This window comes from Paenibacillus sp. FSL H7-0714 (assembly GCF_038003765.1).
Lineage (GTDB): Bacteria > Bacillota > Bacilli > Paenibacillales > Paenibacillaceae > Paenibacillus_AQ.
In genome coordinates this window covers 1-115343 of sequence record NZ_JBBOPT010000001.1, presented here as the reverse complement: position 1 = coordinate 115343, position 115343 = coordinate 1, and the positions used below count along the sequence as shown (strand labels likewise).

Genomic DNA, 115343 nt, shown 5'->3' with positions numbered 1-115343 from the left:
TTGGTAACAAGTTTGTAATCATTTGAAACGATTTCTACATAACTTCATGTATTTGTCGTAGTCATGTCGATAAGTCACTATCTGGTGCATAAAACGCCGAATTCCTTGCACCGGGAAGTGGGGGAACCATATTTTGGGTGAATTGATCTCGCTTTGCAGTGATCATAGGGGAACCTTCTACCGAATCCTTAAGCTAACCTCACAGGCATTGGAAGGGGTACAATTTTTTTGAAGAATTTAAGAAAAGCATGCGTCGCTGCGGCGCTAGGACTTGTGATGGCGTTCTCTATTGGTGGAGGAAGTGCCTTTGCAGATTCTAAGATGGACAGTGTTATTTCAAAGACAATTGGAGTTGCCTATAAAACCGGAGGCACTAGCACTGCCGGGTTTGACTGTTCTGGATTTACTACGTATGTATTCAAGAAGGTGGGTCTTTCTTTGCCCCGTACTTCAAAAGCTCAATATAATGTCGGAACTCCTGTAGCCAAAAGCAAATTGCGTTCAGGTGACCTAGTTTTCTTTAACACATTGGGCAACGGCGTATCCCATGTCGGCATTTATGTTGGAAACGGAAAATTCGCACAATCATCATCTTCATATGGCGTGACCATCACTTCACTTAGCCAGTCCTACTGGGCCAATCGCTACGTTGGTGCTAAAAGAGTAATGAGTACTTCCTCATATCAAGCTATAGCCTACGATTAATACTTCCCCACAACTATAACCTCACAATTACATTATATAGACCTGGGTTTGATTATTGACTTAATCGAATCCAGGTTTTCTTTTGCCTTATTATATTCTTTACACCTCTAGAACGGACTTTAAACACTTTTATTTGATAAAAATTTCAATAAATATAAAAATTAGTTTAATATTATCGCTTACATATGCATTTTGTCTTTAAAAAAACGAATTTTTCTGCATGATTATGTTAAAAACGATTGCCAAGCGGCACTCTGTTTGTTACAATAACTGCAGTAAGATTTTAGTAACATTTTTGTAATCATTAAGTTGTTATTTACAAAGGTTTTGTCATGTATTGATTACAAGCTATTCCTAATCAACAGTATTAGCCGAGTTTCCTAACTATTAGGAAAACGGGGGAACCAACTTTGGGTGAATTGACCTCCATTTTTAGAGGGGTCATAGGGGACCTTCAACCGAACCCTTAAGCTAACCTCGTAGGCATCCGGAAGGGGTATAAACTTTTGAAGAAGAAGCTAGCAGCAGCAGTACTTAGCTTTTCCATTATTTTCACCATCGGAGCAGGAAGCGCTTTCGCGGATTCCAAAATGGATAAAGTGATCGACAAGACCATCGGAACTAAGTACGTATCCGGCGGCATCTCCACAAATGGATTTGATTGCTCCGGATTTACAATGTATGTATTTGATAAAATTGGTATAAACCTACCACACCAATCAGGTTCCCAGTATCAAATGGGTACTGCTATCTCCCAAGATGATTTAAGATCTGGAGATCTTGTATTCTTCAATACAAGTGGTAAGGGTGTCTCCCATGTCGGTATTTATGTCGGTGAAGGCAAGTTTGCACACGCATCTACCTCACGCGGTGTAACAATTAGCTCCCTGAGTGATAGCTACTACGTGAAACGCTACATCGGTGCTAAACGAATTATGAGCACGGATGCTTATCATTCTGTTGCTTCTGAGACAGAAGATAATGATGATGTTCAATAAGTAAATCGTACATAGGCTCTTTTCCAAGATGTTGATTCTTGGGGAAGAGCTTGTTTTTTGTCTTATTTAGTATTTACCCCTCTCAGAATTTGTAAAACAATAATCCTCATAAATTTCTGAGTCGACCATGCCTCTTTTTGTATATAATTAGTTACAAGCATAAACGCCTTCGATATCCTTATAAGGACCATAAGTATTTTAAGCTAGAAATATAAGACATTTTAAGTCCCCCCGTGAAAGGAGGTCCTTGACCTTATGATAAATCCCTCTGTTACTTTTCATGTAGCGCCTATGGAGACCAGTCACGCGGAAGAGATTTGCAACTGGGATTACACTGCCCCTTATAATATTTACGGCTGGATGCCGTGGGAGCAAATGCAGGCTCTTGGAATCGAGTTCGGTGACCCGCAGCTACGGAATGAGCAATATGTCTCCATATTAAATGGGCAAGGGATTTTGTGTGGATTCGCGCAGTTGTTTCCAATGGAAGGTGTTGTTCGCTTGGGGATTGGTATGCGCCCTGATCTATGCGGTCAAGGTCTAGGAAAAATATTCATGGATGCAATCGTGCAAGCAGCCTTGCTTCGTTATCCTGAGCGTGAGATTGATCTAGAGGTATTGACCTGGAACCAGCGGGCGATCCGAACTTACCAAAAGTGTGGATTTACGATTACCGATACGTATGAACGCCTAACCCCCACAGGAAACAAACCTTTTTATTGCATGGTCTATGATAAATAATATTAAATTCCATATTTTTCAATGATTTGATGGTATTATCGTTCATTTTTTTGTCACAAACCCTATGATAACGCTTCACCTTGAGCTATAATGTAGGGAGCAGCTTACATAGAAGGGACGAACTGGGATGCAGAAATGGATCATGAGCGGTTTGTTTTTTGCCGCCTGTGCCTTTGCGGTAGTACTTATGTTTACACTTCCAGGTAAAGAAGAGGTAGCTGAACAGAATAAGCCGACGATGCCGGAAGTCCAATTGGATGCGGCAAAGGCCGAAGCAACCGTGAAAGCCAGCTGTATCACCTGTCACGGCGATCAGCTTCAAGGTGGAGTTGGACCCAGTCTTCAAAATGAAGGCGGTCAGCATGATGCTGAAGAAATCTACAGTATCGTCACTAAAGGACGAGGTCAAATGCCTTCCTTTAAAGAAAAGCTAGCCCCTGAGGAGATTGCAAACGTCGCCCTCTGGCTCTCAGAGAAAAAGTAACAGTAACTACTACCTAAGCAACAAAAAACGCCTGTGCCAGAAGATAGTTCACTATCTGCGCACGGGCGTTTATTTATGAGTTTAGGTGACACTAACGATTTTTCTCAAAGGCTTCATTAAATTCATGTGCCTCTCGAATATCTAGAGCTGTAATACCGTCTTCCTCATTTGATTTCAGTCGTAAAGTCACTGTCTTATAATCAATCGTAATATGTGGATGGTGATCAAAGGCTTCTGAAATGGTGGCTACTTCATCAACGAAAGCAATACCCTTCATATATTGGCTGAACATATATTTTCGCACCATGGTATTCTCTTCCAGCTTCCAACCTTCCAGCTTGCTGATCTGCTCACGCAGTTCTTCTTCGGTAAATAACAATTCGTTTCCTCCCTTACTAAAAATTGCAGTAAAATCCGCAGGTCCCTTTACTCGTCTTATTCGTTAAACAAAACATCCCTTAGCTTCTGAGGTCCAAGGGATGTGCCAGGATAAAGGCAATATTTTCGATTAAATGTATTCAAGAATCCCAGCGATTATAACTCGGCTACACCAATTTTAACACGGGCTACTAACTACGGGCAAATTACGCCCCGCCGCCGCCTCTTCTTAAATCAAAACAACAGAGGCTAAATCCTCTTCTCCGACTAAAATATTAATGCGGTGAGTGTCCTTATCGTAGATGATAACGCCGCTCCCCACCTCAATCATAGGTTCATTACCCAGCGCGAAGAAAAGATCCTCAGCCAGTGCCTCCCATACCTCCATCTTGGATTCCTGCGGCAATTCTTGCCACTCTTCCGGATCCATTTCAAAAAATAAGTACCCATCGGAAATTCTTCCGACAGCCTCAGTCAAATCCGTTAGGATTTCACCGTAATCTCTACCATGCTTTACACCCACATGTATCACTCCGTTTTCTCCACAGATGAATAATTACTTACCTTATCCATTATAGCCGAAAAAATGACTTCACAAAAAACGGAATGATGTCGATAAATAAGAATATACGTTATTCGGTTTCGAACAGAGTGCCTTGCCGCTGTTTCAAGGATGATATACGCGGCTTTGTCGGAACACATCTTATAATCTCATGGACGAGGTGCATAATGGAAATTTCAACAATACTTGGTTTAATTTTTGGTCTAGTTGCAGTTATTTGGGGTATGATCCTCAAGCACGCTCCTCTTCACGCTTTAGCCACACCTGCTGCTTACGTTATTATCTTAGTGGGTACGGCAGCTTCCATCTTTATGGCCTTTCCGTTCTCGGAGGTCAAGAAGATTCCAAGTCTGTTTAAAATGATTTTTGTCAAAAAGAAATTAATCAGTAAATCCGAATTAATTACTATGTTCATGGAGTGGGCTTCTATTACACGGCGTGAAGGTCTGCTGGCTCTTGAGTCGAAAGTCGATGAAATAGAAGATAACTTCCTCAGAAATGGCATGCGGATGATTATTGATGGAAATGATCAGGATTTTGTCCGCGATGTTCTCATGGAGGACATCCACGCCACAGAGGATAGACATAAAGCAGGCGCACTCATTTTCTCACAAGCAGGTATGTATGCTCCTACACTTGGCGTACTCGGGGCCGTTATCGGACTTATAGCCGCTCTGGCTGATATGAGTGATATGAACAAATTGGCTGCAGCAATCGGGGCTGCCTTCATCGCAACACTACTCGGTATCTTTACAGGTTACGTATTATGGCATCCTATTGCCAATAAGCTAAAACGACTTTCCAAACGTGAAATTGAAGTTCGAATGATGATGGTCGAAGGTCTTTTGTCCATACAATCCGGTGTATCCACTATTGCCATCAATCAGAAGCTTGCTGTCTTCCTGACACCTTCGGAACGAGCTAAGTTAAATGATGAGAAGGAGAGTGGATCGGGTGAGCAAAAAGACTAGACGACACGAAGAGCATGAAGAACACGCCGATGAATCGTGGCTACTGCCTTATTCTGATCTTATGACCCTTCTGGTAGCCTTGTTCATCGTAATGTATTCTATGAGTGCAACGGATGCCAAAAAATTCGAAGAGATGAGTCAAGCCTTCAGTTCTGCTCTTAATGGCGGTACAGGTGTTCTTGAAGAGCGGGCGGCAATGCCATCTAAGAGTCAAGAGGATTTAGGAAAAAATGATCAAATGGATAAATCAGTAACCAAGAAAAATGAACAAACAGAAATGGCTAAGCTGCGGCAAAAGGAACAAGAGGATTTAGAGAAGCTTAAGAAGCAGTTTGATCAATATATCAGCAAGAACGGCCTTACCGATCTACTCAGTACTAAGCTCAATCAATCCCAGCTTATGATTACGATAAGTGATAACGCGTTGTTCGCATCCGGACAGGCAGTAGTTAAAGATGATTCTCGGCAATTAGCAAAGTCCATCTCAACCATGCTGCAGCAATTCCCGGATTATGACGTAGTCGTGCAAGGACATACCGATAATATCCCTATCTCTAATAGCGACTATTCTTCCAACTGGGACCTGAGCGCCGATCGCGCCCTTCAGTTCATGAAGATCTTGCTAACAAATACGAACCTGAATCCACGGAAATTTAGTGCGATTGGATACGGGGAATACCACCCCATTTCTGAAAATACAACAGCTGTTGGACGAAGTAAGAACCGCCGGGTTGAAGTATCCATTATTCGTAAATATCAAGAAACCAAAGAGTTCTCAGGTATTGCTCCTTCCGATGAATAATGGTTATCCTATTACAAACATAAAGAGCTGTCCCAAGGTCTTAGACCGATGGAACAGCTCTTTTTTGATACATTGTATTCAAATCTAGGCATTTCTAAGTTATAGAAGTTCGTAGTTCAGTGTAGCTCCAAGTTCTTGCTTCTCTTCAGCAGACAGCTCACGCCATTCTCCTGTTTGTAATGCCCCTAGACGAATATTCATAATCCGAATGCGTTGAAGCTTTCTAACCTCGTAGCCAAAAGCGCTGCACATACGGCGGATCTGACGATTCTTACCCTCCATCAAAATAATACGGAATACACGCTCTGTAATACGAGTGACCTCACAAGGTAGCGTCTTCTCACCTAATATCTTTACGCCGCTGGACATGCCGGTAATAAATGATGGCGTAATCGGTCTGTCTACAGTAACAACATACTCTTTTTCATGCCGACCTTCGGACCGTAAAATCTTGTTAACGATGTCCCCATCGTTGGTAAGCAAAATCAATCCTTCTGAATCCTTATCGAGTCGCCCAATCGGGAAGATTCGCTCATGATGACCTACAAAATCAACAATATTCCCCTTAATATGCTGCTCTGTAGTTGAAGTGATACCCACTGGCTTGTTTAACGCAATGTAAACCGTCTGGCTTGATGTTTCAAGCGCAACACCATCTATTCTCACATCATCGCCTGGAACGGCCTGACTGCCAAGCACAGCAGGTTCTCCGTTGATCGTAACTCTACCACCTTCCACCAGCTTATCTGCTTCACGGCGTGAACAGTACCCTGTCTCACTGATGAATTTATTAATTCTCACGTTGTCCTTCACTCCGTTCATCCTTAATATTAAGCCAAGGGGTATCCGTACCAGCTGCAGGCAGCTTGATCATAACAGTTGTCCCTTGACCCACTTCACTTTGTATTTCCAAATGACCCTTATGAGCCTGAATAATACGTTGGCTAATCATTAGCCCTAAGCCTGTTCCCGACTCCTTATTGGTGAAGAAGGGCTCACCCAGCTTAGGCAGCATATCCTTAGGAATTCCTTCGCCTTGATCTGAAATAAGAATGAAGACAGAATCCAAGGTATTTCTTAACTCCATTGAAATCACACCACCATCAGGCATAGCTTCAATAGCATTTTTGACGATGTTAATAAACACCTGCTTTAGCTGGTTCACTTCACAATGTACGGTGGATGGATATTCAGAGAATGTCGCACTAAACTGAATCCCAAACAAATGAGCTTGACTGTCTAATAGAGAAACCACATCACCAAGGATATCCCGCACATCTTTTTCCTGAAAATGAACAGCTTGAGGCTTGGCCAAAATCAAAAATTCACTTACGATCAGATTAATCCGCTCGAGCTCGGACAACATCAGTTCAATATGGAGGGGGACCAAAATCTGCTTTTCTTGTTGAAGCTGCAGAAATCCTTTTAGCGTCGTAAGAGGATTACGAATCTCATGAGCTACTCCCGCGGCTAATTGACCAACTGTAGTCAGCTTCTCAGAGCGTCTAAGCAGTTCCTCCATTCGGTTACGTTCCGTCATATCACGTGAGACGTGAATAAAGGAATGTGGATACCCGTCTTCATCACGAATCACTGAGGTACTAACACTAACTTCAACAATTGTTCCATCACGTTTAAGTCTTACCGTTTCAATTGGTGGTAGAACCGCACCACTCTTTAACGCATCAAGCCGCTCTTCCTCCTGCTTAAGCGCTGTCGCAGGCACAAGGTAAGGCTTATTCCCTAGCACCTCTTTGGCACTCCATCCATACAGTTCTTCGAAGGCTCTGTTCGTACTAGTAATTCGGCCGTCCATATCGATAGTATGTATCGCATCAGAGGTTCCATTAATGACTGATTCCAAATGCTCCTTAACTGCTCGGTTCTCTTCCAGTGTCTGTTTGAGTCGATTAGTGCGCTGCATGAGATGAGCCGTCATAGCGTTGATTCGTAGTGCCAGTTGCCCTAACTCATCCCGGCTAGTTACCTTAAGTGGAGGCTCGAATTTCCCTTTGGCTACATCGTTCACTTTGGCAAGTATCGCCTGAATAGGACGAGTAACAAATCCAGACAGTATGTAACTGCATAACAAGAATAATGTAAGTAATAACAGTGAAGTTGTCAGATTATTAATTAATTGTTCATGAACCACAGATGAAATCACGGAGTAATCCAAAACGACACCAATCACATAAGCTTTCAGTCCAGGAGATTGGATAGGGATGAAGCTTTTGAGCACTCTTTTTCCAAGCACTTTCGCCTCCAGTGTAACCGGCTTCTGCTTCTCCTGAGCCAATAGAATCGCTGTTCTATCCTGCTCCACATTACCATAAGTATAGGTGCCGTACTTAATGGGACGGTTACCAAGATTCTTATTCAATGTGTCAGTTCCGTCAGCCTTCATACTTGCTGAACCAAATGTTACTGGGTTAAATCCTGTGAGTTCTAAGATCCCTGGATTAGCTTCTTTAGTCTGCGCTGCGATTTGATCGGGATTGGTAATCTTGACATAGTCGCTGGCTGCAGTATTGAGAATAACAGGATTTATGATGTAGTTGCTCTCTTCATCATGGTAATATCCCCATTTTTCAATGAAATCAAGATTGTAGGTTGAATAATCAAAAGGGCCTGACCAAAAATGGTCCATGGCCTGCCCCTGACCCACGGATACCTCCTGATTATCGAACAACTCCAAAAAGGCCAGATACCAGTACCCCCAGTCCTTTGTGGACACCCCAATATCACTAGGTAGCGAAGACCTCGCTATTACAATATCGTTATCAGTCTTTACCAGAATTGAAATATTAGACACGCCCACCTTGGAAGTTAGGGCCTTAAGTTCTTCATTCGTCACATTCCTATAGTCGGGGTCCAGCTCCTCGGAGGCAAAGATAGCCGCCATCCTTAAATTATGCGCAATTTGATATTCTACATAGTTAGAGCTATAGTTACTTTGTTCTACAGAAACGGCCATTTGCATAGCGGTTAGTTGCATATTATTAATACTTTCATTCCGTAGATTATTTTGGGCGGCATAAAGGTTAAATGTCAGGTTCAGTGCTAAAATTAGCAACACCGCCCCAAAAATAATAGCAGATAGTTTTGTCTTTATGGACAAACTGTTTGTTCACCTCTTATCCACTGGTAAATCCTTGCGGGGCCTACAATAAACATCATACCTTTTGCCCTCACATTTGAAAAGACATTTCAATGTAGCGTTCCAATTCAAGAAATATTGAAATTCAAAAGGTCTTTCTCTACAATATACAAGTATAAATGCCTTCGGCGTCCTTATACGGACGGGGAGCATTTAAGCGCGAAATATAAGGACAAAGTATAGCGTGAAACTTATACTTTCTTATATTTTAAGAAACCATCCACAGCTTATGCACATATAAACATTTTATTATAAAACGATGTGTACAAAAATGTGTATAAGTAGGCGGTTATCCACAGAGTTATGCACATTTTGTTAAGAACGAATATTTGTTCGTTGTACAATGGATATAAAGGAAGGGAAGATGATCTTGAATATTAAAGCAGGTGAATCGCTAGATGATATGCGAGCGGTTCATGAACACTGGATGAGGCAGGCGATAGCAGAAGCCCGCAAGGCTGAAGCATTAGGGGAGGTTCCCATTGGGGCGGTCATCGTACGGCATGGTGAAATTATCGGACGTGGATACAATTTAAGAGAAACTACAATGGATTCTACAGCTCATGCAGAAATGGTTGCCATTCGTGAGGCCAGCAATGTCATGAACTCATGGCGACTGCTGGATTGCCAGCTGTATGTTACTTTAGAGCCTTGTCCTATGTGTGCGGGAGCGATTGTACAATCAAGAGTACCCCTCACTGTATATGGCACTCCTGATCCTAAGGCTGGATGTGCCGGGACCCTCATGAATTTGCTTGAAGAACCGCGTTTTAACCATCGCACCGAAGTGATTCAGGGGATTTTACAAGAAGAATGTGCAGACCTACTGACCTCATTCTTTCGTCGTTTACGTCAAAAACCATCGAAACAAGCATAAACGCCTTCGGCGTCCTTATAAGGACGGTAAGCGTTTAAGCGAGAAATATAAAACATAAAGTATAGGTGCTAAACTTATACTTTCTTATATTTAAAAAAAGGAGAGACCTGAAATGACCCTTACTTTATATCATACCTCACATGGTATCTATATTTCTCCTCTAGAGCTAAAGGATACAGAGAACTTACTGGAGCTGCGTTTGAATAATCGGTTAACACATGAACCATTTGAACCAAAACGCGATGAGCAATTCTACACTTTGGAGAGTCAACAACGGATCATCAATCAGCGTATTGAGGACGCCCTACTGGACAGAGCTTATATGTTCGGCATTTATCTGCTGGATGGACAGCTAATCGGTCAGATCACATTGTCCAACGTCTCACGAGGTATAGCACAATATGCTGATTTAGGATATTTAATGGATCATCGGATGCAAGGACAAGGTTATATGACAGCAGCAGTCGGATTAGTCCTTGGCTATGCGTTCCGGGCCTTAGGTCTACATAGAGTTCAAGCAGCTATTTTATTGCATAATGAAGCTTCCCGAAGAGTCCTGGAGAAGAGTGGGTTCAAACCTGAAGGGATTGCTCGTCAGTATCTTAAAATAAATGGACAGTGGCAGGATCACCAAACCTACGCAATCTTAACCGAAGATGTGCTGACTGAGGAACGGAAATAAGATTCTGCATTGTCGCAGGAAAGAGTGCTACTTTTTTTCCTAAAAAAAGACCCGCATGGGCGTATAATATACGCCTCATGCGGGTCTTAATCTTGCGAACTGGGATTAATAAGTTCCCATACCACCGAATTCTTCTCCAAGTTGATCCATTGTAATTACATCATCACCTTGAGGGATACCAATCTTGAATACCGGCTTCTCGTTGATCTTGCTGTATTGGCCCGTTCCATTTACTGAGAAGGCCACATTTGTGCCATCTTCCGGATCATTTACTTTAATATCCATCAATAAATCCTGATACACAGCGTATCCGTCCTTATTGATCGCAGTATTATAGTGGAACTGGTTGATGGTAAGGTACTTATCAAGATCAGCTAAGCCCTTATCTAATTCAGTTCTAGCTTCACCTGATGTCAGTTCTTCTTTAGCTTTAGCTAAATCTGCATCTTTAATCTGCAGCATATCCTTGTATTCTTCCTTGCTTACGATATCAATGATTTTAGGCAGGGCGTTATTCACCAAGATAGTGATTGCTTCTTTAACATTATCGTTAGTCACTTGGAACTGAACGACCTGTTTAGCTTCCACACCTTCTGGTAAATTAGCATCTTTGGGATCAATCTCGTTAAAATATTTTTCTTCGTCATATTCAGCTAGGACAGTGTCCACCACTTCAATAGACAGCTTCTGCATTTTCTGAGTATCCATCGTACTTGGGTTAAATTCTGCACCCTCCTGCTCTGCCAACGCCTTCAGATCAACCTCTACAAACTTATTGAGGATCGTCTCAGGAATCGGTACGAAAGGAATCGATGGAATCTTAACGTACAACTTCTCGGCAGTCATTACCATAGGAACATTAAAGCTCATGCTCATATCGCCCTTCAGATTCAGAATCATAGTTAGTTCTGTCTGCATTGGCTCTGCTTGATATACCCCATCAATGGTAATATCAGCATTCTTAAGCATACTAAGTACCTGTGTAGTCATTGCAGCAGATTCAGCGTCAGAAGTCTCGATCGTAAGATCGTTGATCGTGAATTTACTCTTCATCTCATAGGATGACATTGTAGTCGCTTTAGTAGCAGCTGATTTTAAGGCCTCTTTTGGCGCCTCCTGTTTACTTCCACATCCCGGCAGAATTACTGCTGCTGTAAGCAGCAATGCAGCGGCCGACAAACCCCACTTTTTGTTCATTATTGTTCTCCTCTCCCATTGTAAAGAAATCTCTCCCCCCCCTATGATAAACCATTTGTAAAAATCAAGAAACACTTCTTTAAAATTCTTAACGTTTTTATTTGTTAACCTTGTGGATTATGGTGGTCAACATGATTCGCTTGTTTCACCTTTTTAGAACCTGAAAGCGGTTCTGGTGCAGAAGAATTATGCTCCTTTCTACGCTCGCCATCGTTGGGCTGTGCCCCGGGAACTGGAATACTTTTTGGTTTTGACATTGTTCATTCCTCCTAAGGATTAGTTATACTCTGTAGAGCCTGAGCACATTCGTGAATTTGTCGTGAATACTGCTGTGCTAATAGCTGTACTGCATCACTATGCTCATCAATATGAATTCCACTCTGCTCCACATCAAGCAGATCAACAGCGACCTCCCTGCTATCTACATACCTGCAACGAAAATCAAGTGAGTACCCTTGACGTCCTGCTGCATTAAAATGAATAAGCAGACTATTCGGATCACCATCATCCGCTAGTACATTGAAACTATCCCCATCCTCCATTAACGCAGGCAGGCGTTCTTGCCAGGCCGAGACAAGATTATGCTGATCTACTCCCAATTGTCTGTCCATAATTATGATCATCCTCCTTCTCTAATACATTGCGGAGAAATCAATCTTTTTATTCTCAATGGAACTAGGTTCATCAAACAATAACTAAAACTGTACCAGTTCAAGCACAACAAAAAAACCGCCTCCAAAGGAGACGGTTTCTATCTGCTTATTTCTTAAAGTTCATAAAGGAATGGCGGAGAGGATGGGATTCGAACCCATGTGGGCTTGCACCCTAACGGTTTTCAAGACCGCCCCGTTATGACCGCTTCGGTACCTCTCCAAATGCATATAAATTTCACATGCATTAGTAATTGTATCATATGGTGCGGAGAAAAAGCAACTATTTTCTTAAATAGTTTTAGGTTGGATCGATTTTACATTGCGCATATACGGTTGTAGACATTCCGGAATCAGAACACTACCATCCTCTTGCTGATAATTCTCAAGAATTGCTGCAACAGTACGCCCAACAGCCAAAGCCGATCCGTTCAGTGTATGAACAAATTCAGGTTTGGATTTCGGATCTTTACGGAAACGAATATTTGCCCGACGCGCTTGGAAGTCCTCCGTATTTGAGCAAGAAGAGATCTCACGGTACATTCCACTCTCAGGCAGCCATACTTCCAAATCGTACGTCTTAGCCGATGTAAAGCCCATATCAGCTGTACATAGCCCAAGTACGCGATATGGCAATCCAAGAAGCTGCAGCACACGCTCAGCATCTGCTGTCATTTTTTCTAACTCCTCATAAGAGGATTCAGGTGTAGTAAGCTTCACCAGCTCTACCTTGTTGAATTGATGCTGACGGATCAGACCGCGAGTATCACGGCCAGCTGAACCCGCCTCAGAACGGAAACAAGAGCTGTATGCTACATGATACTTAGGTAGATCTGCTGCTGTCAAAATCTCTTCGCGATAGTAGTTGGTCACAGGTACTTCCGCTGTAGGAATCAAATAGTATTCAGTGTCACGTAACTTAAACAGATCTTCCTCAAACTTAGGAAGTTGCCCCGTTCCGTACAAGCTGTCTTTATTCACAATGTAAGGCGGCAGCATTTCTTCATAGTTATGCTCACCACTGTGCAGATCCATCATAAAGTTAATAAGCGCCCGCTCTAAGCGTGCTCCCAGTCCTTTATAAAAAACAAACCGAGATCCCGTAACCTTCGCTGCAGCTTCAAAATCAATAATATCGAGATGCTGCGCAAGCTCCCAATGTGATTTCGGAGTAAATCCGAATTCCTTTGGCTCCGACCAGCGACGCAATTCTACGTTATCATCCTCAGATTTACCAACTGGAACTGAATCATGAGGAATATTCGGAATACTCATAGTAAGTTCAGCAATCTGAACTTCCAATTCACGCACTTCGTCATCAAGCTCTTTAATTCGGTCAGATACCGTACGCATTTCTGCAATTAGGTCATCTGCTGGCTCACCATTCTTTTTCTTCTTCGCTACTTCACCAGATACCGTATTACGACGGTTCTTAAGACCTTCTGTTTCTTGCAGTAATTCACGTCTGCGTAGATCAAGTTGTGGAAAATCAGAAATTAAATCCAGTGATTTACCCCGTTTCTCTAAGGCTTGTTCAACTCGAGCGTAATCACTGCGTAATACTTTTACGTCTAACACAAAGTTTCCCTCCTGAAAACAGCCTAAACTCTTTCAAATTGCTGCTTACAGCTTTGAAAGAGTCAGAATGTTCTTATATGCGATTCTGTTGTTGCACTTGCCTAGTAGCCTCTACCATATCAGCAAAATATTGATGCAGTCTGAAATCATCGGTCAATTCTGGATGAAAAGAAGACACCAGCAGGTTACCCTCCCGTGCAGTTACAATCTCATCATTATAGACTGTAAGCACTTCTACACCGGGGCCTACCTCGTTGATAAGCGGTGCACGTATAAAAACAGCACGAACCGGCTCATCAATTCCTTTAACCTCCAGATCACATTCAAAGCTTTCCCGTTGACGACCGAATGCATTCCGAGCCACCGTAATATCCATTAGCTCCAAATGCCCTGGTTCGCCGCCGGCAATTTGTTTGGCCAGAACAATCATACCCGCGCATGTTCCAAAAATCGGCTTGCCCTGATTGGAGAAATCACGTATGGCTTCGATGAAGCCATATTTTCGCATCAGTTTACCGATCGTTGTACTCTCACCACCAGGAATAATTAGGCCATCAACCTCCTCAAGCTGCTCTACTCGCTTGATAGGTACGCCCACTGCTCCGGTCTTCTCTATACTAACAATATGCTCCGTAACTGCGCCTTGAAGCGCCAGCACTCCTATTTTCATCCGGGCAACCTTCTCTCTATTAACGGCCACGCTCCGACATACGTTCAGCCGGGGTTAGAGTTGCAATATCAATCCCCTTCATTGGTGCGCCAAGGTTCTTAGATACTTCTGCAATCAGTTTGTAATCAGTATAGTGTGTAGTGGCTTCAACGATCGCACGGGCAAATTTCTCAGGGTTGTCCGATTTAAAAATACCTGAGCCTACAAACACACCATCCGCACCTAGATGCATCATCAGGGCAGCATCGGCAGGAGTTGCTACACCGCCAGCAGCAAAGTTAACAACCGGCAGCTTACCAAGCTCATGCACTTCAAGCAGTAGCTCGTAAGGAACTCCCAGGTTCTTAGCTTCATTATATAGCTCATCCTTGGACAAATTAGTTACTTTGCGGATTTGACTATTGATAAAGCGCATATGACGCACTGCTTCAACAATGTTGCCTGTTCCTGGTTCACCTTTCGTACGGATCATGGATGCACCTTCGTTAATACGTCTCAAGGCTTCACCCAAGTCTTTAGCTCCACATACGAACGGAACAGTGAACTCACGTTTATTAATATGGAAGACTTCATCAGCAGGAGTAAGAACTTCACTCTCATCCAAATAGTCGACACCCAAGGATTCCAGAACCTTTGCTTCTACGTAATGGCCAATACGAGCCTTAGCCATAACAGGGATACTTACCACTTTGATAACTTCTTCTACAATTGTAGGATCGGCCATCCGTGCTACACCGCCAGCTGCGCGAATATCAGAAGGCACGCGTTCCAATGCCATAACAGCTACTGCACCCGCAGCCTCAGCAATTTTTGCTTGTTCTGCATTCATGACGTCCATAATGACGCCGCCTTTTTGCATTTCTGCCATGCCTCTTTTAACTCGCGATGTTCCAGTTTCCATGTCCTAGCCCCCCGAATGATCTATCTTAATCTAACTTGTAATTTTACCCCAATGAAGGGAAATATACAATCCACTTACTCGGATTTAACGCAATTTTCGATGCTAAATTCATTAGAACAAGTTCTTGATCCCTGTAAATAAATCGCCGAAGAAATCTCCAATGGCTCTAAGGAATAAACTGAACCAACCGGCTTTCTCCGCTTCTTCAGCAGTAATCAGATTAACTGTCTTCTGCTGAACATCAGACATGCCTTCAACTTGGTAGGAATAAGTAACCTTACCCACTTTAGCAGATTGTTCTATAGGAGCAACTAAGGTTGCTGGATCATTTATTTCAACGGTTGTTTTAATTTGAGGGGAGGTTGTTCCCTTAGGGACGATAAACGAAACAGCTTCATCCGTAACTACAGACACCTTTTTATTTTTCCCTTTAAGAACTGGCACGGTTTCGTTGCCGGCTATCACTGCTTTAGGGGCCACGACCTGTTTGATTTCAAAATTATTAAATCCGAAATCAAGTACTTTCTTCGTCTCTGTAAAACGGTGTGGCTCTGTATTAGCCCCCATTACTACACTTATCAGACGCATGCCATCACGTACAGCTGTACCTGCAAAACAATATTTTGCTCTAGCGGTATGGCCTGTTTTCAAACCATCCAATCCCTCATAAGCATAAGCCTTAAAATTCTGGATACTCTTGTTATCTTCCAACATCCAGTTAAAGTTAATCATTGGTGCGGTATCACGTTCACGGAACTTATACGACTGAACCGTTGTAAATCTATTAAAATCAGGATGATCAGTAACGATATATTTGGCAAGAATAGCAGCATCCATCGCTGACATTACGTTTTCTTTTTTATCAGTTGAGCGGAACTTCTTAGGCATGTCAGCTTTGTCTAATCCAGTAGAATTAACAAAATAGGCAGTTTTCATCCCCATCTTCTGGGCAGTCTGATTCATTAGCTCTACGAATTCCAATTCTGATCCGGAAACTAGTTCTGCCAAAGCTACTGTAGCATCATTTGCAGATCCGACAGCCATTGCTATATACAGCTCTTCAACCGTATGCTCGTCATTTTCCGCTAGAAAAATACGTGATCCAACCTGTTTAGACGCATTTTCCCCTACTATGACTTTTTGATCCCATGAAAGCTGTCCAGTCTTTACCGCTTCTGCTACAAGATACTCTGTCATCATCTTAGTCATACTAGCTGGAGGCAAAGCCTCATCTGCATTCATAGATAAAAGAATTTCACCTGTTGTTGGTTCTATTAGAACCGCTGATTTCAAATTTAGACCCAGTGATTCCACAGAAGGGATCTTTACTGCTTTCTGAGTCGTCTGAGTTGCAGTACCAGCTTGTATTGTCGTTGTCGTACCTTCCTCAGCGAATGCCGGAAGTGGAGTGGAAACTAACATATTTAAAAGTAGACCTACTGTGACTGTCTTAATCATAAATTGCTTACCGTTAAATTTCTGTTTGTGCTTCAATGATTACTACTCTCCTTTAAACCTCATATCAATAGCTTGTTCTATTCTAACACAGGGGTACACGCAAAAAAAGACAGACAGGACGAAATAGTCCTGTCTGTCCAAAAAATAGTCTTTCTAGTCCATTACACGGAATAGTTTGGCGCTTCTTTCGTAATTTGCACATCATGTGGATGGCTTTCGCGAAGTCCGGCACTTGTGATGCGAATGAAAGAAGTGTCATTCCGAAGTTCTTCGAGTGACTTGGTCCCACAGTAGCCCATACCCGAACGCAGTCCGCCAATCAATTGATGAACGGTATCCGAAAGAGGCCCTTTAAAAGCGATACGACCCTCAATTCCTTCAGGAACAAGCTTCTTATCGTCATCCTGGAAATAACGATCCTTACTACCTTGTTTCATGGCACTCATACTGCCCATACCACGATATACTTTAAATTTACGGCCTTGATAAAGCTCCGATTCTCCTGGGCTTTCTTCTGTACCCGCAAACATACTTCCCATCATTACTGCATGAGCACCAGCGGCAATAGCCTTAGTGATTTCACCGGAGTACTTGATTCCACCGTCAGCGATGATAGGAACTCCGTACTCACGAGCAACCGTTGCACAATCATAAATGGCTGTAACCTGCGGAACACCGATACCAGCGATAACTCGTGTTGTACAGATAGATCCAGGTCCAATACCTACTTTAACTACAGAAGCTCCAGCTTCAATAAGTTCACGGGTTGCTTCACCTGTAGCCACGTTACCAGCAACAATCGTAAGATCAGGATACAACTCACGAATTTGGCGAACCGCTTCAATAATATTAATGTGGTGACCATGTGCAGAATCGACGACGATCAAATCCACACCTGATTTCACTAACGCTGCAGTACGCTCGAATGTATCTTTAGAGATACCAACAGCTGCTCCAACCAGTAAGCGACCCTGTGCATCTTTCGCTCCGTTAGGGAACTGAATCGCCTTCTCAATATCTTTAATTGTGATTAGGCCCTTAAGAACGTTATTCTCGTCCACCAGCGGCAATTTCTCAATTTTATGACGTTGTAAGATGCCTTCTGCTTCTTGAAGTGTCGTACCTACAGCAGCAGTCACGAGATTCTCATGTGTCATAACTTCTTTGATTGGAATATTAAAGTCATGAATAAAACGTAAATCTCTATTAGTTAGAATACCGACCAGTTTGTTGTCACTGTCTACAATCGGTACTCCGGAAATACGATATTTACCCATCAGCAGTTCAGCATCGGATACCAGATGTTCTGCTGAAAGAGAGAATGGGTTAGTAATAACTCCGCTCTCAGAACGTTTTACACGATCCACTTCTTCCGCTTGCTGCTCTACAGGCATATTCTTGTGAATAATCCCGATACCACCCTCACGAGCAATAGCAATGGCCATAGCCGCTTCTGTGACTGTGTCCATACCTGCACTCATAAGCGGGATGTTCAACTTCACATTCTTACTTAGAACTGTAGTCAAATCTACTTCCTTCGGCAGTACCTCAGATTTACGCGGAACCAGCAGCACATCATCAAAAGTCAGACCTTCTTTACCAAACTTATCTTTCCACACCTGGGTCATTCCTCCTCGGTTGTTTTAAATTATACCCGCCTACAAACTTTATAAAAGAAGAACCTTCGACTTTAAGTCCATTCACGACAGACAACTCTGTACATCTGGAAGTTGAACAAGTTCATATCTTCAATTTAGGTTTGAGATGCTTATCCAAAAATATATTATTGCCATCTTAGCAAAGGGCATTTGGACTGTCAAGAACATTACATCATCAGAGTAGGTATTCAAAAAACGACTCACGCGTAAGCGAATTATTGGACTATTGTCCGCACAGAGTGGACATTTAGTGGTCAAATTATACAATCCACCATACCCATCACCAATGCTTACACCTATCTCTAATGTAGTATCTCAAAATAAACCCTAATGAATTCTTCAATAATACAACAAAAAAACCACTGTCGATTACTCAACAGTGGTCTTGCGTGCTTGGCAACGTCCTACTCTCCCAGGACCCTTCGGTCCAAGTACCATCGGCGCTGGAGGGCTTAACGGTCGTGTTCGGGATGGGTACGCGTGGAACCCCTCCGCTATCGCCACCAAACGGGCATTTACAGCGTAAATGCTCAGGCTTGATGCCTGAAAACTGAATCCGAATTGAATTTGCGTTTTAAGTATAGGATAAGCCCTCGACCGATTAGTATTGGTCAGCTCCATGCATTACTGCACTTCCACCTCCAACCTATCTACCTCGTCGTCTTCAAGGGGTCTTACTAATTGGGAAATCTCATCTTGAGGGGGGCTTCACGCTTAGATGCTTTCAGCGCTTATCCCGTCCGTACGTAGCTACCCAGCCATGCTCCTGGCGGAACAACTGGTGCACCAGCGGTACGTCCATCCCGGTCCTCTCGTACTAAGGACAGCTCCTCTCAAATTTCCTGCGCCCACGACAGATAGGGACCGAACTGTCTCACGACGTTCTGAACCCAGCTCGCGTACCGCTTTAATGGGCGAACAGCCCAACCCTTGGGACCTACTTCAGCCCCAGGATGCGATGAGCCGACATCGAGGTGCCAAACCTCCCCGTCGATGTGGACTCTTGGGGGAGATAAGCCTGTTATCCCCAGGGTAGCTTTTATCCGTTGAGCGATGGCCCTTCCATGCGGTACCACCGGATCACTAAGTCCGACTTTCGTCCCTGCTCGACTTGTAGGTCTCGCAGTCAAGCTCCCTTATGCCTTTGCACTCTTCGAATGATTTCCAACCATTCTGAGGGAACCTTGGAACGCCTCCGTTACTCTTTAGGAGGCGACCGCCCCAGTCAAACTGCCCGCCTGACACGGTCCCCGTACCCGGTAAGGGTACTAGGTTAGAACCTAGATACGATCAGGGTGGTATCCCAACGGCGCCTCCACCGAAGCTTGCGCTCCGATTTCTACGGCTCCCACCTATCCTGTACAGATCGTACCCAAATTCAATATCAAGCTGCAGTAAAGCTCCATGGGGTCTTTCCGTCTTGTCGCGGGTAACCTGCATCTTCACAGGTATTAAAATTTCACCGGATCTCTCGTTGAGACAGCGCCCAAGTCGTTACGCCATTCGTGCGGGTCAGAATTTACCTGACAAGGAATTTCGCTACCTTAGGACCGTTATAGTTACGGCCGCCGTTTACTGGGGCTTCGGTTCATAGCTTCGGGTTACCCCTAACCACTCCCCTTAACCTTCCAGCACCGGGCAGGCGTCAGCCCGTATACTTCGCCTTGCGGCTTCGCACAGACCTGTGTTTTTGCTAAACAGTCGCTTGGGCCTTTTCACTGCGGCCCCCTCGTGCTATTCACACTACCGGGGCACCCCTTCTCCCGAAGTTACGGGGTCATTTTGCCGAGTTCCTTAACGAGAGTTCTTCCGCGCGCCTTAGAATTCTCTTCTCGCCTACCTGTGTCGGTTTGCGGTACGGGCACCTTCTCCTGGCTAGAGGCTTTTCTTGGCAGTGTGAGATCATGACCTTCGCTACTGTAATTTTCGCTCCCCATCACAGCCCAGCCTTAATGATGTGCGGATTTGCCTACACATCAGCCTCACTGCTTAGACGGACATATCCATCAGTCCGCGTCACTACCCTCCTGCGTCACCCCATCGCTCATAGCGGATTACGGTGGTACAGTAATTTCAAACTGTTGTCCTTCGACTACGCCTTTCGGCCTCGCCTTAGGTCCCGACTTACCCTGAGCGGACGAGCCTTCCTCAGGAAACCTTGGGCTTTCGGCGGATCAGATTCTCACTGATCTTTTCGTTACTCATACCGGCATTCTCACTTGTATGCTGTCCAGCGCTCCTTACGGTACACCTTCAACCCACATACAACGCTCCCCTACCCCAGATACATACGTATCTAGCCATAGCTTCGGTGGTGTGTTTAGCCCCGTTACATTTTCGGCGCAGAGTCACTCGACCAGTGAGCTATTACGCACTCTTTCAATGGTGGCTGCTTCTAAGCCAACATCCTGGTTGTCTGTGCAACTCCACATCCTTTCCCACTTAACACACACTTGGGGACCTTAGCTGATGGTCTGGGCTGTTTCCCTTTTGACAATGGATCTTAGCACTCACTGTCTGACTCCCGGCAATAAGTATATGGCATTCGGAGTTTGACTGAGCTTGGTAATCCTTGCGGACCCCGCACCCAATCAGTGCTCTACCTCCACTACTCTTATACCGAGGCTAGCCCTAAAGCTATTTCGGGGAGAACCAGCTATCTCCGAGTTCGATTGGAATTTCTCCGCTACCCCCACCTCATCCCCGCATTTTTCAACATGCGTGGGTTCGGGCCTCCAGTGCGTGTTACCGCACCTTCACCCTGGACAGGGGTAGATCACACGGTTTCGGGTCTACGTCCACATACTAAATCGCCCTATTCAGACTCGCTTTCGCTGCGGCTCCGTCTTCTCGACTTAACCTTGCATGTTAAACGTAACTCGCCGGTTCATTCTACAAAAGGCACGCCATCACCCATAGATAGGGCTCTGACTTTTTGTAAGCACACGGTTTCAGGTTCTATTTCACTCCCCTTCCGGGGTGCTTTTCACCTTTCCCTCACGGTACTGTTTCACTATCGGTCGCCAGGTAGTATTTAGCCTTAGCAGATGGTCCTGCTGGATTCATACGGGGTTTCACGTGCCCCGCACTACTCGGGATCCGTCTCGGAGAGAACACAGTTTAGGTTACAGGGCTTTTACCTCTATCGCGGGCCTTTCCAGACCTCTTCACCTACCATATTCCTTTGTAACTCCATGTGAGACGTCCCACAACCCCTAAGAGCAAGCTCTTAGGTTTAGGCTGTTCCGCGTTCGCTCGCCGCTACTGACGGAATCACTATTGTTTTCTCTTCCTCAGGGTACTTAGATGTTTCAGTTCCCCTGGTCTGCCTCTACATCTCCTATGTGTTCAGAGATGAGTAACTGCGAATTACCACAGCTGGGTTTCCCCATTCGGACACCCCCGGATCAAAGCTTGCTTACAGCTCCCCGAGGCAGTTTCGTTGTTCGCCACGTCCTTCGTCGGCTCCTGGCGCCTAGGCATCCTCCGTGTGCTCTTATTAGCTTAACCTTGATTTTTCCTCAGGAAAATATCACATAATGACATTCTCTTTGGAATCATCTCACTAATAACATTTACTTGTTTACACAAGTTGCTAAAAGATGTTCTAAAACGCAAATTCGTTTCGGTATCCAGTTTTCAAGGATCAAGTCTTACTGAGAGCTTAAACTCTCAAAACTGAGCAACGAGTGAGTAACAGGCCTAAACCTGAGATTTTGGAAGTTTAACTTCCGATTTGAATGTCTTCATTGCAGAAGACGATTCTCCATAGAAAGGAGGTGATCCAGCCGCACCTTCCGATACGGCTACCTTGTTACGACTTCACCCCAATCATCTACCCCACCTTCGGCGGCTGGCTCCCTTGCGGGTTACCCCACCGACTTCGGGTGTTGTAAACTCTCGTGGTGTGACGGGCGGTGTGTACAAGACCCGGGAACGTATTCACCGCGGCATGCTGATCCGCGATTACTAGCAATTCCGACTTCATGCAGGCGAGTTGCAGCCTGCAATCCGAACTGAGACCGGCTTTGATGGGATTGGCTTCACCTCGCGGTTTCGCTTCCCGTTGTACCGGCCATTGTAGTACGTGTGTAGCCCAGGTCATAAGGGGCATGATGATTTGACGTCATCCCCACCTTCCTCCGGTTTGTCACCGGCAGTCACTCTAGAGTGCCCAACATTACTTGCTGGCAACTAAAGTTAAGGGTTGCGCTCGTTGCGGGACTTAACCCAACATCTCACGACACGAGCTGACGACAACCATGCACCACCTGTCTCCTCTGTCCCGAAGGCCGCCACTATCTCTAGTGGATTCAGAGGGATGTCAAGACCTGGTAAGGTTCTTCGCGTTGCTTCGAATTAAACCACATACTCCACTGCTTGTGCGGGTCCCCGTCAATTCCTTTGAGTTTCAGTCTTGCGACCGTACTCCCCAGGCGGAGTGCTTACTGTGTTAACTTCGGCACCAAGGGTATCGAAACCCCTAACACCTAGCACTCATCGTTTACGGCGTGGACTACCAGGGTATCTAATCCTGTTTGCTCCCCACGCTTTCGCGCCTCAGCGTCAGTTACAGCCCAGAAAGTCGCCTTCGCCACTGGTGTTCCTCCACATATCTACGCATTTCACCGCTACACGTGGAATTCCACTTTCCTCTTCTGTACTCAAGTCACCCAGTTTCCAGTGCGACCTCAGGTTGAGCCCAAGGTTTAAACACCAGACTTAAATGACCGCCTGCGCGCGCTTTACGCCCAATAATTCCGGACAACGCTTGCCCCCTACGTATTACCGCGGCTGCTGGCACGTAGTTAGCCGGGGCTTTCTTCTCAGGTACCGTCACTCCGGTAGCAGTTACTCTACCGGACGTTCTTCCCTGGCAACAGAGCTTTACGATCCGAAAACCTTCATCACTCACGCGGCGTTGCTCCGTCAGACTTTCGTCCATTGCGGAAGATTCCCTACTGCTGCCTCCCGTAGGAGTCTGGGCCGTGTCTCAGTCCCAGTGTGGCCGTTCACCCTCTCAGGTCGGCTACGCATCGTCGCCTTGGTGGGCCGTTACCCCACCAACTAGCTAATGCGCCGCAGGCCCATCCCTCAGTGACAGATTGCTCCGTCTTTCATTCTTTCTTCAGGAGAAAAAAGAAATTATCCGGTATTAGCTACCGTTTCCGGTAGTTATCCCAGTCTAAGGGGCAGGTTGCCTACGTGTTACTCACCCGTCCGCCGCTAAGTTATCTTGAAAGCAAGCTTTCAAGATAACTCCGCTCGACTTGCATGTATTAGGCACGCCGCCAGCGTTCGTCCTGAGCCAGGATCAAACTCTCCAATTAGTATTGAAAAGAGCGATATGCTCATTTTGAAACATCTGACGAGAAAATTAATTCTCACGATGAAATTTCAAAAGCGTAAAATACGCTGTGAAACTCATCAGTTTCGGATTTCACTTTCGTGATTTCCTACTCACTCGTTGTTCAGTTTTCAAAGATCAAGTTCTCGTTGGCGCCGTTTAATGTCTCAGCAGCAACTCTTATACTATATCATGTTCGGCCGTTTAATGTCAAGCTCTTTTTTTAACTTCTTTTTCGAGCTCGGCATGTGTGTTTCTTGGCCGGACTTAGAATATATCATGTATAGAGATTCATTGCAACACTTTTTTTCAAACAAATTAGGATTAAGCTATATATCCTCATAACGATACCAGAATCTTTACCTTTTGATCAACAGTAGCCAAGGAGAACCGCCGCTAGACAGCTCCCCTGTGCTCATTGTTGTATAAATACTATTCGTTTGTACGGTTACGCATATGCGGGAATAGCAGTACGTCACGAATAGATGCAGAATTGGTAAGCAACATGATCAAACGGTCTACACCGATTCCCAGTCCACCTGTAGGAGGCATACCATATTCCAAAGCACGGATAAAGTCATCGTCCATTTCATGAGCTTCGTCATTACCTTGCTCTTTCTCCTGGATTTGTGCTTCAAAGCGTTGACGCTGGTCGATCGGATCATTCAATTCACTAAATGCATTCGCATGTTCACGACCCACAATAAACAATTCAAAACGATCGGTGAAGCGTGGATCCTCATCATTTTTCTTCGCAAGTGGTGAGATTTCAACCGGATGTCCCATTACAAAGGTAGGCTGAATCAGAGTTTCCTCTACAAATTGCTCGAAGAAAGCATTAAGGATATGACCGAAAGACATGTGCTTCTCTACAGGTACACGGTGCTCTTTTGCCAGAGCCTGTGCTTCCTCATCTGTCATATGAACACTGAAATCAACACCGGTTACTTCTTTAACGGCATCAACCATAGTTACACGACGCCATCCTGGTGACAGATCTACCGGCTTGCCTTGATAGTCGACCTGTTGAGTTCCTAATACCTCTTGGGCAATATGAGCGATCATATTCTCCGTAAGGTTCATGATGTCCTTGTAATCAGCATAAGCTTCATACAGCTCAATCATAGTAAACTCAGGATTGTGACGAGTCGAAATTCCTTCATTACGGTATACACGACCGATTTCGTATACTTTTTCCAGTCCACCAACAATAAGACGTTTCAAATGAAGCTCAATAGCAATACGCATATAAAGCTGCATTTCAAGTGTGTTGTGGTAAGTAATGAACGGACGCGCTGCAGCTCCACCGGCAATCGCATGAAGTGTAGGTGTCTCAACTTCAAGATAGCCAAGTGAATCCAAATAACGACGCATAGATTGAATGATTCTTGAACGAGCAATAAAGGTCTGTTGAACTTCCGGATTAATAATCAAATCAACATAGCGCTGACGATAACGCAGCTCTACATCTTTAAGACCATGATATTTCTCAGGAAGCGGCAACAAGGACTTGGACAAGACTTCGAGATTATGCACTTTGATGGAGGTCTCGCCTGTTTTGGTTTTGAATACTGTTCCGCGAACGCCGATGATGTCTCCTAGATCAAGAACATTGAACGCTGCGTATTGCGTTTCAGGAATGCTGTCTTGACGAACATAAAGCTGAATTCTTCCACTGAGATCTTGGATATGCGCAAAACTGGCTTTACCCATAACACGTTTTGCCATAATGCGACCCGCTATGCTGACTTCAACAGATAGCTCGTCCAATTCTTCTTTAGAAAGTCCATCATACTTCGATACTAGGTCGCCAGCGTTAGCTGTACGCTCATACTTTTTACCGAAAGGATCGATACCAAGTCCTCTTAGCTCGTCCAATTTGGCACGGCGGATTTGCAAAAGCTCACTAAGTTCGTTCTCTGCATTCTCCACATTATTCATTTCCTCGGTCATGCTATTCATCCCCTTGCAGATATAAATCCCTTATATTTTGAAAAAAAGCTTCCCTAAGGAAGCTTTCCCAAACAATGTTCCCTTATCTGCCTGCGTACAACAAAACTACTTATACATTCGGCAGCACATCTATTTACAGACTATAAGATCTGTACACTACTTCATTCTGATATCGAGAATTTTATATTGAATAACGCCTGCAGGTGTATTAACGTCAACAATCGTGCCTATTTTCTTGCCGATGATGGCTTTGCCTACTGGACTTTCGTTGGAGATCTTATTATTCAGTGGATCGGACTCCGCTGTACCTACGATCGTGTATTCCATAGTGTCACCATATTCCAAATCTTCAACACTTACAGTAACACCGATACTTACCACATCAGTAACGATCTCGTCGCTATTAATGATGCGCGCGTTGCGAAGCATCTTCTCCAAGGTGATAACGCGTCCTTCGATAAAAGCCTGCTCATTCTTCGCATCTTCATACTCCGAGTTCTCACTGATATCTCCGTAGCCAATCGCTACCTTAATCCGTTCAGCAACCTCGCGGCGTTTCACAGATTTGAGGAATTCCAGCTCATCTTCCAGACGCTTTAGCCCGTCCGGCGTAAGGATGACTTCTTTATCGCTCATCTCAACCGATTCTCCTGTCGTATACATTTATTGAAAACACCATACTATATGCTAATCTAGGAGGATAAGAACCCTCCCTGCTGCATTACTCTTACTGTAACGGCGATTTTATACTGTGAAATTATATTGGAACCGCTACAAAATGTCAATGACACCACATATAAAGTAGGATGTGTTCAAAAAGCGTAAGGAAAACAACGTTTATACTGCGGAAGCAGACATTTCATTACCCTTATTCTCTTCTTCATGCTTTAGTTGAACGACAAAATCATTCAAAATCTTCACCATTCCATCACGTTCTGTCTCTAACATGAGCACATCCTTTACTCGTGCAGCAGACTTCAGGCCTTTTAAATACCAAGCCATATGCTTACGCATCTCCCGAACGGCTACTGCTTCTCCCTTAAGTGCAACCAGCCGATCCATATGAAGAATGGCAACCTTAATCTTCTCATCCAATCCAGGTTCAGGCATCAGTTCCCCGGTGCTTAAATACTGAATCGTACGGTACAGCATCCATGGGTTACCTAGCGCACCGCGCCCGATCATCACGCCATCACAACCGGTCTGATCAAGCATAGCCCGAGCATCTTCAGGTGTATTTACATCACCATTGCCTATAACCGGAATGGAGACCGCTTCTTTTGCCATCTTGATATAATTCCAATCCGCACGCCCCGTATAGAGTTGCTCCCGTGTTCGTCCATGTACACTGACAGCCTTGCCACCGGCACGTTCTACTGCACGTGCATTATCTTCGACAAAAATATGCTCGCTATCCCAGCCAATCCGCATTTTCACGGTTACGGGTTTATCAACAACATCGACAACCGCAGAGACCATTTCATAGATTTTGTCGGGATTCAAAAGCCAGCGGGCTCCTGCATCACATTTAGTTACTTTAGGCACTGGGCATCCCATATTGATATCGATAATATCAGCATTGGTTTCTTTATCAACCACTTTAGCTGCTTGCACCAGTGATTCTCTATCCCCGCCAAAAATCTGCAAACTTAGCGGTTTCTCCCGTTCATCTACAAATAACATTTCGCGAGTACGCGTATTTCCGTGAATAATAGCCTTGTCGCTCACCATTTCCGCACAGACTAAACCTGTACCAAACTCTTTAGCGATTAGACGAAAGGCCGGATTGCACACCCCAGCCATAGGTGCCAGAACAACTTGATTTTTCATCTCAATGTCGCCAATCTTCAGCATTCGTATCACTTCCATTATTCCTATTTAAATTGCTTAAAAATTATGAGTCAGGGTTTACCAATTCTTCGGTTGTAACCCCTAGGACATTCGCAATTTTATCTAAAATTTGATCTTCCAAACGTCTATTGCCCCTCTCGACTGCGCCAAGCACAGCCAAGGAAATCCCAGTGAGATCCGCAAGTTCCTGCTGAGTATAGCCTTTTAGCTTGCGGAATGCCCTGACCCTCCGTCCCATACGCTTGTTGTCCACAACCGAATTCCTTCCTTCCCGTCTATGTCTTGAAGCGCTGCTGTAATCAACTTGCGGAGTCCGGAAGACTGTTCATTCTGTGGAACGATATCACTGAGCGGAAGCATTACAAATGCACGCTCAAACATACGCGGATGCGGTAACGTTAAATGCGGAGTATCAAGTGTCTGGCCCTCTACCCACAATAAATCTAGATCTACCGTTCTCGGTCCATAGCGAATATCCCGGATACGACCCAGTTGCGTTTCGATCCCCAGCATTACTTCCAGCAAGGTCTCTGGCGCAAGCGTCGTGCGCAAAGCTGCTGCCATATTAAGAAACTGCGGCTGATCTAAATAACCTACTGGCTCTGTCTCGTAGACTTTGGAGCAGCGAACTACCGATATTTCATCATGATTATTCAGTCTGTTCAAAGCCTCTGACAGCGTGCCCTCACGGTCGCCCAAATTAGCCCCTAAAGCAATATAAGCCTCTGATTCTTCAGAGGTGGAATGTATATTCATGGACTTTGTTCTCACTTTCTAGTTCTGCGCAGCTCCACAGTCACTCCCTGAAAATGAATGTCGAATGGCGGATGCGGTTTAGTTACCTTTACCGTTACTGCATTGATAACAGTATAAGTGTCCAGTACGGAGGATGCAATATATTCTGCCAGAGCTTCAATTAACTTAAAGGACTTTATTTCGACAATGTTTTTGACCAGTTCATGCACTTCAGCATAGTTTACGGTTTGGTTCAAATCATCGTTCTGGCCCGCTCCCTGTAGATCAAGTTCCAGCTCCAAATCAATGTAAAAACGTTGGCCCAGCTTACGCTCTTCTTCAAACACACCATGATATCCGTAATATTCCATTCGATGCAGTGTCATTTTATCCATCTTTAAACCCGCCCTTTTTATAAAATATCTTTATTCACGCACCAATGGAGGTGCAGCATACAACATCGCATCACACATCTTAACCGTTCGTTTTATTAGGGACACATCATGCACTCGTACGATCTGGCAGCCCTGAGCAATACCAAAGGCTACTGTTGCTGCGGTACCTTCCACAACATCATCAGCGGGCAAATCAAGTACGGTCCGGATGAATTTTTTGCGTGAAGTCGCCAGTAACAGTGGATAGCCAAACTCAGTCAACCCGTCCAAAAGCATCATCGCCTGCAAATTTTCATTAAAATCCTTCGCAAAGCCGATCCCTGGATCCAAGATGATATTGGCCGGCTTCACTCCTGCGGCTAAAGCAAGATCAATACTTTCCTTAAGGTCTGCCGACATATCCGCACTTAGATTCGTATAATCACGGTCCTGCCGGTTATGCATCAAAATAATGGGACAGTCCGCAGCAGCTGCCACTGCCGCCATTTCCGGATCAGCTTTACAGCCCCATATATCATTAATGATATGGGCACCAGCAGCAATAGCTTGGCGTGCCACTTCAGCTTTATAGGTATCTATAGATAACGGAATATGCGGTGCCGCTCGATGAATACTCTCGATGACAGGCAATACACGAGCTAATTCCTCTTCAAGCCCCACTGGTTTATGACCAGGACGGGTAGATTCTCCACCAATATCTATAATATCAGCACCGTCTGCGGCCATTTGTAGCGCATGTTCTACTGCTTTGTCCGGATCATCCCAAAGTCCTCCATCTGAAAAAGAATCCGGGGTTACATTCAGGATGCCCATAATCAGCGTTCGATTTCCCAATTCCAAATCAATATCTCCACAGCGGTATGTCCGCTTGAATATGGCTGGTCTCATTTCGGTATTCCCGTCCTTTCTCTATAGAATGAAATCAAATCCGAAGTCATTCTGCCGCAAAGGCCATCGCCAACGGTAAATTTTTTATCTTTTTCCCAAAGCGTTGTGACCGGGACAATTTCTTGTACGGAATTAGTAAGAAATACTTCGTCGGCTATTTTTAACTGCTCCCAATGATATGCGCCCTCTTCTACCCTAATCCCAGCACTACGAGCCAGCTCCATTACCATTTCCCGGGTAATTCCCGGTAGAATTCCAGTTGAGATATCTGGAGTGTGGAGAATATTGTTTTTTATAAAAAAGATGTTGCTGACAATGCCCTCTGCTATGATCTCTTGTGCAGTCAACATCAGTCCTTCAGCACCATTCGCCGCAGAGGCATAGCCCCTAAGCTCACGCTTGGCCAAAATATTATTCATATAATGCAGAGACTTGAATCGCACTGCTCCCTCCGGAGTGTTACGCCTTAAGGACAACAATTGCAGGTCTTTGCCTTCGCTATATATCTTTTCGGATACTTTCGGCAGCGCTTTGATGTACAGCAAATGATTGGGTTCGCAATAGTCGCCCGCAGGTAATCCGAGAATATCCTCACCAGCGGTCACGGTATAGCGTATATAAGCTTCTTTAAATTCATTTTTGTCCATAACACGCTGGATCCACTCCTGCAGTTGTTCAACATCCTGCGCAAATGGAATACCAAGCTCCTTGCAGCCCTCTGCCATACGCTTCAAATGACGCTCCAGCAGAAAAGGCACTCCCCCATACGTCCGAAAGGTCTCGAACAATCCTATGCCGTATAAAAAACCGTGATCCAGGGCGGAAACCACGGCTTGTCTTGCATCAATGACACCATTGTTAAATCCTATATATTTCATGCCGTTTCTCCGGCTCTCCGTTTCAAGAAATTACGCAGCATCGTATGACCATGATCCGTAATAATCGATTCCGGATGGAATTGCACACCTTCGATAGGGTATTCTTTATGGCGCAGTGCCATAATCTCCCCTTCTTCGGTCTCCGCTGTAATCTCCAGACAATCCGGCAGACTCTCGCGCTCTACAATCAAAGAATGATATCTCGTTGCCGTAAAAGGAGACTCCAGACCTTCAAAAACCGACGTGCCCTTATGATGAATCGGGGATGTCTTTCCATGCATCAAACGCTCTGCACGAATAACATTTCCACCAAATGCTTGGCCTATCGCCTGATGCCCAAGGCATACGCCGAAGATCGGAATAATACCTTTGAAATGATGTAACAATTCCAAACTGATCCCCGCTTCATTAGGTGTACATGGTCCTGGAGAAATTAAAATATGATCGGGAGCCATTTTTTCAATCTCTTCAATGGTAATTTCATCGTTGCGGTGTACTTTAACCTCTTCCCCAAGTTCACCCAAATACTGTACGAGGTTATACGTAAAGGAATCATAATTATCGATGACCAAGATCACAGTGTTTCTCCCCCTTCGGCGCCGCTGGTAGTTTGGGATTCCTGCTGTAACTCACTACAGAGTACTGCCTTCACTACCGCTTTGGCTTTATTATGGCATTCACGGTATTCACGGTATGGATCAGAGTCGATCACGATGCCCGCACCTGTCTGAATATATCCGACCCCATCCTTTACAGCCAGTGTTCTAATAATAATATTTAATTCCATATTTCCGTTATAGTCAATAAAGCCCATGGATCCTGTATACGGCCCACGCCGAACCGGCTCCAGCTCTTCAATGATTTCCATTGTTCTTACTTTGGGCGCGCCTGTAATCGTTCCCCCTGGGAACAATGCTGCGATTACAGCATAAGCATCCTTATCCGGTGCGACCTGGCCCTCTACCTGCGAAACGAGATGCATCACATGAGAGTAGCGCTCCACCGTCATCAGCTCAGGCACGCTGACGGATCCATATGCAGCGACACGCCCGATGTCGTTGCGCTCCAGATCGACAAGCATAATATGCTCGGCGATCTCCTTTTCGCTCCCGCGAAGCTCCGCCTCCATGGCGGCATCCTCCGCGGGAGTCAGGCCTCGCCGCCGGGTGCCGGCGATTGGCCGTGCGCTCACTTTGTCCCCGTGCAGCTTGACGAGCAGCTCCGGTGAAGCGCTGGATAGCGCGAAGCCGGGCGACCGCAAGAGCCCCATGTACGGGGACGGATTGAGCTTGCGCAGCCATTCGTAAACATCCTCCGGCGAGGACTTCAGCTGCGCCTCCTGGCGCAGCGAGAGGTTCACTTGAAATACATCGCCTTGGCGGATGTATTCCTGAACGTCCAGCACGGCCTGCTGGAACTTCTCAGGTGAGAAGGCCGAGGTCATACCCGGCCACTCCCCTGAGGAATATGTGAGGGCCTCAATGCTACCTTTGACCTCTTCGTTCAATCCCGAAGCAGCGGATACCAACTGCCACTGCTCTACCATTCGTCCAGCCTGTTCTATAGCACCGAGATAAAGGTTCTGCAAATCCTCCATCCCACATTCTGCTGGAACCGGGACGTGAACAGCACAATAAAGCACATGCTCTTCGTGATCATAAATCCATACCTCATCCATCCTCATAAAGAGATAATCAGGAAAACCGGGATCATCTTGTGCGAGAGACGGTAAACGCTCCAATGAGCGAACCACATCGTACCCTAGAAATCCAATACATCCACCGGTAAATGGAGGAATGCCCTGAACGTTTAGACTTGGCGAGGTGAAGCCTGACATCCACTGCTGTAGCAGCTCTAGCGGCTGACCTATCAGCGTTGTAGTCTCATGTGAACCCTCATCGGCTGTATGACCCAATGATTCGGGAGAAAGGCTAAACACCTCAGCGCCTTCTCCCTTGCCTTTTAATATTGATACAGGATTTAAACCTAAGTACGTATAGCGGCCACCCTTGCCACTCTCCAACACTACGGAGTATTCGGAAGCTAGTTCCCAGGCCTTCTTCCAGGATGCGGGCAATTCCCCCGAGCACTTGAGTGATTTTATAATCAAGGGGAACATGCTCCAGTCTTCAGCTGCCCATTGTTCCCACTCATTCCATGTCGTTATGATTTCCAAAGCCATCCTCCTAAAAGTTTTGTCTAGCATAATCCTACAGTTTAATCTTCGGGACAAAACTTACTTCGTAAGCATTTGCTTAGTTTTATCTAGCAATTACTTATTATTAATCATCAGTAGTATATTGCCTGTCAGTATACTGTACTTAAGGCATTATTGAAAAGCCCCCAGCTATAGGAAATTAATATGGCTTTTGAGTCTTCGGTAAAAACCTTAGCATTTTTCAAAAATAATAAATTACCACGTCTAGGTCGTCATATATCCATAGAGCCTTTTGCCCATATAATCAACGAAAAGAGTCTCCATCACCACCAGAAAAGTGGTATGAAGACTCTTATAAATTACGTTATTGCAAACAATTACGCTTCGAAATTGTAAAGTGGTGTACTCAGGTAACGTTCACCATTACTTGGGATGATGACAACTACCTTCTTGCCAGGACCGAGGTCTTTAGCAACCTTAAGTGCTGCAAATACTGCTGCACCGGAAGAAATGCCAGACAAGACGCCTTCTTCTTTAGCTACACGGCGTGCAGTTTCGAATGCTTCATCGTTCTCAACATGGATGATCTCATCATAAATGTCCTGGTTCAGGATTTCAGGAATGAAGTTTGCTCCGATACCCTGAATTTTGTGAGGGCCTGGTTTGCCTCCTGCCAAGATTGGAGAAGCAGCAGGCTCCACAGCATAGATCTTCACGTCAGGATATTTGCTCTTCAGCACTTCACCTGCACCCGTGATCGTTCCACCTGTTCCGATACCTGCAATAAAAGCATCCAGTGGGCCTCCGATGGACTCAATAGCTTCAACGATTTCAGGTCCAGTGGTCTCACGGTGGATCTTCACGTTCGCTTTATTCTTGAATTGCTCCGATGGGAAATAGCTTGGGTTCTCTTTCAGAATTTCTTCCGCTTTCTTAACCGCACCATTCATGCCTTCCGATCCTGGAGTCAGAACCAATTCTGCTCCGTATGCACGAAGTAGATTACGGCGTTCCAAGCTCATGGTTTCCGGCATTACGATAACTGCCTTATAACCTTTAGCCGCAGCCACAAGTGCCAAGCCAATACCAGTGTTACCACTGGTTGCTTCTACAATTGTACCTCCAGGCTTCAGTAGACCTTCACGTTCAGCTTCTTCAACGATGCTGATTGCGATACGGTCTTTTACGCTTGATCCCGGATTCTGATATTCCAATTTCAAATAAATATCTGCGGAGCCTTCCTGTGCCAGACGATTCAAACGAACGAGCGGAGTACCTCCGATCAATTCTGTTACGTTGTTAACGACTTTAGCCATGAGCAAAAACCTCCTTAGAATGATAAATGCGATATAAGAACGTAAATTGTGACTTTACTCTTCTGTATGTGTGTCCCTATTATGCAATAATAACTGCTATAAAGGGGTATAGATATTGGACCACCGTTAGTTATTTCCGACTAAAACGGTAGGTTTTACGTTAATATCATATTATCAATCTTGCAGGCTGTTGTCAATATTTATTGCCACATCATATTTCGTGCGCAAATCACTCTCCACTTGTTGTAAAGGGGGTGCTTGCTCCAACGCCAGCTCTTGACGTATCAGCGCTCGAATTTCCTTTTGATCAGGAATATTTTGTGTGTGAATACTCTCTAGTCGAATGATAGCGAAGTCGTCCTCCGCCTGAATCGGCCCCGCTATATCACCCTCATCCAAACTAGCAGCGGTCTTAAGCAGTCCCTCAGGCCAAAAAGGATCGTCTTCCTCTACTTTGCCCAAACGGCCTCCTTGCTGCCGACTCTCTGCATCAATGGAAACTTCCCTAGCTAAATCAGCAAAATTCTCACCCTGCTCCAAGCGATCCATTACTTGCTCGCCTTCATCATAAGATGAAACCTTAATCATGGAGAGTTCCAATTCCCTTTTGGGAGTGAAACGCTCCGTATTTTGGTCTAAATAAGTATCGATATCAGCTTCCTTAATCGTAATACCATCAGTGGCTATTGCTTGTAAGGTCAGACGATAAGCCGTTTCTGCGAACACTTCCTGACGAGATAATCCCAGCTGAGACTGCATTTGTGCATAATACTGTTCTTCCGATCCGTATCCAACCATAGTTCGTGCAAGTTCTTGCTCAACCTCATCGTCGGTCACGGTAATCCCCAGAGCCTTTGCTTCCATCTCCACAACAATATGATTGATCATTCCAACCAGCACTTCGTGGCCATGCTTTTTTTTGAGCTCATCCATCCACTGCTTATCTGTTATCGGTTGTCCGCCTGCAGTCGCTGCATCCGGTGTTTCGTTTTCTGTTGTATCCCCTTTTAGAAGAGCCATGGCGCGTAAGCTCCAGAACAATAGGCCCCCAAGCATTAAAGTTGCAACAGCCAGAATAACAACCGTATTGCGAAGTGCACGTTCCTGTCTCGTCATCATCCCATGACCCTACGATTTCGCTTGTTCTAAAATGACCTGTAATTCGTCCTTATTAAAAACATAAGCCTCGTTACAAAAATGACATACAACTTCAGCCTGCTCATCTTCTGCAATTAATCTCTCCAGTTCATCTTGCCCTAAGCTAACCAATGTCTGCTCTACCCGCTCACGCGAACATTGACAAGCAAAGTTAATATCCAGTTCATCCATAACTACCGCATCCGGCAAAAGAAAACGCAGCATTTCTTCTGGCTCTAGACCCTGATCAAGAAGTGTTGTCACGGAAGGCATAGCCCCTAGAGCTTTTTCGATCTCCGTAATCTCCGCATCCGTCAGTCCTGGAAGAAGCTGCACGATAAACCCTCCGGCTACAATCACTGACTCATCGGTATCCACTAATACACCTAATCCAACTGCAGCTGGGGTTTGTTCAGAAACAGCGAAATAATAAGTGAAATCTTCCGCAAGTTCTCCGGAGATGATAGGAATACTACCTCGATAAGGTTCCTTCAAACCTAAATCCTTTATAATATCAATGAACCCTTCAGTTCCTACGGCTCCAGCGACATCCAATTTGCCCATACTATTGCTAGGTAAGTGAATGTGAGGATGGTGTACATAACCGCACACTTCTCCCAACGCATTGGACTCCGCAACGATTTGCCCGATCGGTCCATCCCCTTTGACCATGATACATAGCTTCTCTCTTCCTTTGAGCATAGCGCCCATCATGGCTGCAGCGGTAACTGTACGTCCAAGTGCGGCTGTAGCCGTTGGATACGTATCATGTCTGCGCCGCAATTCCTCGACCAATTCTGTTGTGCGGACAGCAAACGCTCTCACTTTACCATTCATAGCTGTTCCACGGATAAGTCGATCCTTCTTTTTTTCCATTGGGTGCATAGCCCTCCTATCTCTTCGCCCTTTAGGCTTCTTTATCTTTATTGGTTACGGTCATAAATAATTCGTAATCCTTCTAGTGTTAACATAGGATTTACTTCGTCGATACAATCCGTCTCCCCCGCAATTAGCGAAGCGAGGCCTCCAGTAGAAATAACCTTCAGTTCCGGAGCGTTCATCTCGATTTTGATACGCTTTACAATCCCCTCGACTTGGCCTGCATACCCAAAAATAATACCAGCCTGCATAGCGTGAACTGTATTACGTCCGATAACCTTTTTAGGCTTCTCCAACTCAATTCGTGGCAGTTTCGACGCCCGCTGGTATAAGGCCTCTGTAGAAATAACAAGACCCGGAACAATCGCTCCTCCAAGATAATTAGCCCCTGCATCGATACAGTCGAAGGTCGTAGCCGTACCAAAATCAACAACAACAAGCGGACATTTATATTGTTCAATCGCAGCCACAGCATTAACAATCCGGTCTGCGCCAATCTCACGCGGATTCTCATAGCGAAGATTAAGTCCCGTTTTTATCCCTGGTCCTACGAGTAACGGATCTTTGCCTATATACTTTATACACATATCCACGATAGTCTTAACCAGAGGTGGAACTACCGAGGATATAATTACACCTTCCACATCTTTGACAGAGATCCCTGACATCTGAAAAAGATTGTGTATCAGCACTCCATATTCGTCCACGGTGGATTGGCGCGCAGTACTTAGCCGAAAATGATGTAACAATTCGCGCTTTCTGTATACACCGAGAACAATATTGGTATTACCGACATCGACAGCAAGCATCATGATGAGGACCCTTCCTTCTTGGCATTAAGGTCTAGACTAATATCCAGACTGGAAAAGGAGTACGTAAGGCGTCCTACAGAAATCACATCCACACCTGTTTCTGCGATCCCACGAACCGTTTCTAACGATACATTGCCGGAGGCCTCTGTCTTGACATGTGGAGCTTTAGCTTTAATCCTAGCCACCGCTTGCTTCATCATCTCGTTAGACATATTATCAAGCATAATAATATCAGCACCTGCTGCCAGCGCCTCTTCGACTTGCTCTAAGTTCTCAGTCTCTACTTCAATGCTCATCGTATGTGGAATGTTCTTCCGCGCACGACCTACTGCCTGCCTAATACCACCTGCACCTTTGATATGATTGTCCTTGATCATAACCGCATCATATAGACCAAAGCGATGATTAAAGCCTCCACCAACACGAACTGCATATTTTTCCAGCATACGATGTCCTGGTGTAGTCTTACGTGTATCTACTAGACGAGTCGGTAATCCATCGAGCACCTGTACGAAAGATGACGTACGTGATGCTACACCGGAAAGACGCTGCATCAAGTTGAGTGCAAGCCGTTCACCTGTAAGAATTGCATGTGTGCTTCCCTCTACCTCAATAATTACAGTCCCTTTTGTCACTGCTTGACCTTCTTCTACAAGGGCTGTAAAGCTAAGCGTAGGATCAACAATTTCAAAAACCAACTCTGCAATCGGGATACCACAAATTACGCCTTCTTCTTTAGCATGAATAATCCCTTTAGATTCATGGCCAACAGGTATTGTCATTTGTGTTGTTACATCACCGGAACCTACATCTTCCCGCAGCCAAGCCTTAATGGATTGTACTAGTTCTTCATTGTAACCATTAAACATCATCGCTTAATTCCTCCACTATTCCCAGATCGCGAATTTGAAGCAGGTGCTTGCGCCACTGATCATCACTTCGCTGCGGGTAATCCTCACGGTAATGTGCCCCGCGACTCTCTTCCCGTGCTAGAGCAGACTCTGTCACGAGCAAACAGCAGGTCAGCATATTAGCGAACTCGTATTCCTCACGTTTAGTCAATACGGATCCAAAGATGGGTAGCTGCCGTTTCAATTCTTCTATTCCCTTAGACAAGGTCTCTTCATTACGTCGTAATCCGGCATATCGAACCATTACCTTTTGTAGCTTCAAACGGCGTTCCACAATAGCTTGAGTTGGCGAATCAACACGCCCTTCGTTGCTACTAACTGATGTAACATCACGTCCAAGCGGAGATAATTGGCGAATCCGCTCAATAATACGATGTCCAAAAACAACTGCTTCTGATAATGAATTGCTTGCTAATCGATTAGCCCCATGTACGCCTGTGGAAGAAACCTCCCCGCAAGCAAACAAGCGAGGAATCGTACTCTCCCCATTTAGATCGGTCTTAATGCCCCCCATCATATAATGCGCAGCTGGAGCCACTGGAATCCAATCACTTGTAATATCCAGTCCATAGCCCATACAGGTCTCATGTATTGTAGGGAAACGATGCTTCACCATTTCTGGGGATTCATGCGTAATATCCAAATAGACAAACGTTGACTTTGTAAGCTCCATTTCACTTACAATAGCCCGAGCTACAATATCTCGTGGGGCTAGCTCAAGTAACTCATGATATCGTTCCATGAACCGCTCTCCATTAATATTGCGCAATACTGCTCCTTCCCCACGAACTGCTTCGGAGATTAGGAATCTAGGAGCTCCAGGATAACTCAATGCTGTAGGATGAAATTGAATAAATTCCATATCTCGTATATGAGCCCCGGCACGATAAGCAATGGCTACCCCGTCGCCTGTAGCTACTTCAGGGTTGGTAGTGTATCTAAATAATTGTCCTGCACCGCCAGAGCACAAAATAGTCGCATCCCCTTGCAGGAATAACCGTCCGCCGCCGGGACGCTGCAACAATGCGCCTACACATTCTCCACCTTCAGTGATGAGATCAATGACATAATGATCATCCCACACCTCAATGTTCTCATGTTCAGCTACCTGTTCAGCCAAGGCACGAACAATCTCATAACCTGTAGCATCTCCATTAGCATGCAAAATACGACGGTGACTATGCGCTCCTTCCTGCGTCAAAGCCAGTACCCCATCTTCCTTATCAAAAAGAGTACCTAAACGAATTAGCTCATGAACTCTATCTGGTCCTTCATTAACAAGTGCATCGACAGCTGTGGATGAGCAAAGACCTGCTCCCGCCATTAATGTATCCTGCCGGTGGTAAGCAGGGGAATCGTCCTCAGCTATTACAGCTGCGATCCCCCCCTGTGCATAGCGAGTATTACTCTCCATTACTGATTTCTTTGTGATCATAATGACACGCCGATCTTCACTAGCTTTAATAGCTGTGAACAATCCGGCAATCCCTGAACCGATAACAATACAATCTGTCTTTACTTTAGGAATATCCCGAAGATCAAAATCAACCAAATATTGTGGAATCATGACCGCGTTTCACCTGTTTCAACGAAAGAGTAGCGCATACTACCGGACTTGTAGCATGCGCTCTAGGGAAGTTCTGGCTTTGTCGGCGACAGCAGGCGGTACATAGATTTGTGGCTTCATCGTCTCCAGGCATTTCACCAGTTTTTTTAGATTGTTAACTTTCATATTAGGACAAACAAGAAATTTTGTAGCAAAATGGAATTCTTTATCCGGACTATCTTTACGAAGCTGATATCCTGTACCATCCTCAGTTCCAACGATAAATTGCTTACGGTCAGATTTCCGGCAATACTCGAGAATGGATGTAGTACTACCTACATAATCACCCATGGCCACTACTTCCGGACGACATTCTGGATGAACTACAAATTCTGCTTCTGGGTATTTCGCTCTCATTTCTACTACATCTTTAACAGTCAACATATCATGAGTGTTGCAATAGCCTTCCCAGATAATCAGTTTTTTGCCGGTCTGATCTTGTACGTATTGACCAAGATTCTTATCGGGTACCCAGATAATTTCTTCAGCATCGAGGGATTCGATTACTTTCACGGCATTGGCAGAGGTACAACAAATATCAGTTTCCGCTTTAATCTCTGCAGACGAGTTGATATAAGTCACCACTTTAGCATTTGGATGTTGCGCTTTAAGCTTACGCAAACCGTCTACATTGACCATATCAGCCATTGGGCAGCCTGCACGTTCATCAGGAATAAGGACGGTTTTGTTTGGAGCCAGAATTTTAGCACTTTCCCCCATGAAATGAACACCGCAGAATACAATAACCTCTGCATCAGTCTCTGCAGCCTTCTGAGCGAGTAAAAAAGAGTCTCCCCGGAAATCGGCAACCTCCTGAATTTCATCACGTTGATAATAATGAGCTAAAATGATTGCGTTTCTTTCCTTCTTAAGCTGTTCAAGACGTATACGAAGTTCTCGATTCTGTTCCTGCTTACGCTCAAGTGCCAGAGCTTCCACCGATTGTTCTCCCCCTTAAATCTTCGCGGCTTTACGCCGGTGCGATGATATCAAATGGCATGAGCCATCATCCGAAAAAATGAATAAGCTGATGTTAATAGTAAGTAATATTAATCACTAATGTACACAACGTTCCAGCCCCTGTCAATGTGACTAGACAGGCTTCTAAGCATGAAATTACCTAAAAATTAAAATAAAAAATCCGGAGAGCAATTACGCTCTCCGGATTAATTTACATCTTATGAATAGTGATCCTGCTTAGGTAAGGCTAGTTCCGCCGCCTTTATTGTCATCATCAGATCCGTCATTACCCTCAGATTCAGGTTTGTTCGGGATTTCCTTTGATAGGTTCGGAGGCGTGGAATCAGTATCTTCAGACTTGCCTTGAATGCGGACACGCACATCACCGATATTATCAATGACAGGTTCGCCAACTTCAAGCGCAACGCCTTCGCCACCCTCAGCCTTACCATCTTCAGAAAGGAATCCTTGTTCAATCAGCTCTTTAATCTGATCAAGCTCAAGTGTTTCCTTCTCAAGTAACGTATTGGCAATCAGGTGCATTTCTTTAGAGTATTTGAGCAACAGTTCTTTACAACGTTCGTAGCTCGAAGTAATAAAGTTCTGCATTTCTTGATCAATCTCATAAGCAATGGAATCACTATAATTCTGTTCATGCCCAATATCACGACCCAAGAATACTTGGCCTTGAGAAGAGCCGAACTGCATAGGTCCAAGCTTATCGCTCATACCGTACTCCATGATCATGGCACGCACGATGCGCGTAGCCTGTTGGAAGTCACTGTATGCGCCCGTACCGATCTCACCAATAAACAATTCTTCGGCAACACGTCCACCAAGTAATCCAGTAACCTTATCCAAAAGCTCCTGCTTGGTAACGATCATCCGATCTTCCTTCGGAAGCATAATAACATATCCGCCGGCACGTCCGCGTGGGATAATTGTAACTTTATGCACCATATCAGCATGCTCAAGGAAATAACCAGCTATAGTATGGCCTGCTTCATGGTAAGCAACAATGCGTTTCTCACGGTCACTGATAACCCGACTACGTTTCTCAGTACCCACGATAACACGGTCAATGGCTTCATCCACTTCAATCATGGAAATATCTTTGCGGTTACGACGTGCAGCTAGCAATGCTGCCTCATTTAGCAGATTCTCTAGATCAGCACCCGTGAATCCAGTTGTGCGTTTAGCAACAACATCCAGTCTTACGTCTTTCGTAAGTGGCTTGTTACGAGCGTGAACCTTAAGTACAGCTTCACGGCCTTTTACGTCAGGGCGGTCAACCGTAATTTGACGGTCAAAACGTCCTGGACGAAGTAATGCAGGATCAAGTATATCAGCACGGTTAGTTGCCGCAACAATAATAATGCCTTCGTTACCACCGAATCCATCCATCTCAACCAGCAATTGGTTAAGTGTCTGCTCGCGCTCGTCATGTCCGCCGCCGAGTCCGGCGCCGCGTTGACGACCCACAGCATCAATTTCATCAATGAAGATAATACATGGCGCGTTCTTCTTAGCGTTCTCGAACAAATCACGTACCCGAGAAGCACCGACACCCACGAACATTTCTACAAAATCGGAACCGGAAATACTAAAGAAAGGAACACCGGCTTCACCTGCTACTGCACGTGCAAGCAATGTTTTACCTGTTCCCGGAGGGCCTACAAGCAGTACGCCTTTAGGGATACGTGCACCGACAGCTGCAAATTTGCGCGGATCTTTCAGGAACTCAACGACTTCGACAAGCTCTTGCTTCTCTTCGTCCGCCCCTGCAACATCCTCGAAGCTGATTTTCTTCTTCTCTTCATTATATAACCGAGCCTTGCTCTTGCCGAAATTCATGACTTTACCGCCGCCACCTTGCGCCTGGTTAAACAGGAAGAAGAACAAGATGAACATAATGACTAGCGGGATAATAGAAGAAAGGAATGTCAGCCAAATGCTGGTACCTTCCATTTTCTTCTGAGTTAATTCAATCCCATTAACATCACTGGCTTGAATCAGTTCATTAATAGCAGCATCTGTTGGAGGAATATATGTGGAGAAGCTTTTCGATTTAGTATCGGCAGGCAACTCTCTATATTCGCCTGTAACTAAAAAGGCATTACCCTCAAACTGAACCGTCAAATCCTTCACATTGTTGCTCTTGATCTCCTGCCGTAACTCGTCGTATCTAGGGAAATCGGCGGCTTCATTTCCATTGCTCACAAACTGGACAATACCCACCACGACTAAAAATAAAATCAAATAAAAACCAGAATTCCGGATGAACCGATTCATCCCCTACCTCCTCTCGCAACACTCAAGTTATTGTACCATAGCCTCTTGGGACACCTCAAATAAAGGAAGCCAAGGGTGCCCGATCCGTATGATCAAGGCAATCAATAGTTCAATTGGAATAAATCTCAGGCTTCAGTACTCCAACATATGGGAGGTTCCGATACCGCTCGGCATAATCCAATCCGTAGCCTACTACAAATTCGTCTGGCAACACGAAGCCTGTATAGCTGGCTTCCAGATTAACCGTACGACCTGAGGGCTTATCAAACAAGGTAACCACATTGATAGAAGCAGCATTGCGGTTGCGGAGTAGCTCAATCAAATAGCTGAGCGTAAGGCCACTGTCAATAATATCTTCAACGATCAAGATATCGCGGCCTTCTACCGATACATCTAAATCCTTAATAATTTTGACAACACCAGAGGACTTGGTGGATGCTCCATAGCTAGATACTGCCATGAAATCCATCTCAACAGGTACTGTAATGGCTTTAACCAGATCTGCCATAAATATAAACGCGCCTTTTAGTACACAAATGACTAAAGGGGTACGTCCTGCGTATTCTTCGCTCAGTGTTCGACCGAGCTCCTTAATTTTCTGCTGAAGTTCCTCTTCGGTGATCAAGACTTCTTGAATATCATTTTGCAACTTGCGAAACCTCCTAAGTTATACTATGAAAGACTTACATCGACCATTACGTTTCTTCACGGTCATCCAGCTCTGCTAGAGACAATAGAAGTACCGAGGTCGTTTGCCGCCCTACTGCGGCATGCATCGAGCGTCTTACGCCCGGAATCCAGACGATATTGCCCAAACCATCACAAACGAGGGGGATCATTGAGCGTTCAGCAGCAGGTATTTTATCATCAATATAAATATCTTTTACCTTTTTGCTTCCGTTTAATCCCATGACTCTTATGGTATCTCCAGGCAATCGGGAACGTATCGTTAGTGGAAAGACCAGTTCATCACGGTCAAACCAAGCCGACATCTTCCCATAATCCTCCCCCTGTACAAAAAAGTTTTCTCTCTCCAGCACCGCCATCGACATCACCTTACCTATTTCCTCCAGCTTAAGCTCGGAATCCGGTAAAAACAGACGATATGTATAGCTTGCCTGTTGCTGCGCGGGCTTGGACGAGAACAAGATGATATCATATTGCCGCACACAAGTCAGGCCTCCACCTAAATCCAAACTCCAGGTGGTGGGATAGCTCTGCAGCGTTCCCCGACGTACAGATTCAATCTTGGAGAAATCAAGGGCAGATAGATCCGCCGACAGATAATTTAATATTAGTTTAATCAAACGCCGTTGTAAAGCGGAGGGTATGGCCGCAAATGAAGCTCTGTTAAAGGTATATTTCCCTTCCCCTTCCGAAACCAGCTCCTCAAAGCATTTTACCGCAGATGCCTCCATATATTCATCCTCAGCTCCTGCAATTTCCGCAAGCTGCACAAGTGACTGTCTCACTCTGCCGTTATACCTTTCCAGAAAAGGAAGAACTTCCAATCGAACAGCATTCCGCTTGTATTTCGTCAGCAGATTAGTGGCATCCTCGGCATAGGTGAAACCTTCATTCTGACATAACCCAAGAAGAGCCGTTTTGTTAATACGTAGGAATGGACGAATGAGTTCCACCTTTTTTTCTGTTCTTTTCCACTTGATACCGGACAGCCCCGATAAACCGCTTCCTCGCAATAGACGCATAATCACCGTTTCTGCCTGATCATCCGCATGATGAGCCAGAGCAACAGAGCGCGCCCCATAACGGTGTGCGGTATCAATCAGAAATTCGTATCGCTTCTCGCGTGCTGTCCCCTCAGGGCCGAGTCCACTCTCTTTAGCCAAAGAGGGAATATCGAATTCTGCCAACTCAAAGGGCAGTCCCAATTGTTCAGCCATACCACGTACTAGCTCTGCCTCTTCCTTAGACTCCGCTCTAAATCCGTGATTCACATGAGCGCATATTAAGGTAAGTGGCATAACGTTTAAAGCTATTTCATACAAAACATGCAAAAGAGCCACAGAATCCGGGCCGCCGGAAACTGCGACTACAATGGTGTCATGGGGCGCCCACAGCTCGTGCTCGGCTGCTGACTCCAATACTGACTCCACCAGTCCATTCATTTGCTCCATATGCGGCCCCCCTTCTCTCTAACTATATGTATAAGTTCAAAACCGAAATACCCAATAAATTGTAAAGGCAAGCACAAACAAGGATACCCCAAAAGCATTTTTGAGCCAGCGAGGTGTGTCCATACTATCAGGACGCTTTCTACGCGAATTGTAAATATGGTTTCGCCAGAGCTCTGTAGCATCAGCGGAACCGGTGAAACCTCCTTTTAACGCCAAACAAATCCAAGAGGATAGTTTCTTGTCGGGTAGATTTCTAGCCAGCTTAAACAGCTCATCTACACTTCTTGTCTGCGGCAGCTGTAGCGCAGCTTTCTTGAGCCCCTCTTCATTCAAAAGACGGAGGCACAGTACAGCAAAAGCGAATAGATCATAACCCTCATCACTCGTGCGGCTGCCTGCATTCCAAAAGCCACGGTCATGCCATTCGGTAAACTGCTTCACACTGCGACCAATAGGACTTGTGCCCCCAAAGTCGATCAGCTCCACTTCGCCGTACTTTGATACCATGACGTTCTCCGGCTTCAAATCCCCGAACACAAAACCGCATTCATGCAGTGTGCGCAGCTTATCAAGCAGACCAAGCCCTACCAGGCCTAACCAGTCGGGACCGTTTTTCGATAAAAAATGATGCAGAGGTTTGCCTTCAACATACCTCATTACATAGAAGGGGACATTATCCCCATTCGCAAAATCATCCGCTTCCAAAAAATAAGAAGACAATGGATTCTCACGACGAGCACGATGCTCATTCCGCTTTCGCCGTGATTGCAGCGAGGTTAGTACATTGATCTCCGATTGAAGTTCAAGTGTATCGTATCCGATTTTTAGCGCGTACCTTTCCCGTCTGCCTTCTCTTTGCACAAGATATACGGTTCCGTTCGCGCCCCTTCCCAGCATCCGCTCAACGACATAACGGTTACCCCGCCATTTGCCGTTAATTAAGGTACCAGTAGGATAGGACGGATTAGACGACATACCCACCAATCATCCCTTCTCTTTCGTCGTGGTCATCACTTAGTCGGCGTCCACGATGTTCATCCAGTGTATCATAACGATAATGTTCAAGCACCTTGAAAATAGCTGGACCCGTCGGTGTCGCGCCTCTCATGTGTAATTTAGAGAATAACGTACGAATACCTGACATGTCATGGGTCCAATCTAGATCAAGCTTGGCATCTTCGCTGCTGTTATTTCCAGGATAATGGAACACAGCAATCTCACTCTTACCTTCCCGTGCTTCCAAACTGAGCGCCAAATCGCGGATAGCATCTTCCACAGCACCCAGTTTAGGTTTCATACTAGCACTGGCATCGATAAGAAGTGCAATGCGCAACGGTGTTGTTTCTGTCAGTTCATCTACAACTGTAACAACCTGTGAACGTTGAACAGGAGGTAACTGATCCAATGAGCCATCGCCTAGTATCTTTTTTACCTCTTTATTAACCGCCTGCTGGATCGTCTGAACCACGGTCTTGCGTGTCATCATCTGAATCGTCTGCGCCAGTTGTGGCGTTCCGACTATTCGGCTAAGGCCTCCCCCGGCCTTGGCAATGTCGGCAATCTCCCGGCTTCCGAGCTCGCCGATCGTACCATAATCAACTACACCAACCACATTTACGGTGATTCCCTCCTGCAGGGCATGCGCCGCTGCCAACACCGGACTTTCTCCTACATTCGAACAACCGTCAGTAATGAGCATAATTTGCTTCATAACCCTCAACTCCCCCTTTGTTTGAACCTCTGTTTCTAGCATATCCAGAAATGAGAGATTTCAAACGGTCGCTTTTGTTGGGGAAATTTGTGATCTGAACTAAGGGGATAGTGAATAGGGGAACTGCGAGAAATGTTTGGGCTTTCGATCGCTGTTATTATTTGATTTCTCTATTAAAACCGCCTTCTGCGGTTGAAATCAAATAATAAAGGCGAACGCTCCGCTTCTACAGCTCCAAACTTTCTCTCCGTTCCGTACCTTCACTAGTAAACAGTTTAGATCTAAAAAATTACGCTCCAAAGTCAGCGAACCTTTGAAACGTAAATAGTAGAGGCCGGCGAGTTTCACATCACAGACTCGCCTCGACTACCATTCAAGCACGGCACTATGCCCGTGCTTCAAACCTTTAACAATCAGCACGACGCCTTGCGCGTACTAAAACATACAAGCAACACGACGCTTCGCGCGTGCTAAAACATACAGGCAATACGACACTTCGCGCGTGCCCAACCATCTAACTCACCGTACGCGGACGCTCCATTCGGCCAACACCAGGCATATGCAGGCTGGACCATTCCGGATGGAAATGATCTACACGACTGACGACAATTGTCATGTCATCATGGATCTCATTGCCCTGATAACGAATTACCTTATCTAACAGGCTATCCGCCAAATCTTGAGGATCATCCCCCTCGAGCTCTTGGATCAACCGTTTCATCCATATCTCCTTATTAACGGCATATCCTGGCGCATCATAAATACCATCCGTCATCATAATCAAAATATCACCGGCCCGAAGCTGCATGCTAATCAGATCCACATCGATATCTTTAATGATTCCTATAGGCAGATTGCTAGAGGTTATTGGAATGACCTCACTACCCCTCCGGATAAAGCTCGGTGCGGAAGCAATCTTCATAAAAGTTGTCTGCGCGGAATACTGATCGATCAAAGCCATGTCAACGGTAGCATAGAACTCGTCAGGAGAACGTAATAAGAGAATAGAGTTTACCGACTTTACAGCCAACTTCTCATCCATACCGGACTGCAGTAGCTTTTCTAACATACCGAGGGCGGCACTACTCTCCATTCTCGCCCGCTCACCATTTCCCATTCCATCGCTAATGGATACTGCAAAGGTGCCGTTTCCAAGCTCTACGGTACTGAAGCTATCGCCAGATAACATATCTCCTCCTTTAGAAACAACGGCCACTCCTGTGTTTATCTCAAAGGCTTTGGCTGAACCGAAGGTAACCATCGACAATCCTTCCCGAGGATGGACTGCCGTCTCGCTCATGACAGCAATATTCTCATCTAGTATGTCGGAAAGGAGCGGAGCGATCATTTTACGGCATTCATCAAAACCACGAGTATAGGCATGCACCACCTCTATTTCTACACGCCCAGGATCTAAGCTTAGGATTTCGATACTATGAATAGACAGCCCTAATTTCTCCAATGTCTCACGGATTTGAGCTTCCTGACGATACATAGCCTGTCCCTCACGTTTTATTTCACGCGCCAGGTCCTCCATAACCTGTGACACGCCCGATAACTGCTCGGCAACAAATTGACGACTATCGTATATTTGTCTTTTCCATCGCATATCATGTTGGTAAAGATCATATTGTCCTTTCATGACTTCAAGTACTTCACCAGTTTTACCGCAAATCCGGCTCCATTCCGGAGGCAGCTGAGCTGCCGTAATATCAGGGCATTCCTCAACAGTAGTCATCATATCTGTCATATATCTATACGTCTGATAGAATTTTGCATCCCAGCAGTGGGAACGCCGAATGCATCCTGCACAGGCCCCCTCTGTCACCGTACTCATGAAATCCTCCATCTCACGGTCTGACTTCCCTACTTCTCCGGCACGTGGAATCTGCCCAAAGCTGCTCGACAGCTGCTGGAATACCTGTGAGAATTGCGTCACCCGTTCTGCCGTTAAATCCCTGACCCTTCGCGCATATTCGTGTTGAGATCGGCTATGATCTGACGTGCCAGGAACATATTTAGCAATGGCAGATATCATCGCCTTAGGCGTTATAAGAAATAGCACTACCGCTACGCAGGTTTCCCATGTTGAGGCCATCATATCACCCGGACCCGTAAAATAGACGGAAAGGATCGTGGATCCTAGCAACATCCCGATAGATACTGCACCTTTTCGACCACCCTGCATCATTCCCGCTAGCATTCCAGAAAAAGCAAGCAGGCTCATCTGATAGATAGCACTAATATCCGCCAAACTGAGAATCAATCCGGTCACCACCCCAACAGCAGCCCCAAGAGGAGCCCCCCCTGCCATGGCGAAGAGTAGAATCAAATATCGTGACAATATATGCTCCAAAGACAAACCATTAAGGGTCCAGCCCACAAGGCCCGTCATTACTGAGGCAAGTAAGATAATAAGGCACAGAATCTCCTCGTTCCTGAGCGCTCTACTCTTTTGCTTATAGGTTAGTAAAGGCAGCGCTTGAATGAACACCAGTGTAAGCACAAAACCTAGTAAAGCATCTAGTGTTGTCATCATAAGCGGATACCAAGAAAGAGAAGGTCCAATAACAATCTGGAACAAGCCAACCATAAACGAAGACACGAACACCATAAGTGGTGCATAGGATAAATCTATTCGTTCATAACTTTCCAAGCCTTTATAAACTAAAAAGAAAATAATCAGCTCAGCAGTAGTAACCAAAGCTCCAGGGAATGGAGTAAAGAGACTTCCAGCTATAATGGCTGCAGCTACAGGTAGAATAGAGTCGCGACGCATAAACACAATGACGGCAAAGTATGCGACAGCAAAAGGGGATAGTTCGTCCAGAATCATGGCTCTACCCAGCAGAAACCCCATGAAACTAAGCAATAGCATCCATTTCTTCGCTGCTATTAGCTGAATATACCGTTGTTTCTGACCCCAAGCTGTAATACGCGTACGCAATGCTTGTCTCTGCTTCTTATCTTCACTTCCTACTCTTGTCCACTCTGGCAAATTTACCACGTTGCTTTTACTCATTCCCCTACACCACCCGTTTAAGAATTTATGGTACTCATTATATAACCGGGCAATTGAGAAAGTTTGTCAGAAATGGAGGGACACACACAAGAAATTTCCGACAAAAAAGCCTTCATTCATGATCTGTAAAAAAGCGGTTCTATCCCTTGCGGGACGGTAGGTTGATTGGTTTCAAGATTGTTTACAACGTAATTTCACGCGCTGACGCGGCGGTTATTCGTCAGCGATTGCCCTAGAGTTATGTGAGAATGACATGGATGCTGTCGGCAATTTTATATGACATGACAAAAAAACCGCAAGGGCGAAATGCCCCTGCGGTTATTTATGATGTACAGGTATTGGATTACACGCGTTTAGCTCCACGGCCTCCGCGCTTTCCTTCTGTGTTCTTCTTAATCGAAGATATCCGTTCTTCGCTGTCTTTCAGGAATCGCGACATTTTATCCTCGAATGAAGGTTTACCGGCTGCAGGCTTAAATGGACGCCCACCCCGTTCACGATTGAATCCACCGCCGCCTCCACCACTGCCGCCTCCACCGCCGAAACGGTCTCCGCCGCTAGGACGTTCTGGTCTTGGAGCTCTAGGCGGACGTACTTCCGATGCTGGCTTGTCAACAGCCTGCTTAATGGAAAGTCCGATCTTGCCGTCCTTATCGACGTTGATCACCTTGACTGTTACTACATCACTAATCTTCAGATGATCGTTAACATCCTTGACATAATTATCGGCGATTTCCGAGATGTGAACGAGACCTGTGACACCTCCTGACAGATCCACAAATGCTCCGAAATGCGTGATGCCTGTCACTTTGCCTTCTAACTTGGTGCCCACTTCAATTGCCATAGAATAAAATGATCCTCCCTTAAAAATATACAGACGAATATTAAGGTCATCCTGTCTGCGGTGATTTGATTATACAGTAAAGAGCAAAGCAAGGCAACAGAGTAAAAGCCTCTTTTCGCCGCTATTATTGCTCTGATTGCTCTGTTCGAATAGGAGTTTCCCCTTGAGGATAGATATTGTACCATTTACGTGCTAATTGGCCAATATACTCGTCATCATTAAGTCTGGATAATTCATATTTTAATTGAGTTAAAGATGCCATGACATCCTCACTAGTCTCCTGTTTCTTTGCAAGTTCCTCACCCTTGTCCGCAATGACCGCACTTTGAGCGAAGTAAGTATAACCCGCCCAACCAAAAAATACTGCCACAAAGACAATCCACATAAATCTTCTTCTCTTCGCGCCTGCGGCCGAATTTTTGCTATGATTACTTTTCTCTTCCGCAGTAAATCTGTTCATGCAACGTACCCCCTAATTCAAGGTCAGCGTTTCCGCCATTTGGTAATCCATTCAGTGATCTTCACAATCCAGGCGCTATGTGTCAGCCGCGATAACTGTGGAGAGATCCACCTAACAGGTAATACCCAAATTGGTTTGGTCAGACGCAGCAGAAGCTTAAAGATGAACCGCAGAATACGACCTAGTAGCTTTAGCAGCCCTAAAATAAATCGCCAAAGCCAGAGAAGAGGTGTACCTATCAGGATCTCCACAAGTCTCCACAGCAACCTGCACATATACTGAACCGATTGAATTAACCTTAACACAAAACGCCGCACCGTAACACTGAAGATTAAAAAATAGATCCATACTCCTAGAAACAAACCTAGAAAGACATAAAACCGCAATTGTCCTTGATTTCCGGCATACAGCATACGAAAAACGAGCAAGGCGGCCCAAAGCCAATACAGTAGATCTAGCATGGCATTCAGCCATTTGGGAAAATTGAACTTCAGCGACAGCACCCGGTAGCTGTCATAGGCCAGTCCCATTGCCAGCCCGGCCATGATCATGTAGAACAGCGTCACCCACTGGACTGCAGGATTCATTTAAATAGCTTACCGAGCAGACCTTTATTTTTGCCCTGCGATCCGGGATCGAGATAAATCAGGGAATGTACATTGCCCTCTAGGGACAACATTCCGTTCTCCAGACTTAAATTTTTGATATGTAAATGATTCCCGCGAATGGTGAGATGGCCGAGTTCTGTACGAAGCAAAAATTCCTCGCTGTCGAAGCTCTCCACATTTTGCACGCCCGTCAACTCCAGCTGCTTCCGACTGCGCATGTGCAGATCATGCTGTTTGTTTACCTTTCCTGGCTCGATCATAGCATGTACCCCTCCTTCTTACCTCTAATCTATGGCAGAGGCAGAAGTTATAGAACATCCCGTCCCACTAAAAATAATAGAAACAAAAAGAAGGCACAACTCTACAAAATGTAAAGTTATGCCTTCTTCTATTACTCTTACCAGTCCAGTCCGCTGCTTTTGGCAACAGGCTCTTCCCGAACTAGAGTATACATACCAGCGGCCTCGTCCTTGCGAGTCGTTTCGACCAGCTTTTCTACTTTGACCGTTACAAGCTTTTGTCCAAATTGTACAGTAATCTCGTCACCGATCTTAACTGCACTACTAGGTTTAGATTCCCGCCCGTTAATCAGTACCCGGCCTTGTTCGGACACATCCTTTGCCACTGTTCGGCGCTTAATTAAACGGGACACTTTCAGGAATTTGTCAAGACGCATTAGTTAACGGCTTCTTTAAGCTTGTTACCAGCTTTGAAAGCCGGTACAGTCGATTCTGGAATTTCAATCGTTGTGCCCGTTTGCGGGTTGCGACCAGTGCGTCCTGCACGTTTGCGAGTTTCAAAAGTTCCGAAACCGATCAGTTGGACTTTATCACCTTTTGCCAAAGCTTCTGTAATCTCACCCAAGAATCCGTTCAATACTGCTTCTACATCTTTTTTTGCCAATCCGTTTTTCTCGGAAATGTTGTTTACCAAATCTGTCTTGTTCATAATTTAAAGTTCCTCCTAGGATACGAAAAAATAAATGAAACGAGAATCACCACCATAATATGGGGCGAATCGCATTTCGTCTTTATGTTATTCTTGATGTCACCTTAAAATCCTGCCACGATTCGTCGTTTTTTTTAAAAAGAAGCAGTTATTTCTCAGAAATCGTCGCAGAATCTATTCTATAGCACTATTAAACTACTGGCCACATTCTAAATCAGAAAATAAAAGCTACATCCACAGCATTGCCCCATTTTTGAGTCCATATACCGTAAAGGGGCTGTGAATTACTAGACTTTTCGCTCCTCAGCCTTAGCCTCTTGCCATAGTTCTTCCATCTCTTCCAAACTACTATCCTTTACGCTCGTTCCCTTGCGCTGCAAGCTTTGCTCAATATATTGAAACCGGCGCACAAATTTGCGGTTAGTCCGGGTTAATGCCTCTTCGGGATCTGCACCGATAAAACGAGCGACATTCGTAACTGCAAACAACAAATCCCCAAGTTCCAGAATTTGATCATCTGTTGCCGCATCTGTGTCAATCGCCTCCTGCAGCTCATCAATCTCCTCACGAATCTTGGCTATGCAATCCGTAGCGTTGTCCCAGTCAAAGCCCACCTTGGATGCTTTTTTCTGAAGCTTGTATGCCTTCATAAGAGCAGGCAGGTCACGCGGAACACCACTAAGAACGGATAATTCCTCTGGCTTCACACCTTTACGCCGCTTCTCTTCTGCCTTCATGCCCTCCCAGTTCTTCAGCGCTTCTTCGGCATCATTCGCATTGGTATCCCCAAATACGTGAGGGTGACGGAAGATAAGCTTATCATTCAGCCCTTCAATGACGTCATACACGTTAAACGTGCCAAGCTCCTCCTCCATTTGAGAGTGAAGCATAATTTGCAGCAAAAGGTCGCCCAGCTCCTCTTTCATATGATCGGGGTCATCCTCATCAATCGTTTCAAGGACTTCATAGGTTTCTTCGATTAAATTTTTGCGCAGGGATTCATGTGTCTGCTCCCGATCCCATGGACAACCTTCCGGGCTTCGAAGAATATCGACAATCTCATGCAGACGGGCAAAGGTACGATTTCTTAGATTCTCGTCACGATTCGCAGGTACATAAACTAACGACAGGTTGCCATAACCGTCGAGTCGATCCAGTTCGTACAGTGGGACTCTTACAATACTTTCTTCGTTCTCGACACCGAGTGCATGCCCCACAACAACTTCATATTCAGGCGGATACAGCTCCATCAAACATAATTTTGTCTCCGAGGCTGTAAAGCTATCGTATACCTGACCAATCAGAGTATGTAGTTCAGGCTGAAGCTGAGCACTGCGAATGCCTGAAGCATCTAGTAACTGAAACCCTTCAATGGGGTCAAACCCCAGTCGAACAAACGCCTCGTCGAGAAAGCTCTCCCCACCCAATATTTGCAGTTCAATACCTTCCTCAGGACACCGCTCGCGCAGCTGCGAAACCGCTGATTCCGCAACCATAGGATGACCCGGAACCGCGTAAACAATATCTGTACCGTCTGCTGCTGCTTGAGCCTCTTCAATCAGTTTTGAAGTAATCGCTGCATACACCTCTGGAAACGAGGATAAAGATTCATACAATCCATCAAAGGACTGGGAAGTTATTTCAAGCTCGGAGAGGGCAGCCATGACTGGATGCTCTTTTGTGCGGACATAGACAAACGATGCTGCCTTCAGCTTCTTTATAATTCCTAGCGTCAATCGATCAGGGTTGCCAGAACCCAGACCGACGACCGTTAATGTTGCACTCATGTCTGTTCCTCCTCTTAAGCGGCTGTCTCAGCAGACCGCATTTTTATATTGTGATGTAAACGTTGATTAAGGGAATAAGCGCAGCTTCTTCAGCTTGTCCGCCAGAGATGGGCCAAAGCCCGGAAGCTGGCGAAGCTCGCTCTCGCTAAGGAGCCGAAGGACTATAGCCCCTACGGCAAAGACAGCGCAGCCTGCGAGCACCCCGAGCAGGCTCTGCGCCAAGCTGGCAGTGCGCCCGCCGCCGATGCCAGCGGCCGTAGCCGCAGCGCCCACGCCCCAGCTGGCGGCTGCGGCGGCAAGAGCCAGGCCCGCTGTAAGCAGCGCGGGCCGTGCCAGGGCATCTGCGAGGCGAAGCCGCAGATGGCCCTGGCGATACAGCAGCAGCACGTTGAGCGCTGCTGCGAACGAATGCGCGGCCACGCCAGCGATGGCTGCGCCGGTAATGCCCTGCTGCGGAACCAGCAGCAGGTTCAGGGCCGCCTTGAGCAGCGCGGCGGCCAAAAGGTGCAGGGCCGGGGCGCGAACGTAGCCGAGGCCCTGCAGGAGTGCAGCCGAGATGATACTGACCGTACCGCCAACAGCGGTTAAGGCCAGCCAAGTCATAGTGCTGCTACCGGCGGTGTCGCCGTAAAGAGCCATATTAATCGGCTCAGCAAGCACTGCAAGGCCCGCTGACGCTGCCAGCCCTAGCAGCCAGAACCAACGCAGCGACAAGCTGCAACGGTTCTCGATCAGCTTCATATCTCCCTTGTACTTCGCCTCTGCTAAGGCTGGTATGAACACGACAGACAAAGAAGTGGCAATCATCGTTACAATCTGCACTAGTGGCAAACCACGATTGTATACACCAAACTGTGTCATTGCCTCCACTTCGCTTCCTAGAGAGGATAGCAAGCGAGGTACAGTGAATACATCTACAAGACCGATAAGAGGCATTGCCAGCGCGCCAAGCATCACGGGAATTCCATAAGCCAGCAAGGCCCCTGCTTTAACGCCCATAATCCGTTGATTCGAACGCCCCTCATTATCTGCATTGGGCAGCTTTAAACCCTGACTTTCGACAGAAGCAGCAGCATCTAAAGGGGCTCCTTGTCTTAACACCCGCCGATGACGTCGCAAAAATAGCAGCATAATTACAAGCCCTGCTGCCCCTCCCCCGGCTGATCCGAGCAATGCGCCAGCAGCAATGCTCTCAGCGCCTGCACCCAGTGAGGTCAGGTATAAGAGCAGTACAATCATTACTGTAACACGTACGGACTGCTCAACAATTTGTGACACAGCCGTCGGAACCATATTATGAAGACCCTGAAAATAACCCCGAAGAGCTGACATGATTGGAACAACCGCAAGTCCCCAAGCACTTGTCCGTAAAGCGGGCATCACATGCGAGTTTCCGACCCACCCAGCTATAATCGGTGCACCTGCATAGGTGATTGCTCCGATAACCAAACCGCTTATGGCTGTTATAATCGCAGATAACCGCAGAATCCGCCGACCCTCGTCATCCCGCCTTCCTGCAGAGGCTTCAGCGACAAATTTGGATATGGCCGCTGGCAGACCCAGCATCGCTACCGTCAACAACATCGTGTACAAAGGATAAACCGTGTTGTATATACCAAATACCGCATCTCCGCCTAGATTTTGCAGCGGGATTTTTTGGAGTGTACCTATAAGCTTTGAAATAATCGCTGCAGCACTTAGAATAAATGCCCCTTGCAGCAATCGTGATGTTTGTGAGTTAGATTTCATAAAGTACCTGCTTCTACAACTTTAATGGGATGAATTTCTATATTATAACGTATGTATACCCACAAGTAGAAACGGTTTTGTAAGAACGACAAAACCCCGTTTGCCCTTTGTATATCTTACCAAAAGGAAAGCGGGGTCTACATTACGGTTATTGCTCCATTTGCTTGCCAAGGAATGCGGCGGCGGTTTCGGCCATTTTCACTTCCATTGACGACATTTTCACTGAATCATCCTTACTTACCATCACTACACAACCAATAGGATCTCCACCGGAAATGATCGGTGAGGCTACATATGAGGACACCAAATCCGGATGATCTTTAGCGATTTCATAACTGCCTTCGTTGGTTTCCAGTACAGTCTTACGACTATCCATGACCTTCTCCAAAAGAATTCCTACTTGTTTTTCCAAATAGTCTTTCTTGGAGCCACCAGCCAGTGCAATAAAGGTATCACGATCAGCAATCATCGTAATATGCCCAGTACCTTCGAATAATGACTCCGCGTACTCTTTTGCAAAGTCACCAAGCTCGCCAATCGGGGAATATTTCTTGAGTATGACTTCACCGTCCCGATCGACGAAAATTTCCAGTGGGTCGCCTTCTCTAATCCGTAGAGTACGTCTAATTTCTTTGGGAATAACCACTCGTCCGAGATCATCAATACGCCGAACAATTCCAGTAGCTTTCATTTCACATGTGCCCCGCTTTCTTAAGAAGTATGGTCTTACTACTGTCCATTATGGGAAAGGATAATCCCAGTGATTTATCGTAATATCTGACCATAGTATTCATCTCTTCCCAGATCCTTATACATAAGCTGACATGTATTAATATCTGCATCAAGATAAAGGCCGTTCTGAAGATGTTTCTTCGAAATAAAAAGCCATCTTCACATTAAGTGAGGATGGCTTTTCTAAGGTAAGCTTGTCCATTTTTACCGATGTTTATTCAGCAGCTTTTGTAGCACTTGGGGATGCGCTTGGCGCTGTAGTGGCTTCTGTTCCGCTATTTTTTGATCCGGATTCATCTGCGGCAGCAGAGCTCTTCGGCAGATTGATGCTCTCAATAATGCCTTCAAGATCTTTCTCCATGAACGCTTCTAGGTTCTTGGACACAATGGAGCTCTTAATGCCTTCTTTTTGTTCATCCGTTAACTGATCAAAGGTTTTGTCGGTACGGGACTCCACCTTGATGATGTGGTAACCATAAGAAGTCTCTACAGGATCACTAATGGTATTCAAAGGCAAGGTTTGAGCAGCCTTCTTAAACTCATCTACATACGTTCCCACAGCTTTATCTTTATATTCTCCGCCTGTTTCCTTAGAGGCTGTATCGTCAGTGTATTCCTTAGCGATTGCCGCAAAATCAGCTCCGCCGTCCAGCTTTGCCTTAACTTCCTTCGCGATTTTCAGCGCTTCTTCGCTAGTGCGCTCTTTGTTGTTAGCATCGGTCAGACCGATTAACACATGACGCAAATTTGCTACGGTAAAGTCACCTTTTGTAGCTTCAAATTCTTTGACAACCTGATCGTCTGTCACTTTAAGCAGCATATCCTGATAAACCGTCAGCACACGCTCCATATAACTATGGATATCGCCCTCTGTAACGTCAGCGTCTTTAAGTGTTTTCTTATAAGTGTCGCCCAGAGCTTTCTTCAAGTCAGCGATTTGGCTATCAGCCTCTTTCTTCGCCTGCTTCTTCGCTTCATCCGTTGCTTTGGAAGCCAAATATTCAAAGCCTACTTCCTGCTTCAAAATAGATTCCTTAAACGCCTCAATCTCTAAATATTGCGCTTGCTGCGGGGAGAGGAATTTCATGATTTTTTGATCCATAGCAAATTCCTTCTCTGTGATTGTTCCACCTTTATAAGTCGCAACTGCCTTGCTATCATCAGCACTACTACCGCATGCTGCTAGCATAGAAAAGGAAACCGCTGCTACCAATGAAACGAGCAGTACTTTCCATGATTTTTTTTTATTTAACGACATTGTGTAGTTCTCCCTTCGATTTAAAAGACTGTTTAGCTTCCTTAAGAAACTGTTCAAGCAAGTCAAGCAGCTGTTTATCACTTAAGTCTTTCGACTTTACTCGGATACTGGCTTTAGCATCTCTATCGAATTGTACACGTCTTTCGAAGCTATTTCCAACTTTGGCGAGTTTCGCCGTATCCAGAGCACCAAGACTTCCCTCATAGAAATTCAGGGTAACATCATCACCACGTCTGATCATGGAATCAATGCCATACATTTTTCCATACACTTTTAGACGAGCTACAGTTAATAGATTAACAACTGCTTCAGGCAATTCTCCGAACCGATCCAAGAGCTCATCCTCAAGCTCAGAAGCATCATCGAAGGATGTTACTGCCGCAACTTTTTTGTAGATTTCAATTTTCTGGATACTGTCGTAAATATACTCGGATGGCAGATAAGCGTCAATCGACAAATCAATGACGGTATTGCCCTCTTTGAGCGAGGTGTCTTCCTCTCCAAGCACAGTAACCTTACGCTTGCGGATCTCCTCCGCCAGCATTTGTGAGTATAGATCAAATCCCACGGATGCAATAAAGCCATGCTGTTCTGCACCAAGTAAGTTACCGGCACCACGAATAGATAAATCCCGCATCGCTATTTTGAAACCAGAACCCAGTTCCGTAAATTCCTTAATAGATTGCAGCCGCTTCTCTGCCACTTCAGTCAGAACCTTGTCCCGCTGGTAGGTAAAATAGGCGTACGCAATCCGGTTGGACCGGCCTACACGTCCACGTAATTGATAGAGCTGAGACAAGCCCATCTTATCGGCATCATGCACAATAAGTGTATTTACGTTAGGAATATCTACACCCGTCTCAATAATACTTGTGCTGACCAGCACATCGTATTCTCCATCAAGAAAATCAAGGATCGTCTTCTCCAGCTCCGCTTCCGACATTTGGCCATGTCCGATGCCTACCCTAGCCTCAGGAACAAGCATAGAAATTTGAGCGGCCATTTCTTGAATGCCCTGCACACGATTATAGAGATAGTAGACTTGACCGCCACGAGCCAATTCACGCTCTACAGCTTCCCTCGTAAGCGTCTGACTATGCTCAACAACATAAGTCTGCACGGGGAAACGGTTCTCAGGCGGCGTCTCAATAACAGACAAATCACGCACTCCCAGCATCGACATATGCAATGTACGAGGAATTGGAGTTGCTGTCAGGGTAAGAACATCTACATTCGTTTTTAACTTCTTCAGCTTCTCTTTATGAGTCACGCCAAATCGCTGTTCCTCATCCACGATCAATAAACCTAAGTCCTTAAATACAAGGTCCTGAGACAATAAACGGTGGGTACCAATAACCACGTCAACCGTTCCTGCCCGAACGCCTTTTATCGTCTCATTCTGCTCCTTACGGCTGCGGAAACGACTTAGGACTTGAATATTTAGCGGATAATTTGCGAAGCGTTCCCGGAAGGTCTCATAATGCTGCTGAGCTAGAATCGTTGTCGGTACCAGTACAGCCACCTGTTTACCTTCAATCGCTGATTTAAAGGCTGCTCGTATAGCTACCTCCGTCTTACCATATCCAACGTCTCCACAAAGAAGCCGATCCATTGGACGATTCTGTTCCATATCCTTCTTAATCTCTTCAATCGCTCGAAGCTGATCCCGAGTCTCCTCGTAAGGGAACATTTCTTCAAATTCACGCTGTTCCTGTGTGTCCTTCTCAAAACCATACCCTGCTGCACTTTGGCGTTCAGCGTACAGTTTGATTAGATCATCAGCAATATCCTGAACGGAAGAACGGACCTTATTGGTCACCCGCGTCCATTCATTACCGCCTAATTTATATACTTTCGGCTCTTTATCTTCTGAACCGACATATTTCTGAATCAAGTCAATTTGCTCAATCGGAACCGAGAGCTTATCGCCACCCGCATATAAAATATGCATATAGTCGCGATGAATACCGCTGACCTCCAGCGTGCCGATCCCCATATACTTACCGATACCATGGTTCTGGTGAACGACATAATCACCAATTTTCAGCTCAGTATAACTCTTGATCCGTTCAGCATTATCTATCCCTTTGGAGATCTTCCGTGCCTTCCGCTGCTTCTGAGAGAACATCTCTCCTTCAGTGATAACGGCTAAATGAATAGAAGGCAGCTCAAAGCCTGAACCCAGGTTTCCTTGTACGATCGTTGGCTCATCAATGCCGTAGTCATAAAGGACTCTGCGCACACGTTCAATCCGTTCTTCACTGCTCGCAAGCATCATTACCTTTACACCAGACTTCTGCCAACGCTCCATTTCCGATTTAAGCACATTCATCTGACCATGGAAATCCTGCATCCCACGACTAATAAACCCAAGAATGTTCTGTGGTTGAATGTGTGGGACCTGGCGCAAAAAGATCGACATAAACAGGCTTTGGAACGGACGTTTGTACATCACAACATCTGTCTCGACAGAGAGATCCAGATCCGGCAATGTTTTGCCGTTTTGCATCAGATGGAGGTTCCATTCCGATTCATCTCTTTCGAGCTGTTTCGCCGTTTCAAGCAGTCTTGTCGGCTCATCGAGAATAAGAATCGTATCCTGGGCCATGTAATCAAATAAATGAGAGCGTTCAGGGTATAAAAGACTGATATATTTATAGATTTCAGGAAAATAGGTTCCTTCGCGCAGCATTTCTAGCTCGCGTCCAATTTCTTCTTTTAGACGCAACTTAGCCTGCCGATCCGCCATTTTCTCAAGCTGTCGTTCCAGCATAACAGATGCTTCAGCAGAAGCAGATTCCTGGCGAAACCTGCTCGCTATAATCTCTTTAGCAGGTGTAATCTTCACACTTCGTACTTTATCAATAGAACGCTGATCGACTGGATCAAAAGTTCTGATCGAATCAACCTCATCATCAAATAACTCAACACGATATGCCAAAGGAGAAGTCATTGGATAAAAATCAATAATTCCACCTCTTACACTCAGTTCACCGCGATTCTCAACCCGCTCTACTCTTTCATAACCCATTTCGATCATGGACATCAAGAATTCATCCAGAGCAAGCGTTCCATCCTGAGAAACCGTAACCTGTGCCTCTGCCATAACCTCTGGTGCAGGGAGCAGTCTGCGCACTCCCGAGTAGGGAACTACAACAATACCACGGAAGCCCTGAGCACATTTGGTCAGTACATCAATACGCTGGGCTAATGTCTCTGGACTTGAGACAGCCGCTTCCGCAGCCACAAGTTCATTAGCAGGATAGAGCAGAACTCGTTCCGGGGAAAGCGCTTCCTGTAAATCATCGGCCATTTTCTGAGCCGAAAACATATTATGAGTCACCACAAGCAAGGGACGAGCTGTCTCTTCATGCAGTGCTGCAAGCATGATCTGTCTAGCTGAACCTGTAAGCCCCGATATTAGCTGCTCTTTCATACCTGCAGCTACACCCTGGGTGATAGACTGGAAATCGGGATCCTTGGAAAAAGCTTCTATAATACCTTGTAACAACAGGCGCACCTCTCTTACTAAACAGGCTAACGGAAGTCAAAGCCACCGTCACCTATTATGATTGGAATCGAAAAGAAGCCTCAGCTGTAACGCCAAGGCTTGCGGATGACGATAGAGACAGGCGCTATCACCTACTGAAGCGGACTCGTCAGCAGGCTAAGCTCCGGATTATACTCTAAAGCCTCCTTGCAATAGTCGCAAGTCACCTTTACCGTGATCTCACCTTCTGAATTATACGCTATTATATCTCTGCGCTCCGCAGGGGTCAAGGAATGAAGGCCCAACTGCATTTCTGTAACATCACTTCTATTAATGCTGCCTAGAGATGTCTTGCAGTGCCTACATACATAGTTTATTGCCATCTATATGCCTCCTGAAGGTACTATATACCTTCAGTATGTCCGGGGAGCATCATCTTTAGCCTCATAACCAACAGAGTTTACAGATCAACCATTGAATTTAGCCATCGTCTGTTCGAATGAATTCTGTAAGCTGAACTCCAGTGCATCACAAGTATTAAGGATCATCTGCTTCAGAGGATCGCCTTCCTTTTTAGGAAAAGAAGAGAGAACATAATCCACTATTGCAAAACCCGGTTCAGGGCGAGAAATACCCATGCGTACCCGATTAAAGCTTTGTGTACCTACATGCTGAATGATCGATTTAATTCCGTTATGCCCACCAGCACTACCTTGATAACGCAAGCGAATTTTTCCGATTTCGGTATCCAGATCATCGTAGACGACGATCATATCTTCTAGTTTAACTTTGTAATAATCCATATAAGCGCGAACGGCCTCACCGGACAAATTCATAAAGGTCATCGGTTTAATCAATACGGTTTTGACTCCCCCGATAACCCCTTCACCGATCACGGATTTACATTTGCTTTGGTTGAAGGAAATCCCGTTCTGAGCCGCAAGCTCATCCAATGCCATAAAACCAACATTATGCCTTGTTTTCGCATATTGTGTTCCCGGATTTCCCAATCCGACAATCCATTTCATTATCGAACCTTTCCTTTCCATCGGGCTCTCCGGCAAGAGAAGTCCGTTTTTGGTACAATAGATCTTATCTACATATCTCTGTGCAACCAGAGCGAAATTATACTCCGAAGACAGGTGATAACCTATGCTACATCAAAGTGGAATCTTAACACATCAGCGCGATTTTCAGTACCATATCCAATATGCTGTGCCTGTGGAAATATACAGAGGCGACGTGCACATTGACATTGGTGTATTGACAGCAGTGGACGAAGGATTCGTGGAGCTGCAAGGGACACTCTATAACCGCAGCATATTCACCTTCGTCTCCCGCGCCGGGTATTGAAGCCAGCGCTTCTACCTGCATCACGCCGATAAGGGTTACATCTCCGAGAACGGAGGTGTAACCCTTTTGTAAAATATAAGAATGTATAAGTTTCACGCTATACATTATCCTTATATTTCTCGCAATTTATTGATTATATTTATTCAATTTCAAACAATTTACTAATCGACAACTCTTCATGAACGCGGATAATTGCCTCACCCATAAGTGGAGCCACGGACAACACTTTGAGTTTAGAAGTTGGGTTGGCGCTGCGAATTGGAATCGTATCTGTCACGATAATCTCTTTAATTGGAGAATTCTCCAGACGTTCATGTGCAGGACCAGACAATACTGGGTGTGTACAGCAAGCGTATACTTCCTTCACGCCGCCTTCCATCAAAGCATTAGCACCAAGTACAATGGTTCCAGCAGTATCGATAATATCATCGATCAGAATGGCTGTTTTACCTTCAATATTACCGATAATGTTCATGACTTCGCTGACATTCGGCTCTGGACGACGCTTGTCTATAATTGCAAGCGGAGCGTTCAGGAAATCAGCAAGCTTTCTTGCACGTACTACACCGCCGTGATCTGGCGATACGACAACTGGGTTCTCGATTTGTTTGGAACGGAAATACTGAGCCAGGATGGGAACTCCCAGCAAGTGATCCACTGGAATATCAAAGAATCCCTGAATCTGCATAGCATGGAGGTCCATCGTAATTACACGGTGGGCGCCGGCTTTTTCAATCAAATTTGCTACCAGCTTGGCCGTAATAGGGTCACGGGAACGAGCTTTCCGATCTTGACGAGCGTAACCATAGTAAGGGATAACCACATTGATGCTTTTTGCGGAGGCGCGTTTGAGTGCATCCACCATAACTAAAAGCTCCATTAGGTTGTCATTAACCGGGCCGCAGGTGGATTGAACAATATACACATGACAACCCCGAACGCTCTCTGACAGCTTGACCTGAATTTCTCCATCGCTAAAACTTGTAGTATGCGATTCACCCATCGGAATTCCGATGTAATCAGCGATTTGACTAGCAAGCTTTGGGTTGGAGTTACAGGTGAAAATCTTTAATTTGGAATCACAATAAGTCATAAAATTTAAACCCTCCGTGACGGAATTTAGCTTTCCAAAGGCGCCGGCGCGGAAATATAAGTCCGTCCGGCGCTTCTTAGCAACGCTTTACGATGGACTCGAGTGGTCTTTCTTCGCTTTTGCACGGGAACGGATCTTCTCTGCATATCCCGGTTTATTCTCCTGCCGCACTCTGGCAACAGCCAGATCGTTCTCTGAAACGGAACGCGTAATTGTCGAACCAGCTACAACAAAAGCCCCCTTGCCCACAGAAACCGGCGCAATAAGGTTAACGTTACTGCCGATAAAGGCATCGTCTTCAATTGTTGTCGTAAATTTATTATACCCGTCGTAGTTAACAGTAATCGCACCGCAACCGACGTTTACATTCTTACCCACAGATGCGTCGCCAATATAGCTAAGATGTGACACCTTAGAACCGTCACCAATCGTAGCATTCTTGATCTCGACGAAATCTCCAACCTTCACTTCTTCTCCAAGTATAGAACCTGGACGCAAATAGGCAAAAGGCCCAACGGTAGTCCGTGCGCCAACTTGTGCTTGATTCAATACGGACTGCTTAATCGTCGCGTCGTCCATGATCTGACAATCTTCGATTTCACTTGCCGGTCCGATCACACAGTTCTCACCGATTACAGTTTTACCCTTCAAGATGGTTCCTGGATAGATCGTTGTATCCGACCCAATGACTACATCTGCTCCGATATATGTGGAGGCAGGATCGATTATGGTTACGCCACCCAGCATATGTTTGCGGTTGATACGTTGACGCATAATACCTTCCGCATCAGATAAAGCTAAACGGTCATTAACACCAATAGACTCGTTAGCATCCTCAGTCTGGAATGCTAGAACAAGATCACCTTGCTCACGCAGAATACTGATAACATCTGTCAAATAATATTCCTGTTGATTATTGCTGTTAGTAACCTTCTCTAAAGCCAAAAATAACTTGATGTTATCAAAGCAATAAATTCCTGTGTTGATTTCATGAATAGCTGCCTGTTCGGCATTACAATCTTTCTGTTCTACGATCTTCATTAAGCCGCCATCTTCACTACGTATAATCCGTCCTAATCCAGATGGATCATCCATTACTGCGGTTAATACAGTCGCTGCCGCCTGACGCTCCTCATGCAGAGCCATCAATCCTATCAGCGTCTCCGATGTAATAAGCGGAGTGTCACCATAAGCAACAATCGTCGTTCCTTCTTCACCACCGAGCAAATCCTTAGCTTGTTTGACAGCGTGACCAGTACCGAGCTGAGTTTCCTGCAGCACGTATTCCGCACTTTGCCCTACATAGGCCTTAACCTTCTCTGCGCCATGCCCAACAACAACAACGGTGCGCTGGCATCCGGTCGCTTCTACTGTATCAAGCACGTGCCCTACCATTGGCTTACCGCAAACGGGGTGCAGCACCTTATATAATTTAGATTTCATTCGCTTGCCTTGACCTGCGGCAAGAACTACAGCCATTCTTTTCAAGAATGCCAACCTCCTACTCTTGAACTCACTACTGAATATATCTCATTCCGGGCAAAAAGAAAAGAGAACCATGAAGTCATGGTTCTCTTTTCTATAAACCCCATGTTAGAAAAGCATTTATCGCTGCCTTTCGAAGATGTCGTCAAATCCTTCACTAGCGCTAGCTTTTCTTGCAAGATCAAGCTGCTTAAGTCATGAAGTATATTCGGTATGATCTTATCAAAAACGGCGGATCCTACGCCACCCAAAAGGTAGCCGTCTTCCGAGGCAGCCTAAGCTCCCTCTTCAATAACTTCTTCTTCTTCTTCAGTAGCGGCGCGATCGTACTCGGCCAGAACCGCGGATTGAATCTTCTCGCGTGTTCCCGAAGAGATCGGGTGAGCGATATCGCGGAATTCGCCATCCGGTGTACGCTTGCTGGGCATTGCAACAAACATCCCGTTATTACCATCGATGACGCGAATGTCATGAACAACAAACTCGTTATCGATTGTAATGGATGCGATTGCTTTCATTCTCCCCTCAGAGTTAACGCGGCGGAGTCTGACATCCGTAATTTGCATGTGTGTGTTCACCACCTTTTTCCATCAGAGACTTGGTGTATAATTCCACACAGCAAAGCGAATTCCTTCTTTTTGATTCCATAAAATACCTAAAAAAGAAATATATTTTTTAGGATCTGTTGTTTTCGACACGCATCGGGTGATTTTCTTAATATCCCTTACGTTTTCGACAATTTCCACGCTTTTTGAAAACAAAGAAACGTCAATCTATCAAGAGGAAAAGTAGTTACCCGGATGCGCGGAAATCCGCCGCTCTTTCGAGTCTACCTCGCTTAGTTTCACTAAAGAAACATAGTCATGCAACAGACGCTCTTCCGTCTCTACTGCGCCTGATTCGACCAACACACCCACTCCAGCAACTTCGGCATTGAACTCACCGAGTAAATCAACCATCCCTCGAACGGTCCCGCCTGCCTTCATGAAGTCATCTACAATGAGTACCCGTGATTTCTCCTTGAGTGCTCGTCTAGAAAGAGACATGGTGTGTATGCTCTTATGTGATCCAGATACATAATTAATGCTTACTGCTGAGCCTTCTGTAACCTGATGATCACGTCGTACCAGCACTACTGGCAAGCCGAGCTGTGCTGCCGTTGCATAGGCTAGCGGAATCCCTTTAGTTTCTACTGTCATCACCACATCGATTTCCGATCCATAAAAGGCCGTCGCGATGATCTTCCCTGCTTGCTCCATCAAAGATGGCAGTCCAAGCAGGTCCGACATATACAAATAACCACCAGGTAATATCCGATCTGTCTGTTCCAGCTGCACACATAAACGTTTAACAAAAGAGAGCGCCATTTCTTTAGGCATCACAGGAATATAACGTACTCCACCTGCTGCACCGGCTAAGGTCTGAAGCTCTCCAATGCCCTCACCTTCAAATACTTCTTTTATGATCGCCAAATCTTCACTGATGGAGGACTTAGCCGCTCCATACCGATCGGCAAATATAGACAGCGGAAGTAGGTCATGTGGCCGCTCAAGTAAAAACTGAGTCATGTCTACCAAACGTTGGCTTCTTTTTAATTTCTTCACGGAATGCTCCTCGCCAAAACCGAATATTTTATGAAAAATATATCACTTTTGTACGGGTTTACACAAGAGAAGCATACTAATTGAGTGATCTCACTGCATAGACTTCCTTGCAGAACCCTCGCAGTCCATTATAAATTCTTGCTACTTTAGACTGCTTGGACACTAAACCGAACACTGTAGGACCGCTGCCGGACATTAACACTCCGTCTGCTCCGAGCTTAACCATCGCCTCTTTGAGCTGCTGGACCTCTGGATGCAGCTTTAGGGTAACATCCTCAAGCACATTGCCCAGATGATTACACACGCCCCCAAAATCTCCAGCTTCGATCGCGTCCTGCATCTTTCGAGCCGAAGGATGAACAGCTATATTATTGCTCCGCACACGTCCGTATACTTCCGCAGTCGATACATTGATAGGTGGCTTAGCCAATACTACCCAGCATTGCGGAGGATTCTTAATCGGCGTCAGCTTCTCGCCACGACCTGTTGCCAAGGCAGTGCCACCTGTAACGCAGAAAGGCACATCTGAGCCAAGCTCAGCGCCAAGCTCCTGCAGCTCCTGCGCAGGTATACCTAGGCGCCACAGTCGGTTCAGACCACGTAGGGTAGCCGCTGCATCACTGCTGCCGCCAGCCAGGCCAGCTGCGACCGGTATTCTTTTATCCAGATGGATATGTACACCACTCTTCACGTTATAACGCTCTTTAATAAGCCTAGCCGCTTGAAAGGCCAGGTTCTTCTCATCTAGGGGAATATAACCCGCTTGACTTGATATTATAATAGTATCCCTTGGCAGCTCAGACAGCTCTAAACGGTCTGCTAGATCTACCATGGTCATAATCATTTCCACCTCATGAAAACCGTCAGCACGCTTGTGCAGCACATCCAGCATCAAATTAATTTTAGCTGGTGCCTTCTCATACATTTTCAAGGCGTTCACCCACCTTCAGCTTTTCCCGTAAAAACAACTTAACATATTATATGAAAAACTTCTAATGAAGTCCAATAATAAAAGGGTGTCGCCAGTTAGACGCACCCTTTTTCGTTAAATAATTGTTCACACGCTAAAGATTAAGATTTCCGGGCTGCCTCTTCAGCGAGCTGAATCGCTCTTTTTACCATATTACCTGCATCCTTCGCCCGTATTCCTCCCCAGCCTTCACGTTCCACCGTTTCGTAAAAACCAAGCTCCTTGGCTAACTCTGTCTTTAGTTCTTCCGACATCATGCCTCGTTTTCTGCGGCTCATTACGGAATTCCTCCCTTATGAAAGAAAATGATAAACCGATTGCTCAATTAGTATGCTTGCTAAGAACAAGGATCATTCACTGAATATTAACGCAAAAAAAGAAACGGTCATCCTTTATGAAGGACAACCGTTTCTGATACAAATAAAAAACAGCCTCCAAAGGAAGCTGCCCGTGAAACATTAAGCTTTAATATACATAATCCGCATCTGCCCATCGTCTTCACATACTGTGATTTCCACAGATTCAGTAAGGATATCGGCATAGCTATAGGAGACTCGCTTGAATGTTTGCTGCTCCTGATCCAGTTTGACAATAAATACAGAAGGGTACGTTTCTTCCAGGACACCGGTGCGTTCTACGGTTTTACGACGACCTCCGTTTGCACGCAACGTGATCTTATGACCGACGTGAGCTTCGAGACTGCGTTTGATTTCCAACAGCGCGTTATTAGCCATTGCCTGACGACCACCTCTTTTCTTGTCCATTATACAACTTCCCCAGGTGTTTGTCAAAGCAAATAAATAATTATAGATGATGAATATTTGGTTGTCAACGGAATTTTTTTGCGGAGAATCAGAGGCGAACTAATAGCCTTGTTATCTGTAATAGGTTTACCACAAAGCAAGAAAAATAACATTGTCGATCTTTAAAGATAACTACCATTTCACACAAGCATAATCGCCTTTGGCGTCCCTATAAGGACGGTTAGCGTTTATGCGGGAAATATAAGGATAATGTATAGCGTGAAACTTATACTTTCTTATATAAAAAAAGGGTTAAGCTCATCGCTCACCCTTTCTTCGCGTTACTCTATTCGGCCACTCCAAATTACCTATTAGCTTTGAAAATAGACCTGTACCTGTCGATTAAATTGCGGAAGGTGTCACTTTTAGTGCTGACAGGTTCTGCAGACGCGGCATCCCAATACGGAAGCTGCCACGGGTCTCAATACCGCCGATTCCCTGATTACCACTAATGGTGTTGTTCAAAACCTCACTCAGATTCACCGTATCCCTAATGGGCGTGAACGACGATTTTGCCGCTACATAAACTGGGTCTAGGGCATGGATCAATATCCGTCCAGGAGAACTGGCGAAATTCGCCCCTGCCCCCAGCAGTGCTTCAAAATGTGACTGACAAGCACCTGCAACAATCGTCAACGCATCAAAATTTCGCTCATAATCCCTAGCTACCCTAATAGCAGCTACGAAGTTTTGCGAATTTTTATAGCTGCTCAGACTGTGAAGATCGTAAGTATGCTGTTGCTTCAGCACCCCGTCATGACCGGTAATCACCACAATATCTGGACGCACGCGGGGCAGCAGCCGGTATAAAGTGTCAGCCATTGCGGACTCATGAACATGATGACCTTCAGCAGGGATCCGCAATTGCTCGTATAAGCTAAGGCTCTTATTCAAATACGCTGGATCGCCATCCAGATGCAGTACTTTCCCCGGTACTTCAAAATAAGCAGCTTCCTTGGGCGATGGAGCCCATGCTCCTTCTGATAGAGCGCTCCCGCTCCGCTGACTTTGCTCCTGTCGGTCTTTCCGCAGCTGTGTCAGTGATTCATTCGCTTTAATCTGTGCCTGCTGTCCTCGTTCCGTAATTCGGGTAGGAGGCACTTGAACCAAGTCATTCAGAGGAGAATCCGCCAACAGACGGAAATCTGTGCCTTTAATGACGGCTCTGTCCTGCACAATATGATCTACACGAAAAGTCAAATCTCCGCCATAAGATTTACGAACGACCAAGTCTCCTAAATTCATTACAACCACCACCTCTACCCCATCGTATGGGCAAAGGCCTCAGTTGGTTCATAACTAGCTATGTTTTTAGCTTATTCAATTCCAGCAGCTAACAGAACACCGCTCAATCGGGCGTATTCTTCTAGACTTAACGTTTCTCCACGACGGGTTGGTTCAATACCAGCTTCTGCGAGTAAAGCCTCCAGACGCTCACGTCCCTCTTCCGGGAAGTAACGAGCCTTGAGATTGTTAGCAATCGTCTTGCGACGCTGTGTGAAAGAAGCTTGGACGACCTCAAAGAAGTGCTTCTCACTCTCAACCTCTACCGGTGGACGCTCTCTTACCTTTAGACGGATTACAGCGGACTCCACATTAGGTTGAGGAATGAACACCGTACGCGGCACAATGCAGACGAGCTCAGGCTCGCTGTAGTACTGCACGGCAATGCTAAGGCTCCCGTATTCCTTTCCTCCCGGAGAAGCAGCCATACGCTCCGCAACCTCTTTCTGAATCATTACAACGATGTTATCAAGCGGAAGCTTCTCTTCGAGCAGCTTCATCAGAATCGGAGTAGTTACATAATACGGCAGATTGGCAACTACGCTTACCTTGTTCACGGATGCAAAATCTTCTTTGAACAGCTCCTGCAGATTTACATTCAGAACATCATCATTACGAACCTTTACATGCGGATAAGGGGAAAGTACGTCCCTTAAAATAGGAATCAGCCTACGGTCGATCTCCACAGCAGTCACCGCACCAGCGGTTAGCGCCAAACGCTCCGTCAGGGCACCAATCCCAGGACCGATTTCCAATGCCCCTGATTCACTATCTAGCCCAGCAGCGTCAACAATCTTGTCCAATATATTTTGATCAATCAAAAAATTCTGTCCTAAGCTCTTCTTGAACTTGAATCCATAACGTTGAATAATTTCTTTCGTCCGTTTTGGAGTCGAAATTTCCTCTCTACCACTCATGAAGTAATGCCCCCCTGATCAATTTGGGCGAGAGCTCCGGCAAATTCCTCCCGCGTAATTCCAAACATCGCCAGCCGCTTGTACAGCTGCTTGCCATTACAATATCCGATTCCAAGCAAATTACCAAGTGCCATACGTCTTTCAGCTGCCCGAGGATGTACAAGCATTCCAGCGGCCATTAGATCATCAAGTCCAATTAAAGCAGGTGCACCTTCAAAAGAGGTATGTACATTCCGCAGCGCATGACGAATCGCCTCTGGAGAAGCGTTCTCCACACCAATATCTCCCTTGCGGGTTGCGTCCTTCTCCGGAATGAAGGCATGCTTGCAGCCCGGCACCTTTGCGGACACAATCTTACGAATTCGTTCACCCGCGTGATCCGGGTCAGTAAGGATAATTACTCCTCTACGCTCCATAGCAAGCGCGATCTTCGCAATTACGGTCCGGTCTACAGCCGAGCCCCCTGTTTCGATCGTATCTGCTTCTACAGCACGTTTAACAGCGACGGTATCACTCTTACCTTCAACGACAATTAATTCCTTAATCATATCTCTTGACTCCTTCCAAAAAAAGCAAAAAAGAAGAGGTTTCGCTCCTCTTCTTTTGGTTAAAGAATGTATAAGTGATGAGCGGTTGCTCTGCGATCAACGAAATGATCATCTGGCGTTCCTTAACGGTTATCATCACTATAGCTTATCAAAGAATAATTTGCAAAAGCTTCAGCCTAGTTTAACTCCGGCTTCACAGGTCCAATCACATAAACGGTACGTGATTTACGACCGAAATTACGGACATGGCTCAGTGAATCGTAATAGACATCTACTTTATTGCCTTTAATGGCACCGCCAGTATCTTCTGCTCGGCGGAATCCAAGCCCCTCGATATATACCCACCAGCCAATAGGGATTACATTCGGGTCTACCGCAATTGTACGACCTTCCGTTACGCGTGTTCCGGAGGCAGTTTTGGTACCAATACCTGGCTCTTCTGATGAATAAGCTGTCATGGAGACGTTCTTAATCATCTTCTTGTACTCAAAGTCTACGCCAGCCTTGCTTGTGACGTTATTAGTCTTGGCGCTAACCTTAGCCGTTTTTGAAGTGGTGTTTGATTTGGAAGTTGTTGTAGTCTTAGCTACAGCCGGCTTAGGAAGTGCTTTGGTACCAACGGCAATAATCTTATCTTTCGTTACCGTTTGTACTTCCTTACCAATCATGCGCATAGAGGCCAGTTCTCCGTCTTGGTAGATCTTTTCAATATGCTGAATCATGACGCCTGGTTTGCCTGCCTGTGCCACTCTAACTGTTCCCACAGTAAGGGAGGGGTCTGCTGTCTTGATGACTCTGAAGGGTAAGTTAGTTGATCGCTGTACAGTCTGTTTGTTGATGCGAACAATCTTAACCTCCATGTTTGCAGAAATGGTGGTGTCTAACGAAGGGAAAATCTTATCATGACCTTCTAGGGTAATGCCCATTTTCTCAATTGCTTTACCAATTGTGTCTTCGGTCGTATATAACGTTTTTGTTGCTCCATCCGCAGTAAGACTAATTTTCTGCGCACGATTGATAACGACACGGTCACCGTCTTTTATTTCATCACTCAGTCCTAAAGATAGTTCATCATGCGGCTGCAGCGAAATTTGCTCTTTCTCCAACACATCACCAAGAAGCGCTTCTCGCGTTTCAAGCGTCTGTGTTTGCCCGTCTATTACTAAAAATAATTGTTTGTTACTTTGACCGTGTACGTACAGCAGAATAAGTAGCGCGATAGCGACTGAAATCACGCCTGCAAGTAAAAGTACGCGAGTATTTACTTGCTCCCACCGTAATGCGAAAGACCTGCTGGATGACTGCGAATCATGGGATACTTCTGGTTGGAATACGCCCATTCTCTCCATCCTCCTTACATAGCCCCGTCGTCAATTGTATATCATGAGGACTGAATTCCTTTGACGAAACTATTTGAGATTGTCACAGGACACGCACGTAATAACTTAGCGTCTCCTGCTCATGGATCGCCTGCTCGGCACAGCTACTCCCACCTCTGTTATATAACAGTATGTGGGCAACATTCTATTTATTCAAAAATAAAAAAGCCTAAAAAGAGTTCAACTGAGGACTCTTTCGTGGCTTCTCCAATATCAGAATAGAGAATGCTTGTGCACGAGGTTGCCTCTCTTACTTGCGCTTACGGGGTTAGCTGTCGGGTTCGGACGAAAGAGAGACGCCCTATTTCAGGTCACCCGCTCATGGCGGTTGCCCTTAAATTCACCCCAAAGACCACGTGAAGAAATCAAATACTGTCCTACGGCACGTCTAAACCGTATTTAAAATACAGGCATGCGGCAGGTCAATATTGGTTCCCCCGTTCTCCATACGGAGACTCAGCGAGACGATCCATGAATCAATGGCTGTCACTATAACACAGCTCACATCACTGAAAAGATGATATCCTGTTTTGATGCATGTTGTAAAGGACGATTCAACCACGTTTACGCAAAAATATGGTTAAAATATTGTAATATTCAGCCGTTTTTATATTAAAAAAGTTTAATATATCGGCCATTCTCTATTTTTCGCCTGTTTTGCTCCCGTTTTCACTCAATCCCAAATCGTTCCAGTGCGTTCGCATACGTTATTTTAGCCAATTCTTCCCATGTTAACCCTTTAATTTCAGCTGCTGCCTCTGCTACCAGCTTCACATGAGCGCTCTCATTTCGCTTCCCGCGAAAGGGGTGTGGAGTCAAATATGGAGCATCGGTTTCGATCAATAATCGGTCTAGTGGGGTCTGCGCAAGCACTTCTTTTGGCACTCTTGCATTTTTGAACGTAATGGGTCCTCCAAAGGATAAATGAAAACCAAGATTCAAGCACATTTTAGCTGTTTCCCAGCTTCCTGAGAACGAGTGCATCACGCCTCCAACCTCATTTGCCTTTTCCTCCCGTAAAATCCGTACAACATCCTCATGGGCATCACGATCATGAATACAAATCGGCATATTTAGTTCACGGGCTAGTCCAATTTGCTTGCGAAAAACTTCATGTTGCACATCCTTGGGAGAAGTATCCCAGTAATAATCCAGTCCGATTTCACCAATAGCCACTACTTTTTTATGACTGCATAGAGAAGCGATCCAATCGAGATCTCCTTCTTTCATATCAATCGCATCCTGAGGATGCCAACCCACTGCCGCATAAATATAATCATAAGATTCCGCCAGCTTCATCGTTGAGGGAATCGTCTCCCGATTAAATCCGATATTAATCATCTTGCTAACTCCTGCTTCTACAGCACGAACGATAACTTCTTCGCGATCCTCGTCGAATTGAGGTGCATCCAGATGCGTATGTGTGTCAAACAGAAACATTTTAACCCTCACTCCTTGTTCTTTTTTAAATATAAGACAATATAAGTTTCACGCTATCCGTTATATCTTATATTTCTACTCTTCTTGTCATAAATCCCATATTTTCTTGTATTATTTTGCAAAAATCTCTGCAATAGAAGCAGGCAATCGCGTAAGCGCATTTCTCAACTTATCCTGAGGAAAATAAAGATGATATCTGCCACGGTGAATGCCGCTAATAGAACGCACAATATCCGACACCTCTGAAATTTCCCGCAGATGATCATGCCGATCAAGCAGCAGAATTTGTTTATTGTCAAAAGCTTCTCCCGGACGGAACACATCATAGGGCAGATCTGTCGGAAAATCAATCTCCAAATCATATTCTGGGTGAAGTCCGGCTGCCGCAAAACTGCTGCGAATTTCAGTAATCATATCTGTATCGAGATTCTCCACCTCAACATATTTATACAGTTTACGATGAATAAAACGGGTACACAAGTCACTTAGTAGCTCATCTTTCTCAAGTGTCCACTGCATAAAAGCCGTCTGTACCAGTGCTTCATCTAGCATTAAATATTGCTTCACTGTCACCTCACCACGGAACAAATCCTCCAGCGGATTAATCATGAAACTAAAATTGTACCCCTCTTGGAAAAGCTCCTTGGCTCTACGGAAAATTTGTCGCAAAATAATCTCTGAGCTACGTGTCACCGGATGAAAATAGACTTGCCAGTACATTTGATAACGCGACATTAAATAATCTTCAATGGCATGCATTCCCGATTCTTTTACAACAATTCGACCATTATAAGGACGCAGCATTCTTAAAATCCGATCAATGTCGATCGTCCCATAGTTTACACCTGTATAGTACGCATCACGCAGCAAATAATCCATGCGATCGGCATCTAGCGGACTGGAAACCAGATTTACAACAATTTCATGCTCATAAGTTTTAGCGATTACAGAGGCTACTTTACGAGGAAAATCCTCCTCCACATCACGCAAGATCTCAGTAATCTCTGTGTCCTCCAGAATAATTCGACAAGTCCAATCCTCATGATTCATTTCAAAAGCTTCTTCTATAGAATGGGAAAATGGACCATGTCCCAGATCATGCAGCAAGGCCGCACACAAGGTGAGCAGACTTTCTTCAGGAATCCAATCTTTATACCCGCTTCGTTCAAATTGCGAAATAATTCTACGTGTAATTTCGTAAACCCCTAGGGAATGAGAAAATCGACTATGCTCTGCGCCATGAAAAGTAAGATACGAGGTACCCAGCTGGCGAATTCGGCGTAAACGCTGAAATTCCTTTGTATTTATTAGTCGCCAAATAATAGTATCCTGCACGTGGATATAATTGTGAACCGGATCTTTGAAAACCTTTTCTTCTGTGAGCAGCTGCTTCATGAGATCAACTCCTTTATTAAATTTAATATGATTTTAACCAATATAAGTATATAATAAGTAATTATGTCGTACTTTGTCGAATAGTGACGTTTTTAGTCTTGGTAAATCGACAAAGTTTATTTTTTCACTTTTTTTAGAATTCGTGATTGTTATAGGGAATTCAAAGTTTTCGTGAAAAAGCACTTATTTAACAGATGAAAAAAGGTTGACTGTTTTGGGAATCGTTGGTATTATAAATATCATAAAACAGTGAACAATGTCGAATAATGACGTTTTTGGAACATTGAGAGGAGTAACGATTGTTATGATGAAATCAACAGGAATTGTAAGAAAAGTAGACGAACTTGGACGGGTAGTTATTCCCATTGAATTGCGCCGTACTCTTGGCATTGGTGAAAAAGACGCACTTGAAATTTACGTTGATGGTGAGCGCATTATGCTTAAGAAATATGAGCCTGCCTGCATTTTCTGCGGCAACGCTGAGAACGTAACTTACTTCAAAGGAAAAATAGTTTGTCATGAATGCATTTCTACTATCCCTACCCCTGTGACAAACTAAAATAAATAGTATATAATAGAACTAATCAAATTGTTAATTCTAACCTTTTCATATCTCCTTGACCTCCCGTGACCGCGGGAGGTATTTTTTTTCTGCAATCACCTGTGTTTCCCGCCCCAAAAGGTGTCTATAAGGATTTACTCCCCCATGACACCTAATAATGATGGGTAATGCGGTGAGAGCAGGAAGTAAAACGAGTTTTTACCATGATCTGGTCTATATTGGGCTTCCTTTTGGGAACCACCTTCAGGCTAGAATCTCGTCAGCTTCGTAATACCCCTCCGCACCTTGTTAGCCTCTTAGAATTAGAATCCGTCAATGACACTTACTGCTGCTCCGCTTTATCCAGAAGTGCGTTATAAATATCCCGCTTTGACACACCACGATCAGAGGCTGCTTTTTTCATAGCTTCTTTACGCGGCATATCTGCTGCTTCGTAATGAGCAACATGTTCTTCAATACTTAGCTGGCGCCACCAAGCCGATTCCGCCATTTCAGCATCTTCCTTGCTCTCGCCTTCAACGACGATAACATACTCACCAAGCGGTGGATGTTCAGCGAGCCAATCCGCACATTCCTCGATCGTCCCACGTAGGAACTCCTCATATCTCTTCGTCAGTTCACGAGCAAGCACAATTCGCCGATTACCAAATGCTTCATGGAGATGAGCCAGTGTCTTCACCACGCGATGTGGAGATTCGTAGAACAGTATAGTCCCTTGCGCCGAACGAAGTGGACTTAATACCGCACGGATATCTTTACGTTCTCGAGGTAAGAAGCCGATAAAAGTGAACGTAGTCGTAGGCAGACCAGAGGCAATTAATGCTGACAAAGCTGCGTTAGCTCCGGGTATAGGAATTACTGGTATACCGTGACTTATGGCAAGGGCTACAAGGTCTGCACCAGGGTCGGAAATGGCTGGCAAGCCGGCATCGCTGACGAGTGCCAAATTTTTTCCTTCTATTATATAGCGGATAAGTTCAGGTCCACTGGCAGCCTTATTATGCTCATGATAACTGAACAGCATAGAGGGTGTAATTTCAAAATGGCTCAACAATTTCCGAGTTTGTCTTGTATCCTCAGCTGCAATAATATCGCATTCCTGCAATGTGCGGACAGCACGATAAGTCATATCCTCTAAATTACCGATGGGTGTTGCCACCAAAAAGAGTGAACCGGTTGATTCCTGCTTATGTGTATTGTTATTGTTCTGAAAACTGCTTTGGCATGATATCGTCATGATTTACCCTCTTTAGCACCATAGTAGATGTCCATAATTTCTGGACAGTATTGATTGTCCTCATTATATACAATGAGTGGTGGATGTAAACGAACCTCCGGCTTACCATCACGTATCGCTTCAATTAATACCATATTAGCTTCCAGATGCGCACGTGGATGTACAAAGCGAATAATCTTAGGCTCGAGCCTATATTTTCTCATAAGACTAATAATATCGACCAATCGTTGTGGCTTGTGAACCATACTTACCTTTCCACCGGTGCGAACCAGTCTCACACAGGCTTGAATGACCTCCTCCAGCGTACACCCGATTTCATGACGAGCCATAGCCTGATGAGTGTTCAGCTTGAGGTCACTGCCGTTAAGCGGCATATAAGGAGGATTGACTGTTATTGCATCATATACGCCATGTCCTGCTACTTTATATAACTCACGTAAATCGCCTTCATGGATCACAACCTGATCCTGAAGCCCATTTAGAGCCACGCTACGTCGAGCCATATCCGCTAAACGGGGCTGAATTTCAATCCCTTCTATAGAAGCTTTAGTTCGGGTCGTCATCAAAATAGGAATTACACCATTCCCAGTACAAAGATCCAGGACTCTCCCACGAGGTGGAACGCTGGCGAAACGCGCAAGCAGTACAGCATCCATAGAAAAGCTAAATACTTCGTCACTTTGAATAATTCGCAAGTCATGCGTTAATAAATCATCCACCCGCTCCGTCGGCAACAAAGGAACAGATATATCGTTAAAAGAATTTGTCATGTAGTAATCTCCTAAATGTTTTGTTGAGCTAAAATTCAAAAAAAACCGTAGGATCAATCTCCTACGGCTGGATATCCTCATTTATTAAGAAAAGAAAGACAGAACAGACAATCACCTTCCGTGCGTAAATGTCCAAAATAAACATTACAGATGTGAAAGCCTTCATGGTAAAGCCGGGCCAAGTTGTCATAACCTTCCCCGACAACCTCTTCTGTTCCCTCTCCGGCAGCTAAAAGAGCTTCCGCCTCCGCAGAATCTACGGTAGGATCCAAAGGTGCATCCCGCTTTAAAATTTTGCGAAGCTGTTCATTCTCCAGAGTTAACCTCTGATTAGCTTCCATCAGTTCTTTTACCGTCTGTTTCCATTCTCCAAGATTGGCGCGCATCGTTTCCATCTGTGCTTCCATATCCTGCATGTGTGCAAATATATTTTTCTTCTCCAAGTTTCCACCCCGAAAGTAACCTTATAATGGTTTACTTGACGACAACATCATCCATTGGAAGTTCCTTAACTTTGCCCACTTCAAACAACTGTACATGAACCGTACGGCTTCTGGCATTAAGTCCTACTACTTTGCCATCACCCAATGAGGTCACGACAATCTTGCCGACCGCTGGCATTTCTTCCTTTACACTCTCATAATTGTCATGCTCAAATTTCAAACAACACATCAGACGTCCACAAAGTCCTGAAATCTTCGTCGGATTAAGTGACAGGTTCTGATCCTTCGCCATTTTAATGGATACGGGTTCAAAATCCCCTAACCAAGATGAACAACAAAGTACTCGCCCACAAGGTCCAAGTCCACCTAGCATTTTAGCCTCATCACGCACCCCAATTTGCCGTAGCTCAATGCGGGTCCGGAAAATACTTGCTAGATCTTTAACCAATTCTCTAAAGTCGACCCGTCCTTCGGCCGTAAAGTAAAATATAATCTTATTACGGTCAAAAGTAAACTCTACATCGACGAGCTTCATTTTGAGACCATGGTCGCGTATTTTATTTAAACAGGTGGTAAAAGCCTCTTTAGCGGCCCCTTTGTTCTCTTCAACTACGCGTGCGTCGGTTTCTCCGGCAATACGCATCACTTTTTTGAGGGGCAAAACTACATCGGATTCTTCCACCTCTTTTTTGCCTACGACAACTTTACCGTATTCAACCCCACGTGCTGTCTCCACAATAACATATTGATCCCGTTCAATCGGAAAATCAAGTGGATCGAAATAATATATTTTACCCGCTTTTTTAAAACGGACACCTACTACGCTGTACAAAAATTAACCCCCTTGTTTGCCGGTAAAAGGAACCTATGGGCATGTCCGCTCCCTGATGATCCATGCTTGTCCTTCCTCGTCTGTTAAAACGATATTTCCAGGTAAAGCGACATCCGGAGGATATATCATAACTAATCCTTTAACTTTCCAGTCGGATTAAAAACTGCTCCAGACACAACTGGGCATTGGCATTGGATCGCAGCTTCTTAGTGCTCTCTGCAGCAAATCCCATATAAGCCACCCATTGTTCCGCACTCCGCTCACGGGCATGCCTGGAAATAAAGTCTAACTGATCTATGAAAACGATACTCTCATGCTTACGATACAGGAAGTAAAGCATATCTTTAAACCACAGATGGAACATGCTGAAGAAGATATCCAAATGTTCAGCGAGTCCGGTCTTGAACAGCTTCTGCCCAGCAGTTGCTACAGCGGAGCTGCCCTTGCCTAAGGACTCCTTAGCTAATTGTAACATTACATTTCTCATTTCTGCAAACCAATTCTGTTCCAAAAGTTTCCTGCAACCATCAAGTCCTGAACTAAGTGATACTGCACATCGAGCTAAGGGTATGGGAACGCCCTCACTTGCCAGAGCTTGGAGCATAATATCCGGGTTTAACGGACTAAATGGAATCCGCTGAGTCCGCGACTGAATTGTTGGCAATAAGGAACGGCTATTATCAGAAATTAAGATTCCAACAGCCGGAGCTGGTGGTTCCTCCAGAAATTTCAGCAGACTATTGGCAGCTTGTACCGTCATTTTGTCTGCTCCATCTATAATATAAACTTTCGGATTCACACCCTCTGACCGATAGGAAAAGACGCGCTGCAGCTCACGGATTTGATCTATTTTAATACTTGCTCCATCTGGCTGCAGCAGTGACAAATCAGGGTGGTTTCCATGCTCTACTTTGCGGCACTCCAGGCATTCCCCACAGGCATCGTCCTTGCTCTGGGTACAAAATATAGCTTGGGCAAACATCAGCGCCGTTTTCATTTGTCCACTGCCTGCCGGCCCTGTAAATAAATAAGCATGACTCACAGCTTCTTTGCGCAAGGCATTTTGGAGTAGCCGCTTGGCGTTCTCCTGGCCTACTATATCATGAAAAGGCATAATTTCCTCCCAAAACTTTCAAACATAAACGCCTTTAGCGTCCTTATAAGGGCGGTAAGTGTTTAATCGAGAAATATAAGGCTAAAGTATAGTGTAAAGCATATACTTTCTTATATTTTAAAAAGAAAGGTTGATTAACAACCCACGGATTTCTCCAACGCGTCCTAACAGATCGATCCGGCCTTGCTCACTATTCAGCAAATCATCTGCCATTGATAGCAAAGCCGAATCAATTTCCTCAAGCAGCTTGTAACGCTTGCCACGTCCACGTCGATCCCATCCGCGTGTTTCCTTCAGAATGACGCCTCTTCGAGCCGTTTCCTCCAGAAATCTTTTGATCATCATCCGGTAGATGGTAAGCTCACGAATCGTCATAGACTTAGATAAACGATCGCCTTGAGACTGTATTTCTTTGATCTGGCGATTTAGTTCATCTTTGGTTTTCTGCTCACTTTGCTGCTGAAAAACATCAGAGAACGTTTTTTGCTGAACGGGTTTGTTAGCCCCTTCTGCATTTGGCATCTCACTCTTCAAGGGCCTATACCCCGGATTGATCTTCAAAGGTTATCTACCGCCCTTTTTATAAATGGCTTGCTAATCTATATTATACTTAATAATGTTCAAAACGATCTACAGGAAGTACGAATACAGTAGCTCCACCCACCTGTACCTCAACAGGAAGTGGCAAATACGAATCCGTTGTTCCACTCATCGGTGTTACAGGAGTGACTAACTGCTCACGCACTTTACAGCTGTTTCGGATTACGGTCAATACGGATTCAATCTGACTGTCTTCTACCCCGATCATAAATGTCGTATTCCCCGCTCGTAGAAATCCACCTGTACTTGCAAGTTTAGTAGCACGGAAATTGGCTTTGACTAGCTCGCTGGACAACCGGTTACTGTCTTTATCCTGGATAATTGCAATGATCAACTTCATCTTCGCATTCCCTCCCAATACTTTTATGGTGTATTACTACTTAGAGTTACTCGTAGTAACCCTTACTTCATAAGCACACGCCTAATTATATGTCACTTCTCTTAGTATATTAGACAAAACACCCTAAAAACCCTTTAATACTCTCTCTTCAAGAGTTCTCACGATATCTTGTTCTACCATATGAATGGGGCGATTAGCATCCAGAACTACTATTCTGTCCGGATTGGCCTGGGCTAATAATTGATAGCCTTCACGGACCTTCTTATGAAAAGAAAGGCTCTCCAGATCCAGACGATTCACTTCCCGTTCTTGATTCGCTGCTATCCGTGACAACCCTATCTCTGGGTCTACATCCAGATAAAAGGTTAGATCTGGCATACGGTTCCCTATTGCAAAACGATTAATACTCCATACCTCTTCTATTCCGAGTCCTCTCGCATGTCCTTGATAAACGAGGCTGCTGTCTACAAAGCGGTCACAGAGTACAGTAAGCCCTTCTCTAAGAGCGGGTTCAACGACTTCGGCGAGATGTTGGCTTCTTGATGCAGCGTATAGTAATGCCTCTGTACGCGCATCCATAGCTGTATGGGCAGGATCTAGAATAATGGAACGAATCTTCTCAGCAATCTCAACGCCACCCGGTTCACGGGTAATTCGATAAGGCATGGACCGGTTCTGTAAATAGGCCGTTACTCTACCTAGTACCGTTGTTTTTCCGGAGCCTTCGCCCCCTTCTAATGTTATGAAGAAACCTTCTTTTCCCACTTATGCTTCTCCGCCCTTCTGAATGTTGTATACCTCAATACGCTGCAAGACCGGATCAGCACAAGCCTGAAATTTGGCGCCTCCTTTGGCTAAACCAGCCAGCCTTCTTTGGATCTGATCTGTGATCACTTCACCCGGATATAATACCGGGATGCCTGGTGGATAGGGAATAACCATCTCTGCCGCCACTCTACCCACGCAATGTTTAAGATCAATACTTTCAATTTCATTCGCTGACACCGGCTTCAATGAGAAGTGGACAGGATCTGAGATTTGTAAATGATGGAAATTGTTCCACGTGGAAATATTGCGAGCGCCTGATAAGTCGGGGGCGTTCGGTGATTCGGAAGGTTCCTCCGAATCTATTTCCCGCAGCGCCTGCAGCAAATGATCTGCATCTCCAGCCTTCGATCCAAGGCTGAACAGCAGCACTACGTGCCGGTCATCGCTCATCTCCGGCACGCAGCCCTTTGCCTCGAGCTTGCGCTGCAGCTCGAAGCCGCTCAGGACCCCGGTGGCGTCATAAATGACGACTTTAAAGGGGTCCTGTGTCACATACGCCGCCAAAGAATCAGGCGGCGTATTCGGGTGCAGCGGCTCTGCCGGCTGCACTAGTCCGTAGCGCGGCAGCTCCGCGAGTCCGCGCCGCAGAACGTCCACGGCGGCCAGCCCCGCCGTGAAGGCACCCTTGCCCCGGCTGTGCAGCAGCCGCCGGGCAAGATCCAGCGACGCCATCATAGGATATGATGGGCTGGAGCTCTGCACCATGGCGAGCCGCTGCCGGAGCAGGGCGCGGTCGAGCCGCGGCCCTTGAACATGCAGCATAGCGCCCATGGTCATCGCTGTGAGCATCTTGTGCGTGGACTGCACGACGCCGTCCGCGCCACAAGCAAGTGCCCCGGCTGGCAGCGCCGGGTGCTGCCCGTAATGCGCCCCATGCGCCTCATCCACAAGCAGCGGTACACCGCTGTCGTGACAAATACTCGCGAGGGGCGCAAGATCACTACCCATGCCGTAATAATTCGGCATGGTAACAAGTACAGCTGCGGCTTCAGGATAGGCTGCAAGTGCAGCCTTAACAGCTTCGGCCGCCGGCGCCACTGCCAAGCCGCTGAGTGGATCAATCAGAGGCTCCAGAAAAACAGCATGTACTCCAGCCAACATCAGTCCATGAATGACTGACTTATGCACATTGCGTTGAACAATCATAATCATTCCAGGCTCGGGACAAGCGGTTAGAATAAGAGCCAGATTGCCGGCTGTGCTTCCTCCAACCAGAAAAAAGCTTTCCTCTGCTCCAAAGCAATCTGCTGCCAACTCTTGCGCTTCCTTGATAACTCCCTCAGGATGATGAAGATCATCCGTTCCGGAAATTTCCGTAACATCATACTTCATTACCTCATCTAAAAAGCCAGCGCCTTCAACGCCATCATATGCCTCTCCATTCTTATGACCTGGCACATGATAAGATCTATTACCCATAATTCTATATTGTTCCAGCATTTCGTATATAGGCGCCCTACAACGTTGTAATTTATTCATATTAAATTCCTTCCCATAGGGTTCCTTCTATTTTAACGTAAATATTCGCAAACGCCTACGCTTCAGTGTAAAAGCAGCCCTTTGGACAACAAAACGGCTCCTCCCGCCTGAAGAACGAGGAAGCCGTGTATTGAATATCACTAATGCAGCCTTCGTATCTTTCATCCAGACCGCTCTCTTAATTGCATCATTTAACAGAGTTACTCACTTAAGCGTTCTTTTGCAATCCAATCTTCTTCATCCGGCCGATAAAAAAACGGTACTTGGCATCTTCAGCCTCGGTACGTATCATCTCAGCCTCACATTCTTCACAAATAAAATGCGAGACAATCACAATACCTTCCTCTTTTACCTGTCCACAAATGATACAAGCTTGCCCGGTTTGCTGTTCCATAACCATCCCACCTTGACTCTTTTAAGAACAGTATGATACACCTTCTATCATTTTAAACCTTTTCATAGTTTTTTCATATCCTTCGTATCGTGCATTATATATATTCCGTTGCCGTTATATCGGTGAATTTTCGCCGCAGTTTAATAAAATACATCCAATCGCCGATATTAAGAACATACGAATTCACGAGGAGGTTAGACTATAATCTATGGAACCCACTACCAAAGGTGCAGCTACATTCTATCAATATAAACTAATTAAAAAAGTAAATCTAACGGCACGCCTGCTGCCTATTTATATTATGCTTCCCTTATTAGTCCTTGTGCTCGAAACCGTATTTCTTTCCTGGTGGAGCATTCTTTACATAATCATAGCAGCGCCTGTAGCCTTCTGGGTTCAATATGTCATTTCACGCTCAGTTCTTTTAATCTCAGGACACCCCATTTCAAAAAGATGGTCTGTCTCATTTAAACTGCCTTGGTTAGGGTTTATGCCTGATCAACATATTAGTTACCGTATATTCCGTAAAGTACAGCTACATAATTTCTATATCGGTCTTTGTATTGCAGCACTCTTTATTTTCTGGTCACCGCCAGCATTTACAGTATCACTGATCACTTGCCACTTATGGCTCCTACTGCCTCGTCTTTATACTCTGTTCAGACTGAATCGACAGGATCAGGGAGGCATGCTGAAATTCAATCCGACCGATGTATCCTATTACTCTCAATAAAGTGCAGCAGTATAGTTCATATTATTTTCACGTATTAAAAAATAAACCGCCATCCTTAGGGATGGCGATTCTTTATTTCGTCTTAAGGCCTTTAATGGAGGTCTTCTTTTCTTTAGGAATCATCACTACAAAATAATCATCGTGCACTGTTAAATGAACCGTTAACCCATCCTTCAGAAAAACGCCCGAAGAATCACTATCATCATCTTCCTGTTCTGTCCATCCCCAGGCTTTAATAGCCTCCAAATAAGGATCCGGAATACCATTCTTCTCCTTTAATCCAGGTAAAGAATAACGTACATAATCCATAGCAACGTTAGTAGTGGTCTGGTCTGGTGAGTTTGCCTCATGGGGGACAGGGAAGCTTTTCTCATTCAGTGCACCCTCAAAAGTATCCCACTTAGGTTCTTTAGCCCCGCAACCTGCCAGTATTAAAGTTAAAATACAAGAAATCATTATTAACTTGAATATTTTTAATTGTTTCATGCCTTAAATCCTCCCTACCTCTACAATGCATCTAAAGACACAAGAAAATTCAAAGTTAGAATTTATGAGTAGTTCCTTCGTATTAAAGATCTGCTAACTATTAGCACTTTTCTATTATACTTGTATCCACCGCAGCGTCGGTAACAAAAATGTCATTCCACAGTAACCTATTCTACTGTTATTACTAGCCTTAAATAATTGCATAATAAAAAAGAAAAAAAGCCACTGCTGATATTATCAACAATGGCTTAATCTGCTTGGCAACGTCCTACTCTCCCAGGACCCTTCGGTCCAAGTACCATCGGCGCTGGAGGGCTTAACGGTCGTGTTCGGGATGGGTACGCGTGGAACCCCTCCGCTATCGCCACCAAACGGGCATTTACAGCGTAAATGCTCAGACTTAATCGCCTGAAAACTGAATCCGAATTGAATTTGCGTTCTAAGTATAGGATAAGCCCTCGACCGATTAGTATTGGTCAGCTCCATGCATTACTGCACTTCCACCTCCAACCTATCTACCTCGTCGTCTTCAAGGGGTCTTACTAATTGGGAAATCTCATCTTGAGGGGGGCTTCACGCTTAGATGCTTTCAGCGCTTATCCCGTCCGTACGTAGCTACCCAGCCATGCTTCTGGCGAAACAACTGGTGCACCAGCGGTACGTCCATCCCGGTCCTCTCGTACTAAGGACAGCTCCTCTCAAATTTCCTGCGCCCACGACAGATAGGGACCGAACTGTCTCACGACGTTCTGAACCCAGCTCGCGTACCGCTTTAATGGGCGAACAGCCCAACCCTTGGGACCTACTTCAGCCCCAGGATGCGATGAGCCGACATCGAGGTGCCAAACCTCCCCGTCGATGTGGACTCTTGGGGGAGATAAGCCTGTTATCCCCAGGGTAGCTTTTATCCGTTGAGCGATGGCCCTTCCATGCGGTACCACCGGATCACTAAGTCCGACTTTCGTCCCTGCTCGACTTGTAGGTCTCGCAGTCAAGCTCCCTTATGCCTTTGCACTCTTCGAATGATTTCCAACCATTCTGAGGGAACCTTGGAACGCCTCCGTTACTCTTTAGGAGGCGACCGCCCCAGTCAAACTGCCCGCCTGACACGGTCCCCGTACCCGATTAGGGTACTAGGTTAGAACCTAGATACGATCAGGGTGGTATCCCAACGGCGCCTCCACCGAAGCTTGCGCTCCGATTTCTACGGCTCCCACCTATCCTGTACAGATCGTACCCAAATTCAATATCAAGCTGCAGTAAAGCTCCATGGGGTCTTTCCGTCTTGTCGCGGGTAACCTGCATCTTCACAGGTATTAAAATTTCACCGGATCTCTCGTTGAGACAGCGCCCAAGTCGTTACGCCATTCGTGCGGGTCAGAATTTACCTGACAAGGAATTTCGCTACCTTAGGACCGTTATAGTTACGGCCGCCGTTTACTGGGGCTTCGGTTCATAGCTTCGGGTTACCCCTAACCACTCCCCTTAACCTTCCAGCACCGGGCAGGCGTCAGCCCGTATACTTCGCCTTGCGGCTTCGCACAGACCTGTGTTTTTGCTAAACAGTCGCTTGGGCCTTTTCACTGCGGCCCCCTCGTGCTATTCACACTACCGGGGCACCCCTTCTCCCGAAGTTACGGGGTCATTTTGCCGAGTTCCTTAACGAGAGTTCTTCCGCGCGCCTTAGAATTCTCTTCTCGCCTACCTGTGTCGGTTTGCGGTACGGGCACCTTCTCCTGGCTAGAGGCTTTTCTTGGCAGTGTGAGATCATGACCTTCGCTACTGTAATTTTCGCTCCCCATCACAGCCCAGCCTTAACGATGTGCGGATTTGCCTACACATCAGCCTCACTGCTTAGACGGACATATCCATCAGTCCGCGTCACTACCCTCCTGCGTCACCCCATCGCTCATAGCGGATTACGGTGGTACAGTAATTTCAAACTGTTGTCCTTCGACTACGCCTTTCGGCCTCGCCTTAGGTCCCGACTTACCCTGAGCGGACGAGCCTTCCTCAGGAAACCTTGGGCTTTCGGCGGATCAGATTCTCACTGATCTTTTCGTTACTCATACCGGCATTCTCACTTGTATGCTGTCCAGCGCTCCTTACGGTACACCTTCAACCCACATACAACGCTCCCCTACCCCAGATACATACGTATCTAGCCATAGCTTCGGTGGTGTGTTTAGCCCCGTTACATTTTCGGCGCAGAGTCACTCGACCAGTGAGCTATTACGCACTCTTTCAATGGTGGCTGCTTCTAAGCCAACATCCTGGTTGTCTGTGCAACTCCACATCCTTTCCCACTTAACACACACTTGGGGACCTTAGCTGATGGTCTGGGCTGTTTCCCTTTTGACAATGGATCTTAGCACTCACTGTCTGACTCCCGGCAATAAGTATATGGCATTCGGAGTTTGACTGAGCTTGGTAATCCTTGCGGACCCCGCACCCAATCAGTGCTCTACCTCCACTACTCTTATACCGAGGCTAGCCCTAAAGCTATTTCGGGGAGAACCAGCTATCTCCGAGTTCGATTGGAATTTCTCCGCTACCCCCACCTCATCCCCGCATTTTTCAACATGCGTGGGTTCGGGCCTCCAGTGCGTGTTACCGCACCTTCACCCTGGACAGGGGTAGATCACACGGTTTCGGGTCTACGTCCACATACTCAATCGCCCTATTCAGACTCGCTTTCGCTGCGGCTCCGTCTTCTCGACTTAACCTTGCATGTTAAACGTAACTCGCCGGTTCATTCTACAAAAGGCACGCCATCACCCATTAATAGGGCTCTGACTTTTTGTAAGCACACGGTTTCAGGTTCTATTTCACTCCCCTTCCGGGGTGCTTTTCACCTTTCCCTCACGGTACTGTTTCACTATCGGTCGCCAGGTAGTATTTAGCCTTAGCAGATGGTCCTGCTGGATTCATACGGGGTTTCACGTGCCCCGCACTACTCGGGATCCGTCTCGGAGAGAACACAGTTTAGGTTACAGGGCTTTTACCTCTATCGCGGGCCTTTCCAGACCTCTTCACCTACCATATTCCTTTGTAACTCCATGTGAGACGTCCCACAACCCCTAAGAGCAAGCTCTTAGGTTTAGGCTGTTCCGCGTTCGCTCGCCGCTACTGACGGAATCACTATTGTTTTCTCTTCCTCAGGGTACTTAGATGTTTCAGTTCCCCTGGTCTGCCTCTACATCTCCTATGTGTTCAGAGATGAGTAACTGCGAATTACCACAGCTGGGTTTCCCCATTCGGACACCCCCGGATCAAAGCTTGCTTACAGCTCCCCGAGGCAGTTTCGTTGTTCGCCACGTCCTTCGTCGGCTCCTGGCGCCTAGGCATCCTCCGTGTGCTCTTATTAGCTTAACCTTGATTTTTCCTCAGGAAAATATCACATAATGACATTCTCTTTGGAATCATCTCACTAATAACATTTACTTGTTTACACAAGTTGCTAAAAGATGTTCTAAAACGCAAATTCGTTTCGGTATCCAGTTTTCAAGGATCAAGTCTTACTGAGAGCTTAAACTCTCAAAACTGAGCAACGAGTGAGTAACAGGCCTAAACCTGAGATTTTGGAAGTTTAACTTCCGATTTGAATGTCTTCATTGCAGAAGACGATTCTCCATAGAAAGGAGGTGATCCAGCCGCACCTTCCGATACGGCTACCTTGTTACGACTTCACCCCAATCATCTACCCCACCTTCGGCGGCTGGCTCCCTTGCGGGTTACCCCACCGACTTCGGGTGTTGTAAACTCTCGTGGTGTGACGGGCGGTGTGTACAAGACCCGGGAACGTATTCACCGCGGCATGCTGATCCGCGATTACTAGCAATTCCGACTTCATGCAGGCGAGTTGCAGCCTGCAATCCGAACTGAGACCGGCTTTGATGGGATTGGCTTCACCTCGCGGTTTCGCTTCCCGTTGTACCGGCCATTGTAGTACGTGTGTAGCCCAGGTCATAAGGGGCATGATGATTTGACGTCATCCCCACCTTCCTCCGGTTTGTCACCGGCAGTCACTCTAGAGTGCCCAACATTACTTGCTGGCAACTAAAGTTAAGGGTTGCGCTCGTTGCGGGACTTAACCCAACATCTCACGACACGAGCTGACGACAACCATGCACCACCTGTCTCCTCTGTCCCGAAGGCCGCCACTATCTCTAGTGGATTCAGAGGGATGTCAAGACCTGGTAAGGTTCTTCGCGTTGCTTCGAATTAAACCACATACTCCACTGCTTGTGCGGGTCCCCGTCAATTCCTTTGAGTTTCAGTCTTGCGACCGTACTCCCCAGGCGGAGTGCTTACTGTGTTAACTTCGGCACCAAGGGTATCGAAACCCCTAACACCTAGCACTCATCGTTTACGGCGTGGACTACCAGGGTATCTAATCCTGTTTGCTCCCCACGCTTTCGCGCCTCAGCGTCAGTTACAGCCCAGAAAGTCGCCTTCGCCACTGGTGTTCCTCCACATATCTACGCATTTCACCGCTACACGTGGAATTCCACTTTCCTCTTCTGTACTCAAGTCACCCAGTTTCCAGTGCGACCTCAGGTTGAGCCCAAGGTTTAAACACCAGACTTAAATGACCGCCTGCGCGCGCTTTACGCCCAATAATTCCGGACAACGCTTGCCCCCTACGTATTACCGCGGCTGCTGGCACGTAGTTAGCCGGGGCTTTCTTCTCAGGTACCGTCACTCCGGTAGCAGTTACTCTACCGGACGTTCTTCCCTGGCAACAGAGCTTTACGATCCGAAAACCTTCATCACTCACGCGGCGTTGCTCCGTCAGACTTTCGTCCATTGCGGAAGATTCCCTACTGCTGCCTCCCGTAGGAGTCTGGGCCGTGTCTCAGTCCCAGTGTGGCCGTTCACCCTCTCAGGTCGGCTACGCATCGTCGCCTTGGTGGGCCGTTACCCCACCAACTAGCTAATGCGCCGCAGGCCCATCCCTCAGTGACAGATTGCTCCGTCTTTCATTCTTTCTTCAGGAGAAAAAAGAAATTATCCGGTATTAGCTACCGTTTCCGGTAGTTATCCCAGTCTAAGGGGCAGGTTGCCTACGTGTTACTCACCCGTCCGCCGCTAAGTTATTTTGAAAGCAAGCTTTCAAAATAACTCCGCTCGACTTGCATGTATTAGGCACGCCGCCAGCGTTCGTCCTGAGCCAGGATCAAACTCTCCAATTAGTATTGAAAAGAGCGATATGCTCATTTTGAAACATCTGACGAGAAAATTAATTCTCTAATTTTGGATTTCACTTTCGTGATTTCCTACTCACTCGTTGTTCAGTTTTCAAAGATCAAGTTCTCGTTGGCGCCATTTAATGTCTCAGCAGCAACTCTTATACTATATCATGTTCGGCTATTTAATGTCAAGCTCTTTTTTTAACTTCTTTTTCGAGCTCGGCATGTGTGTTTCTTGGCCGGACTTAGAATATATCATGTATAGTGATTCATTGCAACACTTTTTTTAGAAAGATTAAATACCATAAATCATGTATTAATGAATACACTCTATCTTTATATACCGTTGCCTTATATACATTCCATAATATAAAAGAAAAACAACTGAAAAAGATATCAGTTGTTTTTAGAAGATAGCTTAGACGAATCTAAATTAATTTCGCTTCCTTCGCTCCAGTAATTACGGAAACGATACTGTTTCGAAGTATCTCTGCATTATACGCCTGGTATGGATCGACATTGAAAACAACAGCATCTGCAATAAAACCTTCTGCAATCTGCCCCAGCTCGTTACCGCTCCCTAGAATGTCAGCAGCGCTTTTAGTAGCTGACTGCCACGCTTCTCTACGAGTTAAGCCATAATCAATCAACGTATCCAGTTCTTGAAGGTTATAACCATGTAATGAGGGTGTAGCATAATCTGTACCGAATCCAATACGAACGCCCTCTCTTTTTGCATAATTAATGGCTTTGGAATGCGATTCAGAAGCGCGGGCGGCTCGTTCGCAAATGATCGGGTTCAACGCTAGAACGCCCTTCGGATCTGCGGCAATGCGATAGATGGATGTAGTAGGTACAAAAGCTACTCCCGAATTAGCAAGTCTCCCTGCCTGATCTTCAGTTAGAAACATCCCATGCTCTATAGATTCCACGCCGGCCCCAATGGACCAGTCTATCGTCACTCCACCCCAGGTATGAACAAGTACCTTTTTATCGTGGGCATGTGCATTACGAACAATGAATGCGAACTCTTCTTCGGAAAAGATCGGATCAACCACTTTCTCGGTGGGCGCCCCAAGACCGCCTGTGGCCATGATTTTTACCCAGCCCGCTCCTGTAGCAAAGATTTGCGCCATCCGTTGTTCCAAATGCTTAAGTCCACGGGCATCTGCTGCTCCAAGCATATCGCTGCTGGTATGCACTCTTAAAGGCTGCTGATACTGCTGAACAAGATGCTGCACTGTGCTTGGCACAATTCCTCCTGCATCCCGTACAGTCGTTACACCTGTCCTTAGAGTAGCCTCAAAAGCCTGTGCCTGCATGGCTTCGATCTGCTGGGAGTCGCGCTTCAATTGGTCCGCATGATCAAAGTCTGTCCAAGCCATATGCGTATGAAGATCTATAATACCTGGACTAATCCATAGATCTGTCCCTGTAAGAGTTAAATTATTTTGTTGCGGCTCTATTTCAGTTATAGATAAAAAATAACCATCCTTGATCACAACATCAAAACGTTTGCCTTCGATACCTGCTATATAAATATTCTTGAATGTATGCAGTTCTGGATGCTTGTGAATCATCTTCATTCCCCCCAAGCCAGCCGAACAGCTTCTAATGCCTGATCGGGGTCTTGTTTCAACAACTCAGCAAGCGTTAATATGGCTTCCTCCACACTTTTCCGAGCAGCATTTGTTCCGAAATGATTGATCCGCAAAAGATGGCCAAATAATTCTCCGTCTCCTGGAGCCACAATGCCTATAGGTTTTTCGATCTGCAAATCTTGCTTTCCAGTAATCCGAACCGTTGTAGTCAGTGTAGAATAATGTCTGTTGTCCTTTTGCCAAGGCTCAAGCCCCAAGGATTCTATACCAGCTAATGTAGCAGCTGCAGCCCTTTCATGACGCTGAATGATTTGTTCCAATCCCTCTTCTTCAATTCGTGTCAAGGCCATGATCAAAGCTCTAGCCTCTAATGTCGGAATATTTGGAGCAACTCGTAGTGGCGTGGCGCCATCCAGCGAAGGTTTGAGATCTAGCAAGGACAGAATGGAGTTACGCGGTGCATTTTTATTTGACTCAAGAAATTGCCAGCCACGTGGTGAAATACTGACGGCGCTAACACCGTTAGGTCCAGCCAAGGCTTTTTGTGCGCCTATCACAGCAAAATCAACTCCCCATTCATCGACCATTAACGCCTCTCCCCCAACCGCAGAAACTGAGTCGGTCACAGTAATGAGATTGAACTCCTTTGCAATCTTAAATATTTCTTTAGCCGGATTAGATCCACCTGTAACTACTTCAGCCTGAACAAAGGAAAGGGCACAAGGGCTAAACTCTTTAATTGCGGAAGCAACTTGGTCGCCAGTGACCACTTCATCAAAAGGAACCTTTACTTCAATAACCGTTGCTCCTCCCCGTTCAAGCCACTTTCCAAATAGACTTCCATAGGGACCTGTTACTATATTTACAATGGTTCGACCAGGTGCCGCTATTCCTGCAGCCACTGCCTCGATCCCCAGAATTGCCTCAGCTGGGATGATAACTGGTGGATGCTCAGTAAACAAGATTGTAGAAATCAATTGTGTAAGCTTATTGTACTCATCCACTGAAAGTGGCACATGTACATTATATTCTGGGCTCATAAGAAACCTCCTGATGTACTTGATTTTGGCATTTTAGGAACTGCCGACAACAGCTCGTAACTGTATTCATGTTTAGGCCGGATGAAGAATTGATCCTTCGGACTCTGCTCCACGAGCTTTCCTTGCCGCATAACTGCTACCGTATCGCTAATTGCATTAATTACTCCTAGATCATGGGAAATAAAAAGCATGGTGAGATTAAGCTCAGCTTTCAGCGTATTGAACAGTTCGAGCACACTAAGCTGCACAGATACATCCAGCGCGCTTGTAGGTTCATCGGCGATCAGGATATTTGGTTCAACGCTTAATGCACGAGCGATCGCTATCCGTTGCCGTTGACCACCTGAAAATTCATGCGGGAATTTATCTAAAGCCTTTTGCTCCAAATGAACCTGGTTCAAAAGCTCTTTACATCTTTGCTCAACGTCTGTACGTCCCACAATTTTATGAAACAATAAGGGCTCGGAAAGAATTTGCCTAATCGAATGCTTTGGATTCAGCGATGCATCAGGATTTTGAAAGATCATCTGGATTATTTTACGCTGCTCACGGCTCCTTTTCTTTTTTAACTCTTGGGTACCTAACAGAATCTTCCCCTCATGCGGAGCAATCAGTCCAGCAATTACTCGCGCCAGCGTAGATTTCCCTGAACCGGATTCTCCAACAAGTCCAAGAGTGGTGTGCTGCTCAAGATTCAAATTGATACAATCCAGTGCAGTAAATCCGCCGTAGTGAACAGTTAAATCTTTTATTTGTAAGGCTAGTTCCATGAGTCTCTACTCCCTTCAAGCTCTGGCAAAGGAAGCACCGAATCAATCAGCATCTGTGTGTAAGGGTCGGATGGATTTTGCAAAATATCAAGGGTAGCGCCATGCTCCACAATCTGCCCTTGTTTCATTACACATAGGCGTGAGCACAAGTTGGCTGCAATCGCGAGATTATGCGTTACAAAAACCATAGCAAATCCCAACTCCTGCTGGAGGTTCGTGATCGTTTCAATAATTTGTCGTTGAACCGTGACATCCAGCGCCGTTGTCGGCTCATCACAGAGAAGAATACCTGGCTTGCACGCCAGTGCCAAAGCGATGACTACCCGTTGACATTGACCGCCTGACAGCTGACTCGGATATCGATCCTTTTTCTTTAAAGAATCAGGGAGACCAAGCCTTTCGAGTAGCTCCAGCGCAATCATTCGCGAAGCCTTTCGACTAACTTTCTGTCTGTAATACACGACTTCAGCCAGCTGATTGACAACCATACAGAGTGGATCAAGCGCACCTCTTGGGTCTTGAAACACCATCGCACTGCTTACGTCACTCTTAATGGTGCCACCTGTCTGTTCAACACCATTTGGAAGTAGTCCCAGAATTGCACGCAGCGTAAGCGATTTTCCTGAACCCGACTCACCTACTAATCCTAGACTCTCCCCTTTGCTCAGCGTAAAGCTAACATTGTTGACTAATCTCTCTTTTGACTTCGCTGCCAGCGATAGTGCGTTTATTTCTAAAATGGGCTCTTTAGACATCATTTTTTCCTCCATATGTCTGCCAAACCATCACCTAGGAGCGACAAAGCTATTCCGGTATACACCACTGCAAATCCTGGGACAGCTGAGAGCCACCAAGCTGTAGTGATGAATGGCTGTCCATCCGAGATCATAGTTCCCCAGTCTGGAGTTGGCGGTGTAATACCGATCCCAAGATACCCCAGTGTAACAATGGCAACAAGCAATCCAATCATGTCTGTCATAAGAACGACCACAGCTTGCGGAAGCACATTGGGCAGCAGATGACGCAAAATAATTTTCACTCCGGGTAGCCCTAAGGTTTGAGCGGATGCCACCCATTCCTGATTGCGAAAAGATGCGCTAAGACCTCTCACTACACGGGCAAAAACAATCCAACCTACAAGTATAAAAGTAATATAAATGCCTCGTTCTCCTGCTCCACTGGCAAAAGCAACGATAATGACGATTAGATAAAAAGGAAAAGCGATCAACGTATCTGACAGCAGCGTAATAACTGTATCAATCCATTTGCCGTAATATCCTGCTAGCATTCCTAGGAACACACCTATGCAAAAGGGAATGATTTCTGCTAAGACCATGATTTTTAAATCAGTCCTCGCAGCATAAATCAATCTAGTAAACAGATCACGTCCCAGCTGATCGGTTCCTAGCCAGTGTTCAGCCGACGGAGGCTGCAGAAAGGCGCTCAAATTTTGCTCGGAGGGATCATATGGACTTATATACGGTATGAACACAGTCAAGAGAATAAGAGCTGCAAACATAATCAATCCCACTAGAAGTGAAGGGGTATTCCATATTCGTTTTAAGCCGCTAGTCATTTTACCAGCCTCATACAATCGTGGTTCTAGTCTTATCGTTTTCATTGTTTTCCCTTCGTTCTGGGATCAAGCCACCAAGAAATGATTTCAATCAAGAGACTGATGATCACAACAGCTAGCGCACAGTAAAGTGCTATTCCTTGAATAACTGGAAAGTCCCGTTTCGAAATTGAAGTGAATAACAAACTGCCAATTCCCTTTATTCCAAACACCTGTTCAACGACCAATGTGCCGCCGATTAGATATGAAATATTCACACCCATCAGCATCAGTGTTGGAAGAGCCGAATTGCGCAGCACATGTTTAAATAAAATAACCCTGCTTGGTATTCCGGCAGCCTTAAGTGTAACTACAAAATCCGATTCTAACACTTCAAGCATCTGTGCTCTTAACGAACGGACCAGCGTAGGGATCTGTGAGAAAGCAACGGTGATTGCCGGAAGTGCAAGACTGTGCAAAGTTCCAATCCACCCTTCACTTACTCCCCCAACGGGGAACCAGCCAAGCCGGACACTAAAGAGCAAAATTAAAAGTAAGCCAACCCAGAAGATTGGCATACCCAAAGTTATTGTAGGAAAAATACGTATTAAATGATCCAACAGTTTATCCTTATGCGTAGCTGCTACTGTAGCAAGCAGAAGTGATACGAAAATCGCCAACACACACGCCATTACTATAAGCAACAAAGTGACAGGGGCTCTCTGCATAATCAACTCTCTTGTTGATGTCCCCATAACAATGGAGTTTCCAGTATCCCCCTGAGTAAATAGCGTCTTCAGAAATCGCATGAACTGCTCCCATAAAGGGAGGTCCAGCCCAAGAGTATGATGCATACTCTTGAGCGCCTCAGGGGTACTGTATTCTCCCAATATCATTTTAGCTGGATCTCCAGGCACAATTCGGATGATGAAAAAGACTGCTATCATTACGCAGCAGATCACTGCCAGCGCCTTTATAAGTGATATCACAAGCCAGTTGTAAGAGTCCTTGCTTCCTCTAGGTTGATTTAACACCTGCTTAAGATTCGTCATTGGCTGATGCGGACATCTTCGAAACGGGCGCTGCCGTTAGGTAGAACAACAAGGCCATCGACTGAAGAACGAATACCTTTCAAAACATCTGGATAATAAAGCGGAATATACGGCACTTCATCAGCAAGTGTCTGCAGCAGCTTAGTATAGATTTGTGCGCGAGCATCGCCGTCCGCTGTTTTTTGGCCCTCATATAGCAGCTTCGTTACTTCATCATTCGTATAATGCGTCCAATATGATTTGCTGAAGCCTTCCGGATCAGTTTGAAAAGCAATAATCGAGTTCGCTTCAGGGGAGTCGGCTTGACCGCTGTTGAGCATTGCGGCGAAATCATATGCAAAGAACCGTTCACGGAAAGTAGCAAGCTCAATCGACTCAATTTCAATTGTAATCCCGATCGTTTGACCCGCTGCCTGAATAATTTGCGCCTCTTGCGCTCTTGTACTATTGCCGGAGGCTACAAGTAATTTGGTAGTGAATCCATTAGGGAAGGCAGATTTAGCAAGCTCTTCCTTCGCTGCCTCGACATTGAAGTTCAGAGCCTTGATTGTATCATTGGAGTTATAAGGAATTGTTGTTGGCAGCAATGAGTTTGCTGTTTGCGCATAACCAAAGGTTAAAGCCTTGGTTAAGCCTTCACGATCAAGCGCCAGAGCCAGAGCACGGCGAACATGCACATCCGAGAAATGTTCATCCAGCGTATTAAAGAACAATTGCTCTGTCACCCAACTACCGTTAGTAATTACTTTTGTGTCAGCTCCATCTTTGATCTCATTGGCATTTTGCAGTGCTAAAGATTCAATAGCTTTAACTTCCCCAGCCTTCAGCTGGTTGATTGCTTGGCTATCGTCCTCAATCAACTTATAAACTAGCTTATCAATATATGGTTTACCTTCTTGCCAGTAGAATTTGTTCTTAGTGAAGGTCAGATCACCCGCTGTATCCCATGATTCAACCACAAAGGGTCCCGTTCCGATGGGCTTCTTAAAGAATTCTTCTTCGGAAACTCCACCAAAATTGTTAGGCAAGATGCCATTTGAGAAATTGGATAGCTCTGAGATAAATGGTGTATAAGGCTCTTTAAGTGTAATAACAAGCGTTTTGTTATCCTGCGCCTTAATTGTGCCGACCTTTGCCGATATTGCCAGCGGGCCGCCAACCTTCAAGTGCCGCTCAAGGGAGAATACAGCATCTTCTGCAGTCACATCCGTACCGTTTGAAAACTTTAAGCCGTCGCGAAGTTCAAAAGTATACGTCAGGCCATCCTCACTGATACTATGTGACTTCGCAAGCCAATCTACAATTTCGCCCTTGCTGTCAAAAGCAACTAACGATTCAAACACTTTGTCGATAGCAAAAGCATTGTTGGACGTAATCTGATTATGCAAATCCAATGAGGTTACAGAAGCAGGGCGTCCATAGACGAAGGTTCCTCCTACTGCAGGATCAGCTATTTGAGGACTCTGAGTTGCTGTTGCTGGACTCGCACTTTCCTGCGCATCTTTATTTGAAGCAGCCTTATTATTAGATCCCGAGCATCCTGCAATTACCATCAATAGCAAAACTGCTATTGCCCCCAACAGAATCGGTTTCTTAATAGATACACTAAAGTACGACATAATTCTCTCCCCCTATAATTCTTATATGTTTAGTATGAATTGTATTATGGGTTAAACACTGTAGTCTGTCAAACATAATTTAATTTGCAACAATCCTTAAATAAATATACATAACAAAAAGACCACTGTCGATTACTCAACAGTGGTCTTGCGTGCTTGGCAACGTCCTACTCTCCCAGGACCCTTCGGTCCAAGTACCATCGGCGCTGGAGGGCTTAACGGTCGTGTTCGGGATGGGTACGCGTGGAACCCCTCCGCTATCGCCACCAAACATGCGTCTGTGAAACAGACGCTGTCGCGTGAAATTTCGTTCATCACCAGTAGTGAGAATGAATTTCTTAGCGTGTTACAGGCTTGATGCCTGAAAACTGAATCCGAATTGAATTTGCGTTCTAAGTATAGGATAAGCCCTCGACCGATTAGTATTGGTCAGCTCCATGCATTACTGCACTTCCACCTCCAACCTATCTACCTCGTCGTCTTCAAGGGGTCTTACTAATTGGGAAATCTCATCTTGAGGGGGGCTTCACGCTTAGATGCTTTCAGCGCTTATCCCGTCCGTACGTAGCTACCCAGCCATGCTCCTGGCGGAACAACTGGTGCACCAGCGGTACGTCCATCCCGGTCCTCTCGTACTAAGGACAGCTCCTCTCAAATTTCCTGCGCCCACGACAGATAGGGACCGAACTGTCTCACGACGTTCTGAACCCAGCTCGCGTACCGCTTTAATGGGCGAACAGCCCAACCCTTGGGACCTACTTCAGCCCCAGGATGCGATGAGCCGACATCGAGGTGCCAAACCTCCCCGTCGATGTGGACTCTTGGGGGAGATAAGCCTGTTATCCCCAGGGTAGCTTTTATCCGTTGAGCGATGGCCCTTCCATGCGGTACCACCGGATCACTAAGTCCGACTTTCGTCCCTGCTCGACTTGTAGGTCTCGCAGTCAAGCTCCCTTATGCCTTTGCACTCTTCGAATGATTTCCAACCATTCTGAGGGAACCTTGGAACGCCTCCGTTACTCTTTAGGAGGCGACCGCCCCAGTCAAACTGCCCGCCTGACACGGTCCCCGTACCCGGTAAGGGTACTAGGTTAGAACCTAGATACGATCAGGGTGGTATCCCAACGGCGCCTCCACCGAAGCTTGCGCTCCGATTTCTACGGCTCCCACCTATCCTGTACAGATCGTACCCAAATTCAATATCAAGCTGCAGTAAAGCTCCATGGGGTCTTTCCGTCTTGTCGCGGGTAACCTGCATCTTCACAGGTATTAAAATTTCACCGGATCTCTCGTTGAGACAGCGCCCAAGTCGTTACGCCATTCGTGCGGGTCAGAATTTACCTGACAAGGAATTTCGCTACCTTAGGACCGTTATAGTTACGGCCGCCGTTTACTGGGGCTTCGGTTCATAGCTTCGGGTTACCCCTAACCACTCCCCTTAACCTTCCAGCACCGGGCAGGCGTCAGCCCGTATACTTCGCCTTGCGGCTTCGCACAGACCTGTGTTTTTGCTAAACAGTCGCTTGGGCCTTTTCACTGCGGCCCCCTCGTGCTATTCACACTACCGGGGCACCCCTTCTCCCGAAGTTACGGGGTCATTTTGCCGAGTTCCTTAACGAGAGTTCTTCCGCGCGCCTTAGAATTCTCTTCTCGCCTACCTGTGTCGGTTTGCGGTACGGGCACCTTCTCCTGGCTAGAGGCTTTTCTTGGCAGTGTGAGATCATGACCTTCGCTACTATAATTTTCGCTCCCCATCACAGCCCAGCCTTAATGATGTGCGGATTTGCCTACACATCAGCCTCACTGCTTAGACGGACATATCCATCAGTCCGCGTCACTACCCTCCTGCGTCACCCCATCGCTCATAGCGGATTACGGTGGTACAGTAATTTCAAACTGTTGTCCTTCGACTACGCCTTTCGGCCTCGCCTTAGGTCCCGACTTACCCTGAGCGGACGAGCCTTCCTCAGGAAACCTTGGGCTTTCGGCGGATCAGATTCTCACTGATCTTTTCGTTACTCATACCGGCATTCTCACTTGTATGCTGTCCAGCGCTCCTTACGGTACACCTTCAACCCACATACAACGCTCCCCTACCCCAGATACATACGTATCTAGCCATAGCTTCGGTGGTGTGTTTAGCCCCGTTACATTTTCGGCGCAGAGTCACTCGACCAGTGAGCTATTACGCACTCTTTCAATGGTGGCTGCTTCTAAGCCAACATCCTGGTTGTCTGTGCAACTCCACATCCTTTCCCACTTAACACACACTTGGGGACCTTAGCTGATGGTCTGGGCTGTTTCCCTTTTGACAATGGATCTTAGCACTCACTGTCTGACTCCCGGCAATAAGTATATGGCATTCGGAGTTTGACTGAGCTTGGTAATCCTTGCGGACCCCGCACCCAATCAGTGCTCTACCTCCACTACTCTTATACCGAGGCTAGCCCTAAAGCTATTTCGGGGAGAACCAGCTATCTCCGAGTTCGATTGGAATTTCTCCGCTACCCCCACCTCATCCCCGCATTTTTCAACATGCGTGGGTTCGGGCCTCCAGTGCGTGTTACCGCACCTTCACCCTGGACAGGGGTAGATCACACGGTTTCGGGTCTACGTCCACATACTCAATCGCCCTATTCAGACTCGCTTTCGCTGCGGCTCCGTCTTCTCGACTTAACCTTGCATGTTAAACGTAACTCGCCGGTTCATTCTACAAAAGGCACGCCATCACCCATTAATAGGGCTCTGACTTTTTGTAAGCACACGGTTTCAGGTTCTATTTCACTCCCCTTCCGGGGTGCTTTTCACCTTTCCCTCACGGTACTGTTTCACTATCGGTCGCCAGGTAGTATTTAGCCTTAGCAGATGGTCCTGCTGGATTCATACGGGGTTTCACGTGCCCCGCACTACTCGGGATCCGTCTCGGAGAGAACACAGTTTAGGTTACAGGGCTTTTACCTCTATCGCGGGCCTTTCCAGACCTCTTCACCTACCATATTCCTTTGTAACTCCATGTGAGACGTCCCACAACCCCTAAGAGCAAGCTCTTAGGTTTAGGCTGTTCCGCGTTCGCTCGCCGCTACTGACGGAATCACTATTGTTTTCTCTTCCTCAGGGTACTTAGATGTTTCAGTTCCCCTGGTCTGCCTCTACATCTCCTATGTGTTCAGAGATGAGTAACTGCGAATTACCACAGCTGGGTTTCCCCATTCGGACACCCCCGGATCAAAGCTTGCTTACAGCTCCCCGAGGCAGTTTCGTTGTTCGCCACGTCCTTCGTCGGCTCCTGGCGCCTAGGCATCCTCCGTGTGCTCTTATTAGCTTAACCTTCGCTCCGATGTTTCGCTTGTTCGCACAATTGAAAATCTTCGCTTCCAGCTAATAACTAACGTACTTGTTTACACAAGTTTTAGCTAAAAGATGTTCTAAAACGCAAATTCGTTTCGGTATCCAGTTTTCAAGGATCAAGTCTTACTTGAGAGCTTAAACTCTCAAAACTGAGCAACGAGTGAGTAACAGGCCTAAACCTGAGATTTTGGAAGTTTAACTTCCGATTTGAATGTCTTCATTGCAGAAGACGATTCTCCATAGAAAGGAGGTGATCCAGCCGCACCTTCCGATACGGCTACCTTGTTACGACTTCACCCCAATCATCTACCCCACCTTCGGCGGCTGGCTCCCTTGCGGGTTACCCCACCGACTTCGGGTGTTGTAAACTCTCGTGGTGTGACGGGCGGTGTGTACAAGACCCGGGAACGTATTCACCGCGGCATGCTGATCCGCGATTACTAGCAATTCCGACTTCATGCAGGCGAGTTGCAGCCTGCAATCCGAACTGAGACCGGCTTTGATGGGATTGGCTTCACCTCGCGGCTTCGCTTCCCGTTGTACCGGCCATTGTAGTACGTGTGTAGCCCAGGTCATAAGGGGCATGATGATTTGACGTCATCCCCACCTTCCTCCGGTTTGTCACCGGCAGTCACTCTAGAGTGCCCAACATTACTTGCTGGCAACTAAAGTTAAGGGTTGCGCTCGTTGCGGGACTTAACCCAACATCTCACGACACGAGCTGACGACAACCATGCACCACCTGTCTCCTCTGTCCCGAAGGCCGCCACTATCTCTAGTGGATTCAGAGGGATGTCAAGACCTGGTAAGGTTCTTCGCGTTGCTTCGAATTAAACCACATACTCCACTGCTTGTGCGGGTCCCCGTCAATTCCTTTGAGTTTCAGTCTTGCGACCGTACTCCCCAGGCGGAGTGCTTACTGTGTTAACTTCGGCACCAAGGGTATCGAAACCCCTAACACCTAGCACTCATCGTTTACGGCGTGGACTACCAGGGTATCTAATCCTGTTTGCTCCCCACGCTTTCGCGCCTCAGCGTCAGTTACAGCCCAGAAAGTCGCCTTCGCCACTGGTGTTCCTCCACATATCTACGCATTTCACCGCTACACGTGGAATTCCACTTTCCTCTTCTGTACTCAAGTCACCCAGTTTCCAGTGCGACCTCAGGTTGAGCCCAAGGTTTAAACACCAGACTTAAATGACCGCCTGCGCGCGCTTTACGCCCAATAATTCCGGACAACGCTTGCCCCCTACGTATTACCGCGGCTGCTGGCACGTAGTTAGCCGGGGCTTTCTTCTCAGGTACCGTCACTCCGATAGCAGTTACTCTACCGGACGTTCTTCCCTGGCAACAGAGCTTTACGATCCGAAAACCTTCATCACTCACGCGGCGTTGCTCCGTCAGACTTTCGTCCATTGCGGAAGATTCCCTACTGCTGCCTCCCGTAGGAGTCTGGGCCGTGTCTCAGTCCCAGTGTGGCCGTTCACCCTCTCAGGTCGGCTACGCATCGTCGCCTTGGTGGGCCGTTACCCCACCAACTAGCTAATGCGCCGCAGGCCCATCCCTCAGTGACAGATTGCTCCGTCTTTCATTCTTTCTTCAGGAGAAAAAAGAAATTATCCGGTATTAGCTACCGTTTCCGGTAGTTATCCCAGTCTAAGGGGCAGGTTGCCTACGTGTTACTCACCCGTCCGCCGCTAAGTTATCTTGAAAGCAAGCTTTCAAAATGACTCCGCTCGACTTGCATGTATTAGGCACGCCGCCAGCGTTCGTCCTGAGCCAGGATCAAACTCTCCAATTAGTATTGAAAAGAGCGATATGCTCATTTTGAAACATCTGACGAGAAAATTAATTCTCTAGTTTTGGATTTCACTTTCGTGATTTCCTACTCACTCGTTGTTCAGTTTTCAAAGATCAAGTTCTCGTTGGCGCCGTTTAATGTCTCAGCAGCAACTCTTATACTATATCATGTTCAGCCGTTTAATGTCAAGCTCTTTTTTTACTTCTTTTTCGAGCTCGGCATGTGTGTTTCTCGGCCAGAAATAGAATATATCATGTATAGAGATTCATTGCAACACTTTTTTTTAATATAATCTATAAATAAGAGACTGTGCTATCAATCACCCTTTATATATTGGTGTATACCTGTTAGCACAGTCTCATTTATGCAGTCTCTTAATACTTCCTTCTCTAAGCAATGATCTCCTGAATATACAATTCTCGCTCCAACATTAGGTTAACAATCGTACCCTCTACCTTAATCATAGGACGTGTTGGATTAGCACGGTCAGTAAATATGATCTCTCCATGACGTCCATCGCTCAGACGTATTCTGGTTCCATTAAACAAATCGGTACTCTTCTGTATAAAGGTCTGTACAACGACTGGGTCGAGCTTACCGAAGCTTTCTGTCATTATCTGCTCTAACACTAAATAAGGAGACTGTGCTTTTCTATAGGCCCTTTCTAGGGTCATAGCATGGAATATATCTGCTACCGCAACTACTTTAGCGTAAAAATGAATCTGGCTACCTTCTAGCTTAAGTGGGTAACCAGACCCGTCAACCTTCTCATGATGCTGCAATGCTGTTAGTCTTACCCCTTCATTAATCGCTGTAACATTACGCAACAATTGATAGCCATATGTAGTATGTCTGCGAACCTCTTCTATTTCAGCACTATTAAGTGACTCCGGCTTATGTAAAAGAGAACTATCTACTTTTGCGTTTCCAATGTCATGTAGTAATCCAGCAAAAGCGATCTGCATCCAATCCTTTTGCGGATACCCGCACCACTGAGCGATCTTATATGATGTTAACGCGGACAGCACGGCATTGTGATAGTTGTAATCCTCGTCTTTTAGCGTACGTGGAGAAAACTTCAACACATGATAATCCTTCAAATGACTAATTAGTAACTCTAATTGACTCCGCAACTCAAAAATAGGAAGTGAAGCTGCCGTTACCGAACGATAGCTAGTCCTAATAAGTGCGATCATTTTTTCATATTCATCATGTAGTGGGGAATTGTTCTTGATCAGCATCGATTGATTTATAATCGCTCCAGCTTTAAGTGCTGTCTGCTTGGCGTTTTTTTTGACAGCATCAGAGTTGGCCTCTCCCTGAACACCTTCGATCTCCACTTGCCCAACCAAAAAAGCTTCTAAAATTTCTAGATCACGGGGGAGTAGTATTTTTCCCTTGGTGAACAAAATCCCCCCCAAAGGTGTAATTACATCTTTGGTTATCTTTGAGCCCGCTTTAATTTCTCCAGCCAATACACTTGGCATATACTCAGCCCCTTAATTTCTATAACAATAAGCTCAGGATTACCGAAATCTAATATGACAGATAATTTCTGAGAAAATAGTACTTTATATACTGATTTATACTCTATCGGCTAATTATAGTACGGATAAAAGGAAGCGACTAGTGAAATGAAAACTATTCTTATAAAAATCCTCATTACATTTCATTAAATAACTAGCTATTAATTAATCACAGCAAAAAGAGCAAGGGTCTCTGTAATAGAAGCCCTTGCTCTTTATTGAATATAACCTACTCTAAGTTATCTTCTTGATCCTCAGCGATTGTTTCCGGTTGATCAATATCACCAGATTCATCTACTGTTACTTGTTCCTCGAGGCCTTCCATATCTTCAGACAATTCGTCCTCTTCGTTCTTATCTGCTCTGCACAGAGTAGCCACAGCATCATCCTCGCGGATGTTAATTAGCTTAACCCCTTGCGCATAACGACCCATAGTAGAGATTCCATCCATGCTGGTACGAATCAAGGTACCGCTTGTAGTAATGATCATTAAGTCTTCATCGTTCTTAACGACTTTTAGACCAACTACAGGGCCATTCTTCTCAGTGAGATTAATGGTCTTGATTCCTTTACCACCACGAGTCTGGGATCGATAGTCACCGGCTGGTGTCCGTTTACCATAACCCTTGCTAGTAACAATCAGAACCTCAAGCTCCTTATCGACACAATCCATACCGATGACATGGTCATTACTATCAAGCGTAATGCCCTTCACGCCTGTCGCGCTACGCCCCATAGAACGAACATCATTCTCTGAGAACGTAATCGACATTCCGCGAGCTGTACCGATAATAAGATTTTGCTGTCCATCTGTCAGCTTAACCTCAATTAGAGAATCCTCTTCACGAAGGTTAATAGCGATAAGTCCGCCTTTGCGGATGTTATTGTAATCCTCAAGTGGCGTCTTCTTCACGATACCTTCGCGGGTAGCAAAGAACAAGTACTTGTCACTATCGGTCTCTTCCACTTGGATTACGGCACTAATCTTCTCACCTTGTTCAATTTGAATCAGGTTGATGATTGGTGTCCCACGTGCAGTACGTCCCAGCTCTGGGATCTCATAAGCTTTAATCCGGTACACCTTACCCTTATCGGTAAAGAACATCAGATAGTTATGAGAGTTACTCACGAAGAGATGCTCCACAAAGTCCTGGTCCTTGGTGTCCATCCCCATGACTCCGCGCCCTCCACGCTTCTGACTGCGGTAGGTGCTGACAGGTAGACGTTTGATGTATCCCGTGTGTGTAATAGTGATAACAACCTCTTCACGCGGAATAAGGTCTTCATCCAGGATACTTTCTTCACCAACGGTAATCTCTGTCCGGCGTTCATCAGAATATCTATCACGAATATCCTGCAGCTCGTTACTGATGATTTCCAGTACAAGATGCTCATTCGCCAAAATTTCACGGTACTCTGCAATTTTAGCTAGCAATTCGTTATATTCATTCTCGATCTTTTCTCTTTCCAGACCGGTCAGACGCTGCATCCGCATGTCGAGGATCGCTTGAGCCTGCTCTACACTGAGGCTAAAGGTGCTCATTAATCCCTCGCGGGCTATATCCGTTGTCCGAGAAGCGCGAATTAACGCAATCACTTCATCCAGATGATCCAGCGCAATACGCAGACCTTCTAAGATATGAGCGCGTGCTTCAGCTTTTTTAAGATCAAATATAGTACGACGACGAATAACTTCAATCTGGTGCTGCAAATAATGATAGAGCACATCACGCAGATTAAGAATTTTCGGCTCGTTGTTCACGATGGCCAGCATGTTAATACCAAATGTAGATTGCATAGAAGTATGTTTATATAGATTGTTCAACACAACATTTGGATTCACATCACGTCTCATCTCAACAACTACACGCATACCGTTACGGTCAGACTCATCTCGAAGATCCGTTATACCCTCGATCCGTTTCTCACGTACTAATTCTGCGATTTTCTCAACCAGTCTCGCCTTATTCACCTGATACGGCAGCTCATGTACAATGATGCGAGCCTTACCGTTATTCTCTTCAATCGTTGCCTTTGCACGCATGGTCACTGAACCACGCCCCGTACGATAAGCCTGACGAATACCCTCACGACCCAAAATATATCCAGCCGTTGGGAAATCTGGGCCTTGGATATACTCCATCAATTCCATAGGGGTGATATCAGGATTCTTAATCATCGCCTGCACACCATCGATAACTTCACCTAGGTTATGCGGTGGAATATTAGTAGCCATACCTACAGCTATACCAGATACCCCATTAACGAGCAGGTTCGGATAGCGAGCTGGTAATACAACTGGCTCATTCTCTTCACCATCATAGTTGGGTGCGAAATCAACTGTTTCTTTGTTCAAATCTCGAAGCATTTCGCCTGCAATCTTGGAAAGACGAGCTTCTGTATAACGCATCGCTGCAGCCATATCACCATCAATCGAACCAAAGTTCCCGTGACCGTCCACAAGCATATAGCGCATAGAGAAATCCTGAGCCATCCGTACCATTGTTTCATAGACGGCTGAGTCACCGTGAGGGTGGTACTTACCGATAACCTCACCGACGATTCTTGCCGATTTCTTATGAGGCTTATCCGCAGACATTCCAAGTTCCGACATCGCAAACAAAATGCGTCGGTGAACCGGCTTGAGTCCGTCCCGCACATCTGGCAAAGCCCGGCTAACAATGATGCTCATTGCGTAATCCATAAAGGATTCACGCATTTCCACGCCAATGTCCCGATCTTTGACTTGTGGGTTATTTTGTTCAGCCATGAGTTGCTGGACCTCCTTCAGTTAAAAAACCGCTACCCTTAATTATATTACTTTCACAAAAGTAGCACAATTAAACATGATAGCCTTTTATCTTCTAATATTGATTTCTTTTGCGCTGATTAGGGTATTCGCCCTTTCCGCAAATGTCTTTAGTACATAGACTGTAAAGACAAGAAACACGGTTTTATTATCCTAGTATCGTTCGATAAGGCATAACCCCATATCCTTATATTATACCATTGTTTAGGTAGCTTGTCCTGATTTTCAGCTGCCAAAGATTATGCTTCCACAGCAAGTTTTGTACAAGGGAATTCAAAAGAGCAAACGCTGCACAAAATTGTTAAGGAGGAAGATAATGAAGATTCAACGAGTCCCAAGTAAATGGGCTAAAACAAAAGTTATCCTTCAAAATCAATCTCTATCTCTATATGTGCCTGATACTCGTAAATATGATTTAAGTGTTCTTAAAGAAATGCTTGCGTTATATGCCATGGTCTATATAAAACCTGATCGCGGAAGCTTTGGTATTGGTGTAATGAGAGCTGAGCAGCGTACGGTGATTTTAAGTCCTAGCCAGCAGAAGACTGAAATGACTGTCACCGCCAATAACGAGGAGAGAGAACAGCAAGAAGCGCAGGTCCTATATATTTTAAGATATGCAAAGACTGCAGAAGTTTTCTTCTCCCCCGAAGAGCTGCATGAGGCCTTACAGAAACGAATTCAGAACCGTACCTACCTCGTCCAAAAAGGAATTGATCTCCTGCGTCATCAAGATCGTCCCTTCGACCTTCGAGTTCTTGCCCAAAAGACTCCATCAGGTGCATGGGAAACAACAGGAATGCTCGGAAGAGTAGCTGCCCCTCAGAAAATCGTCACCAATTATCATAGTGGAGGTAGTATTCTGTCAGTAAATACATTATTAAAAAATCATATGAACCCTTCTGAAACACTCTCCACGATTAATCAATTAAAATCTTTAGGCGTACAAATTGCAGGCCAATTGGAAACCACCTATCCAGGAATTAAAGAAATTGGTCTGGATATTGCCATGGATCAGCATATGGATATGTGGCTGCTTGAGGTCAACACGCTTCCATCCATTGTTGTTTTCAAGTTATTTCCTGATAAATCTATCTATCGTAGAATACACCGCTATGCTGTAGCATATGGACGTGTAAAAGCTAGAAAATCCCCATATACTACCCGCAATAGGCAATATACTAAAGCCTAAAAAATCAGCTCTGAAACCAAAAAAACCTCCAGCATTCTCATTCCGTTAGGAACAGAAGCCAGAGGTTTTTATGCTTGAATGTAATTCTTACACATCAAGGTATCTGACGCTCTTCGCATGCTCATGGATAAAGTCACGTCTTGGTTCAACATTATCGCCCATCAGCGTATCAAAGATACTATCAGCAAGCATCGCATCTTCAATCGTTACTTGTAGCATCATACGAGCCTCAGGATCCATCGTCGTGTCCCACAGCTGGGTAGCATTCATTTCACCCAAACCTTTGTAGCGCTGAACATTGACCTTAACATTCTCTCCAAAAGAGGCGATAATCTCATCGCGTTCCTTCTCGCTACCTGCATAACGGATCACTTTGTTGCGTTCTATCTTGAACAATGGCGGTTGTGCGATATAGATATAACCTGCATCTACTAGCTTCCGCATGTAACGGTAGAAGAATGTTAACAACAGAGTTCTAATATGAGCTCCATCGACGTCGGCATCCGTCATAATAACGACTTTATGGTAACGAGCCTTCGATAAGTCAAAATCATCACTGATTCCTGTACCAAGAGCAGTAATAATAGCCCGGATCTCGGCGTTGGATAAAATACGGTCTAAGCGTGCCTTTTCTACGTTTAGAATCTTACCACGCAGCGGTAGAATCGCTTGGAAATGACGATCCCGGCCCTGCTTGGCCGATCCACCCGCAGAGTCACCTTCGACGATATACAGTTCGCTGATAGACGCATCCTTGGATGAACAGTCCGCAAGTTTACCAGGTAGTGCACTGACTTCAAGCGCACTCTTACGGCGGGTTAACTCACGAGCCTTACGAGCAGCTTCTCGTGCACGTGAAGCTGAAAGCGACTTCTCAAGGACACGGCGTGATACTGCCGGATTCTCTTCCAGGAATTCCTGCAACTTCTCTCCGAACAGTGATTCTACTATTCCACGAACTTCACTATTTCCGAGCTTAGTCTTCGTTTGACCTTCGAACTGAGGCTCTGGAATTTTGACAGAAATAATGGCTGTCAATCCTTCACGCACGTCGTCGCCAGTCAGATTTGAATTACCATCCTTCAGCACACCCGCTTTACGGGCGTAATCGTTGATAATACGTGTTAAAGCACTTTTGAAGCCGGATTCATGCGTTCCGCCCTCATGGGTATTAATATTATTCGCAAAAGAGTAGATGTTCTCTGTATACGAATCATTATATTGGAGAGCTACTTCAACCTGAATCATATCCCGTGAGCCTTCCACGTAGATTGGTTCCTCGTGCAGCGCTTCTTTTTTCTCATTCAGATATTTCACATATTCAACGATACCACCCTCATATTTGAACACGTTGGTGACATCGGTCCGCTCATCATGCAGTGAAAGCTCAATTCCTTTGTTAAGAAAAGCTAGCTCCCGAATACGAGTAAGCAGTGTCGCATATTCAAAGACCGTGGTTTCAGTAAAGATTTCAGGGTCCGGATGAAAAGTTGTAGTCGTACCTGTCTCTTCCGTATCTCCAACAACTTTGATCTCATACTGTGGTGCACCACGTCTGTATTCCTGCTGATAAATATGCCCATCACGCTTAACATTAACAACAACCTTCTCAGACAAGGCATTTACTACGGAGATACCCACACCGTGTAAGCCGCCTGATACTTTATATCCGCCGCCGCCGAATTTACCGCCTGCATGCAGTACTGTCATTACAACTTCAAGCGTCGACTTTTTAAGTTTTTCATTTTCACCTACAGGTATGCCACGTCCATTATCGATAACAGTAATCCCGTTATCCTCATGAATAATCACTTGAATCCGGTCACAATAACCTGCTAGGGCTTCATCGATACTATTATCTACGACCTCCCACACCAAGTGATGGAGACCTTTAGAACTAGTGGAACCAATATACATGCCCGGACGTTTCCGGACAGCTTCTAGCCCTTCCAGTACCTGAATCTGGCTCTCATCATATGTCGGTTGATTCATTGACATGCCTTCACCTACTTCTTTCAGATTATCTCTTTGTTACTAAACGCAAGTTATATTTCGAGCAAAATTTTGGCTCTTTTTTTGAGAGTGGAGGAGGAAATGGGGGAGTAATACACGATATTTTTAGTTACGACAATAGATTTTGCTTCCTCTTCACCAATCCGCTCAAGCTTCTTGTCCTGCTCAGAGTGAATGACGAATTGCTTAGACACCTTGGAAGATTTCTCAATCGAAATATCAAATATTGCAATTAACTCCGAAGAGCGAATAATCTTCTCCCCGCCCAAATGAATATACATGATCTTCCTCCGCTCTTTATAACTCCACTTTTCCATCATGAACATGATATAGGCTGGCGCCCTTTAATTTATCGGCATTCAGACCCTCAATCCCGGTAGCGGTAATGAATGTCTGTACCTTGCTTTGAAAGGTTTCAATAAGCTGGGTCTGTCGGTAAGGATCAAGCTCGGATAAAACATCATCAAGAAGCAGCACAGGATATTCTCCGATTTCTTCATGGATCAGCTCGATTTCCGCCAGCTTGAGCGATAAAGCCGTTGTACGCTGCTGTCCCTGAGAACCGTAGACCTGAGCTTCCCTTCCGTTGATAAAAAAGGACAGGTCATCCCGATGGGGACCCGTCAGCGTCATGCCGCGCCTGATTTCTTGTTCTCTCGTTTGTGATAACTTTAACATAAAATTGTCTAATAAGACAGCTTCATCTTCCTCATCCCGATCGCCGAAAGAGGGGACATAGAGCAATTTCAGTTCTTCTCCGCCGTTCGTAATCCCCCGGTGTATGCTTTCAGCCCATATTTGCAGCTTCTTTATGAATTGTTTCCTTTTTTTTACGATTTTAACACCGTGCTCCACAAGTTGAGCATCCCAGATTTCCAAAAGGTCTTTTCCCGCTGCCTCTTTCCCCCACAACTGCTTCAGCAAATTGCCCCTTTGTAAGAGAATCTTTTGATACTGCTGGAGGTGAAATAGATAACTGGGCTGGACTTGGCCAATCTCCATATCGAGAAAACGCCGTCTGATGCCAGGTGTCCCTTTGACTATCTCTAAATCTTCCGGTGCAAACATGACCACATTGAGTGATCCCACAAACTCACTAAGACGTCGTTGTTCTAGACCGTTAATCTTAGCTTTTTTACCTTTGGCAGATAGGGTGAGCTCTAGCTTGAGATCGCCGTACTTACGTTCTACCTCGGCAATGATCTGAGCAGCGTCTCCAGGGGCATCGAATGAGATAAGTTCGCGATCCTTCGAGGTGCGGTGGCTTTTGGTCATCGCCAGGACGAACAATGCCTCCATGAGGTTTGTTTTGCCTTGGGCGTTCTGACCCAGAATCAGATTCACATCGCCCAAGCTCTCCAGACGCAGCAGCCCGTAATTCCGATAATGCTGCAGACCGATATTTTTAACAAACACGAAATGGTTCCTCCCCTAGCCTACTCCTCTTTGACTCCTCCGCCTTCAACCTGAAATGTGCCGTTATCCTGCACTTCAATTTGATCACCCGGATAAAGTTTTCTTCCACGCCGTTCCTCTACTTCTCCGTTAACAAGTACATGTCCTTCTTGCAGCAAAGCTTTGGCCATTCCACCTGTGGATACACAATCAGAAAGTTTCAGGAATTGATCCAGCTTAATATATCCACTGTGGATAAGTATTTTTTTCATGGTTTTTATCCTTTCAGCCACTTATCCACATGTTCATGAATGTTGGCATTAATTTGTTGTACGGTAAGGCAAAATAATATACAAGCTATTGGTTTGATCGAGCGGCTTCAAAATGATCGGACTCATCATTCCTGTAAATGCTATTACAAGCTGCTCACTCTCAATAACTTTTAGGACATCGAGCATATATTTGGAGTTGAAAGATATTTTGAGCGGTTCACCTTTGAAATCAATGACTTCAAGTTCTTCACGAACTTTACCAAGCTCAGAAGAGCTAGAAGAAATTTCAATACCACCTTGCTCAAGCGTCTGCATGCGCACAATATTGGTTTTTTCTTCGCGGGACAGCAAATAAGCACGATCAATCGATTCGCTTAATTTTTTTGTATCCAAAGTTAGTTCTGTTTTGTAGGTTGTTGGAATAATTCTAGAAGTATCCGGATAAATTCCATCAAGGATCCGTGAATAGAACAGTACTTTGTCGATTTTAAAGAGAACTTGATTGTCCGCAACCACAATATCAACGAGCATATTTTGATCAGGAATAATCTTGCTTAGCTCATTAAGAGTTTTACCGGCGATTACGATATTTGCAAATTGGACATTCTCCGTACCTTCTAGTTTTGCTGCTCTTGTAGCTAAGCGGTGGCGGTCTGTCGCTGTAAACTTAAACTCATTATCAGCCAGATTCCACAGTATACCTGTTAAAATCGGAGTTGTCTCTTGGGTAGAAATAGAAAAAGCGGTTTGTTTAATCATATTTTTCAGCAAATCACCTGGCAGGGAGATAGTATCGTTCTCCTCAATACTCGGTAGCACCGGGAATTCTTCAGGGTCTAAACCTACGATCTGAATCTCAGTGGATCCAGAAGAAATATACGTTTGGAATCCTTCTTTAACTTCCATGTGAATCTCTTTGGAGGGCAGCTTCTTAATAATCTCGACGAAAAATTTAGCGGGAAGAACAACACTTCCTGGCTGATCTATCTTCACGATCGTATGGCTGTCATTCTCTGCTGGAATAAACGATTGAATCGAAATATCGGTGTCGCTTGCAGTTAATGTGACGCCTTGATGGCTAACTTCCAGCTTAATACCGGTCAGAATAGGGATGGTTGTTCTACTGGATATAGCTTTGGATACGTGTTGAATGGATTCGTTGAGTTCATTTTTAAGAATGCTTATTTTCATGATTTCACTCCTAGCTGAAAAATTGGGAATTTCGTTGTATTGGTAGCTCTTTATTACGCGTCTTTACATGATGAATTATTATAGTTATTTAATAGTATTAGTAGTAGGGGCGTCTAATATGTGGATAACCCTATCAAATAGCATAAAATTAAGCCTACCCACATGTGTATAGATTGTGTATAGGCTCTTTGTTCCTCTTAGGAAGGATTTTTAATTTTCTCCGCAAGATTATTTACCACTTTGTACAACTCCTGATCGACCTTTAATGACTGTGTAATTTTATCATGCGCATGAATTACGGTCGTATGGTCACGTCCTCCGAATGCCTCACCAATCTTAGGGAGCGAATAATCGGTTAGTTCACGGGAGAGATACATTGCGATTTGACGTGGAAAAGCTACGGCTTTCGTACGTTTTCGCGCTTTGAAGTCTTCAAGGCGTAAATTGTAGTATTCACCGACTTTTTGCTGAATATCAGCGATGGTAATCATCTTAGGCCGGCTGGAAGGAATAATATCCTTGAGTGCTTCAGCTGCCAAATGAGTAGTTACATCCTGGTTAGTTAGCGAAGAGTAAGCAACAACCCGGATTAATGCACCCTCCAGCTCACGAATATTGGTGTCAATCTGGTTAGCAATATACATCATGGCCTCATTAGGGATATCAAGGTTCTCTGCCTTCGCCTTTTTGCGCAAAATCGCAATTCGGGTTTCTAGATCGGGTGGTTGAATATCCGTAATCAAGCCCCACTCGAACCGGGAACGTAGCCGTTCTTCCAGTGTGGGAATTTCCTTTGGCGGTCGGTCGCTGGAGATGATAATTTGCTTGCGTTCTTCGTGGAGCGCATTGAACGTATGAAAAAACTCCTCCTGCGTGGACTCTTTTCCAGCGAGGAATTGAATATCGTCAATAAGCAAAATGTCAACGTTACGATACTTATTGCGGAAGCTTTCACCGCGGTTATCACGGATTGAATTGATAAATTCATTCGTGAATTTCTCAGATGAGATGTAAATAACCTTGTTATTCGGGTTATGTTCTAGAACATAGTGCCCAATGGCATGCATTAAATGGGTTTTGCCCAGACCTACACCACCATATAAAAACAAGGGATTGTATGCTTTGGCCGGCGCTTCGGCTACTGCCAGTGAGGCTGCATGCGCAAAACGGTTGCCGGAGCCGATTACAAAAGTGTCAAAAGTGTACTTGGGATTGAGTAGATGCGTTTGCGCTTCTTCTCGTGATACTACGGGAGTGGGAGCGGATTGTTGAACCACAAGCTCAGGCGGCTTGCTTTCTTCAATCACGAATTTTACATCCACTTGTTTCCCAGTGACTTCGTAGACCGTTGCTCCTACTAGTTTGGTGTAGCGACTTTCCAGCCATTCTACTGCGAACGTTGTAGGTGCCGAGATAATGAGAACCTGGGAGTTGAAGGTTATCGCTTTAGTAGCCTTAAACCAGGTATCAAAGCTCGGCTTGCTTAATTTGGTTTGAATAATCGATAAAATTTGCTGCCATAATTCGGAAGTATGGCTGTCCAC

The 115343-nt window shown here is 45.5% G+C and carries 99 protein-coding genes, 1 tRNA gene, 9 rRNA genes and 3 riboswitches; of the genes, 12 read left to right on the top strand and 97 right to left on the bottom strand.

Annotation, left to right across the window (positions count from 1 at the left end; translation table 11 throughout):
- The first annotated feature begins 84 nt into the window (after positions 1 to 84).
- Positions 85 to 223: riboswitch (cyclic di-AMP (ydaO/yuaA leader) on the top strand.
- Between the two features lie 53 nt (positions 224 to 276).
- The 4 genes from NST34_RS00545 to NST34_RS00530 all read left to right on the top strand — a co-directional run bounded on the left by NST34_RS00545 (position 277) and on the right by NST34_RS00530 (position 2928).
- Positions 277 to 705 carry a C40 family peptidase gene (locus NST34_RS00545; RefSeq protein WP_042193080.1) on the top strand — a complete coding sequence of 143 codons (429 nt, stop codon included), beginning with the start codon at positions 277 to 279 and terminating at the stop codon, positions 703 to 705.
- Between the two features lie 359 nt (positions 706 to 1064).
- A riboswitch (cyclic di-AMP (ydaO/yuaA leader) is annotated at positions 1065 to 1206 on the top strand.
- A 5-nt stretch (positions 1207 to 1211) separates the two neighbouring features.
- Entirely contained in the window at positions 1212 to 1703 is a 492-nt protein-coding gene (locus tag NST34_RS00540; RefSeq protein WP_149647695.1) for a C40 family peptidase, read from the top strand.
- A 255-nt stretch (positions 1704 to 1958) separates the two neighbouring features.
- The gene (locus tag NST34_RS00535; RefSeq protein WP_076286894.1) at positions 1959 to 2444 is read left to right on the top strand and encodes a GNAT family N-acetyltransferase; all 486 of its coding nucleotides are present in this window, start codon (positions 1959 to 1961) and stop codon (positions 2442 to 2444) included.
- Positions 2445 to 2571: 127 nt separating this feature from the next.
- Positions 2572 to 2928 carry a c-type cytochrome gene (locus NST34_RS00530; RefSeq protein ID WP_042183950.1) on the top strand — a complete coding sequence of 119 codons (357 nt, stop codon included), beginning with the start codon at positions 2572 to 2574 and terminating at the stop codon, positions 2926 to 2928.
- A gap of 91 nt (positions 2929 to 3019) precedes the next feature.
- Here the strand turns inward: NST34_RS00530 and NST34_RS00525 are convergent, their stop codons facing one another.
- Together NST34_RS00525 and NST34_RS00520 are read right to left on the bottom strand one after the other, a co-directional pair.
- Positions 3020 to 3307: a 4a-hydroxytetrahydrobiopterin dehydratase gene (locus tag NST34_RS00525; RefSeq protein WP_042123209.1), complete on the bottom strand. Its 288-nt coding sequence runs from the start codon at positions 3305 to 3307 to the stop codon at positions 3020 to 3022.
- Positions 3308 to 3535: 228 nt separating this feature from the next.
- Positions 3536 to 3829 carry a hypothetical protein gene (locus NST34_RS00520; protein ID WP_042131745.1) on the bottom strand — a complete coding sequence of 98 codons (294 nt, stop codon included), beginning with the start codon at positions 3827 to 3829 and terminating at the stop codon, positions 3536 to 3538.
- 206 nt (positions 3830 to 4035) lie between these two features.
- On the opposite strand from NST34_RS00520, the gene motA reads away from it, so the two are divergent.
- Positions 4036 to 4839 (top strand): flagellar motor stator protein MotA, encoded by an 804-nt coding sequence (gene motA, locus NST34_RS00515; RefSeq protein WP_076286892.1) that lies wholly within the window; start codon positions 4036 to 4038, stop codon positions 4837 to 4839.
- Complete coding sequence (motB, locus tag NST34_RS00510) at positions 4823 to 5641, top strand: flagellar motor protein MotB (RefSeq protein ID WP_042183946.1); 819 nt, start codon at positions 4823 to 4825, stop codon at positions 5639 to 5641. Before motA ends, motB begins: the two co-directional genes overlap by 17 nt.
- A 99-nt stretch (positions 5642 to 5740) precedes the next feature.
- Here motB and rluF read toward each other — a convergent pair whose 3' ends face one another.
- Both rluF and NST34_RS00500 read right to left on the bottom strand, forming a co-directional pair.
- Entirely contained in the window at positions 5741 to 6442 is a 702-nt protein-coding gene (rluF, locus tag NST34_RS00505) for a 23S rRNA pseudouridine(2604) synthase RluF (RefSeq protein WP_341129490.1), read from the bottom strand.
- On the bottom strand, positions 6432 to 8759 hold the full coding sequence (locus NST34_RS00500) for an ATP-binding protein (protein ID WP_341126936.1): 2328 nt from the start codon (positions 8757 to 8759) through the stop codon (positions 6432 to 6434). The genes rluF and NST34_RS00500 overlap by 11 nt, the downstream gene beginning before the upstream one ends.
- 442 nt (positions 8760 to 9201) lie before the next feature.
- Here NST34_RS00500 and tadA point away from each other — a divergent pair, with 442 nt between their 5' ends.
- Together tadA and NST34_RS00490 are read left to right on the top strand one after the other, a co-directional pair.
- A complete protein-coding gene (tadA, locus tag NST34_RS00495) occupies positions 9202 to 9675 on the top strand; it encodes a tRNA adenosine(34) deaminase TadA (RefSeq protein ID WP_218641875.1) in 474 nt (157 codons plus the stop codon).
- A gap of 112 nt (positions 9676 to 9787) precedes the next feature.
- Complete coding sequence (locus NST34_RS00490; protein WP_341126935.1) at positions 9788 to 10357, top strand: GNAT family N-acetyltransferase; 570 nt, start codon at positions 9788 to 9790, stop codon at positions 10355 to 10357.
- 105 nt (positions 10358 to 10462) lie between these two features.
- On the opposite strand, the gene NST34_RS00485 is transcribed toward NST34_RS00490, so the two are convergent.
- The 48 genes from NST34_RS00485 to pth form a co-directional block, all read right to left on the bottom strand.
- Positions 10463 to 11554, bottom strand: coding sequence for a hypothetical protein (locus NST34_RS00485; protein ID WP_341126934.1), 1092 nt, complete (start codon positions 11552 to 11554; stop codon positions 10463 to 10465).
- Positions 11555 to 11658: 104 nt separating this feature from the next.
- Positions 11659 to 11811 (bottom strand): small acid-soluble spore protein P, encoded by a 153-nt coding sequence (locus tag NST34_RS00480; RefSeq protein ID WP_060623882.1) that lies wholly within the window; start codon positions 11809 to 11811, stop codon positions 11659 to 11661.
- Between the two features lie 12 nt (positions 11812 to 11823).
- Positions 11824 to 12165, bottom strand: a complete 342-nt coding sequence (locus NST34_RS00475; protein ID WP_341050952.1) for a hypothetical protein — start codon at positions 12163 to 12165, stop codon at positions 11824 to 11826.
- A 173-nt stretch (positions 12166 to 12338) separates the two neighbouring features.
- A tRNA-Ser gene (locus tag NST34_RS00470) sits at positions 12339 to 12427 on the bottom strand.
- 68 nt (positions 12428 to 12495) lie between these two features.
- Positions 12496 to 13782: a serine--tRNA ligase gene (gene serS / locus NST34_RS00465; RefSeq protein ID WP_341126933.1), complete on the bottom strand. Its 1287-nt coding sequence runs from the start codon at positions 13780 to 13782 to the stop codon at positions 12496 to 12498.
- A 73-nt stretch (positions 13783 to 13855) separates the two neighbouring features.
- Entirely contained in the window at positions 13856 to 14452 is a 597-nt protein-coding gene (pdxT, locus tag NST34_RS00460; protein WP_076286886.1) for a pyridoxal 5'-phosphate synthase glutaminase subunit PdxT, read from the bottom strand.
- A 19-nt stretch (positions 14453 to 14471) separates the two neighbouring features.
- The gene (gene pdxS / locus NST34_RS00455; RefSeq protein WP_042123186.1) at positions 14472 to 15353 is read right to left on the bottom strand and encodes a pyridoxal 5'-phosphate synthase lyase subunit PdxS; all 882 of its coding nucleotides are present in this window, start codon (positions 15351 to 15353) and stop codon (positions 14472 to 14474) included.
- Between the two features lie 111 nt (positions 15354 to 15464).
- Complete coding sequence (locus NST34_RS00450; RefSeq protein WP_341129489.1) at positions 15465 to 16811, bottom strand: D-alanyl-D-alanine carboxypeptidase family protein; 1347 nt, start codon at positions 16809 to 16811, stop codon at positions 15465 to 15467.
- Positions 16812 to 16972: 161 nt separating this feature from the next.
- Positions 16973 to 18430, bottom strand: a complete 1458-nt coding sequence (gene guaB, locus NST34_RS00445; protein WP_149647701.1) for an IMP dehydrogenase — start codon at positions 18428 to 18430, stop codon at positions 16973 to 16975.
- Positions 18431 to 18860: 430 nt separating this feature from the next.
- Positions 18861 to 18977, bottom strand: a 5S ribosomal RNA gene (rrf, locus tag NST34_RS00440).
- 73 nt (positions 18978 to 19050) lie between these two features.
- Positions 19051 to 21979: ribosomal RNA gene (locus NST34_RS00435) — 23S ribosomal RNA — on the bottom strand.
- 262 nt (positions 21980 to 22241) lie between these two features.
- Positions 22242 to 23799 (bottom strand): 16S ribosomal RNA (locus NST34_RS00430).
- The 16S, 23S and 5S rRNA genes sit together here, the layout of an rRNA operon.
- A gap of 449 nt (positions 23800 to 24248) precedes the next feature.
- Positions 24249 to 25769, bottom strand: coding sequence for a lysine--tRNA ligase (gene lysS, locus NST34_RS00425; protein ID WP_179085871.1), 1521 nt, complete (start codon positions 25767 to 25769; stop codon positions 24249 to 24251).
- A 156-nt stretch (positions 25770 to 25925) separates the two neighbouring features.
- Entirely contained in the window at positions 25926 to 26405 is a 480-nt protein-coding gene (greA, locus tag NST34_RS00420; RefSeq protein WP_042183910.1) for a transcription elongation factor GreA, read from the bottom strand.
- Between the two features lie 201 nt (positions 26406 to 26606).
- Complete coding sequence (gene dusB, locus NST34_RS00415) at positions 26607 to 27623, bottom strand: tRNA dihydrouridine synthase DusB (protein WP_076300985.1); 1017 nt, start codon at positions 27621 to 27623, stop codon at positions 26607 to 26609.
- Positions 27624 to 27663: 40 nt separating this feature from the next.
- On the bottom strand, positions 27664 to 27858 hold the full coding sequence (locus NST34_RS00410) for a helix-turn-helix domain-containing protein (RefSeq protein WP_234540301.1): 195 nt from the start codon (positions 27856 to 27858) through the stop codon (positions 27664 to 27666).
- Complete coding sequence (gene folK / locus NST34_RS00405) at positions 27825 to 28376, bottom strand: 2-amino-4-hydroxy-6-hydroxymethyldihydropteridine diphosphokinase (RefSeq protein ID WP_076286864.1); 552 nt, start codon at positions 28374 to 28376, stop codon at positions 27825 to 27827. The genes NST34_RS00410 and folK overlap by 34 nt, the downstream gene beginning before the upstream one ends.
- 11 nt (positions 28377 to 28387) lie before the next feature.
- On the bottom strand, positions 28388 to 28750 hold the full coding sequence (folB, locus tag NST34_RS00400) for a dihydroneopterin aldolase (protein ID WP_042183904.1): 363 nt from the start codon (positions 28748 to 28750) through the stop codon (positions 28388 to 28390).
- Between the two features lie 30 nt (positions 28751 to 28780).
- On the bottom strand, positions 28781 to 29638 hold the full coding sequence (gene folP / locus NST34_RS00395) for a dihydropteroate synthase (protein ID WP_341126932.1): 858 nt from the start codon (positions 29636 to 29638) through the stop codon (positions 28781 to 28783).
- Positions 29635 to 30516: an aminotransferase class IV gene (locus tag NST34_RS00390; RefSeq protein ID WP_341126931.1), complete on the bottom strand. Its 882-nt coding sequence runs from the start codon at positions 30514 to 30516 to the stop codon at positions 29635 to 29637. The genes folP and NST34_RS00390 overlap by 4 nt, the downstream gene beginning before the upstream one ends.
- Positions 30513 to 31094, bottom strand: coding sequence for an aminodeoxychorismate/anthranilate synthase component II (gene pabA / locus NST34_RS00385; RefSeq protein ID WP_042123170.1), 582 nt, complete (start codon positions 31092 to 31094; stop codon positions 30513 to 30515). The genes NST34_RS00390 and pabA overlap by 4 nt, the downstream gene beginning before the upstream one ends.
- Positions 31091 to 32635 carry an anthranilate synthase component I family protein gene (locus tag NST34_RS00380; protein WP_341129488.1) on the bottom strand — a complete coding sequence of 515 codons (1545 nt, stop codon included), beginning with the start codon at positions 32633 to 32635 and terminating at the stop codon, positions 31091 to 31093. Before NST34_RS00380 ends, pabA begins: the two co-directional genes overlap by 4 nt.
- A 416-nt stretch (positions 32636 to 33051) precedes the next feature.
- Positions 33052 to 33990, bottom strand: coding sequence for a cysteine synthase A (gene cysK / locus NST34_RS00375; RefSeq protein WP_042123166.1), 939 nt, complete (start codon positions 33988 to 33990; stop codon positions 33052 to 33054).
- Between the two features lie 174 nt (positions 33991 to 34164).
- Positions 34165 to 35109 (bottom strand): peptidylprolyl isomerase, encoded by a 945-nt coding sequence (locus tag NST34_RS00370; RefSeq protein WP_149643859.1) that lies wholly within the window; start codon positions 35107 to 35109, stop codon positions 34165 to 34167.
- Between the two features lie 9 nt (positions 35110 to 35118).
- Positions 35119 to 36003 carry an Hsp33 family molecular chaperone HslO gene (gene hslO, locus NST34_RS00365; protein WP_042183894.1) on the bottom strand — a complete coding sequence of 295 codons (885 nt, stop codon included), beginning with the start codon at positions 36001 to 36003 and terminating at the stop codon, positions 35119 to 35121.
- A 47-nt stretch (positions 36004 to 36050) separates the two neighbouring features.
- Positions 36051 to 36818 (bottom strand): type III pantothenate kinase, encoded by a 768-nt coding sequence (locus NST34_RS00360; RefSeq protein ID WP_042183892.1) that lies wholly within the window; start codon positions 36816 to 36818, stop codon positions 36051 to 36053.
- A complete protein-coding gene (gene nadC / locus NST34_RS00355) occupies positions 36815 to 37690 on the bottom strand; it encodes a carboxylating nicotinate-nucleotide diphosphorylase (RefSeq protein ID WP_076286870.1) in 876 nt (291 codons plus the stop codon). The genes NST34_RS00360 and nadC overlap by 4 nt, the downstream gene beginning before the upstream one ends.
- A complete protein-coding gene (gene nadB, locus NST34_RS00350; protein ID WP_076286871.1) occupies positions 37680 to 39296 on the bottom strand; it encodes an L-aspartate oxidase in 1617 nt (538 codons plus the stop codon). The genes nadC and nadB overlap by 11 nt, the downstream gene beginning before the upstream one ends.
- Positions 39297 to 39335: 39 nt before the next feature.
- A complete protein-coding gene (nadA, locus tag NST34_RS00345) occupies positions 39336 to 40274 on the bottom strand; it encodes a quinolinate synthase NadA (protein WP_042183878.1) in 939 nt (312 codons plus the stop codon).
- Between the two features lie 258 nt (positions 40275 to 40532).
- Entirely contained in the window at positions 40533 to 42587 is a 2055-nt protein-coding gene (gene ftsH / locus NST34_RS00340) for an ATP-dependent zinc metalloprotease FtsH (protein ID WP_042183872.1), read from the bottom strand.
- Between the two features lie 109 nt (positions 42588 to 42696).
- Complete coding sequence (hpt, locus tag NST34_RS00335; RefSeq protein WP_042183870.1) at positions 42697 to 43236, bottom strand: hypoxanthine phosphoribosyltransferase; 540 nt, start codon at positions 43234 to 43236, stop codon at positions 42697 to 42699.
- A 46-nt stretch (positions 43237 to 43282) separates the two neighbouring features.
- Positions 43283 to 44725 (bottom strand): tRNA lysidine(34) synthetase TilS, encoded by a 1443-nt coding sequence (tilS, locus tag NST34_RS00330; protein ID WP_341126930.1) that lies wholly within the window; start codon positions 44723 to 44725, stop codon positions 43283 to 43285.
- A 36-nt stretch (positions 44726 to 44761) separates the two neighbouring features.
- A complete protein-coding gene (locus NST34_RS00325; RefSeq protein WP_076286884.1) occupies positions 44762 to 45700 on the bottom strand; it encodes a serine/threonine protein kinase in 939 nt (312 codons plus the stop codon).
- A complete protein-coding gene (locus NST34_RS00320) occupies positions 45690 to 46436 on the bottom strand; it encodes a VWA domain-containing protein (protein WP_042183866.1) in 747 nt (248 codons plus the stop codon). Before NST34_RS00320 ends, NST34_RS00325 begins: the two co-directional genes overlap by 11 nt.
- A gap of 514 nt (positions 46437 to 46950) precedes the next feature.
- A complete protein-coding gene (spoIIE, locus tag NST34_RS00315; RefSeq protein ID WP_076300975.1) occupies positions 46951 to 49458 on the bottom strand; it encodes a stage II sporulation protein E in 2508 nt (835 codons plus the stop codon).
- A gap of 343 nt (positions 49459 to 49801) precedes the next feature.
- Positions 49802 to 50302 (bottom strand): S1 domain-containing RNA-binding protein, encoded by a 501-nt coding sequence (locus tag NST34_RS00310; RefSeq protein ID WP_036678766.1) that lies wholly within the window; start codon positions 50300 to 50302, stop codon positions 49802 to 49804.
- A gap of 124 nt (positions 50303 to 50426) precedes the next feature.
- Entirely contained in the window at positions 50427 to 50762 is a 336-nt protein-coding gene (locus tag NST34_RS00305) for an FtsB family cell division protein (protein ID WP_042183861.1), read from the bottom strand.
- Positions 50763 to 50785: 23 nt separating this feature from the next.
- Positions 50786 to 51349, bottom strand: a complete 564-nt coding sequence (yabQ, locus tag NST34_RS00300; RefSeq protein ID WP_076286874.1) for a spore cortex biosynthesis protein YabQ — start codon at positions 51347 to 51349, stop codon at positions 50786 to 50788.
- A complete protein-coding gene (gene yabP, locus NST34_RS00295) occupies positions 51346 to 51630 on the bottom strand; it encodes a sporulation protein YabP (protein ID WP_042123140.1) in 285 nt (94 codons plus the stop codon). The genes yabQ and yabP overlap by 4 nt, the downstream gene beginning before the upstream one ends.
- A 137-nt stretch (positions 51631 to 51767) precedes the next feature.
- On the bottom strand, positions 51768 to 52046 hold the full coding sequence (locus NST34_RS00290) for an RNA-binding S4 domain-containing protein (RefSeq protein WP_042183857.1): 279 nt from the start codon (positions 52044 to 52046) through the stop codon (positions 51768 to 51770).
- On the bottom strand, positions 52046 to 52318 hold the full coding sequence (locus tag NST34_RS00285; RefSeq protein WP_036678778.1) for an HU family DNA-binding protein: 273 nt from the start codon (positions 52316 to 52318) through the stop codon (positions 52046 to 52048). The genes NST34_RS00290 and NST34_RS00285 overlap by 1 nt, the downstream gene beginning before the upstream one ends.
- 287 nt (positions 52319 to 52605) lie before the next feature.
- Positions 52606 to 54105, bottom strand: a complete 1500-nt coding sequence (gene mazG, locus NST34_RS00280) for a nucleoside triphosphate pyrophosphohydrolase (RefSeq protein ID WP_341126929.1) — start codon at positions 54103 to 54105, stop codon at positions 52606 to 52608.
- Positions 54106 to 54171: 66 nt separating this feature from the next.
- Positions 54172 to 55854, bottom strand: a complete 1683-nt coding sequence (locus tag NST34_RS00275; RefSeq protein ID WP_341126928.1) for a putative polysaccharide biosynthesis protein — start codon at positions 55852 to 55854, stop codon at positions 54172 to 54174.
- A gap of 148 nt (positions 55855 to 56002) precedes the next feature.
- Positions 56003 to 56545: a stage V sporulation protein T gene (gene spoVT / locus NST34_RS00270; RefSeq protein WP_076286877.1), complete on the bottom strand. Its 543-nt coding sequence runs from the start codon at positions 56543 to 56545 to the stop codon at positions 56003 to 56005.
- Between the two features lie 255 nt (positions 56546 to 56800).
- A complete protein-coding gene (locus NST34_RS00265; RefSeq protein ID WP_341126927.1) occupies positions 56801 to 57844 on the bottom strand; it encodes a peptidylprolyl isomerase in 1044 nt (347 codons plus the stop codon).
- Positions 57831 to 61355: a transcription-repair coupling factor gene (gene mfd, locus NST34_RS00260; RefSeq protein WP_042123128.1), complete on the bottom strand. Its 3525-nt coding sequence runs from the start codon at positions 61353 to 61355 to the stop codon at positions 57831 to 57833. The genes NST34_RS00265 and mfd overlap by 14 nt, the downstream gene beginning before the upstream one ends.
- Positions 61356 to 61486: 131 nt before the next feature.
- Positions 61487 to 61717 carry an anti-sigma-F factor Fin family protein gene (locus NST34_RS00255; protein ID WP_341126926.1) on the bottom strand — a complete coding sequence of 77 codons (231 nt, stop codon included), beginning with the start codon at positions 61715 to 61717 and terminating at the stop codon, positions 61487 to 61489.
- 84 nt (positions 61718 to 61801) lie between these two features.
- Positions 61802 to 62362 carry an aminoacyl-tRNA hydrolase gene (gene pth / locus NST34_RS00250; protein WP_042183849.1) on the bottom strand — a complete coding sequence of 187 codons (561 nt, stop codon included), beginning with the start codon at positions 62360 to 62362 and terminating at the stop codon, positions 61802 to 61804.
- Between the two features lie 124 nt (positions 62363 to 62486).
- On the opposite strand from pth, the gene NST34_RS00245 reads away from it, so the two are divergent.
- Positions 62487 to 62687 (top strand): hypothetical protein, encoded by a 201-nt coding sequence (locus NST34_RS00245; protein ID WP_042183847.1) that lies wholly within the window; start codon positions 62487 to 62489, stop codon positions 62685 to 62687.
- Between the two features lie 139 nt (positions 62688 to 62826).
- Here the strand turns inward: NST34_RS00245 and NST34_RS00240 are convergent, their stop codons facing one another.
- The 13 genes from NST34_RS00240 to NST34_RS00180 form a co-directional block, all read right to left on the bottom strand.
- The gene (locus NST34_RS00240) at positions 62827 to 63780 is read right to left on the bottom strand and encodes a ribose-phosphate diphosphokinase (protein WP_036678796.1); all 954 of its coding nucleotides are present in this window, start codon (positions 63778 to 63780) and stop codon (positions 62827 to 62829) included.
- Positions 63781 to 63867: 87 nt separating this feature from the next.
- Positions 63868 to 65268, bottom strand: a complete 1401-nt coding sequence (gene glmU, locus NST34_RS00235; RefSeq protein WP_341126925.1) for a bifunctional UDP-N-acetylglucosamine diphosphorylase/glucosamine-1-phosphate N-acetyltransferase GlmU — start codon at positions 65266 to 65268, stop codon at positions 63868 to 63870.
- A 272-nt stretch (positions 65269 to 65540) separates the two neighbouring features.
- On the bottom strand, positions 65541 to 65831 hold the full coding sequence (gene spoVG / locus NST34_RS00230; protein ID WP_042123119.1) for a septation regulator SpoVG: 291 nt from the start codon (positions 65829 to 65831) through the stop codon (positions 65541 to 65543).
- A gap of 210 nt (positions 65832 to 66041) precedes the next feature.
- A complete protein-coding gene (purR, locus tag NST34_RS00225; protein WP_042183840.1) occupies positions 66042 to 66869 on the bottom strand; it encodes a pur operon repressor in 828 nt (275 codons plus the stop codon).
- Positions 66870 to 66945: 76 nt separating this feature from the next.
- A complete protein-coding gene (gene ispE, locus NST34_RS00220; protein WP_042183839.1) occupies positions 66946 to 67800 on the bottom strand; it encodes a 4-(cytidine 5'-diphospho)-2-C-methyl-D-erythritol kinase in 855 nt (284 codons plus the stop codon).
- Positions 67801 to 67940: 140 nt separating this feature from the next.
- Entirely contained in the window at positions 67941 to 68117 is a 177-nt protein-coding gene (locus NST34_RS00215) for a small, acid-soluble spore protein, alpha/beta type (RefSeq protein ID WP_042183837.1), read from the bottom strand.
- A 180-nt stretch (positions 68118 to 68297) separates the two neighbouring features.
- A complete protein-coding gene (veg, locus tag NST34_RS00210) occupies positions 68298 to 68573 on the bottom strand; it encodes a biofilm formation stimulator Veg (protein WP_019914493.1) in 276 nt (91 codons plus the stop codon).
- A gap of 411 nt (positions 68574 to 68984) precedes the next feature.
- The gene (gene yabG, locus NST34_RS00205) at positions 68985 to 69887 is read right to left on the bottom strand and encodes a sporulation peptidase YabG (RefSeq protein ID WP_042183835.1); all 903 of its coding nucleotides are present in this window, start codon (positions 69885 to 69887) and stop codon (positions 68985 to 68987) included.
- A gap of 71 nt (positions 69888 to 69958) precedes the next feature.
- The gene (gene rsmA / locus NST34_RS00200) at positions 69959 to 70843 is read right to left on the bottom strand and encodes a 16S rRNA (adenine(1518)-N(6)/adenine(1519)-N(6))-dimethyltransferase RsmA (protein WP_042183833.1); all 885 of its coding nucleotides are present in this window, start codon (positions 70841 to 70843) and stop codon (positions 69959 to 69961) included.
- Entirely contained in the window at positions 70840 to 71391 is a 552-nt protein-coding gene (rnmV, locus tag NST34_RS00195; protein ID WP_042183831.1) for a ribonuclease M5, read from the bottom strand. The genes rsmA and rnmV overlap by 4 nt, the downstream gene beginning before the upstream one ends.
- A 176-nt stretch (positions 71392 to 71567) precedes the next feature.
- A complete protein-coding gene (locus NST34_RS00190) occupies positions 71568 to 72731 on the bottom strand; it encodes a 3D domain-containing protein (protein ID WP_076286881.1) in 1164 nt (387 codons plus the stop codon).
- 281 nt (positions 72732 to 73012) lie between these two features.
- A riboswitch (cyclic di-AMP (ydaO/yuaA leader) is annotated at positions 73013 to 73242 on the bottom strand.
- A 197-nt stretch (positions 73243 to 73439) separates the two neighbouring features.
- On the bottom strand, positions 73440 to 74210 hold the full coding sequence (locus NST34_RS00185) for a TatD family hydrolase (RefSeq protein ID WP_341126924.1): 771 nt from the start codon (positions 74208 to 74210) through the stop codon (positions 73440 to 73442).
- 111 nt (positions 74211 to 74321) lie between these two features.
- On the bottom strand, positions 74322 to 75605 hold the full coding sequence (locus tag NST34_RS00180; protein WP_341126923.1) for an HD domain-containing protein: 1284 nt from the start codon (positions 75603 to 75605) through the stop codon (positions 74322 to 74324).
- Positions 75606 to 75909: 304 nt separating this feature from the next.
- Here NST34_RS00180 and NST34_RS00175 point away from each other — a divergent pair, with 304 nt between their 5' ends.
- Positions 75910 to 76164, top strand: a complete 255-nt coding sequence (locus tag NST34_RS00175) for an AbrB/MazE/SpoVT family DNA-binding domain-containing protein (RefSeq protein WP_042123095.1) — start codon at positions 75910 to 75912, stop codon at positions 76162 to 76164.
- Between the two features lie 325 nt (positions 76165 to 76489).
- On the opposite strand, the gene rsmI is transcribed toward NST34_RS00175, so the two are convergent.
- From rsmI to NST34_RS00125, 10 genes are all read right to left on the bottom strand, one after another.
- Positions 76490 to 77404 carry a 16S rRNA (cytidine(1402)-2'-O)-methyltransferase gene (gene rsmI, locus NST34_RS00170; protein WP_341126922.1) on the bottom strand — a complete coding sequence of 305 codons (915 nt, stop codon included), beginning with the start codon at positions 77402 to 77404 and terminating at the stop codon, positions 76490 to 76492.
- On the bottom strand, positions 77401 to 78174 hold the full coding sequence (locus tag NST34_RS00165; RefSeq protein WP_042183822.1) for a tRNA1(Val) (adenine(37)-N6)-methyltransferase: 774 nt from the start codon (positions 78172 to 78174) through the stop codon (positions 77401 to 77403). The genes rsmI and NST34_RS00165 overlap by 4 nt, the downstream gene beginning before the upstream one ends.
- Positions 78175 to 78251: 77 nt before the next feature.
- Positions 78252 to 78617 (bottom strand): DNA replication initiation control protein YabA, encoded by a 366-nt coding sequence (yabA, locus tag NST34_RS00160; protein WP_042123089.1) that lies wholly within the window; start codon positions 78615 to 78617, stop codon positions 78252 to 78254.
- Positions 78618 to 78648: 31 nt separating this feature from the next.
- A complete protein-coding gene (locus NST34_RS00155; protein ID WP_341126921.1) occupies positions 78649 to 79449 on the bottom strand; it encodes a PSP1 domain-containing protein in 801 nt (266 codons plus the stop codon).
- Positions 79450 to 79588: 139 nt separating this feature from the next.
- On the bottom strand, positions 79589 to 80563 hold the full coding sequence (holB, locus tag NST34_RS00150) for a DNA polymerase III subunit delta' (protein ID WP_042123085.1): 975 nt from the start codon (positions 80561 to 80563) through the stop codon (positions 79589 to 79591).
- Positions 80564 to 80680: 117 nt separating this feature from the next.
- On the bottom strand, positions 80681 to 81124 hold the full coding sequence (locus tag NST34_RS00145; protein ID WP_042183820.1) for a YaaR family protein: 444 nt from the start codon (positions 81122 to 81124) through the stop codon (positions 80681 to 80683).
- A gap of 49 nt (positions 81125 to 81173) precedes the next feature.
- Positions 81174 to 81503 (bottom strand): cyclic-di-AMP receptor, encoded by a 330-nt coding sequence (locus NST34_RS00140; protein WP_042183817.1) that lies wholly within the window; start codon positions 81501 to 81503, stop codon positions 81174 to 81176.
- 123 nt (positions 81504 to 81626) lie between these two features.
- Entirely contained in the window at positions 81627 to 82268 is a 642-nt protein-coding gene (gene tmk, locus NST34_RS00135) for a dTMP kinase (protein WP_042183814.1), read from the bottom strand.
- Entirely contained in the window at positions 82269 to 83810 is a 1542-nt protein-coding gene (locus NST34_RS00130; protein ID WP_341126920.1) for an aminotransferase class I/II-fold pyridoxal phosphate-dependent enzyme, read from the bottom strand. It abuts the gene before it with no gap.
- A 208-nt stretch (positions 83811 to 84018) separates the two neighbouring features.
- Positions 84019 to 84204 (bottom strand): sigma factor G inhibitor Gin, encoded by a 186-nt coding sequence (locus NST34_RS00125; RefSeq protein ID WP_042123074.1) that lies wholly within the window; start codon positions 84202 to 84204, stop codon positions 84019 to 84021.
- 208 nt (positions 84205 to 84412) lie between these two features.
- Here NST34_RS00125 and NST34_RS00120 point away from each other — a divergent pair, with 208 nt between their 5' ends.
- On the top strand, positions 84413 to 84937 hold the full coding sequence (locus NST34_RS00120; protein ID WP_042183802.1) for a hypothetical protein: 525 nt from the start codon (positions 84413 to 84415) through the stop codon (positions 84935 to 84937).
- Between the two features lie 72 nt (positions 84938 to 85009).
- On the opposite strand, the gene NST34_RS00115 is transcribed toward NST34_RS00120, so the two are convergent.
- From NST34_RS00115 to gyrA, 16 genes are all read right to left on the bottom strand, one after another.
- On the bottom strand, positions 85010 to 85423 hold the full coding sequence (locus tag NST34_RS00115) for a hypothetical protein (protein WP_076300968.1): 414 nt from the start codon (positions 85421 to 85423) through the stop codon (positions 85010 to 85012).
- A gap of 255 nt (positions 85424 to 85678) precedes the next feature.
- A 5S ribosomal RNA gene (gene rrf, locus NST34_RS00110) occupies positions 85679 to 85795 on the bottom strand.
- 74 nt (positions 85796 to 85869) lie between these two features.
- Positions 85870 to 88798, bottom strand: a 23S ribosomal RNA gene (locus NST34_RS00105).
- A 262-nt stretch (positions 88799 to 89060) separates the two neighbouring features.
- Positions 89061 to 90618, bottom strand: a 16S ribosomal RNA gene (locus tag NST34_RS00100).
- Between the two features lie 425 nt (positions 90619 to 91043).
- Entirely contained in the window at positions 91044 to 92195 is a 1152-nt protein-coding gene (locus NST34_RS00095; protein ID WP_341126919.1) for an amidohydrolase family protein, read from the bottom strand.
- A 2-nt stretch (positions 92196 to 92197) separates the two neighbouring features.
- A complete protein-coding gene (locus tag NST34_RS00090) occupies positions 92198 to 93256 on the bottom strand; it encodes a pyridoxal-phosphate-dependent aminotransferase family protein (RefSeq protein WP_341126918.1) in 1059 nt (352 codons plus the stop codon).
- On the bottom strand, positions 93253 to 94026 hold the full coding sequence (locus NST34_RS00085; protein WP_076287055.1) for an ABC transporter ATP-binding protein: 774 nt from the start codon (positions 94024 to 94026) through the stop codon (positions 93253 to 93255). Before NST34_RS00085 ends, NST34_RS00090 begins: the two co-directional genes overlap by 4 nt.
- Positions 94017 to 94784, bottom strand: coding sequence for an ABC transporter ATP-binding protein (locus NST34_RS00080; RefSeq protein ID WP_341126917.1), 768 nt, complete (start codon positions 94782 to 94784; stop codon positions 94017 to 94019). The genes NST34_RS00085 and NST34_RS00080 overlap by 10 nt, the downstream gene beginning before the upstream one ends.
- On the bottom strand, positions 94781 to 95647 hold the full coding sequence (locus NST34_RS00075; protein ID WP_143764167.1) for an ABC transporter permease: 867 nt from the start codon (positions 95645 to 95647) through the stop codon (positions 94781 to 94783). The genes NST34_RS00080 and NST34_RS00075 overlap by 4 nt, the downstream gene beginning before the upstream one ends.
- A complete protein-coding gene (locus NST34_RS00070; RefSeq protein WP_042183789.1) occupies positions 95644 to 96633 on the bottom strand; it encodes an ABC transporter permease in 990 nt (329 codons plus the stop codon). Before NST34_RS00070 ends, NST34_RS00075 begins: the two co-directional genes overlap by 4 nt.
- Positions 96630 to 98252, bottom strand: coding sequence for an ABC transporter substrate-binding protein (locus NST34_RS00065; protein WP_341126916.1), 1623 nt, complete (start codon positions 98250 to 98252; stop codon positions 96630 to 96632). Before NST34_RS00065 ends, NST34_RS00070 begins: the two co-directional genes overlap by 4 nt.
- A 154-nt stretch (positions 98253 to 98406) precedes the next feature.
- Positions 98407 to 98523, bottom strand: a 5S ribosomal RNA gene (gene rrf / locus NST34_RS00060).
- Positions 98524 to 98651: 128 nt separating this feature from the next.
- Positions 98652 to 101580 (bottom strand): 23S ribosomal RNA (locus NST34_RS00055).
- A gap of 263 nt (positions 101581 to 101843) precedes the next feature.
- A 16S ribosomal RNA gene (locus NST34_RS00050) occupies positions 101844 to 103401 on the bottom strand.
- A 389-nt stretch (positions 103402 to 103790) separates the two neighbouring features.
- On the bottom strand, positions 103791 to 104888 hold the full coding sequence (locus NST34_RS00045) for an HD-GYP domain-containing protein (RefSeq protein ID WP_076298109.1): 1098 nt from the start codon (positions 104886 to 104888) through the stop codon (positions 103791 to 103793).
- A gap of 268 nt (positions 104889 to 105156) precedes the next feature.
- Positions 105157 to 107697 carry a DNA gyrase subunit A gene (gyrA, locus tag NST34_RS00040; RefSeq protein ID WP_042183783.1) on the bottom strand — a complete coding sequence of 847 codons (2541 nt, stop codon included), beginning with the start codon at positions 107695 to 107697 and terminating at the stop codon, positions 105157 to 105159.
- A 355-nt stretch (positions 107698 to 108052) separates the two neighbouring features.
- Here gyrA and NST34_RS00035 point away from each other — a divergent pair, with 355 nt between their 5' ends.
- Positions 108053 to 108928 carry a YheC/YheD family protein gene (locus NST34_RS00035; protein WP_341126915.1) on the top strand — a complete coding sequence of 292 codons (876 nt, stop codon included), beginning with the start codon at positions 108053 to 108055 and terminating at the stop codon, positions 108926 to 108928.
- An 87-nt stretch (positions 108929 to 109015) separates the two neighbouring features.
- On the opposite strand, the gene gyrB is transcribed toward NST34_RS00035, so the two are convergent.
- The 6 genes from gyrB to dnaA all read right to left on the bottom strand — a co-directional run bounded on the left by gyrB (position 109016) and on the right by dnaA (position 115343).
- Positions 109016 to 110926, bottom strand: coding sequence for a DNA topoisomerase (ATP-hydrolyzing) subunit B (gene gyrB, locus NST34_RS00030; protein WP_042183779.1), 1911 nt, complete (start codon positions 110924 to 110926; stop codon positions 109016 to 109018).
- Positions 110927 to 110973: 47 nt separating this feature from the next.
- A complete protein-coding gene (remB, locus tag NST34_RS00025; RefSeq protein ID WP_036677731.1) occupies positions 110974 to 111222 on the bottom strand; it encodes an extracellular matrix regulator RemB in 249 nt (82 codons plus the stop codon).
- 16 nt (positions 111223 to 111238) lie between these two features.
- On the bottom strand, positions 111239 to 112357 hold the full coding sequence (gene recF / locus NST34_RS00020; protein WP_042123050.1) for a DNA replication/repair protein RecF: 1119 nt from the start codon (positions 112355 to 112357) through the stop codon (positions 111239 to 111241).
- Positions 112358 to 112377: 20 nt separating this feature from the next.
- Positions 112378 to 112608, bottom strand: a complete 231-nt coding sequence (gene yaaA / locus NST34_RS00015; protein ID WP_042123047.1) for a S4 domain-containing protein YaaA — start codon at positions 112606 to 112608, stop codon at positions 112378 to 112380.
- A gap of 48 nt (positions 112609 to 112656) precedes the next feature.
- Entirely contained in the window at positions 112657 to 113799 is a 1143-nt protein-coding gene (gene dnaN / locus NST34_RS00010; protein WP_339244164.1) for a DNA polymerase III subunit beta, read from the bottom strand.
- A 197-nt stretch (positions 113800 to 113996) separates the two neighbouring features.
- Entirely contained in the window at positions 113997 to 115343 is a 1347-nt protein-coding gene (gene dnaA / locus NST34_RS00005; RefSeq protein WP_042183777.1) for a chromosomal replication initiator protein DnaA, read from the bottom strand.

Coding starts and splice junctions, on each gene's coding strand:
- NST34_RS00475 (WP_341050952.1), bottom strand. CDS start 12,165: ATGGACAGACAATTGGGAGTAGATCAGCATAATCTTGTCTCGGCCTGG.
- folP (WP_341126932.1), bottom strand. CDS start 29,638: ATGAGACCAGCCATATTCAAGCGGACATACCGCTGTGGAGATATTGAT.
- remB (WP_036677731.1), bottom strand. CDS start 111,222: ATGTATATTCATTTGGGCGGGGAGAAGATTATTCGCTCTTCGGAGTTA.
- NST34_RS00450 (WP_341129489.1), bottom strand. CDS start 16,811: ATGATTAAGACAGTCACAGTAGGTCTACTTTTAAATATGTTAGTTTCC.
- NST34_RS00485 (WP_341126934.1), bottom strand. CDS start 11,554: ATGAACAAAAAGTGGGGTTTGTCGGCCGCTGCATTGCTGCTTACAGCA.
- NST34_RS00140 (WP_042183817.1), bottom strand. CDS start 81,503: ATGAAGTTGATCATTGCAATTATCCAGGATAAAGACAGTAACCGGTTG.
- NST34_RS00320 (WP_042183866.1), bottom strand. CDS start 46,436: ATGAAGCAAATTATGCTCATTACTGACGGTTGTTCGAATGTAGGAGAA.
- NST34_RS00180 (WP_341126923.1), bottom strand. CDS start 75,605: ATGAAGCAGCTGCTCACAGAAGAAAAGGTTTTCAAAGATCCGGTTCAC.
- NST34_RS00125 (WP_042123074.1), bottom strand. CDS start 84,204: ATGGAACAGCAAACCGGGCAAGCTTGTATCATTTGTGGACAGGTAAAA.
- NST34_RS00265 (WP_341126927.1), bottom strand. CDS start 57,844: ATGTCGTTAAATAAAAAAAAATCATGGAAAGTACTGCTCGTTTCATTG.
- NST34_RS00035 (WP_341126915.1), top strand. CDS start 108,053: ATGAAGATTCAACGAGTCCCAAGTAAATGGGCTAAAACAAAAGTTATC.
- NST34_RS00080 (WP_341126917.1), bottom strand. CDS start 94,784: ATGATGTCTAAAGAGCCCATTTTAGAAATAAACGCACTATCGCTGGCA.
- motA (WP_076286892.1), top strand. CDS start 4,036: ATGGAAATTTCAACAATACTTGGTTTAATTTTTGGTCTAGTTGCAGTT.
- NST34_RS00045 (WP_076298109.1), bottom strand. CDS start 104,888: ATGCCAAGTGTATTGGCTGGAGAAATTAAAGCGGGCTCAAAGATAACC.
- NST34_RS00305 (WP_042183861.1), bottom strand. CDS start 50,762: ATGAACAGATTTACTGCGGAAGAGAAAAGTAATCATAGCAAAAATTCG.
- tilS (WP_341126930.1), bottom strand. CDS start 44,725: ATGGAGCAAATGAATGGACTGGTGGAGTCAGTATTGGAGTCAGCAGCC.
- NST34_RS00360 (WP_042183892.1), bottom strand. CDS start 36,818: ATGATGCTTGCTGTCGATGTCGGTAATACCAATATTGTTCTCGGTGTA.
- NST34_RS00115 (WP_076300968.1), bottom strand. CDS start 85,423: ATGAAACAATTAAAAATATTCAAGTTAATAATGATTTCTTGTATTTTA.
- folB (WP_042183904.1), bottom strand. CDS start 28,750: ATGGATAAAATGACACTGCATCGAATGGAATATTACGGATATCATGGT.
- NST34_RS00530 (WP_042183950.1), top strand. CDS start 2,572: ATGCAGAAATGGATCATGAGCGGTTTGTTTTTTGCCGCCTGTGCCTTT.
- NST34_RS00065 (WP_341126916.1), bottom strand. CDS start 98,252: ATGTCGTACTTTAGTGTATCTATTAAGAAACCGATTCTGTTGGGGGCA.
- NST34_RS00185 (WP_341126924.1), bottom strand. CDS start 74,210: ATGTTTCTGTTTGACACACATACGCATCTGGATGCACCTCAATTCGAC.
- mazG (WP_341126929.1), bottom strand. CDS start 54,105: ATGAGTGCAACATTAACGGTCGTCGGTCTGGGTTCTGGCAACCCTGAT.
- NST34_RS00370 (WP_149643859.1), bottom strand. CDS start 35,109: ATGATGACGAGACAGGAACGTGCACTTCGCAATACGGTTGTTATTCTG.
- veg (WP_019914493.1), bottom strand. CDS start 68,573: ATGGCTAATAACGCGCTGTTGGAAATCAAACGCAGTCTCGAAGCTCAC.
- gyrB (WP_042183779.1), bottom strand. CDS start 110,926: ATGTCAATGAATCAACCGACATATGATGAGAGCCAGATTCAGGTACTG.
- NST34_RS00255 (WP_341126926.1), bottom strand. CDS start 61,717: ATGGCAATAAACTATGTATGTAGGCACTGCAAGACATCTCTAGGCAGC.
- rnmV (WP_042183831.1), bottom strand. CDS start 71,391: ATGATTAAGGAATTAATTGTCGTTGAAGGTAAGAGTGATACCGTCGCT.
- gyrA (WP_042183783.1), bottom strand. CDS start 107,697: ATGGCTGAACAAAATAACCCACAAGTCAAAGATCGGGACATTGGCGTG.
- yabQ (WP_076286874.1), bottom strand. CDS start 51,349: ATGAATCCTGCAGTCCAGTGGGTGACGCTGTTCTACATGATCATGGCC.
- NST34_RS00095 (WP_341126919.1), bottom strand. CDS start 92,195: ATGATTCACAAGCATCCAGAACTGCATACATTCAAGAATATTTATATA.
- NST34_RS00175 (WP_042123095.1), top strand. CDS start 75,910: ATGATGAAATCAACAGGAATTGTAAGAAAAGTAGACGAACTTGGACGG.
- NST34_RS00275 (WP_341126928.1), bottom strand. CDS start 55,854: ATGAAATCTAACTCACAAACATCACGATTGCTGCAAGGGGCATTTATT.
- dusB (WP_076300985.1), bottom strand. CDS start 27,623: ATGCTGAAGATTGGCGACATTGAGATGAAAAATCAAGTTGTTCTGGCA.
- NST34_RS00535 (WP_076286894.1), top strand. CDS start 1,959: ATGATAAATCCCTCTGTTACTTTTCATGTAGCGCCTATGGAGACCAGT.
- NST34_RS00070 (WP_042183789.1), bottom strand. CDS start 96,633: ATGACGAATCTTAAGCAGGTGTTAAATCAACCTAGAGGAAGCAAGGAC.
- NST34_RS00410 (WP_234540301.1), bottom strand. CDS start 27,858: ATGGGACGGAGGGTCAGGGCATTCCGCAAGCTAAAAGGCTATACTCAG.
- NST34_RS00090 (WP_341126918.1), bottom strand. CDS start 93,256: ATGAGCCCAGAATATAATGTACATGTGCCACTTTCAGTGGATGAGTAC.
- pdxS (WP_042123186.1), bottom strand. CDS start 15,353: ATGGAAACTGGAACATCGCGAGTTAAAAGAGGCATGGCAGAAATGCAA.
- dnaN (WP_339244164.1), bottom strand. CDS start 113,799: ATGAAAATAAGCATTCTTAAAAATGAACTCAACGAATCCATTCAACAC.
- NST34_RS00490 (WP_341126935.1), top strand. CDS start 9,788: ATGACCCTTACTTTATATCATACCTCACATGGTATCTATATTTCTCCT.
- NST34_RS00545 (WP_042193080.1), top strand. CDS start 277: ATGGCGTTCTCTATTGGTGGAGGAAGTGCCTTTGCAGATTCTAAGATG.
- NST34_RS00085 (WP_076287055.1), bottom strand. CDS start 94,026: ATGGAACTAGCCTTACAAATAAAAGATTTAACTGTTCACTACGGCGGA.
- nadB (WP_076286871.1), bottom strand. CDS start 39,296: ATGATTCCACAATATTTGGTTGATTTTGATCTTCGGGATATTCCTAAA.
- hslO (WP_042183894.1), bottom strand. CDS start 36,003: ATGGAAAAAAAGAAGGATCGACTTATCCGTGGAACAGCTATGAATGGT.
- spoVG (WP_042123119.1), bottom strand. CDS start 65,831: ATGCAAATTACGGATGTCAGACTCCGCCGCGTTAACTCTGAGGGGAGA.
- pdxT (WP_076286886.1), bottom strand. CDS start 14,452: ATGAAAATAGGAGTGCTGGCGCTTCAAGGCGCAGTTACGGAGCATATT.
- lysS (WP_179085871.1), bottom strand. CDS start 25,769: ATGACCGAGGAAATGAATAATGTGGAGAATGCAGAGAACGAACTTAGT.
- yabG (WP_042183835.1), bottom strand. CDS start 69,887: ATGAATTTAGGAGACTTGGTCGTTCGTAAATCTTATGGCGGAGATTTG.
- spoVT (WP_076286877.1), bottom strand. CDS start 56,545: ATGAAAGCTACTGGAATTGTTCGGCGTATTGATGATCTCGGACGAGTG.
- yaaA (WP_042123047.1), bottom strand. CDS start 112,608: ATGAAAAAAATACTTATCCACAGTGGATATATTAAGCTGGATCAATTC.
- nadC (WP_076286870.1), bottom strand. CDS start 37,690: ATGATGTTTAATGGTTACAATGAAGAACTAGTACAATCCATTAAGGCT.
- tadA (WP_218641875.1), top strand. CDS start 9,202: ATGCGAGCGGTTCATGAACACTGGATGAGGCAGGCGATAGCAGAAGCC.
- NST34_RS00380 (WP_341129488.1), bottom strand. CDS start 32,635: ATGTTCCCCTTGATTATAAAATCACTCAAGTGCTCGGGGGAATTGCCC.
- NST34_RS00120 (WP_042183802.1), top strand. CDS start 84,413: ATGGAACCCACTACCAAAGGTGCAGCTACATTCTATCAATATAAACTA.
- NST34_RS00290 (WP_042183857.1), bottom strand. CDS start 52,046: ATGCGTCTTGACAAATTCCTGAAAGTGTCCCGTTTAATTAAGCGCCGA.
- cysK (WP_042123166.1), bottom strand. CDS start 33,990: ATGGCTAAAGTCGTTAACAACGTAACAGAATTGATCGGAGGTACTCCG.
- yabP (WP_042123140.1), bottom strand. CDS start 51,630: ATGATCGAGCCAGGAAAGGTAAACAAACAGCATGATCTGCACATGCGC.
- NST34_RS00075 (WP_143764167.1), bottom strand. CDS start 95,647: ATGAAAACGATAAGACTAGAACCACGATTGTATGAGGCTGGTAAAATG.
- NST34_RS00245 (WP_042183847.1), top strand. CDS start 62,487: ATGCTACATCAAAGTGGAATCTTAACACATCAGCGCGATTTTCAGTAC.
- NST34_RS00130 (WP_341126920.1), bottom strand. CDS start 83,810: ATGAATAAATTACAACGTTGTAGGGCGCCTATATACGAAATGCTGGAA.
- greA (WP_042183910.1), bottom strand. CDS start 26,405: ATGAGCGATAAAGAAGTCATCCTTACGCCGGACGGGCTAAAGCGTCTG.
- rsmI (WP_341126922.1), bottom strand. CDS start 77,404: ATGACGATATCATGCCAAAGCAGTTTTCAGAACAATAACAATACACAT.
- folK (WP_076286864.1), bottom strand. CDS start 28,376: ATGAATATACATTCCACCTCTGAAGAATCAGAGGCTTATATTGCTTTA.
- NST34_RS00190 (WP_076286881.1), bottom strand. CDS start 72,731: ATGGGCGTATTCCAACCAGAAGTATCCCATGATTCGCAGTCATCCAGC.
- NST34_RS00310 (WP_036678766.1), bottom strand. CDS start 50,302: ATGGCAATTGAAGTGGGCACCAAGTTAGAAGGCAAAGTGACAGGCATC.
- NST34_RS00215 (WP_042183837.1), bottom strand. CDS start 68,117: ATGAGCCGCAGAAAACGAGGCATGATGTCGGAAGAACTAAAGACAGAG.
- NST34_RS00325 (WP_076286884.1), bottom strand. CDS start 45,700: ATGTCGTCTAATCCGTCCTATCCTACTGGTACCTTAATTAACGGCAAA.
- spoIIE (WP_076300975.1), bottom strand. CDS start 49,458: ATGAGTAAAAGCAACGTGGTAAATTTGCCAGAGTGGACAAGAGTAGGA.
- rsmA (WP_042183833.1), bottom strand. CDS start 70,843: ATGAGTGGTAGAGAGGAAATTTCGACTCCAAAACGGACGAAAGAAATT.
- ftsH (WP_042183872.1), bottom strand. CDS start 42,587: ATGAATCGGTTCATCCGGAATTCTGGTTTTTATTTGATTTTATTTTTA.
- NST34_RS00165 (WP_042183822.1), bottom strand. CDS start 78,174: ATGACAAATTCTTTTAACGATATATCTGTTCCTTTGTTGCCGACGGAG.
- pth (WP_042183849.1), bottom strand. CDS start 62,362: ATGAAATGGATTGTCGGATTGGGAAATCCGGGAACACAATATGCGAAA.
- NST34_RS00285 (WP_036678778.1), bottom strand. CDS start 52,318: ATGAACAAGACAGATTTGGTAAACAACATTTCCGAGAAAAACGGATTG.
- NST34_RS00480 (WP_060623882.1), bottom strand. CDS start 11,811: ATGTCAAAACCAAAAAGTATTCCAGTTCCCGGGGCACAGCCCAACGAT.
- NST34_RS00390 (WP_341126931.1), bottom strand. CDS start 30,516: ATGAAATATATAGGATTTAACAATGGTGTCATTGATGCAAGACAAGCC.
- NST34_RS00240 (WP_036678796.1), bottom strand. CDS start 63,780: ATGACTTATTGTGATTCCAAATTAAAGATTTTCACCTGTAACTCCAAC.
- holB (WP_042123085.1), bottom strand. CDS start 80,563: ATGCCTTTTCATGATATAGTAGGCCAGGAGAACGCCAAGCGGCTACTC.